Source organism: Rhodococcus triatomae (assembly GCF_014217785.1).
Lineage (GTDB): Bacteria > Actinomycetota > Actinomycetes > Mycobacteriales > Mycobacteriaceae > Rhodococcus_F > Rhodococcus_F triatomae.
In genome coordinates this window covers 1765423-1877748 of the sequence record NZ_CP048814.1, presented here as the reverse complement: position 1 = coordinate 1877748, position 112326 = coordinate 1765423, and the positions used below count along the sequence as shown (strand labels likewise).

113 protein-coding genes, 3 tRNA genes, 1 other RNA gene and 1 pseudogene (2 of these 118 cut by a window edge) are annotated in these 112326 nt (G+C 68.5%); 69 read left to right on the top strand and 49 right to left on the bottom strand.

Annotated features, from left to right (window positions below):
- On the bottom strand, positions 1-46 hold the start of the coding sequence (locus G4H71_RS08850) for a GAP family protein (RefSeq protein ID WP_072737411.1). It extends 632 nt beyond the left edge of the window; the window shows 46 of its 678 coding nt (coding positions 1-46); its start codon is at positions 44-46; the stop codon falls past the left edge of the window.
- 443 nt (positions 47-489) lie between these two features.
- On the opposite strand from G4H71_RS08850, the gene G4H71_RS22575 reads away from it, so the two are divergent.
- A complete protein-coding gene (locus G4H71_RS22575) occupies positions 490-885 on the top strand; it encodes an FCD domain-containing protein (protein ID WP_246442996.1) in 396 nt (131 codons plus the stop codon).
- A gap of 202 nt (positions 886-1087) precedes the next feature.
- Positions 1088-1363: a hypothetical protein gene (locus tag G4H71_RS08840; RefSeq protein ID WP_139183238.1), complete on the top strand. Its 276-nt coding sequence runs from the start codon at positions 1088-1090 to the stop codon at positions 1361-1363.
- A gap of 22 nt (positions 1364-1385) precedes the next feature.
- Here G4H71_RS08840 and G4H71_RS08835 read toward each other — a convergent pair whose 3' ends face one another.
- The 3 genes from G4H71_RS08835 to G4H71_RS08825 all read right to left on the bottom strand — a co-directional run bounded on the left by G4H71_RS08835 (position 1386) and on the right by G4H71_RS08825 (position 4114).
- Positions 1386-2426, bottom strand: coding sequence for an NAD(P)-dependent alcohol dehydrogenase (locus tag G4H71_RS08835; protein ID WP_072737409.1), 1041 nt, complete (start codon positions 2424-2426; stop codon positions 1386-1388).
- Positions 2427-2535: 109 nt separating this feature from the next.
- Positions 2536-2958: a very short patch repair endonuclease gene (locus tag G4H71_RS08830; RefSeq protein ID WP_072737408.1), complete on the bottom strand. Its 423-nt coding sequence runs from the start codon at positions 2956-2958 to the stop codon at positions 2536-2538.
- Positions 2959-2968: 10 nt separating this feature from the next.
- On the bottom strand, positions 2969-4114 hold the full coding sequence (locus G4H71_RS08825; RefSeq protein WP_083343038.1) for a DNA cytosine methyltransferase: 1146 nt from the start codon (positions 4112-4114) through the stop codon (positions 2969-2971).
- Positions 4115-4292: 178 nt separating this feature from the next.
- Here G4H71_RS08825 and G4H71_RS08820 point away from each other — a divergent pair, with 178 nt between their 5' ends.
- The 3 genes from G4H71_RS08820 (at position 4293) to ppk2 (ending at position 7607) form a co-directional block, all read left to right on the top strand.
- Positions 4293-5867, top strand: coding sequence for a cation:proton antiporter (locus G4H71_RS08820; protein WP_072737407.1), 1575 nt, complete (start codon positions 4293-4295; stop codon positions 5865-5867).
- A gap of 88 nt (positions 5868-5955) precedes the next feature.
- Positions 5956-6543 carry a putative glycolipid-binding domain-containing protein gene (locus G4H71_RS08815; RefSeq protein ID WP_072737406.1) on the top strand — a complete coding sequence of 196 codons (588 nt, stop codon included), beginning with the start codon at positions 5956-5958 and terminating at the stop codon, positions 6541-6543.
- A 62-nt stretch (positions 6544-6605) separates the two neighbouring features.
- Complete coding sequence (gene ppk2, locus G4H71_RS08810; RefSeq protein ID WP_072737405.1) at positions 6606-7607, top strand: polyphosphate kinase 2; 1002 nt, start codon at positions 6606-6608, stop codon at positions 7605-7607.
- Positions 7608-7683: 76 nt separating this feature from the next.
- Here ppk2 and G4H71_RS08805 read toward each other — a convergent pair whose 3' ends face one another.
- A complete protein-coding gene (locus G4H71_RS08805; protein ID WP_072737404.1) occupies positions 7684-8652 on the bottom strand; it encodes a prephenate dehydrogenase in 969 nt (322 codons plus the stop codon).
- Positions 8653-8701: 49 nt separating this feature from the next.
- On the opposite strand from G4H71_RS08805, the gene G4H71_RS08800 reads away from it, so the two are divergent.
- From G4H71_RS08800 to G4H71_RS08750, 11 genes are all read left to right on the top strand, one after another.
- Entirely contained in the window at positions 8702-9244 is a 543-nt protein-coding gene (locus G4H71_RS08800; protein ID WP_072737403.1) for a tRNA adenosine deaminase-associated protein, read from the top strand.
- Between the two features lie 8 nt (positions 9245-9252).
- Positions 9253-9711 (top strand): nucleoside deaminase, encoded by a 459-nt coding sequence (locus G4H71_RS08795; RefSeq protein ID WP_072737402.1) that lies wholly within the window; start codon positions 9253-9255, stop codon positions 9709-9711.
- A gap of 120 nt (positions 9712-9831) precedes the next feature.
- Positions 9832-10023 carry a CsbD family protein gene (locus tag G4H71_RS08790; RefSeq protein ID WP_072737401.1) on the top strand — a complete coding sequence of 64 codons (192 nt, stop codon included), beginning with the start codon at positions 9832-9834 and terminating at the stop codon, positions 10021-10023.
- Positions 10024-10172: 149 nt separating this feature from the next.
- Positions 10173-10263 (top strand) — tRNA-Ser (locus G4H71_RS08785).
- 453 nt (positions 10264-10716) lie between these two features.
- Positions 10717-11316, top strand: a complete 600-nt coding sequence (locus tag G4H71_RS08780; RefSeq protein ID WP_139183239.1) for a hypothetical protein — start codon at positions 10717-10719, stop codon at positions 11314-11316.
- Positions 11285-12400 carry an XRE family transcriptional regulator gene (locus G4H71_RS08775; protein WP_185280463.1) on the top strand — a complete coding sequence of 372 codons (1116 nt, stop codon included), beginning with the start codon at positions 11285-11287 and terminating at the stop codon, positions 12398-12400. Before G4H71_RS08780 ends, G4H71_RS08775 begins: the two co-directional genes overlap by 32 nt.
- Before the next feature lie 256 nt (positions 12401-12656).
- Positions 12657-13073: a hypothetical protein gene (locus tag G4H71_RS08770; RefSeq protein WP_072737398.1), complete on the top strand. Its 417-nt coding sequence runs from the start codon at positions 12657-12659 to the stop codon at positions 13071-13073.
- 147 nt (positions 13074-13220) lie between these two features.
- Positions 13221-13517 carry a DUF1540 domain-containing protein gene (locus G4H71_RS08765; protein WP_072737397.1) on the top strand — a complete coding sequence of 99 codons (297 nt, stop codon included), beginning with the start codon at positions 13221-13223 and terminating at the stop codon, positions 13515-13517.
- Positions 13518-13555: 38 nt separating this feature from the next.
- Entirely contained in the window at positions 13556-13957 is a 402-nt protein-coding gene (locus G4H71_RS08760; RefSeq protein ID WP_072737396.1) for a RidA family protein, read from the top strand.
- Positions 13958-14054: 97 nt separating this feature from the next.
- Positions 14055-14471, top strand: a complete 417-nt coding sequence (locus G4H71_RS08755; RefSeq protein ID WP_072737395.1) for a DUF7144 family membrane protein — start codon at positions 14055-14057, stop codon at positions 14469-14471.
- 31 nt (positions 14472-14502) lie between these two features.
- On the top strand, positions 14503-15162 hold the full coding sequence (locus tag G4H71_RS08750; RefSeq protein ID WP_072737394.1) for a GAP family protein: 660 nt from the start codon (positions 14503-14505) through the stop codon (positions 15160-15162).
- A gap of 21 nt (positions 15163-15183) precedes the next feature.
- Here G4H71_RS08750 and G4H71_RS08745 read toward each other — a convergent pair whose 3' ends face one another.
- A complete protein-coding gene (locus G4H71_RS08745) occupies positions 15184-15669 on the bottom strand; it encodes a DUF1269 domain-containing protein (RefSeq protein ID WP_072737393.1) in 486 nt (161 codons plus the stop codon).
- Between the two features lie 42 nt (positions 15670-15711).
- Positions 15712-15993, bottom strand: coding sequence for a hypothetical protein (locus G4H71_RS08740; RefSeq protein WP_072737392.1), 282 nt, complete (start codon positions 15991-15993; stop codon positions 15712-15714).
- 53 nt (positions 15994-16046) lie between these two features.
- Between G4H71_RS08740 and G4H71_RS08735 the strand changes: the two genes are divergently transcribed.
- From G4H71_RS08735 to G4H71_RS08680, 12 genes are all read left to right on the top strand, one after another.
- Positions 16047-16730, top strand: coding sequence for a YceI family protein (locus tag G4H71_RS08735; RefSeq protein WP_072737391.1), 684 nt, complete (start codon positions 16047-16049; stop codon positions 16728-16730).
- A 66-nt stretch (positions 16731-16796) separates the two neighbouring features.
- Positions 16797-17264, top strand: coding sequence for an RrF2 family transcriptional regulator (locus G4H71_RS08730; protein ID WP_072737390.1), 468 nt, complete (start codon positions 16797-16799; stop codon positions 17262-17264).
- A 108-nt stretch (positions 17265-17372) separates the two neighbouring features.
- On the top strand, positions 17373-18041 hold the full coding sequence (locus tag G4H71_RS08725; protein WP_083343039.1) for a TetR/AcrR family transcriptional regulator: 669 nt from the start codon (positions 17373-17375) through the stop codon (positions 18039-18041).
- 39 nt (positions 18042-18080) lie between these two features.
- Positions 18081-20435 carry an MMPL family transporter gene (locus tag G4H71_RS08720; RefSeq protein ID WP_072737388.1) on the top strand — a complete coding sequence of 785 codons (2355 nt, stop codon included), beginning with the start codon at positions 18081-18083 and terminating at the stop codon, positions 20433-20435.
- Between the two features lie 165 nt (positions 20436-20600).
- Positions 20601-22334, top strand: a complete 1734-nt coding sequence (locus G4H71_RS08715; RefSeq protein ID WP_072737387.1) for an ABC transporter ATP-binding protein — start codon at positions 20601-20603, stop codon at positions 22332-22334.
- A 149-nt stretch (positions 22335-22483) separates the two neighbouring features.
- Positions 22484-24373 (top strand): ABC transporter ATP-binding protein, encoded by a 1890-nt coding sequence (locus tag G4H71_RS08710; RefSeq protein ID WP_139183244.1) that lies wholly within the window; start codon positions 22484-22486, stop codon positions 24371-24373.
- A gap of 114 nt (positions 24374-24487) precedes the next feature.
- A complete protein-coding gene (gene stf0, locus G4H71_RS08705; protein WP_072737386.1) occupies positions 24488-25285 on the top strand; it encodes a trehalose 2-sulfotransferase in 798 nt (265 codons plus the stop codon).
- Positions 25282-26226, top strand: a complete 945-nt coding sequence (gene cysD / locus G4H71_RS08700; RefSeq protein WP_072737385.1) for a sulfate adenylyltransferase subunit CysD — start codon at positions 25282-25284, stop codon at positions 26224-26226. Before stf0 ends, cysD begins: the two co-directional genes overlap by 4 nt.
- Entirely contained in the window at positions 26226-28265 is a 2040-nt protein-coding gene (gene cysC, locus G4H71_RS08695; RefSeq protein WP_083343042.1) for an adenylyl-sulfate kinase, read from the top strand. The genes cysD and cysC overlap by 1 nt, the downstream gene beginning before the upstream one ends.
- A 17-nt stretch (positions 28266-28282) precedes the next feature.
- Positions 28283-29191 (top strand): formylglycine-generating enzyme family protein, encoded by a 909-nt coding sequence (locus G4H71_RS08690; protein WP_083343043.1) that lies wholly within the window; start codon positions 28283-28285, stop codon positions 29189-29191.
- Between the two features lie 148 nt (positions 29192-29339).
- Entirely contained in the window at positions 29340-30767 is a 1428-nt protein-coding gene (locus G4H71_RS08685) for a sulfatase family protein (protein WP_072737384.1), read from the top strand.
- A gap of 95 nt (positions 30768-30862) precedes the next feature.
- Positions 30863-32146 (top strand): hemolysin family protein, encoded by a 1284-nt coding sequence (locus tag G4H71_RS08680; RefSeq protein ID WP_072737383.1) that lies wholly within the window; start codon positions 30863-30865, stop codon positions 32144-32146.
- Here the strand turns inward: G4H71_RS08680 and G4H71_RS08675 are convergent.
- Both G4H71_RS08675 and G4H71_RS08670 read right to left on the bottom strand, forming a co-directional pair.
- Positions 32124-34838, bottom strand: a complete 2715-nt coding sequence (locus G4H71_RS08675) for a cation-translocating P-type ATPase (RefSeq protein WP_072737382.1) — start codon at positions 34836-34838, stop codon at positions 32124-32126. The genes G4H71_RS08680 and G4H71_RS08675 overlap by 23 nt on opposite strands.
- Positions 34839-34904: 66 nt before the next feature.
- Entirely contained in the window at positions 34905-35282 is a 378-nt protein-coding gene (locus G4H71_RS08670; RefSeq protein WP_072737381.1) for a nuclear transport factor 2-like protein, read from the bottom strand.
- 77 nt (positions 35283-35359) lie between these two features.
- Between G4H71_RS08670 and tgt the strand changes: the two genes are divergently transcribed.
- Positions 35360-36643: a tRNA guanosine(34) transglycosylase Tgt gene (tgt, locus tag G4H71_RS08665; RefSeq protein WP_072737380.1), complete on the top strand. Its 1284-nt coding sequence runs from the start codon at positions 35360-35362 to the stop codon at positions 36641-36643.
- Here the strand turns inward: tgt and G4H71_RS08660 are convergent.
- The 3 genes from G4H71_RS08660 to G4H71_RS08650 all read right to left on the bottom strand — a co-directional run bounded on the left by G4H71_RS08660 (position 36628) and on the right by G4H71_RS08650 (position 39296).
- Complete coding sequence (locus G4H71_RS08660; protein WP_072737379.1) at positions 36628-37386, bottom strand: queuosine precursor transporter; 759 nt, start codon at positions 37384-37386, stop codon at positions 36628-36630. The two genes, tgt and G4H71_RS08660, sit on opposite strands and share 16 nt — an antisense overlap.
- Positions 37387-37475: 89 nt before the next feature.
- Entirely contained in the window at positions 37476-38132 is a 657-nt protein-coding gene (locus G4H71_RS08655) for an RDD family protein (protein WP_072737378.1), read from the bottom strand.
- Between the two features lie 180 nt (positions 38133-38312).
- Positions 38313-39296 (bottom strand): DUF2189 domain-containing protein, encoded by a 984-nt coding sequence (locus G4H71_RS08650; protein ID WP_072737377.1) that lies wholly within the window; start codon positions 39294-39296, stop codon positions 38313-38315.
- A 132-nt stretch (positions 39297-39428) separates the two neighbouring features.
- Here G4H71_RS08650 and G4H71_RS08645 point away from each other — a divergent pair, with 132 nt between their 5' ends.
- Complete coding sequence (locus G4H71_RS08645; protein WP_169847135.1) at positions 39429-39785, top strand: DUF4190 domain-containing protein; 357 nt, start codon at positions 39429-39431, stop codon at positions 39783-39785.
- Here G4H71_RS08645 and gluQRS read toward each other — a convergent pair.
- The 4 genes from gluQRS to G4H71_RS08625 form a co-directional block, all read right to left on the bottom strand.
- Positions 39782-40684, bottom strand: coding sequence for a tRNA glutamyl-Q(34) synthetase GluQRS (gene gluQRS, locus G4H71_RS08640; protein ID WP_072737555.1), 903 nt, complete (start codon positions 40682-40684; stop codon positions 39782-39784). The two genes, G4H71_RS08645 and gluQRS, sit on opposite strands and share 4 nt — an antisense overlap.
- Positions 40685-40698: 14 nt before the next feature.
- A complete protein-coding gene (locus G4H71_RS08635) occupies positions 40699-41304 on the bottom strand; it encodes a TetR/AcrR family transcriptional regulator (RefSeq protein ID WP_072737375.1) in 606 nt (201 codons plus the stop codon).
- A gap of 67 nt (positions 41305-41371) precedes the next feature.
- Entirely contained in the window at positions 41372-41932 is a 561-nt protein-coding gene (locus G4H71_RS08630; protein WP_072737374.1) for a TIGR03086 family metal-binding protein, read from the bottom strand.
- A 52-nt stretch (positions 41933-41984) separates the two neighbouring features.
- On the bottom strand, positions 41985-42773 hold the full coding sequence (locus tag G4H71_RS08625) for an AraC family transcriptional regulator (protein ID WP_072737373.1): 789 nt from the start codon (positions 42771-42773) through the stop codon (positions 41985-41987).
- Between the two features lie 118 nt (positions 42774-42891).
- Here G4H71_RS08625 and G4H71_RS08620 point away from each other — a divergent pair, with 118 nt between their 5' ends.
- Positions 42892-43407 carry a COG4315 family predicted lipoprotein gene (locus tag G4H71_RS08620; protein ID WP_072737554.1) on the top strand — a complete coding sequence of 172 codons (516 nt, stop codon included), beginning with the start codon at positions 42892-42894 and terminating at the stop codon, positions 43405-43407.
- Here the strand turns inward: G4H71_RS08620 and G4H71_RS08615 are convergent.
- The 4 genes from G4H71_RS08615 to G4H71_RS08600 form a co-directional block, all read right to left on the bottom strand.
- Positions 43385-44041, bottom strand: a complete 657-nt coding sequence (locus tag G4H71_RS08615) for a YoaK family protein (protein ID WP_072737372.1) — start codon at positions 44039-44041, stop codon at positions 43385-43387. The genes G4H71_RS08620 and G4H71_RS08615 overlap by 23 nt on opposite strands.
- A 189-nt stretch (positions 44042-44230) precedes the next feature.
- A complete protein-coding gene (locus G4H71_RS08610; RefSeq protein WP_072737371.1) occupies positions 44231-44590 on the bottom strand; it encodes an MmcQ/YjbR family DNA-binding protein in 360 nt (119 codons plus the stop codon).
- A 116-nt stretch (positions 44591-44706) separates the two neighbouring features.
- Positions 44707-44791, bottom strand: a tRNA-Ser gene (locus tag G4H71_RS08605).
- Between the two features lie 60 nt (positions 44792-44851).
- Entirely contained in the window at positions 44852-45346 is a 495-nt protein-coding gene (locus tag G4H71_RS08600; protein ID WP_072737553.1) for a DUF3558 family protein, read from the bottom strand.
- Positions 45347-45473: 127 nt separating this feature from the next.
- Here G4H71_RS08600 and ffs point away from each other — a divergent pair.
- An RNA gene (ffs, locus tag G4H71_RS08595) (signal recognition particle sRNA small type) lies at positions 45474-45568 on the top strand.
- Between the two features lie 40 nt (positions 45569-45608).
- A complete protein-coding gene (locus G4H71_RS08590; protein ID WP_072737370.1) occupies positions 45609-46898 on the top strand; it encodes an aspartate aminotransferase type Ic in 1290 nt (429 codons plus the stop codon).
- A 60-nt stretch (positions 46899-46958) separates the two neighbouring features.
- Here the strand turns inward: G4H71_RS08590 and fepB are convergent, their stop codons facing one another.
- Positions 46959-47969 carry a Fe2+-enterobactin ABC transporter substrate-binding protein gene (fepB, locus tag G4H71_RS08585; RefSeq protein WP_072737369.1) on the bottom strand — a complete coding sequence of 337 codons (1011 nt, stop codon included), beginning with the start codon at positions 47967-47969 and terminating at the stop codon, positions 46959-46961.
- Positions 47970-48040: 71 nt separating this feature from the next.
- Between fepB and fes the strand changes: the two genes are divergently transcribed.
- The 7 genes from fes to G4H71_RS08550 all read left to right on the top strand — a co-directional run bounded on the left by fes (position 48041) and on the right by G4H71_RS08550 (position 57546).
- Positions 48041-49240, top strand: coding sequence for an enterochelin esterase (gene fes / locus G4H71_RS08580; RefSeq protein ID WP_072737552.1), 1200 nt, complete (start codon positions 48041-48043; stop codon positions 49238-49240).
- Positions 49241-49413: 173 nt separating this feature from the next.
- Positions 49414-49992, top strand: a complete 579-nt coding sequence (locus G4H71_RS08575) for an HhH-GPD-type base excision DNA repair protein (RefSeq protein WP_072737368.1) — start codon at positions 49414-49416, stop codon at positions 49990-49992.
- A gap of 52 nt (positions 49993-50044) precedes the next feature.
- Positions 50045-52396, top strand: coding sequence for a DNA polymerase III subunit gamma and tau (locus G4H71_RS08570; RefSeq protein WP_072737367.1), 2352 nt, complete (start codon positions 50045-50047; stop codon positions 52394-52396).
- 210 nt (positions 52397-52606) lie between these two features.
- Positions 52607-53821, top strand: coding sequence for an acetyl-CoA C-acetyltransferase (locus G4H71_RS08565; protein WP_072737366.1), 1215 nt, complete (start codon positions 52607-52609; stop codon positions 53819-53821).
- 37 nt (positions 53822-53858) lie between these two features.
- Positions 53859-56012, top strand: coding sequence for a 3-hydroxyacyl-CoA dehydrogenase NAD-binding domain-containing protein (locus G4H71_RS08560; protein WP_072737365.1), 2154 nt, complete (start codon positions 53859-53861; stop codon positions 56010-56012).
- Between the two features lie 234 nt (positions 56013-56246).
- Positions 56247-56705: a nuclear transport factor 2 family protein gene (locus G4H71_RS08555; protein ID WP_072737551.1), complete on the top strand. Its 459-nt coding sequence runs from the start codon at positions 56247-56249 to the stop codon at positions 56703-56705.
- A 64-nt stretch (positions 56706-56769) separates the two neighbouring features.
- A complete protein-coding gene (locus tag G4H71_RS08550) occupies positions 56770-57546 on the top strand; it encodes a glucose 1-dehydrogenase (protein WP_072737364.1) in 777 nt (258 codons plus the stop codon).
- A 125-nt stretch (positions 57547-57671) separates the two neighbouring features.
- Here G4H71_RS08550 and G4H71_RS08545 read toward each other — a convergent pair whose 3' ends face one another.
- Both G4H71_RS08545 and G4H71_RS08540 read right to left on the bottom strand, forming a co-directional pair.
- Entirely contained in the window at positions 57672-58970 is a 1299-nt protein-coding gene (locus tag G4H71_RS08545; protein ID WP_072737363.1) for a class I SAM-dependent methyltransferase, read from the bottom strand.
- Complete coding sequence (locus G4H71_RS08540) at positions 58967-60418, bottom strand: FAD-binding oxidoreductase (RefSeq protein ID WP_072737362.1); 1452 nt, start codon at positions 60416-60418, stop codon at positions 58967-58969. The genes G4H71_RS08545 and G4H71_RS08540 overlap by 4 nt, the downstream gene beginning before the upstream one ends.
- 269 nt (positions 60419-60687) lie before the next feature.
- Here G4H71_RS08540 and G4H71_RS08535 point away from each other — a divergent pair, with 269 nt between their 5' ends.
- The 6 genes from G4H71_RS08535 to G4H71_RS08510 all read left to right on the top strand — a co-directional run bounded on the left by G4H71_RS08535 (position 60688) and on the right by G4H71_RS08510 (position 65358).
- Positions 60688-61122, top strand: coding sequence for an SRPBCC family protein (locus G4H71_RS08535; protein ID WP_072737361.1), 435 nt, complete (start codon positions 60688-60690; stop codon positions 61120-61122).
- 134 nt (positions 61123-61256) lie between these two features.
- Positions 61257-61559, top strand: coding sequence for a YbaB/EbfC family nucleoid-associated protein (locus G4H71_RS08530; protein ID WP_072737360.1), 303 nt, complete (start codon positions 61257-61259; stop codon positions 61557-61559).
- Between the two features lie 10 nt (positions 61560-61569).
- Positions 61570-62178 (top strand): recombination mediator RecR, encoded by a 609-nt coding sequence (recR, locus tag G4H71_RS08525; RefSeq protein ID WP_072737359.1) that lies wholly within the window; start codon positions 61570-61572, stop codon positions 62176-62178.
- A 41-nt stretch (positions 62179-62219) separates the two neighbouring features.
- Positions 62220-62777 carry a TetR/AcrR family transcriptional regulator gene (locus G4H71_RS08520; protein ID WP_072737550.1) on the top strand — a complete coding sequence of 186 codons (558 nt, stop codon included), beginning with the start codon at positions 62220-62222 and terminating at the stop codon, positions 62775-62777.
- A gap of 72 nt (positions 62778-62849) precedes the next feature.
- Entirely contained in the window at positions 62850-64268 is a 1419-nt protein-coding gene (locus tag G4H71_RS08515) for an MFS transporter (RefSeq protein WP_072737358.1), read from the top strand.
- Positions 64269-64467: 199 nt separating this feature from the next.
- Positions 64468-65358, top strand: coding sequence for a M48 family metalloprotease (locus G4H71_RS08510; protein ID WP_175460996.1), 891 nt, complete (start codon positions 64468-64470; stop codon positions 65356-65358).
- A gap of 42 nt (positions 65359-65400) precedes the next feature.
- Here G4H71_RS08510 and G4H71_RS08505 read toward each other — a convergent pair whose 3' ends face one another.
- The 4 genes from G4H71_RS08505 to G4H71_RS08490 form a co-directional block, all read right to left on the bottom strand.
- Positions 65401-65736, bottom strand: a complete 336-nt coding sequence (locus G4H71_RS08505) for an ArsR/SmtB family transcription factor (RefSeq protein ID WP_072737356.1) — start codon at positions 65734-65736, stop codon at positions 65401-65403.
- Entirely contained in the window at positions 65733-66212 is a 480-nt protein-coding gene (locus G4H71_RS08500) for an SRPBCC domain-containing protein (protein WP_246442376.1), read from the bottom strand. The genes G4H71_RS08505 and G4H71_RS08500 overlap by 4 nt, the downstream gene beginning before the upstream one ends.
- 94 nt (positions 66213-66306) lie before the next feature.
- A complete protein-coding gene (locus tag G4H71_RS08495; protein ID WP_072737355.1) occupies positions 66307-67095 on the bottom strand; it encodes a crotonase/enoyl-CoA hydratase family protein in 789 nt (262 codons plus the stop codon).
- Positions 67088-67573 carry a nitroreductase family deazaflavin-dependent oxidoreductase gene (locus G4H71_RS08490; protein ID WP_072737354.1) on the bottom strand — a complete coding sequence of 162 codons (486 nt, stop codon included), beginning with the start codon at positions 67571-67573 and terminating at the stop codon, positions 67088-67090. The genes G4H71_RS08495 and G4H71_RS08490 overlap by 8 nt, the downstream gene beginning before the upstream one ends.
- A 119-nt stretch (positions 67574-67692) precedes the next feature.
- Between G4H71_RS08490 and G4H71_RS08485 the strand changes: the two genes are divergently transcribed.
- Complete coding sequence (locus G4H71_RS08485; RefSeq protein WP_072737548.1) at positions 67693-68256, top strand: TetR/AcrR family transcriptional regulator; 564 nt, start codon at positions 67693-67695, stop codon at positions 68254-68256.
- Positions 68257-68269: 13 nt separating this feature from the next.
- Here the strand turns inward: G4H71_RS08485 and G4H71_RS08480 are convergent, their stop codons facing one another.
- Both G4H71_RS08480 and G4H71_RS08475 read right to left on the bottom strand, forming a co-directional pair.
- Positions 68270-68980 (bottom strand): type 1 glutamine amidotransferase, encoded by a 711-nt coding sequence (locus G4H71_RS08480; RefSeq protein ID WP_072737353.1) that lies wholly within the window; start codon positions 68978-68980, stop codon positions 68270-68272.
- Positions 68973-70208, bottom strand: coding sequence for a MurT ligase domain-containing protein (locus G4H71_RS08475; protein ID WP_083343048.1), 1236 nt, complete (start codon positions 70206-70208; stop codon positions 68973-68975). Before G4H71_RS08475 ends, G4H71_RS08480 begins: the two co-directional genes overlap by 8 nt.
- Before the next feature lie 104 nt (positions 70209-70312).
- Between G4H71_RS08475 and G4H71_RS08470 the strand changes: the two genes are divergently transcribed.
- Positions 70313-71281 (top strand): esterase/lipase family protein, encoded by a 969-nt coding sequence (locus G4H71_RS08470; protein ID WP_072737351.1) that lies wholly within the window; start codon positions 70313-70315, stop codon positions 71279-71281.
- Here G4H71_RS08470 and G4H71_RS08465 read toward each other — a convergent pair.
- On the bottom strand, positions 71271-72197 hold the full coding sequence (locus G4H71_RS08465) for an EamA family transporter (RefSeq protein WP_072737547.1): 927 nt from the start codon (positions 72195-72197) through the stop codon (positions 71271-71273). The two genes, G4H71_RS08470 and G4H71_RS08465, sit on opposite strands and share 11 nt — an antisense overlap.
- A gap of 72 nt (positions 72198-72269) precedes the next feature.
- Here G4H71_RS08465 and G4H71_RS08460 point away from each other — a divergent pair, with 72 nt between their 5' ends.
- Complete coding sequence (locus G4H71_RS08460; protein WP_072737350.1) at positions 72270-73187, top strand: LysR family transcriptional regulator; 918 nt, start codon at positions 72270-72272, stop codon at positions 73185-73187.
- A 67-nt stretch (positions 73188-73254) separates the two neighbouring features.
- Here the strand turns inward: G4H71_RS08460 and G4H71_RS08455 are convergent, their stop codons facing one another.
- Positions 73255-73659, bottom strand: coding sequence for an SHOCT domain-containing protein (locus G4H71_RS08455; RefSeq protein WP_174561834.1), 405 nt, complete (start codon positions 73657-73659; stop codon positions 73255-73257).
- A gap of 126 nt (positions 73660-73785) precedes the next feature.
- Positions 73786-75597 (bottom strand): 2-isopropylmalate synthase, encoded by a 1812-nt coding sequence (gene leuA / locus G4H71_RS08450; protein WP_072737348.1) that lies wholly within the window; start codon positions 75595-75597, stop codon positions 73786-73788.
- A gap of 254 nt (positions 75598-75851) precedes the next feature.
- Between leuA and G4H71_RS08445 the strand changes: the two genes are divergently transcribed.
- The gene (locus G4H71_RS08445) at positions 75852-76343 is read left to right on the top strand and encodes a DUF8021 domain-containing protein (protein WP_246442379.1); all 492 of its coding nucleotides are present in this window, start codon (positions 75852-75854) and stop codon (positions 76341-76343) included.
- Here G4H71_RS08445 and G4H71_RS08440 read toward each other — a convergent pair.
- From G4H71_RS08440 to G4H71_RS08430, 3 genes are read right to left on the bottom strand one after another with little or no spacing between them, the layout of a single operon-like run.
- Positions 76321-76791 carry a carboxymuconolactone decarboxylase family protein gene (locus G4H71_RS08440; RefSeq protein WP_072737347.1) on the bottom strand — a complete coding sequence of 157 codons (471 nt, stop codon included), beginning with the start codon at positions 76789-76791 and terminating at the stop codon, positions 76321-76323. The genes G4H71_RS08445 and G4H71_RS08440 overlap by 23 nt on opposite strands.
- On the bottom strand, positions 76788-77114 hold the full coding sequence (locus tag G4H71_RS08435; protein WP_072737346.1) for a GNAT family N-acetyltransferase: 327 nt from the start codon (positions 77112-77114) through the stop codon (positions 76788-76790). The genes G4H71_RS08440 and G4H71_RS08435 overlap by 4 nt, the downstream gene beginning before the upstream one ends.
- Before the next feature lie 32 nt (positions 77115-77146).
- Positions 77147-78058: an alpha/beta hydrolase family protein gene (locus tag G4H71_RS08430; protein WP_246442382.1), complete on the bottom strand. Its 912-nt coding sequence runs from the start codon at positions 78056-78058 to the stop codon at positions 77147-77149.
- A 63-nt stretch (positions 78059-78121) separates the two neighbouring features.
- Here G4H71_RS08430 and G4H71_RS08425 point away from each other — a divergent pair, with 63 nt between their 5' ends.
- Positions 78122-78964 (top strand): LLM class flavin-dependent oxidoreductase, encoded by an 843-nt coding sequence (locus tag G4H71_RS08425; protein ID WP_072737345.1) that lies wholly within the window; start codon positions 78122-78124, stop codon positions 78962-78964.
- A gap of 89 nt (positions 78965-79053) precedes the next feature.
- Here G4H71_RS08425 and G4H71_RS08420 read toward each other — a convergent pair whose 3' ends face one another.
- Entirely contained in the window at positions 79054-79980 is a 927-nt protein-coding gene (locus G4H71_RS08420) for a LysR family transcriptional regulator (protein ID WP_072737344.1), read from the bottom strand.
- 409 nt (positions 79981-80389) lie between these two features.
- Here G4H71_RS08420 and G4H71_RS08415 point away from each other — a divergent pair, with 409 nt between their 5' ends.
- Complete coding sequence (locus tag G4H71_RS08415; protein WP_083343049.1) at positions 80390-81526, top strand: Glu/Leu/Phe/Val dehydrogenase dimerization domain-containing protein; 1137 nt, start codon at positions 80390-80392, stop codon at positions 81524-81526.
- 28 nt (positions 81527-81554) lie between these two features.
- On the opposite strand, the gene G4H71_RS08410 is transcribed toward G4H71_RS08415, so the two are convergent.
- The 5 genes from G4H71_RS08410 to G4H71_RS08390 form a co-directional block, all read right to left on the bottom strand.
- The gene (locus G4H71_RS08410) at positions 81555-83021 is read right to left on the bottom strand and encodes a hypothetical protein (RefSeq protein WP_072737343.1); all 1467 of its coding nucleotides are present in this window, start codon (positions 83019-83021) and stop codon (positions 81555-81557) included.
- Between the two features lie 32 nt (positions 83022-83053).
- Entirely contained in the window at positions 83054-83287 is a 234-nt protein-coding gene (locus tag G4H71_RS08405; RefSeq protein ID WP_072737543.1) for a DUF8691 family protein, read from the bottom strand.
- Between the two features lie 183 nt (positions 83288-83470).
- Entirely contained in the window at positions 83471-86068 is a 2598-nt protein-coding gene (locus G4H71_RS08400) for a winged helix-turn-helix domain-containing protein (RefSeq protein ID WP_169847134.1), read from the bottom strand.
- 202 nt (positions 86069-86270) lie between these two features.
- Positions 86271-88202 (bottom strand): acyl-CoA dehydrogenase family protein, encoded by a 1932-nt coding sequence (locus G4H71_RS08395; RefSeq protein ID WP_072737342.1) that lies wholly within the window; start codon positions 88200-88202, stop codon positions 86271-86273.
- A gap of 45 nt (positions 88203-88247) precedes the next feature.
- Entirely contained in the window at positions 88248-89195 is a 948-nt protein-coding gene (locus G4H71_RS08390) for an oxygenase MpaB family protein (RefSeq protein WP_072737341.1), read from the bottom strand.
- Between the two features lie 166 nt (positions 89196-89361).
- Between G4H71_RS08390 and G4H71_RS08385 the strand changes: the two genes are divergently transcribed.
- The 3 genes from G4H71_RS08385 to G4H71_RS08375 all read left to right on the top strand — a co-directional run bounded on the left by G4H71_RS08385 (position 89362) and on the right by G4H71_RS08375 (position 92281).
- Positions 89362-90024 carry a TetR/AcrR family transcriptional regulator gene (locus G4H71_RS08385; protein ID WP_246442384.1) on the top strand — a complete coding sequence of 221 codons (663 nt, stop codon included), beginning with the start codon at positions 89362-89364 and terminating at the stop codon, positions 90022-90024.
- A 145-nt stretch (positions 90025-90169) separates the two neighbouring features.
- On the top strand, positions 90170-90574 hold the full coding sequence (locus tag G4H71_RS08380) for a DUF7144 family membrane protein (RefSeq protein ID WP_072737540.1): 405 nt from the start codon (positions 90170-90172) through the stop codon (positions 90572-90574).
- A gap of 21 nt (positions 90575-90595) precedes the next feature.
- The gene (locus G4H71_RS08375; protein WP_072737340.1) at positions 90596-92281 is read left to right on the top strand and encodes a SulP family inorganic anion transporter; all 1686 of its coding nucleotides are present in this window, start codon (positions 90596-90598) and stop codon (positions 92279-92281) included.
- A gap of 29 nt (positions 92282-92310) precedes the next feature.
- On the opposite strand, the gene G4H71_RS08370 is transcribed toward G4H71_RS08375, so the two are convergent.
- Positions 92311-94329: a CocE/NonD family hydrolase gene (locus G4H71_RS08370; RefSeq protein ID WP_246442387.1), complete on the bottom strand. Its 2019-nt coding sequence runs from the start codon at positions 94327-94329 to the stop codon at positions 92311-92313.
- A 282-nt stretch (positions 94330-94611) separates the two neighbouring features.
- On the opposite strand from G4H71_RS08370, the gene G4H71_RS08365 reads away from it, so the two are divergent.
- The 4 genes from G4H71_RS08365 to G4H71_RS08350 all read left to right on the top strand — a co-directional run bounded on the left by G4H71_RS08365 (position 94612) and on the right by G4H71_RS08350 (position 98980).
- Positions 94612-95634, top strand: a complete 1023-nt coding sequence (locus tag G4H71_RS08365; RefSeq protein ID WP_083343052.1) for a hypothetical protein — start codon at positions 94612-94614, stop codon at positions 95632-95634.
- A 97-nt stretch (positions 95635-95731) separates the two neighbouring features.
- Complete coding sequence (locus tag G4H71_RS08360; protein ID WP_072737339.1) at positions 95732-96997, top strand: aspartate kinase; 1266 nt, start codon at positions 95732-95734, stop codon at positions 96995-96997.
- A 4-nt stretch (positions 96998-97001) separates the two neighbouring features.
- On the top strand, positions 97002-98036 hold the full coding sequence (locus G4H71_RS08355) for an aspartate-semialdehyde dehydrogenase (RefSeq protein ID WP_072737338.1): 1035 nt from the start codon (positions 97002-97004) through the stop codon (positions 98034-98036).
- 26 nt (positions 98037-98062) lie between these two features.
- The gene (locus G4H71_RS08350) at positions 98063-98980 is read left to right on the top strand and encodes a hypothetical protein (RefSeq protein ID WP_139183241.1); all 918 of its coding nucleotides are present in this window, start codon (positions 98063-98065) and stop codon (positions 98978-98980) included.
- Positions 98981-99072: 92 nt separating this feature from the next.
- Here the strand turns inward: G4H71_RS08350 and G4H71_RS08345 are convergent, their stop codons facing one another.
- Complete coding sequence (locus G4H71_RS08345; RefSeq protein WP_074700632.1) at positions 99073-99495, bottom strand: DUF7144 family membrane protein; 423 nt, start codon at positions 99493-99495, stop codon at positions 99073-99075.
- Positions 99496-99803: 308 nt separating this feature from the next.
- On the opposite strand from G4H71_RS08345, the gene G4H71_RS08340 reads away from it, so the two are divergent.
- The 4 genes from G4H71_RS08340 to G4H71_RS08325 all read left to right on the top strand — a co-directional run bounded on the left by G4H71_RS08340 (position 99804) and on the right by G4H71_RS08325 (position 103921).
- Entirely contained in the window at positions 99804-101267 is a 1464-nt protein-coding gene (locus G4H71_RS08340) for a flavin-containing monooxygenase (protein WP_072737537.1), read from the top strand.
- A gap of 78 nt (positions 101268-101345) precedes the next feature.
- On the top strand, positions 101346-101780 hold the full coding sequence (locus tag G4H71_RS08335; RefSeq protein ID WP_072737536.1) for a Fur family transcriptional regulator: 435 nt from the start codon (positions 101346-101348) through the stop codon (positions 101778-101780).
- A gap of 64 nt (positions 101781-101844) precedes the next feature.
- Positions 101845-103308 (top strand): catalase, encoded by a 1464-nt coding sequence (locus tag G4H71_RS08330; RefSeq protein ID WP_072737335.1) that lies wholly within the window; start codon positions 101845-101847, stop codon positions 103306-103308.
- Between the two features lie 139 nt (positions 103309-103447).
- Positions 103448-103921 (top strand): Dps family protein, encoded by a 474-nt coding sequence (locus tag G4H71_RS08325; RefSeq protein ID WP_072737334.1) that lies wholly within the window; start codon positions 103448-103450, stop codon positions 103919-103921.
- Between the two features lie 129 nt (positions 103922-104050).
- On the opposite strand, the gene G4H71_RS22885 is transcribed toward G4H71_RS08325, so the two are convergent.
- On the bottom strand, positions 104051-104872 hold the full coding sequence (locus tag G4H71_RS22885; RefSeq protein WP_072737333.1) for an ABC transporter permease: 822 nt from the start codon (positions 104870-104872) through the stop codon (positions 104051-104053).
- A gap of 543 nt (positions 104873-105415) precedes the next feature.
- Positions 105416-105880 (bottom strand): annotated as a pseudogene (locus G4H71_RS22880) (ATP-binding cassette domain-containing protein); the annotation flags it as partial.
- A gap of 83 nt (positions 105881-105963) precedes the next feature.
- Here G4H71_RS22880 and G4H71_RS08310 point away from each other — a divergent pair.
- From G4H71_RS08310 to G4H71_RS08300, 3 genes are all read left to right on the top strand, one after another.
- The gene (locus tag G4H71_RS08310; RefSeq protein ID WP_072737331.1) at positions 105964-106779 is read left to right on the top strand and encodes a TetR/AcrR family transcriptional regulator; all 816 of its coding nucleotides are present in this window, start codon (positions 105964-105966) and stop codon (positions 106777-106779) included.
- A gap of 60 nt (positions 106780-106839) precedes the next feature.
- Positions 106840-107511 carry an HAD family hydrolase gene (locus tag G4H71_RS08305; RefSeq protein WP_072737330.1) on the top strand — a complete coding sequence of 224 codons (672 nt, stop codon included), beginning with the start codon at positions 106840-106842 and terminating at the stop codon, positions 107509-107511.
- 106 nt (positions 107512-107617) lie between these two features.
- Positions 107618-108421: a metal-dependent hydrolase gene (locus G4H71_RS08300; protein WP_072737329.1), complete on the top strand. Its 804-nt coding sequence runs from the start codon at positions 107618-107620 to the stop codon at positions 108419-108421.
- Here the strand turns inward: G4H71_RS08300 and G4H71_RS08295 are convergent.
- The gene (locus tag G4H71_RS08295) at positions 108412-109143 is read right to left on the bottom strand and encodes an HD domain-containing protein (RefSeq protein ID WP_072737328.1); all 732 of its coding nucleotides are present in this window, start codon (positions 109141-109143) and stop codon (positions 108412-108414) included. The two genes, G4H71_RS08300 and G4H71_RS08295, sit on opposite strands and share 10 nt — an antisense overlap.
- On the bottom strand, positions 109140-109736 hold the full coding sequence (locus G4H71_RS08290) for a TetR/AcrR family transcriptional regulator (protein WP_072737327.1): 597 nt from the start codon (positions 109734-109736) through the stop codon (positions 109140-109142). Before G4H71_RS08290 ends, G4H71_RS08295 begins: the two co-directional genes overlap by 4 nt.
- 82 nt (positions 109737-109818) lie before the next feature.
- On the opposite strand from G4H71_RS08290, the gene G4H71_RS08285 reads away from it, so the two are divergent.
- Positions 109819-110607 (top strand): SDR family oxidoreductase, encoded by a 789-nt coding sequence (locus G4H71_RS08285; protein WP_217631315.1) that lies wholly within the window; start codon positions 109819-109821, stop codon positions 110605-110607.
- On the top strand, positions 110604-110957 hold the full coding sequence (locus tag G4H71_RS08280; RefSeq protein WP_217631316.1) for a VOC family protein: 354 nt from the start codon (positions 110604-110606) through the stop codon (positions 110955-110957). The genes G4H71_RS08285 and G4H71_RS08280 overlap by 4 nt, the downstream gene beginning before the upstream one ends.
- Before the next feature lie 67 nt (positions 110958-111024).
- On the opposite strand, the gene G4H71_RS08275 is transcribed toward G4H71_RS08280, so the two are convergent.
- Positions 111025-111098: transfer RNA gene (locus G4H71_RS08275), tRNA-Pro, on the bottom strand.
- A gap of 54 nt (positions 111099-111152) precedes the next feature.
- Complete coding sequence (locus G4H71_RS08270; RefSeq protein ID WP_072737324.1) at positions 111153-112124, bottom strand: metallophosphoesterase; 972 nt, start codon at positions 112122-112124, stop codon at positions 111153-111155.
- Between the two features lie 101 nt (positions 112125-112225).
- Here G4H71_RS08270 and G4H71_RS08265 point away from each other — a divergent pair, with 101 nt between their 5' ends.
- Positions 112226-112326, top strand: partial view of a GatB/YqeY domain-containing protein gene (locus G4H71_RS08265; protein WP_072737323.1) — the 5' end (the start) only. The gene runs 367 nt beyond the window's last position; 101 of the gene's 468 nt are visible here — the first part of the coding sequence; its start codon is at positions 112226-112228; the stop codon falls past the right edge of the window.

The following is a 112326-nucleotide window of genomic DNA, read 5'->3' as shown; positions in this document are numbered from 1 at the left end:
AATCCAGGACGGCGAAGCCCACGAGTGCCACCAACAGTGCCGTCATAAGACCGCCACACTATGCGCCCACCGCCTCGGTGAGCGAACGGCGTCCGCTCACACGTGTCCGGTGGCGGAGGTGAACAGCGGTTGACAACTCGAGCAGCGGTGATCAGGGTTGACTGCCGTGACCCACGTGACCGCCGATGAGACGGGCTTCGTCCCCGACCAGGTTTTCGTCCAGCTGTTCGAGCAGATCCTCATCGGCGCGATCGCCCCGGGGGGCACAGCCTTCCTTCGGACCGGGAGATCGCCGACACCCATTCGGTCAACCGGCACGCCGCGCGGGACGCGCTCGAGCGGCTCGCCCGCGCCGGGCTCGTCCAGCTCGGCCACGGTGGCACCGGCCGGGTCCTGGACTGGCGCCGTAACTCCGGGCTGGATCTGCTGGCGGAACTCGCCGGCACCGGCGCCGTGCCGGCGTCCACGCTGCTGCGTGACGTGGCAGAGATGCGTCGCAGCGTCGGGGCCGACGCCGCTCGGTTGTGCGCGGAGCGGGCGAACGAGACTCAGCTCGCCCGTGTGCTCGCGATGGCCCACGGCTATCCGGATCGGCCCGTCGGTGTCGCCGAGCTGACCGCCGCGGACATCAGCTTCTGGGACGCCGTTGTCGACGGGTCCGGGAACATCGCCTACCGGCTCGCACTGAACACCCTGCGTCAGGGATTCCTGGCGATCGGGGTCGAGCATCTGGTGGGCCTGCTCGAGGAGTACTCCGACCGCGACGCGCACATCGCACTGGCGGCCATCATCGCCCGCCGCGACGGCGCGGCCGCGCACGACCGGGCGACGGCCCTGCTCGGGACGTTCACGTCCGCGGTCGCGACGGCGGACGGCGCGCCCTGACGGATTCCGCGCGTACGGTTTCGCCGCCCGTACCAATCCGCACGGGCCTCGGCTGTGAGTGCTGACAGTCCTGCCCAAGACCGGTAGGAATTCAACTACCCGAGCGGTCACCATCTAAGGGTCCCGAAACCGACCCGACTCGGAGTCCCTCCCGGACTCGACTCTGGAGCAGTGTGATGAGTGTTCCCACCCGGTGGTCGCGATGAGTACATCGATCGTGGTCGTTCTCTTCGTCTCCACCCTCCTCATGGCCTTGGCCAACATGGTGGCCAAGCCCAAGGTGTTCTCTCGTCCGGTGGCGCGCGGCACGTTCGCCGCGCCGTCGCTGTGTGACATGTCCATCGGCGAACTCGAGGCGCTCATCGCCGTCCAGTTCGCCCGCGAACGCGAACTGCGTGCCGCCGATCAGGTCGACGCCGCGCGTGAGATCGGTGTCCACCGCTTCCTCTGCATCTCCGAACTGCGCTCTCGGCACTAGCCCGGCCCGCGCGTCGGTCGCCTCACGGCACGATGACGGCCCGCCCGGTGAGCGTGTTCGCGCCGAGCCGCCGGTATGCCTCCGGCGCCTCGTCCAGCGAGAAGGTCTCGACCGCGATGTCGAGCACACCCTCGTGTGCGAGGTCGATGAGCTCGATCAGCTCGGATCGCGACCCCCAGTACGGAGCGCGCGCCGCCACCTCGAACGGCTGCGCGAAGAAGCCGATCTTCGCCGTTGCCTGCCCGTCGCCGAGCCCGACGATCATGACGTCACCGGCGGTCCCCACGATTCCCATCGCGGTGTCGATCGTCGGCTGGTAGCCGACGAAGTCGAACACCGCCTGTACGCCCCGGCTACCGGTGATCTTCCGGACCGCGTCGACGGCATCGGCATCCGAGAGCACCGCCTCGTGCGCACCCACCGAACGGGCGAACTCCAGCTTCTCCTCGGTGACGTCGAGGGCGATCACCCGCGCCGGAGTCAGGTGCCGCAGCAGTTCGATCGCGACGTGCCCGAGGCCGCCGGCGCCGATCACGGCGGCGGTCGATCCGGCCACCAGCTTCGGCAGCGAGAGTGTGATCGCGTGATACGGGGTGAGTCCGGCATCGGTGAGCGGGACGGTCGCCACCGGGTCGAGATCGCCGATGGGAACGAGGTGCCTGGGCGAGTCCACGATCATGTACTCGGCGATCGCCCCCGGCGCGCCGAGCCCCGGCGGGAAGATGCCCAACTCGGCCGCCCGCGGACAGTAGTTCTCCAGCCCCTGCGCGCACTGCAGACACTGACCACAGCCCCACGGACCGTAGACGACGACGTTCGTCCCCACCGCGATCTCGTCCACGCCGTCTCCCACCGCGTCCACGGTGCCCGCCCCTTCGTGGCCGAGCGTGAGCGGCAGCGGGTACGGGAAGCCCTCGGCGGGCATGTTCATCACGAAGTCGTCCGAGTGGCACACACCCGCGGCGGTGATCTTCAGCCGCACCTGACCGGGCCCCGGCTCCGGGGTGTCGATCTCGACCACCTCGGGCTCCGCCCCGACCGTCCTGTACTGCAGTGCCTTCATGCCGCGCTCCCTCGTCGGGTGACTGGTCGCCCACGGAGTACCCGGGACGGGGGATCTCATGCGTGATGCGCGATGTGAGTGCGCAGGCACCGCCGCGTCCGGACGTCCGCTACGGGGTGTGCCCGCCGGTGGCGCGGTTCCGGGCGGCCTCGACCCGGTCCGCGGCGGCGATCGGCTCCTCGTGCTCCCACACCCGCACCACCGTCCACCCGGCCTCGACCAGGCGACGGTCGGTGTCCCGGTCACGGAGTACGTTTCCCGCCAGCTTCTCCGCCCACCACCGTGCGTTGTTCTTCGGGGAAGTGGCGTGCTGGGGGCAGCTGTGCCAGAAACACCCGTCCACGTAGACGGCCAGGCGGGCACGAGGAAACACCAGGTCGGCGCGTCGGCGAATGTCCTTCACCGGCGCGCGGTCCACGAAGTAGCGCAGCCCGCGCCGATGCAGTTCGCGCCGCAGCGCGATCTCCGGCTTCGTGTCCCGGCGACGTTGGGCCCGCATCCGGGCACTGGTGGCGGGGTCGGTCGCGGGCACGGTACGCGTCCTACGCGGCGGCCTCGGGGAAGCCGCCCATCCGGTCGAGGTGGTTCTCCACGTCGTCGATGAAGCCGGGCTGGAAGCGCAGGTTGCCCATGCGGGCCCGCTTGAGGAAGCCGGCGGTGGCCCGCGCGGACAACAGCCGGCTGTCCTCGAGGAATCCGCTGAGGTCCTCGTACGGTTCCCGCACCGGCCAGGTCGACGTGTGCACCCGGTAGGCCTCCCGGTCGCGTCCCCACGCCGCGGACGGCCACGGGTCGCCCGGCTTCAGCGGGGACTGTCGATCGGTGGTGTAGGCGCGGGGTGCGTCGAGCCTGGCCCCCACCCACGAGGCCATCCGGACGCTGACGGCGTTGCCGACCAGCTTCCACCGGTGACCCGCGCGCAGGCCGCCGACGTCGGTGGCCGGTGCGGTCCAGTCGGGATCGAAGCCCTGCAACCGTTCCGCGTCGACGAGACCCGGTGTGACGATCTCCCCGGACGGGAGCCGCACCGCGGGAGGGCTCGCGATTCCCACCGAGGAGCCGCCCTTGAGGGTGGGGACGGCGTTGACGGCCCAGCCGAGCCCGCGCACCCCCTCGGTCCAGTAGAACCCGCAGGGATGCCCGTGCGGGTCGTCCTCGGGGCGCTCGCCGGCGTCCTCGCCGAACAGGACCTCGCGGGGATCGTCGGTCCGCGAGGCGAGCATCAGCACGCGCTGTCTCCGCTGGGGCAGCCCGAACGCCCGGGCGTCGACGACGCGATACGCCCACATGTAGCCGAGATCCTCGAGCGCGTCGGTGATGTGGCGCATCGCGGCACCACGACCCAGCTGGAGCATGAACGGGACGTTCTCGATGAGCAGCCAGCGCGGGCCGCGTTTGCGTCGGACCAGCCGGAACACCTCGTCGACCAGTCCGGACCGCTCCCCGGTGATACCCGCGGTGCGCCCGGCCTGGGACAGATCCTGGCAAGGGAACCCCGCGGCGACGAGTTCGATGTCGGACGGCAGCGACCGCAGCTTCGTCACGTCCCCGTGCAGCGGCACGTCCGGGAAGCGGGTACCCAGCACGGCCTGGGCGCCGGGATCGATCTCGCACAGCAGTTCGGTACGCCAGCCGTGCGCGCTCAGACCGAGCTCGAGTCCGCCGATACCGGCGAACAGCCCCACCATGCTCCCGGTCGACGCCACGACACCCTTCCTCACACTCCGATTCCCGGGAGACGTTACTCGAGTTCGCCGCCGCCCGAGCGCTGCCCCGCCGCCGACGGGCCCGAGTGTGCGGAGGACAATCCCTCTCGTTCCGGTGCAGGTCTGCGCCGGACCGTCGCCGAAGCCCGGAGGTGGTTCCGTGGAGCAACTCGTCGTCGTGATCGGGCTGATGCTCGTCACCGTACTGATCGTGGGTCTCGGCGGGCGACTGCACGTGCCGTGGCCGGTGCTGTTGACCCTGGTGGCCGCGGGTTTCGCGTTCCTCCCGGGCATTCCGGAGATCGAGGTGGATCCGGAGCTGATCCTCCCGCTGTTCCTGCCGCCACTGCTGTGGGCGCTGGCACGGCGCGCGTCCTGGGCGATGTTCCGGGACCGGTGGAGGACCATCGTCGTCCACTCGATCGGTCTGGTGGTGGTCACGACCGCCGCCGTGGCGTGGACGGCGTGGGCTCTGGTTCCCGGTATCGCGCTGGCGGGCGCCATCGCGATCGGTGCGATGACGGCCCCACCCGACCCGGTCGCCGTCGAGGCGGTCGCCGAGCCGGTGGGGATTCCACGTCGGATCGTCGGGGTCCTGCAGACCGAGGGCTTGTTCAACGACGCCGCCGCGCTGGTGGCGTTCCAGGCGGCGCTCGCCGCCACACTCGCGGGCCAGTCGCTCGACTACGAATTCGAGTTGCTGCACTTCTTCTACTCGGCGGCGGTCGCGGTCCTCATCGGGTTGGCGATCGGCTGGATCGGGTCCTGGCTGATCGTGCGGATCGTCGACCCGGCGGGCCGCGCGGGCTTCTCGCTGGTGATCCCGTTCGTCGTGTACCTGCTGGCGGAGGAGGTCCACGTCTCCGGCGTCATCGCCGTGGTCGTCGCCGCGGTGCAGATGAACTCGGCGAACGCCGAGATCGACGCCGAGGACCGCCTCGCCAGCACCTCGTTCTGGCAGGTGGCCGAGCTGTTGGTCACCGGCGTCGCCTTCGGGCTCATCGGCCTCGAGTTCCGGGTGGTCGTCGATGCGGCCGGGCCGGATCTGTGGACGATGGTGGCGCACGGCGTGGTCATCGCCGTGGTGCTCGCGCTGGTGCGTGGCATCTGGATGGTCGGGGCGTGGCAGCTGATCAGCCGCGGTTCCGACAGCGCCGCGTCGGCGCCGCGGACCGCCGCGGAGGCTTTCGTGATGACGTGGTGCGGCATGCGGGGCCTGGTCACGCTGGCGCTCGCGTTGAGCCTGCCGCTCGACTTCGCGGCCCGGTCCGAGGCGATCGTGATCGCCGCGACGGTCCTGGTGATGAGCATGATCATCCCCGGGGCGACGCTGCCGTGGATCGTGCGCAAGCTCGGTGTCGCGGACGCCGCCGACGCCGAGGAGCGCGAGGAGCACGAACTGGTCGAGCGGGCCCGGCGGGCCGCGCTGCACGCGATCGCCGGCCGTGCGGACGAACTGCCGGACGAGGCGGTCGCGCGGGTCCGGGCACTGTACGACCGGCTCGAGGAGGAGTCCGTCCACGATCCGAACCAGTACGCCGAGCACGTCGAGGGCCTCAAGGAGCGGCGACGGCACGTACTCGAACTCCAGCGGACGGCCCTGGACGCCGCGCAGGCCGAGGTACTGGCCGCCCGGACCGAGAAGGGGCAGGACCCCCACGTGGTGGATCGGGTGCTCGAGCGGCTGGATCGGTTGTCCACGGCGAGCCACACGCAGACCTTCCGGCATCACTGACCCGCGGACGCCGCACGATTTGCCGGTTTTCGCGGCAAATCCCGGCCCCGCGGCACGTCAGAGCCCGTCGTCGCATAACGTTAGAGCCGTGAGCATCCCAGCCCCCGGTGCCCGATCGTGGCCGGCGATCCTGACCTGGCAAGCACACAGTGGACCGCGCATGGAGTCGGTTCGTGTGCAGGTCTCGGGTAAGCGCGTCAAGGCTGCCGGGCGGATCATCGGCGCCAGCGCTCCCGAGCACCCGGCGTTCAGCGCGTCGTACGACATGGTGACCGACGAGAACGGAGTCACTCGCCGGCTGTCGCTGCGCCTGGCCGTCGCCTCGGGTGAGCGTCAGATGTCGATCAGCCGTGACGAAGAGGGCACCTGGATGATCGAGAGCGGATCGCTGCACCAGCGGTCCACGTTCGACGGCGCCCTGGACGTCGACGTCGTGCTCAGCCCGTTCTTCAACTCGCTGCCCATCCGCCGCTTCGAGCTGCAGGAACGCTCCGAGGACGTCGAGGTTCCCGTCGTCTACGTCAACCTGCTGGAGCTGAGCGTGGAGGGTGCCTCCATCACCTACAGCAGCGGTCCGGACGGCATCCACGTGCTCTCGCCGCTGTCGAGTTCGACCCTCAAGGTCGACGCGGACGGATTCGTCGTCGACTATCCGTCCCTCGCCCAGCGCATCTGATGACCGGTTTCCGGGATATTTCCGCACTGACGACGGTGGTCGTCGAGCGGTAGGCTCGAAGGGTGGACGAACTCCGGGACAACGGACGCACCGACGACGCCCCTTTCGAGCTGGCGCCGCCCGAACAGATCGACGTCACCCCGGAGATCGACGAAATCGGCGAGTTGCTCCGCAAGACCGGCCGCAAGCACGTCGTGGAGGGCCCGGATGCGCCGTGGCGCCAGGGCTATCCCTACGACAAGAAGATGAGCCGCAGGCAGTACGAGCACCGCAAGCGGGCCCTGCAGATCGAACTGCTCAAGCTCCAGGCGTGGGTCAAGGAGCGCGGCGAGAAGATCGTCATCGTCTTCGAGGGCCGTGACGCCGCAGGCAAGGGTGGGGCGATCAAGCGGTTCACCGAGCACCTCAATCCCCGTGGCGCGCGCGTGGTGGCGCTGGAGAAGCCCACCGAACGTGAGCGCACCCAGTGGTACTTCCAGCGGTACGTCCAGCATCTGCCGGCCGGCGGCGAGATCGTCCTCATGGACCGCTCCTGGTACAACCGGGCAGGTGTCGAGCGGGTGATGGGCTATTGCACTCCCACGGAATACCTCGAATTCACCCGGTCCGCACCGGAATTCGAGCGCATGCTGGTGCAGTCCGGGATCCACGTCGTGAAGTTCTGGTTCTCGGTGGGGCGGGAGGAACAGCACGCCCGATTCGTCGCGCGCAGCACCGACCCGGTCAAACAGTGGAAGCTGTCTCCGACGGACCTCGCGAGCCTCGACAAGTGGGACGCCTACACCGAGGCCAAGGAGGACATGCTCTTCTACACGGACACCCCGCATGCGCCGTGGACCATCGTCAAGTCCAACGACAAGAAGCGGGCCCGGCTCGAGGCGATGCGCTGGGTGCTGTCCCGGTTCGAGTACACGAACAAGGACAAGCGGGTCGTCGGCAAGCCGGACCCACTGCTCATCGGCTCGCCCGCCACGGTGTACGACGAGGGCGAGAATCCGTCGGACCACTTCCCGCATCTGGGGGACTGGCCGTCGGGCAACGGACAGGCCCGCTCCCGGCGCTGAGCTCCGCTCACAGTTGGCGCTGAGCTCCGCTCACAGTTGGCGCTGAGCTCCGCTCACAGTTGGCGCCGAGCTCCGCTCACAGTCGACGCAGCCGCCCGCCCCGCCGTCCGGCGTCGCGCATCCGGTCGAGCCAGCCGTCCTCGCCGGGAACGATTCCGGTGATCTCCCAGACGTCCTGTTCGTCGTAGCGCAGGCGTGCCGCGTGCCCGGCTTCGACGAGGGCTGCGGTGCTGCCGGTCTCGCCGAGCGCGAGCCGGGCGTCGCCGAGCAGCACCAGGGCCTCGTCCAGCGCCACCAGCAGGGCGTCCCGGTTGCCCTCGCACATCGCGCGCACCAGCGCCGGCGCGCTGCCCGCGACCCGGGTGCCGTCGCGGAATGATCCGGCGGCCAATCCCAGGGCGAGGGGGCCGCCGGCGTCGCCGGTGATCGCGAGCGTCTCCGCCAGGAGGTGGGGGAGGTGGGAGATGCGGGCGACCGCGCTGTCGTGCTCGGTGGATTCCGCCGGAACGACGACGGCGCCGCAGTCGAGCGCCAGTCGGGCGACCTGTGTCCAGATCGCGGGGTCCGTCCCGTCGTCGGTGCCGACCACCCAGACGGCCTCGCGGAACAGGTCGACCGTGCCGACACTCCATCCCGACGCGGACGTCCCCGCCATCGGGTGCCCGCCCACGTAGCGGTCGGCGAGCCCCGCTCGGGCCACCGCCTCCGCCACCTTGCCCTTGACGCTCACGACGTCGGTGACCGGGCAGTTCGGGGCGTGCTCGGCGATCGCGGCGAGGGTGGCGTCGACCGCGGGCATCGGCACCGAGATCACGATCAGTGCTGAGCTCTCCGACGCGCGGCGCAGTACCGCGACCAGATCGGACCCGGCGTCGAATCCGTCGTCTCGCGCGGCCCGTACCGATGCCTCGGAACGGTTGTAGCCCCAGGCGGTTCGCCCGGCTCGGACAGCTGCCCGCAACAGGGAACCGCCGATGAGACCGAGGCCGAGAACGCACACGTCAGGTGTGGAGGCAGATGCTGGCACCCCATCAGGTTGGCACATTCGTCTGTCGACTTCATTTAGCGGCGCCGAGCCAGCTACCGTAGCGCACATGGCTGCACAGCGCGCAGGGACAGGGAACGTCTCCTCCGACCGGGACGAGGATCTGGCAGGGTTCGGCGTCGCGGTCGTCCACGAGGACAACAAGTGGAGGGTGAAGGCCCTCGATGTCTCGGTCCTGGGGAGCCTGCGCACCGCCGAGCAGGAGCTCCGCGGGTTGCGTAGCGCGGGCGCGTTCTTCGGGCTGCTGGATGTCGACGACGAGTTCTTCGTCATTCTGCGGCCGGCGCCGTCGGGCACGCGGATGGTGCTCTCCGACGCCACTGCGGCCATCGACTACGACCTCGCGGCGGACGTGCTCGACGCGCTCGGCGTCGAGGTGCCCGACATCGACCCGGACGAGCTGGACGACGTCGAGCCCTGGGAGGAGGGCGATCTGACGCTCCTCGCGGACCTGGGTCTGCCGGAGCCGGTGCTCGCGGTGATCCTGTCCGAGACCGATCTGTACCCGGACGAGCAGCTGACGATGATCGCGCAGCGGCTGGGATTCGAGTCCGAGCTCGCGGCGGCAGTCGACACGTTGCAGCAGCGTTAGGCGCGGAGATGGCGCTCGAGGACGACGAGCGGATGATCCGGGTGGCCATCGAGGCGGCCCGTTCCGCCACCGACGCCGACGTCCCGGTCGGTGCGGCCATCTTCGATCCGGACGGATACGAGATCGCCCGTGCGGTGAACTCGCGGGAGGCGGATTCCGATCCGACCGCGCACGCGGAGATCCTCGCCCTGCGGTCGGCGGCGCGTTCCCACGGGGACGGCTGGCGGCTCGAGGGCACGACCCTCGCCGTCACCCTGGAACCGTGCACGATGTGTGCCGGAGCACTCGTCCTGGCGAGGGTGTCGCGGGTCATCTTCGGTGCGTGGGAGCCCAAGACCGGCGCCGTCGGTTCGCTGTGGGATGTGGTGCGTGACCAGCGGCTCACCCACCGCCCGCAGGTGCGCGGCGGCGTCCTCGAAGACCAGTGTGCGGCCCTGCTCGAGGACTTCTTCCGCGAGCGTCGCTGAGAGCGGCCTGAGAGAACCCTGCGATTCTTCCCGAAGGGGTGGCGAGGGCGCGTCGATCCGTGTTTCGGTGGTTGCAGGTGCCCGCTTCGGGCACCGCATCGAGATTCACGGAGGTATCTCATGGGAATCGAAGACAAGGCGCAGAACAAAGCCGAGGACGTCGGCGGCAAGATCAAAGAGGCTGCCGGCAGCGCGACCGGCGACGAGGACCTGAAGAACGAAGGCAAGGGCGACCAGGTCAAGTCCGGCTTCAAGGAAGCGGGCGAGAAGCTCAAGGACGCCGTGGACGATGTGAAGGACAAGTTCAAGTAGCGCCGTCCCGTTACCTCTCGAGGCCGCACCCGCGTACGACGCGGGTGCGGCCTCGTCGTATCCGTCCACACAGGCCCCGCTGTTTCCCCTCGATATGACGCCTACCTGCGGATTTCGACCTCGGCCCCGTTTCCGGTAAAGTCGCGGGCGGTGGCGTGTCCGAGCGGCCTAAGGAGCACGCCTCGAAAGCGTGTGACGGGTAACCCCCGTCCGAGGGTTCAAATCCCTCCGCCACCGCCATGAGCCCCTCACCTGTTTCGGCAGGTGAGGGGTTTTTCGTGCCCGCATCGAGTGGGCTACTCGGTCGCTGTGACCGCGTCCAGCTCGACGTCGGCCGGGGGTGGCGCGCGCTCTCCCGAACCACGGCGTCTCCGATTGTGGACATTGAAAGGTAGCTCACCGCCGCGGCCCGAGATGCAGAACGAGCAGTGGCTCGCCGAGAGGAACGCGGTACCTACGGCCGGGTACCGGCCGACGAACCATCTGCGACAAATCGGTGGGCTGTCCCCGCAGCGCCGGAGCCGCCGGACCTACGGCGATCTGATACCGTCTGACCACCTGATGTTCCGGTTCTGAACAAAAATGCGAGGCCTTCCCCCTCCCTGTCGAATTGAGGCTGTCGTGGCGCAACCCCGCCAACTCCACGCCCCTGTAGTCATCGGACCAGGCGAGGCTGCCGAGTACCTCCGTCAGATGGACATCCCAGTGGATGCCATTACGGAGGCGATGGCCGCGGGCGAGATTGCTGCCGGCAACATCACCAGCTTTCATCCCGTAACTGCCGCAGGGCTCGCGCGGTGGATCAGCGTTGTGGGCGTGCTTCGGGAGAGACTCGCGGACACCGAGTGGAGCCCGGACAACCCTCTGAACCGCCCGATTTCGAAGCACACTACCCGCGGATACACGCTGTCGACCGTGGGCGGCACCGACGCGACGGGGGTCGAGGACCATCCGCAGGGTCCGCTCGCGGCCAGGAGGAAGGGTAAGTCGACCGCTGAGGCGGTAAACAACACTCTGGCCCTGATCTCGGTGGAGACGCTTCGAGGGAGCCCGAAGCCGACGGTTGGTGAGACTCCACCCGAAGGCAACTGGTTCTTGGTCTACCACCGCACCAGAGATGAGGGGACACGACTCGAGGTGTCGTTACCCTCGGGGTTCGATGAGGAGGCCGGTCAGTTCACGGGATGGCAGGTCCGCGTGATTCTGCCGAGCTGGCAATCTGAGGACACCACCACCCGTCCACTCGATGTGGGAGGTCAGGATGTCGACTTCCATGTACGCGAGGTCAGCTAACTCGTACCTCGACCCCGACCGGATCCGTGTTGCTCGCATGCGGCGCGGTATGACCAAGGTCGACTTGGCGCGCAAGCTCTCGGTCACGCCTCGGACGATCACCAAGTACGAGGATGGGGGAGCACCGACAGCTGGTGCGGATGCGCTGGCCCAGGCGCTCGGCTTTCCGGTGAAGTACTTCTTCCGCGGAAACACTCCCTCGCTGGGTGTGGACGAGGTTCGTTTCCGGGCGGCCCGGAGGGCGACCGCACGTGAGCGTGACGCAGCGGTGGCCGCGGGGGTGTCCGGGGTCGAGATCGACGGATGGATATCGGCCAGATTCGTGCTGCCAGACATCGACGTCGTCCCGTTCGCCGGCGAGGCGCCGCGTGTGGCGGCACACCTTCTGCGCGGGATATGGGGCCTGGGGACGAAGCCGCTGCCCAACCTGGTGCAGCTGTGCGAGTCGCGAGGTATCAGGGTCTATACGCTGCCTGCCTTCGCGGACGCGGTCGATGCCTACTCGATATGGCGGGGAGGGGTGCCCTATGTGTTCCTCGCGCGCCGTAAGACTCCCGAGAGGATCCGGTTCGATCTCGCGCACGAACTGGGGCATCTCATCCTCCACAGCGACGAGGGGGAAGGGACGGCAGCCCAGGAGAGGGAGGCGGATGCGTTCGCGTCCGAGTTTCTGATCCCAGGTGCGAGTGTTGTCGAGTACATGCGTCGGAACCCGTCGGTCGACGAGATCTTGGACGTCCGGTCCGCTTTCAAGATCTCGGCCATGGCGTTGGCATTCGCCGCGCACAAGGCCGGTCGGATGTCCGATTGGGCCTATCGCCAGGCATGTATCGAGCTGTCGCAGCGCGGCTTCAGGAAGAGTGAGCCCGGTGGCATGGCGCAGTACGAGGTCTCGCGAGTGTTTCCCCAGGTACTCAACGAGAGTCGTTTCGGGGGCGCGCGGGCGATCGCGAATGGTCTCGATCTTCCGGTGGAAGACGTACATGCACTCACTTTCGGTGTCGAACTGAGGGCGGCCCAGCCGACAGAAGCAGTGCAGGGCACGGATCGCCGCCCGCAGACACGGCGTTTGCGAGTCGTATGAGATACCTCGGACCCACAGTCGTGTGGTCGGGGCTGTACGCGCACGTTCCTGACGATCCGCGCAGTCTGCAGTGTGTGCGGATGCCTGCAGCCTGCGCGGATGCAGCAGCTCGGGACGAACCTCCACTTTATATTCCTCAAATTACTTGCGCAGTGCGTACATATAGCGGAATATAACGAACTATGAGGATAGTTGAGGATATCGGCGTCGGGCGATCGGCGCTAGCAGGGGCTTCCGCGGCGGATGGGCATCGGGCATGACGGGCCCGGCGTCGCCGACGGATCCGGAGGTGCTGCGATCGGCGATGCGGGCCGACCTCGTCGCCGCGATGAAGGAGCGGCGGCGCGAGGTCGTCGCGGTGCTGCGCACGGCCCTCGCGGCCCTCGACGATGCCGAGGCCGTCGCGGCACCGGCCGCGCAGTCGTCGCCCGTCGCGGCACCGGCCGCGCAGTCGCCGGTGCAGGGCGGGCACGTTGCCGGTGCCCGGGTCGGTGTCGGGTCGACCGAGGTGGAGCGTCGGGTCCTGTCCCTCGCCGACGTCCGGGCCGTCCTGGAGGCGCAGATCGCCGAGCGCACGGTCGAGGCGGAGCGCTACGACACCTACGGGCAGCACGACGCCGCGAATCGGCTTCGGCGGGAAGCCGGCGTGCTCGGGGCGTATCTCGGGAGGTGAGTCCCGGGCCTGCGCCGCCGTTCTGCGCGACCCGTTACTCGACCCGTTACTGAGGGCAGCCTTTCCTGTCTGTTCAGGGCCGTGTTCGCGGGCTTACCGTGGAATCCGCGGGGACCGAAGACTTACCGACGATGCTCGGAGGATCTGATGACCACGATGGAAATGCCCCACGTCAGCGAATGTACGGTCAGCGACTGTTCGTACAACCACGACGGCTGTCACGCCTTCGCGATCAACGTGTCCGGCCACAACGGCAGCGCGGACTGCGGGACCTTCGTGCCGCTGTCGACCAAGGGCGGGCTCGACCGGGTGACGAGCATGGTCGGCGCCTGCCAGCGCGCCGATTGCGTGCACAACCGGGATCTCGAGTGCGCGGCCAGCGAGATCCGCGTCGGCGCGGGCGGGGATCACCACGCGCACTGCCTGACGTACCAGCCTTCGTAACGCACGACGTTGTCGGTGGGCGGCGCTAACGTCGACGCATGACGAGCACCGCGCACAATCCCGAAGGCTCCGAACCACCCGGCGTCGGCTTCGCGCACGCGACCCGTGCCACGGGCACCACCGTCATCCACCTGTCCGGCCAGGTCGGCGTCGACCAGTCGGGCACCGTGGCCGACGGGCTCGCGGCGCAGACCGAACAGGCTCTCGTGAACCTGGGTCGGGCACTCGAATCTGCAGGCGGCAGCATCGAGAACCTGGTCAGCGTCCGCTTCTACGTCGTGGACTGGGACCCGTCGAAGTTCGAGGCGCTGGGGGAGGGTGGCGCACGAGCGCGCAGCACCTACCTGTTCCCCGAAACCGCGGTCACGCTCGTCGGTGTGGCCGCGCTGTTCCTGCCCGAGCACCTCGTCGAGGTGGAGGGCGTCGCCGTCCTGCCCTGACGGGACGGTCTCATCCCTTCCGGGTGAAGAGTTCCGCGTCCACGGGGCCGCACGATGAGAACAGTCATCGTCGTGTGTCCTCGAGGAAGGAACCTTCATGAGCACCAGGTCCAGTTCCACCAGCGGAAGCCCGGTCCGGCAGGGAATCGCGATGGGGACGACCCTCGTCGCGGCCGCACTACTGCTCGTCGCGGGAATCGTCTCCCTGTTCCAGGGGATCGCGGCGGTCGCCTCCGACGAGATCTTCGTCGTCGGAATCGATTACACCTATGCCTTCGACGTCACGACGTGGGGCTGGATCCACATCGTCGTCGGGGTGTTGGTGATCATCGCGGCATTCGGTCTCATCACCGGGGCGACGTGGGCACGCGTGGCCGCCATCGTTCTCGCCTCGCTGTCGATCATCGCCAACTTCCTGTGGTTGCCGTACTACCCGTTGTGGGCGATTCTCGTGATCGCGCTCGACGTCGTGGTCATCTGGGCTGTTGCCACGTGGGATTCCGAAGCACTCTGACCCTCGGTCGATCGAGAGACAGGACGACGTCATGGGCCCCGTGATCGGAGACCTCCTTCCCCTCGCCGTCGGGGTGGCGGTATCTCCCGTCCCGATCATCGCGGCGATCCTGATGCTGCTGTCGCCGCGGGCGAAGTCCACCAGCGTGGGTTTCGCGGCCGGCTGGGTAGTCGGGATCGTCGTGGCGACGGTGATATTCGTGCTCCTCGGTGGTGCCGTCGGCCAGTCCGACGGCTCACCGTCGGCGCTCGCGTCGTGGATCAAGGTCGGGCTGGGTCTGCTGTTGCTGGCCGTCGGAATCCGCCAGTGGCGCGCTCGCAACGACAGTCACGACACACCCAAGTGGATGCAGGCCATCGACGAGATGACTGCGGCCAAGGGGTTCGGTCTGGCCTTCGTGCTCGCCGCGGTCAATCCCAAGAACCTGCTGATGGCTGCCGCTGCCGGTGTCACGATCGGGTCGGCGGCGCTCCCGGCAGGGGAGGCGACGATTGCGGTGGCCGTGTTCGTCGTCATCGCCGCCGTGTCCGTCGTTCTCCCCGTGATCGGCTATCTGGTTGCGGCCGATCGCCTTCGGCGCCCACTGTCCGAGTTGAAGGAATGGCTCCAGGTGCACAACACCGCCGTGATGGGCGTGCTCGTGCTGGTCATCGGTGTGGTGCTGATCGGCAAGGGAATCGCCGGTCTGTGACTGTCCTTTGCGTCGAAGTGCTCACCGGGAGAACAGTTCCCGGAGTCTGCGTTCCTGCGATCGGGTGAGGTTGGTGGACATGAGCTCGCCGTTCTGTCCGGCGAACTCCTCCCGGACCCGATCCAGGACGGCGTCGCTGGACAGCACGAACAGGGCGGAGCTTCCCGGAGTGATCTTCTCTCGGGTGTCGGCGATGAACTGATCGTCGATCCCCAAGTGTTGCAGTGGGTTCGCGTGCGCACCCAGCCCCACACCCAGGGCGTTGCGTACCGGGAAGAGGAACAGGGTGGTCACGAACTGGGCCCAGAACGATCCGCCCAGGAGTCCCACCTCGGACAGCGTCTGGACGCGCCTGGTGGTCGGGGCATCGGATCCCTCCGGCCAGGAGACGACGGCGGCATCGTGCACGTCGATGAGGCGTTGCCGTTCGAGATCCTCGAGGGTGGATGCAGCGGTGTCCGCTCCCGTCGGAGACACGAACTGCCACACCGTGAGTGTCTCTCCCATGGTTCCTCCCCGTTCGTCGATGCCGGTGGTGAGGTCGAAGGCTCAGTCGTGTCGCGGCGTGAAGTCGAAATAGGTGCTCTCCTCACCCGGGACGTCGATGTCCTTGTGGGTGAAGGCCAGGCCCTGGTCGTCGAAGAGGTCGAGCCATTCGTCCCACGGAATGTGCTCGATGTCCTCGCTGGAGGCGCCACCGGTGAAGTCGAGCCGGAGTACACCGCCGCCACCTTGGGCCTCGGCCGCGGGGACTCGGGCGGGTGCTCCGTCGCGTGCCTCGACCCACGCGCGGATCTCGTCGTGATCGGTGGTGGTTCGCGGTGTCGACATCGTGACGCTCCATCCCTGGCAGCACGGGTGCGGTTCCCACTAGCCTTGCATTCATGAGGAAGCTGTGGTGGTTGATCGGGGCACTCGCCGTTCTCGCCCTGCTCGTCGTGGCCGGTCCGTGGGTCTACGGCCAGTTCATCGCGGAGGACGACGACCCCGCGGCGACGGTGTCCACGGAGGGCGCCGAGGCGGCCGGCGGTGAGGCCGAGGGACAGTGGGTCGTCGACGCAGGGGTGGCTCCGAACGAGACCTCGGCCGGATACACGGTGCACGAGATCCTCAACGGCGCCTCGGTCACCGTCGTGGGGTCGACCGCGCAGGTGAACGGCTCGGCCACCGTGGAGGGCACCGCGGTCACCGCGGGCGAGATCACGGTGAACGTCGCCTCGATCACCACCGACGAGTCCCGGCGTGACTCCTACTTCCGGGACAACGTCATGGACGTCGAGCAGCACCCGACGGCCACCTTCACCCTCGACCAGCCGGTCGACGTCTCGTCGGTTCCGGACGACGGCACGATCGGCACCGTCACGATGAACGGCACCCTGACGTTGAAAGGTGAATCCCGGCCCGTCACGGTGGAGACGGACGTGCTGCGGACCGGCGAGCGGATCGTGGTCTCCGGCAGTATCCCCGTCACCTGGTCCGACTACGGGGTGACACCGCCGTCCCTGGGGTTCGTGTCCGTGGACGGGAACGGCTCGGTCGACTTCCTCGTCAGCCTCGACCGTCGCTGAGGTCGCGCTCGCTCGAGTGTGCGGGTTTCCCTTGGCAATTCCCCATCGAAATGATAGGAATTGGGCGTGCACATCACCGCCCGAGTGGACTATGCGGTCCGCGCTCTGATCGAACTGGCCTCCGCGGGTCCGAGGCCGGTCAAGGCCGAGTTCCTCGCGGGCGCGCAATCCATCCCGCACAAGTTCCTCGAGGCGGTCCTCGCGGATCTGCGCCGAGGCGGGCTCGTGGCCAGTAGGCGCGGGCCGGAGGGCGGCTACTGGTTGTCCCGCCCGGCGGCGGAGATCAGCATCGCCGACGTCATCCGTACGGTAGAGGGTCCGTTGGCTTCCGTGCGTGGTGAGCGTCCCGAGGACGTGCGCTACAGCGGTCCGGCCGCCGGTCTCGAGGACGTGTGGATCGCGGTGCGGGTCAATCTGCGTGCGGTGCTCGAGAACGTCACGCTCGCCGACGTGGCGGAGGCGCACCTGCCCGAGTTCGTCGCCGAGCTCACGGCCGACCCGGGTGCCTGGGAGCGTCGCCGAGCCACGGTCTGAACCGTGCGCGTGACTGCAGCCACAACGACGGCCGAGTGTGGGCAAGCCCATAATATTTCCTGACTCTGCAAAATTGCAGAGCTCTGCACCGTCTGTACGCTCGATGTGGTGACTTCCGATATCGGATTGCGGGACCGCAAGAAGGCGGCCACCCGTACCGCGCTGGCCGACGCGGCCGCTCATCTCGTCCTGACCCTGGGCGTGGAGGGTGCCACCGCGGAAGCCATCGCCGACCGGGCAGGCGTCTCCGTGCGCACGTTCCACAACTACTTCTCCGGCAAGGAGGAGGCCGTACTCGCGCACTTCGAAGCGCAGGTGCACGGCTGGGTGGATGCTCTCCGTGCCCGGCCGGTGGGCGAGCCCATCTGGGATTCGCTCGAGCGCCTGGTGCTCGACATCGTGACCGATCCCGAGCGCCCGCTCGAGGACACCCACGCCATGATGGAGATCGTCGACTTCAGCCCCTCCTTGCTGGTCAAGAAGCAGGAGATGCACCAGCGCATCGGGCGGTTGATCGCTCAGGCCATCGCCGAGCGGACCGGCACCGATCCCGACCGGGACCTCTATCCCACCCTGCTCCACCTCGCGGTCGGTGCCGCCTGCAAGGGCGCACTCGAGCTCTGGTTCGACGGCGCCACCGAGGCGGCGAACCCCGGCGAACTCGTCCGGGACGCGTTCGCGCAACTGCGTGCCGGGCTTCCGGAGCCCGGCACAGCCCCGAGCACACCGGCCACAGCCCCGAGCACACCGAACACCGGTGACACCGAACACCGGTAACACCCAAGCCCTGTAACACCACACCCGAGGAGCCTCTGGATGGCGACGTATCTCTACCGGATGGGCAAGTTCGCCTACCGGCGCAAAGGCGTGGTTCTGGCCGCCTGGCTGGCACTGCTCATACTGATGGGGGTCGGCGCTGCCACCCTGTCCGGCCCCACCAAGGACACGTTCTCGATTCCGGGAACTCCCGCGCAGCAGGCGCAGGATCTGATGGCGGAGCGGTTCCCCGAGGCCGCGGGCAGCGACCCGATGAGCGCGCTCGGTGCGCGGTACGTCTTCGCCGCCCCCGACGGGCAGACGCTCGACTCTCCGGAGAACCAGGCCGCCATGGACGAGGTCCTGGCCCAGGTGCGTCAGATCGACCAGGTCCAGGACGTCGCGAAGGCCGAGCCCACCGAGGCCGGCCCTCCCGGTGCCCTGGTGAACCCGGTCGTCGCCGACGCCCAGCTGACCGCCATGGCCGAGGGGCAGGCGCAGGAGCAGGGCAGCCCCGCCGAGGTGGCGGTCGACAACGCTCGCGCCCTGTCGCCGCTCAACGAGGACAAGACCGTCGGGTACGTCCAGGTGCCGTTCGACGGCGACTTCTCGGACGTGACCTCGGAGCTCAAGGACGAGGTCACCGCTGCCGCGGACGTTGCCCGTGACGCCGGCCTGACCGTCCAGATCAGCGGCTCCGTCGCACAGGACGCCGAGATGCCGGGCGGCACCGCCGAGCTGATCGGCCTGGCCGTCGCCGCAGTCGTCCTCATCCTCACCTTCGGGTCGCTGGTCGCGGCCGGGCTCCCGCTGCTCACCGCGATCATCGGAATCTCGATCGGCAGCCTCGGTATCACCGTCGCCACCGGCTTCATGGACCTGGGATCGATGACGCCGACCCTGGCGATCATGATCGGTCTGGCCGTCGCGATCGACTACTCGTTGTTCATCGTCTCGCGGTTCAAACACGAACTGACCGTGACGCAGGACCGGGCCGAGGCCGCCGGCAGGGCGGTCGGTACCGCGGGCTCGGCGGTCGTCTTCGCCGGTCTCACCGTCATCATCGCGCTGTTGGCCCTGCGTGTCGTCGGTATCCCGTTCCTCACCGACATGGGTCTCGCCGCGGCGTTCACCGTGTTCATCGCCGTACTCATCGCGATCACGCTGCTGCCCGGCATCCTCGGGCTGTTCGGGCGTAAGGCGTTCGCCGGCAAGGTGCCGTTCCTTCCCCAGCGTGACCTCGAGGACGACGCCGAGGGCGGGAAGAAGAACATCGCCCTGCGCTACGCCGAGGCCGTGGTGCGCCGCCCGCTGGTGCCGCTGATCGCGGGCGTGCTGCTGCTGGTGCTCGTCGCCCTCCCGGCATCCGCACTGCGGCTGGCGCTGCCGACGGAAGCGACCGGCGACCCCGCCACCAGTTCCCGGCAGGCCTACGACCTCGTCGAGGAGGGCTTCGGGCCCGGCAAGAACGGCCCGCTGCTCGTCGTCGCAGACGCCCGGGATGCGAACCTGCCCGCCGAGGAGGCATTCGGTGAGGTCGTCGGCCTCATCTCGGCGGAGGACGACGTCCTCAACGCGCAGATCGTCGCCGTGAACGAGGCGGGCGACACCGCGCAGATCATGGTCACGCCGCGCAGCGGACCGAGCGAGCAGGGCACGATGGACCTGGTCGACAGCATCCGCGGCGCGGAGGCGGAACTGGCCGAGTCGACCGGGGTGAGCTTCGGTGTGACGGGGCAGACGGCGATGGAACTCGACGTCTCGGAACGCCTTCTCGACGCACTCGTGCCCTATCTCGCCGTCGTCGTGGGCCTGGCGTTCATCCTGCTGCTGCTGGTGTTCCGATCCATTCTGGTCCCGCTCACCGCGGCCCTGGGATTCCTGCTCTCGATCGTCGCCACCTTCGGTGCCACGGTCGCGATCTTCCAGGAGGGCTGGGGCGGCCTCATCGCCAATCCGCAGCCGATCGTCAGCTTCATGCCGATCTTCCTCATCGGCGTCGTCTTCGGTCTCGCGATGGACTACCAGGTGTTCCTGGTCACCCGTATGCGCGAGGAGTACGTCCACGGGGCGTCCGCGAAGAAGGCCGTCGCGATCGGCTTCAACCACGGCGCCCGGGTGGTGAGCGCGGCGGCGGTCATCATGATCTCGGTGTTCGCGGCGTTCATCTTCGAGTCGAACGCCCTGATCAAGTCGATGGGCTTCGCGCTCGCCGCGGCCGTGTTCTTCGACGCCTTCATCGTCCGCATGGTCATCATCCCCTCGGTGATGGCGTTCCTCGGCGACAAGGCGTGGTGGCTGCCCAAGTGGCTGGACAAGATCCTCCCGAACGTCGACATCGAGGGCGAGAAGCTGCGTCAGCTCCTCCCCGAGGAAGAGCGTAAGGAGGAGGTCGCGGTCGGCTCCCCGGGCTGACCCGTCCACCGCCGAAGAGCCCCGTCCGAATCCGGATGGGGCTCTTCGCGTTCTCCGGTGCGACCGGATCGGGAAATGCGGGCGACGGCGTCGGTTGCCGTTGGTAACTTCGAGAACCATGAGCAACGATCGCGCGGCGAGGGGCAACTGTCGGGCCGTGTGCCCATGTTGATCCGGTTGATGGCCGAGTTCCTGCGCCCGTATCGCCGGGAGCTCGCCGTCGTGGTCGTATTGCAGTTCGTGGCCACCGCCGCTGCCCTGTACCTTCCCGCGCTCAATGCGCAGCTCATCGACGACGGCGTCACCCGCGGGGACATCGGCTACATCGTCTCGACCGGAGGCGTGATGCTCGCGGTCAGCGTGTTGCAGATCGTCTGCTCGGTCGGCTCGGTGTACTTCGGGGCGCGCGCCGCGATGGGATTCGGCCGCGACGTGCGACAGGCCGTCATGCATCGGGTGGGGACGTTCTCCGCTCGCGAGGTGGGCCGGTTCGGTGCCCCGTCGCTGATCACCCGCAACACCAACGACGTGCAGCAGGTGCAGATGCTGGTGGTCATGAGCGCCACCATCCTGGTGATGGCCCCCATCATGTGCATCGGCGGCATCGTGATGGCGGTGCGCGAGGACGGGGGACTGGCGCTCGTCCTCACCGCCACGGTGCCGGTGCTGGCGCTGACGATGACGCTGATCATCGCCCGGATGGTGCCGGCGTTCCGGCAGATGCAGGAGCGTATCGACGGCGTCAACCGGGTCCTGCGCGAGCAGATCACCGGCATCCGGGTGGTGCGCGCGTTCGTGCGCGAACGCAGCGAGATGCAGCGCTTCGCGGTGGCCAACGACGAGCTCACCGACACCGCGCTGCGAGTCGGACGATTGACGGCACTGATGTTCCCGGCCGTGATGGTGATCGCGAACGTCACCAGCGTCGCCGTGATCTGGTTCGGCGGGCACCGGATCGAGGACGGGCACATGCAGGTCGGCTCGCTCACCGCGATGCTGAGCTACATCATGCAGATCCTCATGTCGGTGATGATGGCGTCGTTCATCGCGATGATGGCGCCCCGTGCGGCCGTCTGCGCCGAACGGATCTGCGAGGTCCTCGGCACCGAGTCGTCGGTCGTGCCACCGGCCGATCCCGTCACCGTGATGGAGCAGCCCGGCCTGGTGGAACTGCGCGGTGCCCAGTTCCGCTTCCCCGGGGCGGAAGAACCGGTGTTGCGGGACATCACCTTCCGTGCCGAACCCGGGAAGACCACCGCGATCATCGGCGGCACCGGATCCGGGAAGACGACGCTGCTCAACCTGATCCCCCGCCTCGTCGACGCCACCGAGGGGCAGGTTCTGGTCTCCGGCACCGACGTACGCGCACTGGACGCGGACCTGCTCCGCTCGCACATCGGGCTCGTCCCGCAGCGGCCCTACCTGTTCTCCGGGACGGTGGCGACCAATCTGCGGTACGGCAACCCCGACGCCACCGACGAGGAACTGTGGAGCGCCCTGGAGATCGCTCAGGCCGCCGATTTCGTGCGGGTGATGCCGGAAGGCCTGGACACTCCCGTCTCGCAGGGCGGCACCACGGTGTCCGGCGGTCAGCGGCAGCGTCTCGCGATCGCGCGGGCGCTCGTGCGCCGGCCGTCGATCTACCTGTTCGACGACGCGTTCTCGGCGCTCGACCTCACCACCGACGCGCGGCTGCGGGCCGCGCTCGCCCCGGTGACGGGGGACTCGTGCGTCATCGTCGTGGCCCAGCGGGTGTCCACCATCATCGACGCCGATCAGATCGTCGTTCTCGAGGACGGCGAGATCGTCGGAGTCGGCACACACGAGGAACTACTCGTGACCTGCCCGTGTTATGCCGAGATCGTCGAGTCCCAGCGATCGGTGGAGGAGGCTCGATGACCGACACCGGCGAGACCGGACCCGGCGGGGACGCCGGACACAGCGGGGACGCCGCCACCGGACACAGCGGGGACACCGCCACCGGACACAGCGGGGACACCGGGGACCGCCCGGCTGCTCCGCCGATCCCCGCGGGACCGCGCGGGCCCATGGGGGCACAACCCGGCGCGAAGGCGGAAGCACTGTGGCCGTCGACGAAGCGGTTGCTGGGCCGGTTGGCGCCGCACAAGGCGATGGTGTGGGCGGTCCTCACCGTCTCCGCGGCGTCCGTCGTCCTCATGGCGATCGCGCCGCGGATGCTCGGGCAGGCCACCAACTACATCTTCGACGGGGTGATCGGCAGTCAGCTGCCTGCGGGCCAGACCAAGGATCAGGCGATCGACGGGCTCCGTGCGCAGGGCCAGGACACTTTCGCGGACATGGTGTCCGGCATGGCCGTCGTCCCCGGCGTGGGTATCGATTTCGGGGCGGTGGCCCGAGTCCTCGGCATCGTGCTCGCGCTGTACGTGGGCTCGTCCGTGCTCGCCTGGCTGGCGGGATACCTGCTCAACATCGTGGTGCAGGCGACGATGCGGTCGTTGCGCGCCGACGTGGAGCGGAAGATCCACCGGCTTCCGTTGCGCTACTTCGACACCCATGCCCGCGGGGATCTGCTCAGTCGGGTCACCAACGACATCGACAACGTCTCGCAGGCGATGCAGCAGACGATGAGTCAGCTGATCCAGTCCGTGCTGTCGGTGCTGGCGATCCTCACCATGATGGTCGTCATCTCGCCGCTGCTCGCACTGATCGCGGTGCTCACCGTTCCGCTGTCCGTCCTGGTGACCACGTTGATCGCTCGCAGGTCCAAGCGGCACTTCGTCGGTCAGTGGCGGTCCACCGGCCTGGTCAACGCCCAGGTCGAGGAGGCGTTCACCGGCCATCAACTGGTGACCGTGTTCGGTCGGAGCCGGGAGGTGGAGGCCCGGTTCCAGGAGCAGAACGAGAAGCTCTACCAGTCCAGCTATCGGGCGCAGTTCATCTCCGGCATGGTGATGCCCGCGATCATGTTCCTGGGCAACCTCAATTTCGTCGCCGTCGCGGTGATCGGCGGAATGCGGGTGGCCTCCGGAACGATGAGTCTCGGTGACGTGCAGGCTTTCATCCAGTACTCGCGGCAGTTCACCCAGCCGCTCACCCAGATCGGGGCGATGGTGAACGTGCTGCAGTCCGGGGTCGCCTCCGCCGAGCGGGTCTTCGCCGTGCTCGACGAGGAGGAGGAGTCGCCGGACGCGGCGGACGCCCCCAGGCCCGGCGCGGCGCGGGGGCGCGTCGAGTTCGACGACGTGTCCTTCCGGTACAAGCCGGCCGTTCCGCTCATCGAGCATCTCTCGCTGGTCGCCGAGCCCGGGCAGACGGTCGCGATCGTGGGCCCCACGGGGGCGGGCAAGACCACGCTGGTGAACCTGATCCTGCGTTTCTACGAGCTCGATTCCGGCCGGATTCTTCTCGACGGGGTGGACATCGCGCGGATGACGCGCGACGATCTGCGGTCCCGGGTCGGGATGGTGCTGCAGGATGCCTGGCTGTTCGGGGGCACCATCCGCGACAACATCGCCTACGGCAAGCCGGGCGCGACGGAGGAGGAGATCCTCGCGGCGGCGCGGATCAGTTACGTGGACCGATTCGTGCATTCGCTGCCCGACGGGTACGACACGGTCATCGACGAGGAGGGCGGCAACATCAGCGCCGGGGAGAAGCAGCTGATCACCATTGCCCGTGCCTTCATCGCGCAGCCGTCCCTGCTGATCCTCGACGAGGCCACCAGCTCGGTGGACACGCGCACCGAACTATTGGTCCAGCAGGCCACCGCGGTGCTCCGCAGCGACCGCACGAGCTTCGTGATCGCACACCGGCTGTCGACGATCCGCGACGCGGATCTCATCGTGGTGATGGAGGAGGGGCGCATCGTCGAGCAGGGCTCGCACGACCAGTTGCTGGCCGCGGAAGGCGCGTACTTCCGGCTCTACAACAGCCAGTTCGTCGGAGCGGACATCTGACGATGCCGCGGTGATGGTAACCGCAGTGTTGCTGCCAGGTCAATAGTTTGAATCATGTTGATCGACAACGTATTTGAATGTTGCGTGTCGCCGGAGCGTCGCTAGGGTCTGCTCATGGCAACACCCGGCTCCTATCTCGTCCTGGCCTCGCAGCGCAGTGGCAGCACCCTGCTCGTCGAATCGCTGCGCGCCACGGGCGTCGCGGGCAACCCCGAGGAGTTCTTCCAGTACCTGCCCGAGACGGGCCTGGCTCCGCAGCCGCGTGGGTGGTTCGCCCCGGTGACGAACCCGGACGTGCTCGAGCTGCTCGATCCGCTCGACCCCGGGACGCCGACCACCGAGTCCGCGGTCGACTGGCGCGCGCGGATCCTTCGCGCGGGGAAGAGCGCCAACGGGGTGTGGGGCGGCAAGCTGATGTGGAACCAGACGCCACTGCTCGTCGACCGCGCGGCCGGACTGCCGAACCGGTCGGGAAGCGACCTGCGGTCCGCGATCGACGACGTCCTCGGGGACGTGCTGTGGGTCAAGGTCACGCGGGACGACGTCGTCGAGCAGGCGGTGTCGTTCTGGCGCGCGGTGCAGACGAGAGTGTGGTGCGGGCGGGCGGACCCGGAGGTCGACGCCCGTGCCCGGTACCACCCGGACGGGATCGCCCATCTGGTGACGGAGCTGCGGAATCAGGAATTCGGCTGGCGAAAATGGTTCGAGGACAACGACATTCGCCCCCTCGAGGTCGGGTACGAGGAGCTGACCAGCGATACCACGAAGGTCGTCGCCGGCATCCTCGAGGCGCTGGGCCTCGATCCGGCAGCTGCTCCACCGCCTGCCCTGGAGAAGCAGGGAGATCTCCGCTCGAACGAATGGGCCGAACGCTACCGCGCGGATGCCGCGTCGAGAGGACTGCCGCTGTGAGTACCACCGAGACGAGTGCCGAGACCGTCGCCCCCGACATCCGCCACGTGGAGGAACTGCGTGCCCTCGAGGCCGAGTCGGTGCACATCATCCGCGAGGTGGTCGCCGAACTCGAACGCCCGGTCCTGCTGTTCTCCGCAGGTAAGGACTCGATCGTCCTGCTCCGGCTGGCCGAGAAGGCATTCCGTCCCAACCCGGTGCCCTTTCCCGTGCTGCACGTGGACACCGGACACAACTTCCCCGAGGTGCTGGCATTCCGGGACAGGCGACTCGCCGACGGTGGGCACCGGCTCGTCGTCGCCTCCGTGCAGGAGGCGATCGACAGCGGCCGGGTCACCGAGACCGCCGGGGCCGGCGGCTCGCGGAACCGGCTGCAGACCCGGACCCTGCTCGACGCGCTCGAGGCCGGTGGCTTCGATGCGGCCTTCGGCGGCGCCCGCCGCGACGAGGAACGCGCACGGGCCAAGGAACGGGTGCTCAGTTTCCGGGACGAGTTCGGCCAGTGGGACCCGCGTGCCCAGCGACCGGAACCCTGGTCGTTGTACAACGGGCGGGTCCGGCGCGGGGAACAGGTGCGGGTGTTTCCGCTGAGCAACTGGACCGAACTCGACGTGTGGCGGTACATCGCACTCGAGAACCTGGCGCTGCCGTCGATCTACTTCGCCCACGAGCGTGACGTGTTCGAGCGGGACGGGATCCTGCTGGCGACGTCGGAGTACACCTGGCCCGCCGGGAACGAGGTGCCCGCGCGTGAGTGGGTGCGCTACCGCACCGTCGGCGACCTGACCATCACCGGCGCCGTCCGCTCCACCGCGACGGACATCGAGGCGGTGATTTCCGAGATCTCGGCGGCGCGGGTGTCCGAGCGGGGCGAGACCCGAGCCGACGACCGAACGTCCGAGGCGGCCATGGAAGACCGTAAACGTGAGGGGTACTTCTGATGACCGACATCGCCACACCACAGTCCGCCACCGGGACCACCGGGACCACCGGGACCACCGGGACCACCGGGACGGCGGGGGCATCGGGGGTGTCCGGGGCCCCGACCGCAGCCGGTACGCCCACCCCGCGCCAGCTCCTTCGGCTGGCCACGGCGGGTTCGGTCGACGACGGGAAGAGCACCCTGATCGGGCGCCTGCTCCTCGACACCGACAGCCTGCCGCTCGATCACCTGGATTCGGTCACCGATGCCGACGGGGCCGTGGATCTGGCGGCTCTGTCGGACGGGTTGCGCGCCGAACGTGAGCAGGGCATCACGATCGACGTCGCGTACCGCTTCTTCTCCACTCCCACCCGCAACTACATTCTGGCGGATACCCCCGGGCACGAGCGCTACACCCGCAACATGTTCACCGGGGCGTCGAACGCACACGTCGGGGTCCTCCTCGTCGATGCGCGCGCCGGTGTGCTGCGGCAGACCCGTCGGCATGCCCGGATCGCGTCGTTGCTCGGCGTGCCGCACCTGGTGGCGGCGGTGAACAAGATCGACCTGGTCGACTACGACGAGTCCCGGTTCCGGGAGCTCGAGTCCGAGCTGCGCACGCTCGCCGATCGGCTCGGGGTCGCGGATCTGACCGTGGTCCCGGTGGCGGCACTCGACGGGGACAACGTGGTGCAGCGGTCCGACCGGACGCCGTGGTACGACGGTCCCACCCTCCTCGGACACCTGGAGGAGATCGACCTGGAAGCGCCGGCCGCGCAGGCGAGCGAGCTGCGGCTGCCGATCCAGTGGGTCTCTCGCCCCACCGGCAGCGAGCGGCGGCGGTACACCGGACGCCTGTCGGCCGGCACGCTGGCGGTGGGCGATCCGGTCACCGTGTTCCCGGCCGGAACCGCCAGCACGGTGACGGCGCTCGACACCCTCGACGAATCGAGGGCCGTGGCGGTGGCGCCGCTGTCGGTATCGGTGGAACTGGCCGACGACATCGACGTCGGACGCGGCGACGTCCTCGTCTCCACCGACGGGACGGAGCCGCCCGTCTCCTCCGAAGGGACGGAGCCGCCCGTCCTCGCCCGCGAACTCGACGTCACCCTGTGCTGGTTCGCGGACGGACCGCTGCGCGCGGGTGATCGCGTCGCACTCAAGCACACCACCCGCACGGTGCGCGCCACGGTGCAGGAACTGCACAGCCGACTGGATCCGGAGACCCTCGAGGTGGACGACAGTCCGATCGAGTTGGCACTCAACGACATCGGTACCGTCACTCTGCGCACGAGCTCGGTCGTCGTGGCGGATCGGTACGCCCGCAACCGCGATTCCGGAGCCTTCATCCTCATCGACGAGAACTCCAACGACACCGTCGGTGCCGGAACGATTCTCGAGCCCCGTGAGGTCAAGCCCGGCGAACGCACCCGCAACGACGTCAAGTGGCACCCGTCGGCGCTCGAACGTGCCCATCGGTGGAACGCGGTCGGACAGCGGGGCGCGACGGTGTGGCTCACCGGGCTGCCCGCGTCCGGCAAGTCCACCCTCGCCGTCGGACTCGAGCGTGCGCTCGTCGAATCGGGCCGGGTCGCCTACCTCTTGGACGGGGACAACGTCCGGCACGGGCTCTCCGACGATCTGGGCTTCTCGCCGGGCGACCGCGCCGAGAACATCCGCCGGGTCGGGCACCTCACCCGGCTGTTCGCCGATGCCGGGGTGGTGGCGATCGCCTCCCTGGTGTCACCGCTCGAGGCGGATCGGGAGATCGCCCGCACCCTCAACCATGCCGCCGGCCTGCCGTTCCTCGAGATCCATGTCAGCACCCCGCTCGCCGAATGCGAACGCCGCGACCCCAAGGGCCTGTACCGCCGGGCCCGGGCAGGGGAGTTGAAGGGGCTGACCGGGATCGATGCTCCGTACGAGGCACCGGTGGCGCCGGACCTCGCGGTCGACACGACGGATGCCGACCTCGACCTCCTGGTCCGGCAGATCCTGGAACTACTCGCCGCCCGGCAGCCCGAGGCCGGTGCATCGAGCGGTGCCCTGCACGTGTAGCCGGGTTACGGTGAAGTGTGAGCCATGACTGCTGCACGCCGGCGGCGCAGCGCCCCGACCGGCGGGAACCCACCGGCACACCCGACTCTGCCGCGCCGGGGCGGACACCCCCGCTGATCGCGCTCGACGGCGGCGAGTTCCGGATGGGTTCGGACGATCCCTGGGCGTATCCGCAGGATCGGGAGGGCCCGCCCCGGCAGGTTCAGGTGGCGCCCTTCGAGATCGGAGCCACCACGGTCACGGTGGCCGAGTTCGCGCGCTTCGTGAACGCGACGGGGTACGAGACCGACGCCGAACGGTTCGGTGACTCACTGGTGTTCGCCGGAGTCCTGGGTGCGGACGCCGAGCGCTGGCCCCGCGTCGCGGCGACCCCGTGGTGGTGTGTCGTCGCGGGTGCGGACTGGCGCCACCCGGGCGGTCGGGGAACCGCACTCTCGTCGGTCGCCGATCTCACCGATCATCCGGTCACCCATGTCTCCCGGCGGGACGCGCAGGTCTACTGCCGGTGGTCCGGGACGGACCTGCCCTCCGAGGCGCAGTGGGAGTACGCGGCGCGCGGTGGCCTGACCGGGCAGCCCTTTCCCTGGGGTGCGGAACTCACACCGGGCGGCGAGCACCGCATGAACGTCTGGCAGGGCACGTTTCCCGAGGAGAACACCGCGGAGGACGGGTGGCTGTGGACGGCCCCCGCCAGGAGCTACCCGCCCAACGGATACGGGCTGTTCAACACCACCGGCAACGTCTGGGAGTGGACGGCATCGGGGTTCGATCCCGACAGCGGCGACGATCGCGCGGTGATGCGCGGGGGCTCCTACCTCTGCCACGAGAGCTACTGCCGCCGCTACCGGGTGTCGGCACGTTCGGCGGCCACCGAGGACACCTCCAGCGGACACATCGGATTCCGGGTGATCCGGGGCGGGGCGTGATCCGGAGCGGGGAGTTCGAATCTGCTCGAGCAGAACCCGCCCCTGGCCGGACGGCCCCACTAACCTCGAACGAGGGCATCGGCCGCCCGGCCCGGCACGAGGACGTGGACACCGCGGGGGCCGATCGAAGGCCGAAGGGTGATGGTGAATGACAGGCATCGATGCCGCAGCGGTGACCGGGGCCGATACGACGCGGGAGAACGTACTCCTCGTCCACTGGCACGATCTCGGCCGCCATCTCGAGCTCTACGGCGCCTCGGGCGCGAAGAGCCCGGCCCTGGACGCGCTCGCCGCCGAGGGAGTCCTGCTCACCCGCGCTCACGCCACCGCCCCGCTCTGCTCTCCGTCACGTGGCTCGCTGCTGACCGGCCGCTACCCGCACAGCAACGGCGTGGTGGGCCTGGCCCACCACGGTTGGGAGTACCGCGAGGGGGTGCGCACCCTGCCGCAGCTGCTCGGTGAGCAGGGCTGGAGCAGCGCCCTGTTCGGGATGCAGCACGAATCCGCGACCCCGGGGCGGCTCGGGTACGACGAGTTCGACGTCACCGACTCGGACTGCGACTACGTGGTGGACCGGGCGCAGGAGTGGCTCCACGAGGCGGCGGAGCGACGCCGCGCGGGCGATGACAGCCCGTTCCTGCTCAACACCGGTTTCTTCGAGGTGCACCGGCCCTACTCGCCCCAGCGGTACCCGGTCGGCGATCCTCACTCGTTCGACGTGCCGTCGTATCTCCCGGACACCGCGGACGTGCGGGCGGACCTCGCGGCCTTCCACGGCAGCATCGAGGTCGCCGACGCGGCCACCGGCCGGCTGCTCGATGCCCTCGAGGAGTCCGGGTTCGCCGAGGACACGTGGGTGGTCTTCTTCACCGATCACGGCGAGGCCTTCCCCGGCGCCAAGTCCACGCTCTACGACCGGGGCACCGGGATCTCCTTCATCGTCCGGCCGCCGCGGTCGAGGTCGGTGTCGCCGGTTCGCTACGACGGGTTGTTCAGCGGCGTCGATCTGGTGCCGACGCTGCTCGAACTGCTCGGTGTGGACGTGCCGGAGGACGTCGACGGCGTCTCGCACGCCGCCGTGTTCGCCGGGTCGGACCGCGACACCGAGGTCCGGGACGCGGTGTTCACCCAGAAGAACTACCACGACAGCTACGACCCGATCCGCGCGATCCGTACGGCCGAGTTCAGTTACATCGAGAACTTCGCCTCGCGCAGTGCGCTCGAGCTGCCGCTCGACATCGCCGACAGTCCCTCGGGCCGGGCGATCGGCCGCTCGCACCGTAGGCCACGGTCGGCCCGGGAACTCTACGATCTGCGGGTGGATCCGGGTGAGCAGCACAACCTCGCCGGTGACGCGGCGTACGCGGACATCGAGCAGGTCCTCGCGGACCGGCTGTTCTCCTGGCGGGTGACCACCGGTGACGCGGTGACCGGGGACGCCGAGGGCAGTGCCATCGCGGCCGAGTTCATGCGCCGCTACCGGGCCGCGCTGGCAGGCAAAGAGGCGGTGCCCCGATCGCCGAAGGGGCGGGACCGGCAGTTTCGCGACGCCCGTCCCCGCGCCGCCACCGCCTGAGCAGGATTCCGGTGCGGTCCGGCAGCTGCGGCGTCGCTGAGGTGTGACAGCCGGCAATACCGCGCGACACCCGACGCCTGCACTAGATTCTCGCTATGGACACGGAGACACTCGGAAACGTCGGCCTCGTCCTGTTGTTCGTCCTGATCGGCGGCGTGTTCGCGGGAACCGAACTCGCCCTCGTCTCCTTGCGGGAAGGGCAGATCCGGCAGTTCGAGCAGGAGGGGGCGCGGGGTGAGCGGATCGCGAGCCTGGCCCGCAACCCCAACCGGTTCCTGTCCGCGGTCCAGATCGGCGTCACCCTGTCCGGCTTCTTCTCCGCGGCCTACGGGGCATCCACCCTCGCGCCGGACGTCGCGCCGATCCTCGAGGGCGCCGGGCTCTCGCCGACGGCCGCGGCAACCGTCGCGTTCATCGGAATGACCCTGCTCATCGCGTACCTGTCCCTGGTGCTCGGCGAGTTGGTGCCCAAACGTCTGGCCATGCAACGAGCCATGGGGTTCACCCGCATCCTCGCGCCCCCACTGAATCTGTTCGCGGGCCTCATGCGTCCGGTGATCTGGCTGCTGTCGATGTCGACGAACCTGGTGGTGCGGCTGCTCGGCGGCGACCCGGACGCCAAGTCGGAGGAGATGAGCACTGAGGAGCTGCAGTACATGGTCACCGACACGCACGGATTGACGGCGGGCAGCCGTGCCATCCTCTCCGATGTGCTGGGTGCGAGCGACCGCTCGCTCCGTGAGGTGATGCGGCCACGTACCGAGGTGGAGTTCCTGCCCGCGGACCTGCCACTCGGCCCGGCGCGGGATCGGGTCGGCCGGCTCCCGTACTCGAGGTTCCCGGTCACCCGCGAATCCGTCGACGACATCGTGGGTTTCGTGCACATCCGGGACCTTCTCGGGGGAAGCGACGAGGCGCGGGTGGTGGACTTGGCCCGGGTGATCCTCGCGCTGCCCAGCACCAACCGCGTCCTGCAGGCGCTGTCGATCATGCGCAGCGGGAATCATCACATCGCGCTCGTGATCGACGAGTACGGCGGCACCGCCGGGATCATCACGCTCGAGGATCTGGTGGAGGAGGTCGTCGGCGAGATCTACGACGAGTTCGATTCGCGGATCGAGCCGGAGGACGCCGTCCTGCGGGCAGGGGACACGGTCCGGGTGGACGGGGGGCTGATCCTGCAGGAGTTCGGCCGGCTCACCGGAATCGAGCTGCCCGAAGGCGATTACGAGACGGTCGCGGGGTTCCTCATCGACCGGCTGGGCCGCATACCGGATGCGGGTGACACCGTCGACATCCCCGGCTACGAGTTGAAGGTGCTCAGCGTCAACCGTCGACGGATCGACCGAATTCTCATCACACCGGCGCCCGATCGGTAGAACGACGGTCGGCGGCACGGAGAAAGGCCTTGACCAGCTCGTCGCCCCACAGCGCCGTGGAGCCCACCGCGACGGCGAACAGCCACTGAGTCGACGTCAGTGCGGTCGTATCGAAGAACCGCTGCAGCGCTTCGAGATTGACGGCCGCGATCTGCAGGAGGATCACGCCGATCAGGGCGATCCAGATGGTGTGGTTGGTGAACGTCTGCATCGAGAACACCGAGCGCTTCTCCGAGCGCACGTTGAGCAGGTTGAACACCTGGTAGAACACGAACGTCGTGAAGGCGAGGGTGGTGGCGAACAGTGGGTCGTCGGCGCTCTCCGGGAACAGGTCGGGCCCCCAGTGCAGCACGGACAGCGTGCCGACGGCCATGAGTACACCCATCGTGAGAATGCGTTGCAGCCGACCACGGTTCAACAGTTGCTCGTCCGGCGGCCGCGGCTTCTGCTTCATCGTGTCCCGCTCGGTCGGGTCCACGCCCAGCGCCAGTGCGGGCGGGCCGTCCATGATGATGTTGACCCACAGGATCTGCAGCGCGGTGAACGGCGCCCCGCCCGCCAGCCCGAGCACGCCGGCGGTGAGGAAGATCAGCACGAAACCCCAGGCCGTGGTGAGCTGGAACTTCACGAACTTGATGATGTTGGCGTAGATGCCGCGGCCTTCCTCGACCGCGGCGACGATGGTGGCGAAATTGTCGTCGGTGAGGATCATCTTCGCCGCGCCCTTGGAGACGTCGGTGCCCGTGATGCCCATGGCGATGCCGATGTCCGCCTGTTTGAGCGCGGGAGCGTCGTTGACGCCGTCGCCGGTCATCGCGACCACCTGACCGCCCGACTGCAACGCCTTCACGTAGCGGATCTTGTGCTCGGGTGCGACTCGGGCCAGCACGCCGTATCCGCCGGCGACGGAACGTAGTTCGTCGTCTCCGATGGCGTCCAGATCCGTACCGGACACCGCCTCGCCACCGATCCCCAGATCGTGGGCGATCGCCGACGCCGTGGTGAGGTGGTCGCCGGTGATCATGTGTACGGCGATGCCCGCACCGTGCGCCGTCTCGATCGCCTCCGCGGCCTCCGTCCGGGGCGGGTCGAGGATGCCGACGACCGCATAGACGGTGAGGTCCCCGACGATGTCCTCGAGCCGTTCGGTCTCGCGGGAGACCGCGCCCTCGAACGTGCGCCCCGCGATCATCAGGGTGCGCAGTCCCTCTCCGGCGAGGGACTCGACGTCCGCGAGGATGCGGGCACGGTCGTCGTCGGTGATCTCGCGGTCACCGGCCTCGGTGCGCAGGCGGGTGGCCCGCCTCAGCAGCACGCCCGGTGCGCCCTTCGCGTAGCACCGCACCCCCTCGTCGGGATCGGTGTGCCGGTGGAAGGTCGCCATGAACTTGTATTCGGAGTCGAACGGCACCTCCGCGATCCGGGGATAGGTCTGCCGGGCACCGGCGACGTCGATGCCGCCCTTCTCGGCGAGCACCACCAGCGCGCCCTCGGTGGGGTCGCCGACGAGCTTGCCGTCCGAGACCGACGCGTCGTTGCACAGTCCCATCGCGAGAAAGGCCCGGCGCAGGTCGGGCAGTGGCTGCTCGTCGACGGAGAGGATCTTGCCGTCGGTGGAGTAGCCCTGACCGGACACCCGGAACCGTCGGCCGGCGATGTCCAGGCGGCGCACCGTCATCTCGTTGAGAGTCAGTGTTCCGGTCTTGTCGGTTGCGATGTGCGTGGTGCTGCCCAGGGTTTCGACCGCGCCGAGCTGTTTGATGATGGCACCGCGCTTGGCGAGCCGGGAGGCACCCATGGCCAGGGTGAACGCCACGACCGCGGTCAATCCTTCCGGGATGGTCGCGACCGCCAGGGACACGGCCGTGATCAGCAGATCCGACCAGGACTGCCCGCGCAGCAGCCCGAGAACGAACACCACGGTCACGACGACGAGAGCGACCGTCGTGAGGACCATTGCGAGCCGGTCGATCCGGCGTTGCAGCGGAGTCTTCGCGATCCCCGCACCGCCCAGGAGGGTGGCGATGGAACCGATCTCGGTGTCCATCCCGGTGCCGGTGACCACCATCGCGGCCCGGCCGCGGGTGACCTCGGTGTTCATGAACAGCATGTCGGTGTGGTCGCCGATCGGCAGGTCCGGGTCGTCGAGCGCGTCGGTGGACTTGTCGACCGGCTGGGATTCGCCGGTCAGCGCGGATTCGGCCACCTGCAAGCGGGCGGCATCGACGACGCGACCGTCCGCGGGGACGGCGTCACCGGCCTCGAGCAGTACGACATCGCCCGGCACCAGTTCGGCCCGCGGGATCCGCTGCTCGACGCCGTCGCGACGAACCCGCGACTGCGCGATCGACATGTCCCGCAAGGCCTGCAGGCTGGATTCGGCACGTGCCTCCTGCACGTAGTTGAGCACCGTGTTGAGGGTGATCACGGCGAGGATGACGACGGGGGTCTCCCATTCGCGGGACACCGTGGCGCTGACCACGGCCGCGACGATCAGGACGATCGTCATCTTGTCCGCGAGAAGACGCAGCACCTTCCGCCACGCCGGGTCCGAGGGTGCCTCGGCGAGCAGGTTCGGCCCGTACTGCGCGCTGCGCCGCTCCACGGCGGCGGCGTCGAGGCCGCGGGCCGGATCGACGTCGAGTTCCCGGGTGACGTCCCCGACCGTGCGGGTGTGCCAGCTGCGTGTCACTCGTGCCTGCCCTTCTGCGATTCGCGCAACGGCCACGGAGTCGTGCCCGCCCCCGCCCGTTCGGGATCAGCCCTCGAAGAGGTCCTTCTCGGTCAATCCCGTGGCGGCGAACGCGGCCGGGAGATCGGGGTGCCGGAAGATCGAGGTCACCTGGTCGTCGACGACACGGAACGCAGCGGCCCCCGGCGTCGGACCGTCCTGGTCCGTTCCCCAGGTCTCCGTGACCTCGGCGACGACGATGCCTTCGTGTTCGAACATCCGGCCCACCGAGAGCGTGAGCCCGGCGCCGGTGGCCCACTCGCGCAGTACGTCGAGGCCCTGGCTCGCGCCGTCGGCGCCGCCGACCTCGATGTCGGTGCTCGACAGGTTCAGCAGGGTGTCCACGTCGTTGTCGGCGAGGGCGTCCTTCCAGGCGAGGACGGTGGCGATCTCGGAGATGCTCATGCCCCAACGCTAGCCGCAGAACCGAGCGCGGTCAGGCGAAGCGGGGCGTCGGATGCGCCACGTGAAAAGATGCACAGGTGAGCCCTGCCGCAGTACCCGATTCGTCCGCCACACCGACGTCCCCGCCCCCGACGCCTTCCGACCCGTTCTTCACGATCGGCACCCGGCTGGACGGACAGTTGGGCCGCACCGGCGTGATCCACACGCCCCACGGCGACATCCGGACACCGTCGTTCGTGGCGGTGGGGACGAAGGCCACGGTCAAAGCGGTGCTGCCGGAGTCGATGAAGGAACTCGGCGCGCAGTCCCTCCTCGCGAACGCCTACCACCTGTACCTGCAACCGGGGCCGGACATCGTCGACGAGGCCGGCGGACTGGGCGCGTTCATGAACTGGGACGGGCCGACGTTCACCGACAGCGGTGGATTCCAGGTGATGTCGCTGGGAGTCGGGTTCAAGAAGGTGCTCGCGATGGAGCACGTCGGGGTGCGTTCCGACGAGGTGATCGCGGCGGGCAAGGAGCGGCTCGCGACCGTAGACGACGACGGCGTCACCTTCAAGTCGCACCTCGACGGCTCCCGGCACCGGTTCACGCCGGAAGTGTCCATGCAGATCCAGCATCAGCTCGGCGCGGACATCATCTTCGCGTTCGACGAACTCACCACCCTGTTCAACACCCGGGAGTACCAGGAACAGTCGGTCGAGCGCACCCAGGCCTGGGCGGTGCGCTGCATCGCCGAGCACGAGAAACTCACCGCCGCCCGCACCCATCGCCCCTACCAGGCGCTGTTCGGCGTCGTCCAGGGCGCGCAGTACGAGGACCTGCGCCGCCGTGCCTGCCGGGGCCTCGAGTCGCTCACCGGTGAGACCGGCCGCGGCTTCGACGGGTACGGCATCGGCGGGGCTCTCGAGAAGGACAACCTCGGGACGATCGTGCGCTGGTGCAGTGAGGAACTCCCCGAACACAAGCCGCGCCACATGCTCGGCATCAGCGAGCCGGACGACTTCTTCGTCGCCGTCGAGAACGGCGCCGACACGTTCGACTGCGTCAACCCGTCCCGGGTGGCGCGCAACGCCGCGATCTACCACCCCGACGGCCGGTTCAACATCAACACCAGCCGGTTTCGTCGGGACTTCACCCCGATCGACGAGAACTGCGACTGCTACACCTGCGCGCACTACACCCGGGCGTACCTCCACCACCTGTTCAAGGCGAAGGAGATGCTCGCCTCGACGCTGTGCACGATCCACAACGAGCGGTTCACCGTCCGGCTCGTGGACGACATCCGCGACAGCATCGACGCCGGGCGCTTCGACGAGTTCAAGGCGGAGACGCTCGGCCGCTTCTACGCGGGCCGGTAGGTCGGTTCGTTCTTCTTGACGTACCCGATCACCAGGTAGGTGACGGGCATGACGACGACCTCGATGAGCGTCTTCCACAGGAAGCCGACGATCAGGTAGTTGAAGAACGTGCTCCAGGAGTCGATTCCGATGGCGCCTGCGGCGATGGAGCAGAAGATGAGTGTGTCCGCGAACTCGCCGACGACGGTGGACCCGATGAGCCGGGCCCACAGGTGCTTTTCCTTCGTGCGCTCCTTGATGAGCACCAGGGTCGCGGAGTTGAGCAGCTGGCCCACCAGGTACCCGGCGAGCCCGGCGAGCAGCAGGCGCGGATACACCCCGACGACGGACTCCAGCGCCGACTGGTTCTCGTAGAAGTCGGCCGGGGGCAGCGCCAGGAGCAGCCAGAAGCAGAGCGCACCGAGGATCAGGGCGCCGAAGCCGAGGAAGATGGCCCGGCGAGCGGCCTTGAAACCGTAGACCTCGCTCAGGACGTCGCCGATGATGTACGCCAGCGGGAACAGGAAGAACCCACCGTCGGTGATGATCGGCAGGATCTGGATCGGCCCCAGCGCGAACTCGGCGCCCTCGAAGAACGCGACCCCCTTGGTCGCGCAGATATTCGAGATCAGCAGCGTCGCGGTGAAGAGCGCGACGAACGTCGGGTAGTAGCTGCGACTGACGTCGGCGAAGGTCGCGTGCGTCGGCGTCTTCTCTGCCTGCTCCGAGCTTTCTGCCTGATCCGAGGGATTCACGCCCGACATCCAAGCACTAAAACGACTGCGGGCGCGAGTTCACCGAATCGGTGCACTCGCGCCCGCAGTCGTGGGGTGGCGCGGTGGGCGCGGTCAGGTCAGGCCTGGACGACCCGGGTGCCGCCCGCGAGCTCGTCGTGCTTGCCCTGCTTGGTGGGGCTGGAGTTGATCGTGACGGCGATCACGATCCACACCGCGATCCCGACCAGGCCGAACAGGAACCCGATGATCGGCAGCGAGCCGAGGACGCTGATCGCGTAGAACGCGTTGCGGATCAGCGACTGCTGCTGGGTGGGGAGGCCGCCGTCCGGGCCGAGGACGTGCAGCTTGAAGACCATCTTGCCGACGGACTGGCCGCGAGTGGTCTCCATGAGGACGAAGTAGCCGATCGTCCCGGCCGCGGTGACCACGGCACCGAGGAAGCTGCCGACGAAACCGCCGATGGTGAACACGAGGATCCCGTTCACGAACAGGAGCGGGATCAGCAGGATCAGGCCGTCGATGAACCGTGCGCCGAATCGGGCACCGAGTTCACCCGGGCGAGCCGGACCGGCGCCGGGGTACGGGCCACCGGCCGGAGCCTGGCCGTACGGGGGCTGGCCGCCGAACTGCGGGCCGGGCTGACCGTAGCCGGGCTGCTGCCCGAACTGGTCCTGACCGGGCGCCGCCTGCCCGTAGGTCTGCTGGCCGAACTGCTGGTGCGGCTGCTGGTTGAAGTTCTGACCCTGATTCGGATCGAATCCACCGGTCGTCATATGTGTTGGTTCCCCTCCGTGTGTCTCGAATGACCGGCGTTACTCTACGCACACACTGTGACTGGTGAGGTGTCGTGTACCCCCGCCGAAACGGATGAATGGCACTTTCATCGCCTCAGAGGCGATGAAAGTGCCATTCATCCGGGGAGGGTGCAGGCTCGGGGCCGCACCCTCGGAAGATCACGCGGGAGCGGAGATGAACCGTCCCGTGACCAGCCGGTACGCGTAGGTCGACGCGATCAGAGTCACCGGGGTGGTGACCAGGAGGCCGATGCCGCAGAGCAGCGCGCCGACGATGTTGATGCCGACGAGCGCGAGAGCGAGCAGGAACAGGGTTCCCGCATTCTGCGAGATCGTCCGGAAGCTGGACTTGATCGCGGTGATCGCGTCCTGCTCCTGGTCGATGACGAATTGCATTGTCCACCAGGTGAAGAAGAGCACCACCAGGCCGGGGATGATCAACAGGATGAAGCCGATCGTCGTCAGGATGCCGACCAGGATCGCGGCGATGAATATCGCGGCGACATTGGTGAACTGGAAGAACGAGCCGATGACCGGCTTGTTTCCGTCCAATTCGTGCAGGGCGCCGCGAACCATCGCGGCCTGGATCAGGATGCCGATCACCGCACCGATGAGGCTGACGAGTATGCCCCATATCGAGAACGCGGCCATCGTCGAGCCGCTCGCGGAGTCCGTGTCGAAGCTGAAGTTGGGATTCAGCAGGCCGACAAGTGCCTGGATCAGCCAGAAAATGAGGCCGATACCGACCCACACCAACCAGTTCTTGGTGAACTTGCTCCAGCCGTAGCTGATCGCGTCACCCACCGACAGGCTGCTCGGTGTCGGTGCGCCGTACCCGGAGACCGGGGGTGGGGGTGGGTATCCGCCGGGTGGCGGTGGAGGCGGTGGTGGATAGCCACCACCCTGCTGCGGTGGAGGCGGGTAGCCCCCCGGCGGTGGGTAACCGCCACCCTGCGGGGGTGGAGGCGGGTAGCCCCCCGGCGGTGGGTAACCGCCACCCTGCGGGGGTGGAGGGTATCCGCCGGGTGGTGGGTATCCGCCCGGCGGTGGAGGCGGCGGCGGTGGCGGTGTGCCACCGGAAGGTGGTGTGCCTTCCGGATCGGGGGCGCCGTACTTGTCGTCGTCGGAATTTCCGGTCGTCATGACGTCTCCTCGACTCGGGGGGCGAGCGTAGTACTGGAGTGACAGTTCAGTAACTCTACGTGCGAAGCGGGGCGAACGGCGGGGTTTCATTCGCGGTGTGCGCGTCGCAACGCGATGGCATACCCTGCTGCGGTGACGACGCCCTCGGGACCGAACGAACACGGTCCGGTTCCGGATCCCCGGCTGCAGCAGCCCGGATACGGGCCGCCGCCATATCTCCCGTACCCGTATCCCTATCCCTACCCCTATCCGTACGCACCGCGCGGAACGAACGGGCTGGCGATCGGGGCGTTCGTCGCGTCCACGGCGGGATCGTTCATCGCCTGCGGAATCGGGGCGCTGGTGGGGATCATCCTGGGCATCGTCGCGTTGCGACAGATCGCCGTGACCCCGCAGGACGGTAGGGGTTTCGCGATCGCTGCCATCGTGATCGGAGTGGTGGTCCTCTCCCTGTTCGTGATCCTGATCGGCGCCGCGATCTTCCTCTAGCGTCCGGGTCGGGCGAACACCCACGGTGTCCGGGGCAGCGTCGCGGGATCGAATCGGTCGAGAAGCAAGGGAAGGTCGACGGTTTCGCCGGCGCGGGCCAGGCCCAGAGACCGGGCCAGACGTGAGAGCACCTGCGCGGGTGAGTGACCGAGGGCGACCTGATCGGCCAGTGTCACCGCACCGTCGCGTTTGGCCAGCCGTTTTCGTTCCGCATTGAGGGCGAGCGGGACATGCGCGTACGTGGGGACGGCGAGATCCAGCAGCGAGGCCAGATATGCCTGGCGTGGAGCGGAACCGAGCAGGTCGTCGCCGCGGACCACCTGGTCGACACCCTGTGCCGCGTCGTCCACCACGACCGCGAGGTTGTAGGCGGGCACACCGTCCCCGCGTCGCAACACCACGTCGTCGACGATGCCGGTGTAGTCACCGCGCAGGACGTCGTGCACGGTGAACGTGTCGACCAGTGCGGACAACCGTGTCGCGGGGCGACGGCCGGTCGCGCGGCGCTGTTCCCGCTGCTCGTCGGTCAGGGTGCGGCAGGTGCCGGGGTAGGCCCCGGCCGGTGCGTGTGGGGCCGACGCCGCTTCGAGGATCTCTCTGCGCGTGCAGTAGCACTCGTACGTCCTCCCCTGCGCGGCCAATCGCGCGATGGCGTTCTCGTACAGCGCGATCCGTTGCGACTGGTGGACGACCGGGCCGTCCCAGTCGAGTCCGAGGGCGGCGAGGTCGTCGAGCTGGCGTGTTTCGGCCCCCGGACGCACGCGGTCCAGATCTTCGACGCGGAGGAGGAAGCGCCGGTCGGTGGAGCGTGCGAACAGCCAGGCGAGGACGGCCGTCCGCAGGTTGCCCAGGTGCAGGTCGCCGGAGGGGCTCGGGGCGAATCGCCCCGCGCCCGACATGGTGACGTGGTCCGTCAACTGGCCAGTTCGACCGGGGGCAGGTCCGCGTCCGCGTCCCACAGCGTCATGCGCACCTGCAGTTCCAGTGCGCGGGTGAGATACACGGCGGGATGGTCCTCCGGCGCGCCGACGGCGGCGAGTGCGAGCCCCTCGGCGCAGGAGAGCAGCAGTGCCGCACGTGCTTCGGCATCGGGCACACCGGATTCGATCAACACCGACGAGAGCAGGGTTCGCACGGCGAACCGCGCCTGACGGCGGATCGTCGCCAGGCTCGGCGTGGTGGCGGCGCGCACCGAGAACGCGGCCAGCACGTGTGCCTCGCGGGCGCGATCCTCGTCCAGGGGGAGTAGCTGCCCCAGCATCGCGACGAGGGCCTGCTCGGCGTCGGCCTCGTGGACGGTCGCGATACGCCGATGGATCCGGTCGACGACCGCACGCAGCGCGTACGCGAACATGGACTCCTTCGTCGCGAAGTGGTGCTGGACGGCACCGATCGAGACGCCCGCCTTCTTGGCCACCTCGCGTACGGACGTATTGTCCAGCCCGGCCGCCGCGGCGACGTCGAAGAGGGCCGCAGCCAGGAGCTCTGGGCTCGTGGAGGAGTACCGGCGTTCGCGCATGGACAAGACCTTACTGGTGTACGGAAATCCCGCACCCGCCGGTCGGGTCAGCGGCCGAGGGGCACGGTCACACCGTCCGGCCGAGGTACGCCAGCAGCTTCGTCTGGCGGTCGGCCGAGTCCGGAACCTCGACGGCGGGTCCGCAGATCCCTTCCATGCGAATGTTGTCGCCCAGCCCCTGCACCACGTTCTCGACCCAGACGACGTCGGCGTCGGGGATCGTCTCGTCGGTCCCGGTGGCGCGAGCCAGGTCCCAGCCGTGGACGACCAGGTCGAAGCAGTAGAAGGTGTCGATGGTGGACGCGAAATCCGTTCTGCCGAAATACCCGTCGAACTCGTGGCCGGCCACGTCGGGATCGTCCAGGGCGGCCTGCATGCCGTCGCGCAGTGTTCGCCACGCCGTCACCGGGTCGTTCTCGACCGACGGCCCTTCCGGGAGGGTGACGCCGATCCGCTCAGCCATTTCTCGCTGGGTGTCGATCACGTGGGCGACGACCTCACGGGCCGACCAGCCCGCACAGGGGGACGGTGCGTCCCAGCGCCCGTCGGGTACGGCCTCGACGCGGGCGGTGAACGTCGCGGCCAGATCGCGGTAGTGGTCCTGGGGGCTCACGGAAGTGGAAGTCATGGGCTCAGTGTTCCCGAGCGCACCGGGCCGGTATTGAAGAAATCCGACACCGTCAGGCAACCCGTTCCGAAGTCGAGGAGGGTGCCACCACCGATCCCTCTCCGTGCCAGTGCGGGGCCGCACTCGCGAGCAGGCTCACCGGCGTCAGCGACGTGATGCGGCGGCAATCGCGCGTCAGGTGCGCCTGGTCGCTGTAGCCGGCGAGGAAAGCCACCTCGGCGAGTCCGGATCCCCGCGCCTGCCGTGCAAGGGCCATGAAGCGTTGCAGTCGCAGGATGCTCCGCAGCGTCGCCGGGCTGTACCCGAACACGTCGTTGCAGCGTCTCTGTAGCCGACGCTCGGTCATCGACGTGTGTTCGGCGAGGTCGCGGACCGGCCAGTTCCACTCTGCGAGCGCCCCGCACACGTGCCGAGCGAACGGGTCCGGCTCCGGTCGATGCCTTCTCCACTCCCGCACGGCGTCCTCGAAGATCGCTGTTCGTGCCCGCGGGCCCGGGGCGTTGTCGAGTCGATCGGTGAGCCGCCGATCCCACGGCGACCCGAGGAGTTCGTCCAGGCCCACGCGTACGTCGCGGTACTCGGAGGTGGGTGTCCGGAACAGGTGCGCCGCCTCGCCGGGGCGGAGGCGCACTCCCGTGGATTCGACGCCGTCGGGAAGAACGAAGGCCCAGGCCGCGGTTTCCGGTCCGCAGACCCGTAGACCGACACCGCGAATCCACAGGACGTCGACGCAGGCATCGGGCACGAGCAGATGCTCCCCGCCCTCGGACCGCGCGGTCCAGCCACACACCACCGTGTCGGACAGATCCGGCGCCGGCGTCGACGGCACGTACCAGCTCATGGATCGAGCGTAGAACGGCCCGCCGACATCGGCGAAGTGTCTGCGCGGCAGCCGTCCGATGCGGTGAACTGGAAGTAGCCGCAGGTTCCCTGCCCGCATCGGACACAGGGGAATGGCCATGTACCGAACGTGGACGGCGGCGGTGGCCGCCTCGATCCTGCTCCTGGTCGCGGGCTGCTCGCCCGGGTCCGAGGACGCCGGGTACGACGCCTTCGACGACGACACGCCTCCGCCGACGACGACATCGGAACCCACCCCGCCGGGCGAACCGGTTCTCACGCTCGGACCCACGACGCTGGGCGAAGTCGTCGTCGACGCCGGTGGCCTGACGGTGTACGTCTACGACGCCGACGAGGTCGGCTCGGCGACGAGCACCTGCACCGGCCCCTGCCTGGAGTCGTGGGAACCGGTCACCTCGAGCACGACGGAACCCCTCGTCGAGGGACTGGAGGACACGGTCGTGGTCGAGACCATCCCGTCCGGCGACGCTCACCAGATCGTGGTGAACGGGCGCCCCGTCTACCGCAGCACGGGGGATCGGGAACCCGGCGACGCGTTCGGCCAGGCCGTCGGCGACACGTGGTGGGCGCTGGACCGGTCCGGCCTCGCCGTCACGGGTGAGCCGGACGAGTGAGGAACTGCCACGTGTAGACCGTCGTGCCCGCCGCCAGCAGGGCGGCGATCCAGAGCGAACCGAGTCCCGCCGCCCGGTACGTGAGTGCCCCGGCGACCGCCCCGATCGCGAGCCCCGCCCACAGGGCGAAATATCGGAGCCAGGTCCATCGCGGCCCGCCGACCAGTGCTCCCGCGATGCGTTGGCCCATCTTCACCAGTGCGCCGGTCATGTACGTCAGGCCGATGGTGACCTCGCCGTCACGCTGGAACACCGCGTTCTCGATCCCCATCGCGAGGATCATCGCGCCCACCGCGATCACCGTCAGATCCACGCTGCCGGCGACGGCACCGAGAACGAGGAAGCCGGTCACCGTCGCGAGTACCGCAGTCTTGCGGGTCCGGCGGTCCGGGCCGGCGAAGTGCCCGACGAGCGCACCCAGGACGACACCGACGACGAAGGTGCCGATGATGGCCCCCGCGGTAGCGACACTCGACCACACGCCCTCGGCGACGCTGACGCTGAATCGGGTCAGGTTGCCGCTCATGAACGAGACGAAGAATCCGCCCACGGTGATGAAACCGATCGCGTCGACGAAGCCCGCGAGTGTGGACAACACCACCGCGAGCACGACAGTCCGTCGGGACCGGTCCATCACGTGTCGACTCCTCCGCTCGGTGCTCGTCTCCGGAATCGACCCACTCTGGCACACGCCGCCCCTGCGTGCGGGTGCCCTCCGGTCACGAGGTCGAGGCGTCGGCTCGGCTCCCGTGCGTGCTCAGGTGGGGACTTAGTTGAACAGTCACGTATTCACGGTGCGAAAAGCCTGTGACCGGCGAAATCCTCAGTGCGGCGAGTCCTCGGCCCAATCGGGCACTTCGGCGACCAGGTCTTCGGGAGCGGACAGCCGCCAGGCCTCGAAGATCAGCTCGGACAGTTCGTCCTCCTCGATGCCGTTCAGGTGAACGACCACCCAGCCGAAGCCGCCCGCCGTGAACTGTTCCTCGAAGACGTCCGGGCGTTCGGACACCAGGGCCTGTTGCTCCGACAGCGTCTGCTTGAGCCCCACGGTCTCCGTGCGCGGCCAGTGGTAGCCGAACTTCCTGCCTCGCACGCTGAACGCGGTATATCTCTCGTTCTTCGTGCGCACCACGTCGACGAGCGCGTCGACGATGCGAAAGAACCCACCCTCCGACACCGGCACCGGACCCTCCCTCGATCGAGTGTCACGAGCATAGGGATCCGCTCCGACAGCGGGCGGATGCCGGGACGAACGACAGCAGGCCAGGACATCGAACTCGTCCTGACCTGCTGTCTCGGCGGAGGATAGGGGATTTGAACCCCTGAGGGCGTTAACCCAACCCGCGTTCCAGGCGAGCGCCATAGGCCACTAGGCGAATCCTCCGTGGGGGAGCATACCGAAAGACTCGCCGGTACTGGTAAACGGGCAGGTGATCGGGGGTGCTCAGGCCGTCCAGCCGAGCTCTCCGAGCGCGTGCTCGGCGAGGGGGACGGCCCGGTCACACGAGGTGTCCGGGTTGCCGGTGGCGTCGAGCCCGAACTTCGTCTCGACCGAGAGCACCCCGGAGTCGGTCTCGAACTCGACGATGCACTGGTACTTGCTCTCGGCGAGAACGCGCCCGGTCAGGCCGGCGACGTCCACCGTCCGGAGTTCGCGGGCGGTCTGCGGTGCCGACGTGAGAGTGATCGCGACGGTGTTGAGCTGTTCGGCCGAACCCCACGAACAGGTGACGCGTCCACTCGAGTCGGCTTCCGTGCCCTCGTCGACCCCGACGGTGAGCAACGGGGCCAAGGTGGCGTCGTCGGCCAGGTCACAGGCCCGGGCCGTGTCCCACTTCACCGGATCGGTGGTGGCACCGGTGTCGCTGCCGGAGCAGCCCGCGAGCGCTGCCGCCGTGGCCAGCAACGCAGCCGCGGATACGGTCCTGCTCGATCTCATCCCCATCCCCTCGTCCGGGCGCCGGTTGTCGAGGGGGGACGTTAACACCGTCACATCTCCCGGGCACCCGAGCCCGGCGGGCACCGGGGCGGATCACCGGTAGTGGCGGGGTGCGTCTACACTCTGTGGTGGATCCCGCGCGGCGCGCATCCTGTGAACTCCCCCAGGGCCGGAAGGCAGCAAGGGTCAACGGGCTCTGCCGGGTGCGCGGGGTCCCCTTCACTTTCGCTACCCGACCATTGTCGGTGAAAGGCCGCTCCGGATGCCTAGCCAAACCCAGATCGGGTTGATGAGCCACGAGGAACTCCAGACCGAGCATCAGCGTCAAGCTGCCAACTACGAGCAGCTGAAAACCGAGAAGCTCACCCTCGACCTCACGCGCGGCAAGCCCTCCCCGGAGCAGCTGGACCTCTCCAACGCTCTGCTCACGCTTCCCGGGGCCGACGACTGGTCGGACGGCTCCGGCACGGACTGCCGCAACTACGGCGGCCTCACCGGTCTGCCCGAGCTGCGCGCGATCTTCGGCGACCTGCTCGGCATCCCGGCGTCGAACCTGCTGGCCGCGGGCAATGCGAGCCTCGAGATCATGCACGACCTGGTCGTCTACTCCCTGCTGCACGGCACCGTCGACTCGCCACGCCCATGGGCGCAGGAGCCGCTCGTGCGCTTCCTCTGCCCGGTGCCCGGGTACGACCGGCACTTCGCGATCACCGAGTCGTTCGGCATCGAGATGATCCCGGTCGCGATGCATCCCGACGGTCCCGACATGGCCGAGGTGACCCGGCTCGTCGCGCAGGATCCGCAGATCAAGGGGCTGTGGGCGGTACCGAACTACTCGAACCCGACCGGCGCGGTGTACTCCGAGGACGTGGTGCGGCAGCTGGCGTCCATGCCGACGGCTGCGCCGGACTTCCGGCTGTTCTGGGACAACGCCTATGCGGTGCATCCGCTGGTCGGTGAGACGGCGCCGTCCTACGACGTCCTCGGTATGGCCGCCGAGGCCGGCCACCCCCACCGTCCGTTCGTGTTCGCCTCGACGTCGAAGATCACGTTCGCCGGTGCGGGAGTGTCGTTCTTCGGTAGCTCGACCGCGAATCTTCAGTGGTACCAGGGTCATTTCGGTAAGAAGAGCATCGGTCCGGACAAGCTCAACCAGTTGCGGCACCTGCGGTTCTTCGGCGACGCGGACGGGGTCCGCGCGCACATGGAGAAGCATCGTGAGCTGCTGGCGCCGAAGTTCGCGTTGGTGCTGCGCATCCTCGAGGAGCGACTCGGCTCGTCGAAGGTGGCCTCGTGGACCGAGCCCAAGGGCGGCTACTTCATCAGCCTCGACGTCCTCGAGGGGACGGCGCGGCGCGTCATCGCGTTGGCGAAGGACGCCGGAATCGCGCTCACCGCAGCGGGTTCTGCCTTCCCCCATCGTATCGATCCGGAGGACAGGAACATCCGGATCGCACCGAGCTACCCGTCGTCGGACGAGCTGGAGAAGGCCATGAACGGCCTCGCCACCTGCGTCCTGCTGGCGGCCACGGAGCACCAGCTCGCGAAGTAGCGGCCGCCGGCGCGCCGCCGTTCCCGGGCCCGGACCAACCGGTCCGAACCCGGGCGGACGTCAGGTGAGCGCGTCGACGACGCGATCGATGACGAGGTTGGCGCTGTAGTAGTCCAACCGGAAGCTGTCGTATCCGAGCGGGTAGACCTGTCCCTGCTCGACCGACGGCGTGGCGGCCAGCGTCGGGTCGGCGAGAAGCCGATCCGCGTCCGGCTGCTGGGCGTTGATGATGAAGGTGCTGTTCCCGGGCAGGGCCTGGGTGAGCAGTTCCTGGGACACACCGACGACGTCGTCACGCGTCGCGGTGTCACCGGCATCGATGTCGGTGATCGACGCCGGCAGCTCGGCGATCTCGAGTCCCAGGCTTTCCAGGAGCGCGCCCTGCGATGACTCGCTGGTGAAGATCCGCGAATCCTCCGGCGAGTTGTACGTCAGAACGTTCACCGGGTTCGACTGAGCGAGAACATCATCGGTGAGCGACTCCCGTGCCTCGTCGACCCGGCCGTCGAACTCGGCGATCAGTTCCCGAGCCTTGTCCTCGGCGCCGACGGCTTCGGCGATCTTCTCGGTGAGGTCCTGCCAGGACAGGTTGTCGTACCGCAGCACCACGACGGGTGCGATCTTCGCCAGGGTGTCGTACTGGGCTGCGGCCGCGTCGGCTCCGGTCGCGGAAACGAAGATCAGGTCCGGGTTCGCGGCGGTGATCCGTTCGATGTTCGGCTCACCCTGGTAGAGGACCTCGACGTCGCGTTCCTTCGCGACATCGGCCCACTGGAGGAACAGGCCGTCGTCGTCGGTGATGGTCGACGGCGGCTGCGTGCCGGTGCCGATCACCGGCGCATCGAGCGACAGCAGCGAGCCGGTGAGCGTGACGCTGGTCGAGACGATGCGCTCGGGCTGGGCGTCGATGGTGACGGTCCCGCGGTCGTCGGTGATGGTGCGGGGCCAGCTGCCCTCGGAGGATGCGGTGGGGTTGGAGGACTCGTCCGCGTCGGTGTCGGAGGAGCATGATGCGACACCGACGGCGACGACGAGACCGAGCACGGCGGCTGCGGTTCGACGGAACAACACTGTGGGATCCTTCTTTCTCGAAGTGAAACAACGTCGTTAGGTTAGCGTCAGCTAAACAGGAGGTGGTGGCGGTGCTCCGCAGAGTTCCGGGACCCGTCCGGCGAGTTCTCGGCTCGCCGACGATCGAGAGTCTGTCGCCGGAGTCGGTGCCGGAGTTCTGGAACCGGCTGGCCGCGGTCGGATCACCGCTGGTGGAGCGGCTTCCCGGCCAGTCGGACGAGGCGGTCACCGCGACGTTCTGCTGGCGCGACCCGGACGGCGACGAGTCCACGTCGCCGACGACCCGCGTGTATCTGGATGCGAACGGAATCACCGACAGGGCACAGCTCGATCGGGCATTGCTGACCCGATTGCCGGGGACCGACCTGTGGCATCTGTCCCTCGAGGTGCCGTCGCGGTGGCGCGGGGGATACCGCTTCCTGCCGCGCCGGGAGGAACTGCGGGAGCCGGAGTCCGGTAGCGCAGGGTGGCAATGGTGGCGATCGGTCGTCGAGGGCGCCCGACTGGACGAGTTCAATGCGCTTCCGCCGTTCGCCGCCACCCCGGCGCCGTGTTCGGTGGCGGTCATGCCGGACGCGCCGGAACATCAGTGGTGGGTCGAATCGCCGGGCCGCGGCTCGTGGTCCGAGTCGGTTCGCTCGCTCGCCGGCCGGGAGCGGACGATCGCGATCTACGAACCGCCCGGACCGGCGGCGCGGGACCGTCCGCTCGCGGTGCTGCTCGACGGACGGAACTGGACCGAGCAGGCGCCCCTCGCGGGCGCGCTGGACCGCCTCGACCCGACTCCGCTGGTCGTCACGGTCGACGGCCTCGACCCGCAGACCCGGACCACCGAACTCGGGTGCAGCCCGGACTTCCTCGCCGCACTCACCGAGGAGCTCGTGCCGTGGCTGCGACGCGAGCACGCCGTCACCGCCGATCCTCGGCGCACCGCGATCGGCGGGTGCAGTCTGGGAGGCCTGACCGCCACCTATGCCGCACTGGAAGCGCCGGAAACGTTCGGATGTGCGGTGAGCCTGTCGGGATCGTTCTGGTGGCCCGGTGACGGCGAGGGTGTGCCGCTGCAAAAGAGGGTGAATCCGGGAACGTCGCGGATGTGGCTCGAGGTGGGCGAGTTGGAGTGGATGCTGGTCGAGCGGAACCGCGAGATGGCGTCGCTGCTGCGCGAGGCCGGACATACCGTCGCGTACGGCGAGTACTGCGGCAGCCACGAACTGCTGCACTGGCGGGACCGGATGGTCGCCGGCCTCGACTGGGCGTTCCGGAGCTGACCGCCGCGGGCACTGCCCGATTCCCTGCTGGTTGCCGCCCCGCGCTCCCGGCACCATGTCGCATCGGATCGTTCAGATCGAACCGATGTCACATGGTGCCGGGGAGGGCGGCTGCATAAGGGAAGGGGCCGAGGAGGGGTGCCGGACGGCGGCGGCCGTGCCATGCTGAGTGCATGGCACCCGCGCTGCACCTCACCGGAGACCCCGAGGCGGACGACCTGCTCTCCACGGACCCGCTGGCACTGCTCACGGGGATGTTGCTGGATCAGCAGGTGCCGATGGAGTCCGCATTCGCGGGCCCGCTCAAGATCGCGCAGCGCATGGGCGGCTTCGATGCCGAGCGGATCGCGGACGCCGACCCGGAGGAGTTCGCGGCGTTGTGCGCCCAGCCGCCTGCGGTGCACCGTTTTCCCGGCTCGATGGCCGGCCGCATCCAGGCGATGTGCCGCGCCGTCGTCGACGACTACGACGGCGACGCCGCGAACCTGTGGACGGAGGGCGACCCGGACGGCAAGGAAGTGCTGAAGCGGCTGAAGGCGTTACCCGGATACGGAGACCAGAAGGCCCGCATCTTCCTGGCGCTCCTCGGCAAGCAGCGCGGGGTCGAGCCGAAGGGCTGGCGCGAGGCCGCCGGTGACTACGGCCAGGAGGGGTCGCGGAGGTCCATCGCCGACGTGGTGGACGAGAAGAGTCTGCTGGAGGTCCGCGAGTTCAAGAAGGCCGCGAAAGCCAAGGCCAAAGCCGCGAAGTGAGTGCATCCACCGTCCGTCCCGTCGTGTCGGGCGACGCCGGTAGTCTCTGACCGTGGCCCTGTACCGGAAGTACCGTCCCGCTACCTTCGCCGAGGTGGTGGGACAGGAACATGTCACCGAGCCGCTGAGTACCGCACTCGATGCCGGCCGGATCAACCACGCGTATCTGTTCTCCGGTCCGCGCGGATGCGGCAAGACCTCCTCGGCCCGCATCCTGGCCCGCTCCCTCAACTGCGAGCAGGGCCCCACGTCCACGCCGTGCGGGGTGTGTCGCTCGTGCATCGCGCTGGGCCCGGGCGGGCCGGGAAATCTCGACGTCACCGAGCTCGACGCCGCCAGCCACGGCGGTGTGGACGACACCCGGGAACTCCGTGACCGCGCCTTCTACGCACCCGCCGAATCCCGGTACCGGGTGTTCATCGTGGACGAGGCCCACATGGTCACCACGGCCGGGTTCAACGCGCTGCTCAAGATCGTCGAGGAGCCGCCGGAACATCTCATCTTCATCTTCGCCACCACCGAGCCGGAGAAGGTGTTGCCCACCATCCGGTCGCGGACGCACCACTACCCGTTCCGCCTGCTGCCTCCGCCCACGATGCGCGGGCTCCTCGGGCGGATCTGCTCGGACGAGGGCGTCGCCGTCGAGGAGTCGGTGTATCCACTGGTCATTCGCGCGGGCGGCGGCTCGCCGCGTGACTCGCTGAGCGTGCTCGATCAGTTGCTCGCCGGCGCCGGTCCGGAGGGCGTCACCTACGGGCGCGCGTTGTCGCTGCTCGGTGTCACCGACGTCGCGCTCATCGACGACGCCGTGGCGGCACTCGCCACCGGGGACGGCGCCGCGCTGTTCGGCACGGTGGCCCGGGTGGTCGATGCCGGGCACGATCCCCGTCGGTTCTCCGTGGATCTGCTCGAGCGACTGCGTGATCTCATCCTGTTGCAGGCGGTCCCGGATGCGGCGGACCGGGGCATGGTCGACGCGCCCGAGGACGTGCTCGAACGAATGCGCGGCCAGGTCCAGCGGATCGGGCCGGCCACCCTGGCCCGATACGCGGAGGTGCTGCACGAGGGCCTCGGCGAGATGCGCGGCACCACGGCGCCTCGGCTGCTGCTCGAGGTGATGTGTGCCCGCATGCTGCTGCCGTCCGTCTCCGACGCCGAGACGGCAGTTCTGCAACGGCTCGAGCGGGTCGAGCGGGGAGTGCCCGCAGCGTCCGGTGGCGCGGCGACCGGCGCGGCACCGGCCGAGCCGGAGACGCCGACCCGGTTCCAGCGCCCGTCCCAGCGACGGACCGAGCCGGAAGCGCAGCCGGATGTTCCACCGGCACCCGAGCCCACGCCGACACCCGCACCGGAGCCTGTACCAGCTTCCGGGGTGACGCCGATACCCGAGCCGGCCCCTACCCCCGAGGCGAGCCCTGCCCCCGAGCCGAGCCCCACGCCGGTTTTCGAGCCGGTGCCACAGGCGGCGGCGCCCGAGTCACCGTCGGTCACCGCGCCTCCGGTGAGCACCGCGCCTCCGGTGAGCACCGAACCCCCGCTGCCTCCCGAACCCTCGCTGCCTCCCGAGCCCCCGGCGACTCCGCCGGCCGCCGAGGTACGGGAAGCCCCGTCGGTGCCGGTATCCGCACCTCCGGAACCCGCTCCTGCGGCAGTGGGCGAATCCCCGCAACCGGATCCCGAGCCGGACGCCCAGCAGAGCGAGCCGGAGACTCCGCAGAGCGAACCGGACGCCCCGCGAGCGGCACCCGCGGGCCCGTCCGCGGAGCAGTTGCGCGAGAACTGGAACCGCCTGCGCGAGAAGGTCGGCGAGCGCAACAAGGTGCTCCCGGCGATGCTCTCCGCGGCCACGGTGCACGACGTCCAGGGGACGCGGCTGATCCTCGCGCATCCGGTGCCGAACCTGGGCGCCCGGATCACCCAACCGCACAACGCCCGCGTGCTCGCCGAGGTGTTGGCCGAGATGTTCGGTGAAAGCTGGGAGATCGACTACCTCCCGGGTGCACCCGCCGCGGCACCGTCGTCGCCGCAGTCCGCTCGGCAGGCTCCGCCGCCGAAGGGGGCACCTCGCTTCTCCCGCCCGAGTCAGGAGAAGGGTGCCCGCCCGGCTACCGCTCCTGCGGCGCCCCCGCCTCCGATCACCGAGGACGTCCGGCGTCCGGCTCCGGACCGGCGTCAGGAACCGGTCGACGACATTCCTCCGCCCGAAGCTCCGGATCTCCCGGACGACCCGGGTCCGCCGCCGCCCGACTACGATGCCGTGCCGTCGCCGTCGACACCCGAGGACGAGGAGGAGATGCTCGCGGCCGCGGCCGAGCCGGTGGACCCGGCCTCGCGACGTGACCCGGAGGACGTGGCCCTCGAACTCCTCCAGGACGTGCTCGGCGCCAAACGCCTCGACGGCTGATGCCGTCGGGGCGCAGCCCGCGTTCTGCTGACCTGCGACGATCGCCTCGGTCACAAGACCGGATCGCTTCGGTCCTTCCCTCGATTTTGTAACGCGTTCTAAAGTGGTCGAGCTGGGGTCTACCCCCGGCCACACACGCCGCGTCACCGCGTCGACAACCGAGCCCGCGACGAAGCAGGTTCGCGAGGAACCAGGAAGGAACACTTCACAGTGACCACAGAGGCATTCATTTATGAAGCCATCCGCACCCCGCGTGGCCGCGGGAAGAAGACCGGCTCGCTGCACTCGGTCAAGCCGATCTCGCTGGTCACCGGTCTGATCGACGAGCTGCGTACCCGCTTTCCGGATCTGGACGAGGATCGCATCTCCGATGTCGTCCTCGGCGTCGTCACCCCCGTCGGCGACCAGGGCATGGACATCGCCCGCACCGCCGTCACCGTCGCGGGCCTGCCGGACACCGTCGGTGGTGTGCAGCTCAACCGCTTCTGCGCCTCCGGCCTCGAGGCCGTGAACACCGCCGCACAGAAGGTGCGTTCGGGCTGGGACGAGCTCGTCATCGCCGGTGGCGTCGAGTCGATGTCCCGCGCGCCGATGGGCAGTGACGGCGGCGCCTGGGCGCTGGACCCGGCCACCAACTACGACAGCTACTTCGTGCCGCAGGGCGTGAGCGCCGACCTCATCGCCACGATCGAGGGCTTCAGCCGTGACGACGTCGACTCGTACGCGGTCCGCTCGCAGGACCTCGCCGCCAAGGCGTGGGCCGGGGGCTACTTCACCAAGTCCGTCGTCCCGGTCAAGGACATCAACGGCATCACCGTCCTCGACAACGACGAGCACATGCGCCCGGGCACCACCACCGGCGCGCTGGCAGGCCTGCAGCCGTCGTTCGCCGTCATCGGCGAGATGGGCGGCTTCGACGCCGTCGCGCTGCAGAAGTACCACGCGGTCGAGAAGATCGACCACGTCCACCACGGTGGCAACAGCTCCGGCATCGTCGACGGCGCGGCTCTGGTCCTCGTCGGCTCCGAGCAGGCCGGCAAGGACATGGGCCTCACCCCGCGTGCCCGCATCGTCGCGACCGCCACCTCCGGTGCCGATTCGACGATCATGCTGACCGGCCCCACCCCGGCAGCCCACAAGGCGCTTGCCGCCGCCGGCCTCACCGTCGACGACATCGACCTGTTCGAGATCAACGAGGCGTTCGCCTCCGTCGTCCTCAAGTTCCAGAAGGATCTGAAGATCCCGGACGAGAAGCTCAACGTCAACGGCGGCGCCATCGCCATGGGCCACCCGCTCGGCGCCACCGGCGCCATGATCACCGGCACCATGGTCGACGAGCTCGAGCGTCGCGGAGCCCGCTACGCCCTCGTCACCCTGTGCATCGGCGGCGGAATGGGTGTCGCCACCATCATCGAGCGCGTCTGACGCTCATCCGATCAGGACTATCAGGAGACTTGAACAAGTGAGCGATCAGAACATCATCAACTGGGAACAGGACGCCGACGGCATCGTCGTTCTCACCATGGACGACCCGAATCAGGGCGCCAACACCATGAACGAGGCGTACACGTCGTCGATGAAGGCGACCGTGGATCGGCTCGAGGCGGAGAAGGACTCCATCACCGGTGTCGTTCTCACCTCCGCGAAGAAGACGTTCTTCGCCGGTGGCGACCTCAAACTCATGATCAAGGCAGGCCCGGAGGACGCGGAGCGGCTCTACACCCACACCCTCGACATCAAGGCGGACCTGCGCCGCCTCGAGACCCTCGGCAAGCCGGTCGTCGCCGCGATCAACGGCGCCGCGCTCGGCGGTGGCCTCGAGATCGCCCTCGCCACCCACCACCGCATCGCCGCGGACGTGTCCGGTAGCAAGATCGGTCTGCCCGAGGTCACCCTCGGCCTGCTGCCCGGTGGCGGCGGCGTCGTGCGCACCGTGCGGATGCTCGGACTGCAGAACGCCCTGATGCAGGTACTGCTGCAGGGTCAGCAGCGACGCCCGGCACAGGCCAAGGAGGTCGGCCTCGTCGACGAGCTGGTCGGCACGGTCGAGGAACTGGTGCCCGCCGCCAAGGCATGGATCAAGGCCAACCCCGAGGGCGGCGTGCAGCCGTGGGACGTCAAGGGCTACAAGATCCCCGGTGGCACCCCGTCCACCCCGGCCTTCGCCGCCAACCTCCCGGCGTTCCCGGCGAACCTGCGTAAGCAGCTCAAGGGTGCACCGATGCCCGCGCCGCGCGCGATCATGTCGGCTGCCGTCGAGGGCTCTCAGGTCGACTTCGACAACGCCCAGGTCATCGAGTCGCGGTACTTCACGTCGCTCGTGACCGGTCAGGTCGCGAAGAACATGATCCAGGCGTTCTTCTTCGACCTGCAGTCGATCAACTCCGGCGCCTCGCGTCCCGAGGGCATCGCGAAGACCCCGATCACCAAGGTCGGCGTCCTCGGCGCGGGCATGATGGGCGCCGGCATCGCCTACGTGTCCGCCAAGGCCGGGCTGGAGGTCGTCCTCAAGGACGTCACGATCGAGGCGGCGGAGAAGGGCAAGGCGTACTCGGAGGGCATCGAGAAGAAGGCTCTCTCCCGGGGCAAGACCACCGAGGAGAAGTCGAAGGCGCTGCTCGACCGGATCACGCCCACGGCCGATCCCGCCGACTTCGCCGGTGTCGACTTCGTCGTCGAGGCCGTCTTCGAGTCGCAGGAACTCAAGCACAAGGTGTTCCAGGAGATCGAGGACATCGTCGAGCCGAACGCACTGCTCGGTTCCAACACCTCGACCCTCCCGATCACGGGTCTGGCGACCGGTGTGAAGCGCCCCGAGGACTTCATCGGTATCCACTTCTTCTCGCCCGTCGACAAGATGCCGCTGGTCGAGATCATCCGTGGTGAGAAGACGTCCGACGAGGCCCTGGCCCGGGTGTTCGACTACGTGCAGGCCATCAAGAAGACGCCGATCGTCGTCAACGACTCGCGTGGATTCTTCACCTCGCGCGTCATCGGCACGTTCATCAACGAGGCCATCGGCATGCTCGCCGAGGGCATCGAGCCGGCGACCATCGAGCAGGCCGGTCTGCAGGCCGGTTACCCGGCGGCACCGTTGCAGCTGTCGGACGAGCTGAACCTGACCCTCATGCAGAAGATCCGCAAGGAATCCACGGACGCGCTGCTCGCCGAGGGCAAGGAACTGCCTGCCGACCCGGCAGGCGACGTCATCAACACCCTCGTGGAGAAGTTCGACCGCAAGGGCAAGCTCGGCGGTGCCGGCTTCTACGACTACGCCGACGGCAAGCGCACCGGCCTGTGGTCGGGCCTGCGTGAGGAGTTCGGCTCGAAGGAGCTCGAGGTTCCGTTCGAGGATCTCGTGGAGCGCATGCTGTTCATCGAGGCGATCGAGACGCAGAAGTGCTTCGACGAGGATGTGCTGCTGACGACCGCGGACGCCAACATCGGCTCCATCTTCGGTATCGGCTTCCCGGCCTGGACCGGTGGCGTGCACCAGTACATCGTCGGCTACGAGGGCCCGGCCGGTAAGGGCAAGGCCGGCTTCGTCACGCGTGCGGAGGAGTTGGCGGCCAAGTACGGCGAGCGCTTCACTCCGCCCGCGTCGCTGAAGGACTAGTCGCTCTCGGCCGGTTCCCCGGCCGTGGGCGTGCGGCACGATGTCACACCGGTTCGTTCAGATCGAACCGCTGTGACATCGTGCCGTTCCTCGTTCGGCCCTTTCGTGTCCCGCCGTGCGGGACGAGCAGTGCTCCCGGCTGCACGTCGGCGCTAGCGTCTGGTGCGTCACACCCGTCCGCTCCGGGAGGCCCTCGTGTCCGATTCCGTGCTGTCCGACTCGGTGGAGCACTCGATGCTCGACCGACTCCTCGCCGTAGAGGCGATCAAAGCGCTCAAGTACCGCTATTTCCGTGCCTGTGACGCCAAGGATCCCGCGGTGTTCCGTGAGTGTTTCATCGACTCCGGTGCCTCGATCGACTACGGCGCGCTCGGTGCGTTCGACGACGCGGATGCGATCGCCGAAGTCTTCGAGCGCATCGCGCTCCACAAGGTGGACGGCCGTCACGCCATCCTCGACATGCATCACGGTATCCATCCGGTGATCGACGTCCTGTCGCCGACCGCCGCCACCGGATCGTGGACCCTCGCATTCCGCCAGGTGAATCTCGTCGAGCAGACCGAGAAGGTCCTCTCCGGCGAGTACGAGGACGAGTACGTCGTCGAGAACGGCGTGTGGAAGATGTCCCAGTGTCATTTCACGCGGACGTGGGAGATCACCCGTCCGCTCGGTGACGCGGTCGTGGAGCAATGAGAAACACGGACGGGGTCGCTCATGCGATGCAACAAGGCCGAGTCGGGGAACGAGGAATGCGGTCATGAGTGAGAATCCGGGCAGTCTTCAGGGCCGCGTCGTCGTCGTCACCGGCGGTGCGCGTGGCCTCGGTGCCGAGATTTCGCGCCGCATCGTGGCGAGCGGCGGACGGGTCGTCGTGGCGGACGTCCTGGACGAGGAGGGGAATGCCACGGCAGCGGATCTCGGCAGTTCCGCTCTGTTCGCTCACCTCGACGTCACCGATGCGGACGCCTGGCATCGCGTCGTGGATCTCGCCGTCGCCGAGTTCGGCAAGGTGGACGGGCTGGTCAACAACGCCGGTATCTCGACGGGGCAGTTCATCGAGAAGGAGTCGGTGGAGCACTTCCGCACCGTTCTCGACATCAACCTCACCGGAGTCTTCATCGGAATGCAGACGGTGATCGCGCCGATGCGTGCCGCGGGCGGCGGGTCCATCGTCAACATCTCCTCGGCAGCCGGCCTCATGGGCCTCGCGCTCACAGCCGGGTACGGCGCCTCGAAGTGGGGTGTCCGCGGTCTGACGAAGATCGGGGCGGTCGAGCTCGGCACCGACCGGATCCGGGTCAACTCGGTGCATCCGGGGATGACCTATACGCCGATGACGGCGGAGACGGGCATCCAGGTCGGCGAGGGCAACTATCCGAACACGCCGATGGGTCGGGTCGGTGAACCGGAGGAGATCGCCGGCGCAGTCGTGTACCTGCTCTCGGACGACGCTTCCTACGTGACCGGTGCGGAGATCGCCGTGGACGGTGGATGGACCACCGGGCCGACGGTGCGATACGTCATGGGCCAGTAGCAGCGGGCCCGTCATCTCCGTGGGTGAAGGTGGCCTTCGACCGATCAGACCGGTCGAAGGCCACCTTCACCCATGTGCGGGAGGGGGGGAGGGGGAGGAGCGAGGGGAGGGGAGGGGAGGGGCGTTCAGCCGTTCCACCACGGGCGCAGGGGCACGTGGGCCTCGCCCTTGGGGCCGAGCTTGACGGCGAGTACCTGGTGGAGCTGAACGACGTTGCGCTCGAAGCCCAGGCGGGACCCGGCCATGTAGAGGCCCCAGACGCGTGCCGTGCCCTCACCGACCTCGGCGACCGCATCGTCCCAGTTCCGGACGAGGTTCTCGCACCACCCCTTCAGGGTCAGCGCGTAGTGCTCGCGCAGGTTCTCCTCGTGCCGCACCTCGAGCCCGACGTTCTGGATCTCGGTGATGATGCGGCCGGATCCGGTGAGCTCCCCGTCGGGGAAGACGTAGCGATCGATGAATCCGCCCGCCCGCGCATTGGACCGGTTGTCCGGACGGGTGATGCAGTGATTGAGCAGACGTCCACCCTCGCGCAGCTTGTCCTTCAGCAGGCCGAAGTAGGCGGGGTAGTTGTGCACGCCGATGTGCTCGGTGAGGCCGATCGAGGAGATCGCGTCGAATCCGGTCTCCGGCACGTCGCGGTAGTCGGAGAACCGCACCTCGGCGAGGTCGCCGAGGCCTTCCTCGACGATCGCCTTCTGCGCCCACTCCGCCTGCTCGCGCGAGAGCGTCGCGCCGATGACCTTGACACCGCGTCGGGCCGCGTAGCGCACCATGCCGCCCCAGCCGCAGCCGATGTCGAGCAGCCGATCACCGGGCTGCAGCCCCAGCTTCTCGAACACCAGGCGGTACTTGTTCTCCTGTGCCTCTTCGAGAGTGGCGTCGACGTCCGGGTAGCACGCGCAGGTGTAGGTCATCGACGGTCCGAGGACGTACTCGTAGAACGTGTTGGACACGTCGTAGTGATGGTGGATGACCTCGGCGTCCCGCGAGCGCGAGTGCCGCAGTCCCTCCGCCACGCGGCGCCACCGGGGCAGGTGTTCCTGGGGCGGAGGAGCGATGGGCCGCAGCAGATCCCAGCCGAGGGAGCGCGTGATCGCGGCCAGTACCTTGGCCGAAGGGCGGCGCAGGTGGATGTCGTCGCCCATGATCTTGAGCAGCGCGTACGGGTCGCCCGGATGGACGCCACGGGCCTCCAGATCGCCGGAGACATAGGCGCGCGCCATGCCCAGGTCCCCGGGCGCGGTCGCGAGATAGGTCGTGCCCCGGGTGGAGTTGAGATGCAGCCCGTACGGGGCGTCCTCCGGTCCGGTGGCGCTGCCGTCGTAGGCGGTGAACCGGATCGGAAGCGTACCGTCCGAGAGGATCTCGAGAATCTGCGCGAGATTCAGCTTGTCGGTTCGTGCGTCCTTCATGGTGGTCATCGACGTTGCACCGCCTTCGAGAAGAGGTCCAGTAATCGGGATTTCGGGTCGTACTTCTGTCGTAGCTCGGTATAGCGGTCGCCGCCGTAGTACAGGCGCTCGAAGTCCTCGCGGGAGTAGTACGAGTCCGAGTACAGCGACTTGTGCCCGTCGAAGTCGTTCACCTTGTCCTCGATGAGCCGGTTGGCGGCACCTTCCGGGGTTTCGGGCGGGCTCGGCACCGAGGACCAGAACCCCACGTTCACGTAGGTGCGTTTCGGTTCCAGCGGATACAGGGGCCACGGCCGCTGGCTCGAGGCGCCGGCCGGCGCAGGCTCACGAAGTCGCAACGGGCACAGCCACAGCGGCTCGATCGGAATCTCGGTGAGGAACCAGTGCAGGAAGTCCGCCGTCCGCTCGATCGGGACCTCGACGTCCTGGACGACGCGCTCGCGTGGGGGGTTGCCCTTGCGGGCCTCGATCCGGTCGGCCACGTCGTACTTGTGATCGAGGGCGATGAGCTTCCAGTAGAAGCTGCTGCGCAGCAGCGGCTTCGGCCACAGCCTGCGCACCTTCGGGTTCTGTGCGCCGAACGCCCGGGAGCACCAGAACCAGTCGGTGTCCCACCGCCACAGGTAGTCCCGGGTGGTGAGCAGATCGGTCTTGGGGTGATTGACCGATTCGTGCTGGATGGAGCGGTAGTAGATCTGCGAACCGGTGTAGTCGCTCACCGGGCCGGACTCGTCGGTCTGCCGCCCCAGCGTCAGGTAGCTCTCGGTGGCGGTGAACACGACGCCGTCGAGGTAGTCGACCTGCTCGCCGCGGTACTCGCGGGCGGTGACGATCCGGTCCATTTCCGCTTGCAGGTCCTCGAGCGAGTCGAAGCGCAGATGTCGCAGGGCCACGTGCCTGCGCACCGGCTCGAGTTGGATGCGCAGGCGGGTGGAGTAGCCGAGGGTTCCGTACGAGTTCGGGAAGCCCCAGAAGAGATCCGCGTGCTCGCCCTCCGGTGTGGCGGTGAGGATCTCGCCGCTGCCGGTGAGCACGTCGATCTCGAGCACGGCCTCGTGGGGCAGCCCGTTGCGGAAGGAGGTGGATTCGATACCCAGTCCCGTCACTGCCCCACCCAGGGTGATGGTCTTCAGCTGAGGGACCACTGTGGGAGCGAGACCGAACGCGAGGGTGGCATCCACCAGGTCCTCGTAGCTGCACATGCCCTGCACGTCTGCGGTGCGGGCCCGGGTGTCGACCGAGATGACGCCGGTGAGCCCCGAGACGTCCAGTCCGGGAGCGTCGTTACCGGCGCGGGCGCGAAAGAGGTTGGACGTCTTCTTGGCCAGACGCACGGTGGCGTCGGCCGGGATCGCACGGTAGGAGGCGAGCAGACGCTCCACACCGCGGCGGTGGGCATCGGTGCCGACGAGTTTCGGTTCGACCTGGGTGCGGAACGGGCGACGGCCCTCCCGCATCGTCTTCAACAGTCCTGAGACAGCCACGACTCTGACGCTATCCCTCCCCGGAGAATCCGGCCACGGATATCCCCCGAACCGTAGGTGTGTTTCTCCCGTCGGCCCGAAGTCCGGCAGGAGCGCGGGCCACTCGCGTGGCCTACTTCACACAGAATAATCGTGGATCGCCCCGACGGCAGGGCAGGATGGCAGGCGGGCCGCGAACTCGCGATCGCCCATTTCCGCCAGGGCCGCGGACGCGGCCCTCGACCCCGAGCAGGAGCATCATCGTGGGCCAGGTCAGTGCCAGCAGTTCGATCACCGTCGCCGCTTCCCCACAGGACGCCGTCGCGGCGATCGCGGACTACGCGACGGTCCGTCCGAAGATCCTGTCGGACCACTACTCGGGCTACCGGGTGATCGAGGGCGGGCAGGGCACCGGCACGGTCGTGGAGTGGGCACTGAAGGCCACCGAGAAGCGCACCCGCAACGTGCGCGCCACAATCACCGCGACCGACGACACCGTCACCGAGACCGACGGCAATTCCTCGATGGTGACGACGTGGACCGTGGCGCCGGCCGACGGTGGATCGACCGTGACCACGACGACGTCCTGGACCGGGGCCGGCGGTATCGGAGGATTCTTCGAGAAGACGTTCGCGCCGATCGGTCTGCGCAAGATCCAGGAGCAGGTTCTCGCGAACCTCGCGCGCGAACTGGGCTGACAGTCCGGTGCACCCCGGCGCTGGTGCGGCCGAATCCCGACTACGCTGACAGGACATACTCCGGAAAGGACCCAGCAGTGCAGCCAGGTGAATTCGGGCAGCCAGGTCAATTCGGGACTCCGGGCGGGCCCGACATGTCCCAGCTCTTGGCGCAGGCCCAGCAGATGCAGCAGCAGTTGATGGCGGCTCAGCAGCAGATCGCGGAGGCCCAGGTCACCGGTCAGGCGGGTGGGGGACTCGTGTCCGCCACGGTCAAGGGCACCGGCGAACTCGTCGCGCTCGAGATCGATCCCAAGGTGGTCGACCCCGACGACGTCGAGACCCTGCAGGATCTCGTCATCGGAGCGGTGGCCGACGCGTCGAACAAGGCGCAGGAACTCGCCGCGGACAAGCTCGGTCCGCTGGCGGGCGGACTTCCGGGCCTGCCCGGCTTCTAGAGGCGGGCGCGTGTACGAAGGTCCGGTCCAGGATCTGATCGACGAGCTCGGCAAGCTCCCGGGAGTGGGCCCGAAGAGTGCCCAGCGGATCGCTTTCCATCTGCTGGGCGTCGAGCCTCCGGACATCGACCGGTTGATGTCTGCGCTGCAGAAGGTGCGGGACGGCGTCCAGTTCTGTGTCGTGTGCGGGACCGTGTCGGCGGAGAAGGAGTGTCGGATCTGCGCCGACCCGCGCCGCGACCGCACGATCGTCTGTGTCGTCGAGGAACCCAAGGACGTGCAGGCCGTCGAGCGGACGCGTGAGTTCCGCGGCCTGTACCACGTGCTCGGCGGGTCGCTGGATCCGTTGTCGGGGATCGGCCCGGACCAGTTGCGCATCCGGGAGCTGCTCGCACGCATCGGCAATCAGCAGGACGGCGTGGACGTCGCCGAGGTGATCATCGCGACCGATCCGAACACGGAGGGCGAGGCCACCGCGACCTACCTGTACCGGATGCTCCGTGACTTCCCGGGGCTGACCGTGACCCGGCTCGCGTCCGGGCTGCCGATGGGTGGGGACATCGAGTTCGCCGACGAGTTGACGCTGGGGCGAGCGCTGTCGGGCCGGCGGGCACTGTGAGCGGCGGCGAGCGCAACAAAGCTGTGAGCGGCGGAGGTGCTGTGAGCGGCGGCGAGGCGAAACGTACGTCGCAGCAGACTCGGGCGCTGATCGTCGAGGCTGCCGGCCGTGCGTTCGCGACGCGCCCGTACCGGGAGATCACCCTCAAGGACATCGCCGAGGACGCCGGGGTCAGTGCGCCGTTGATCATCAAGTACTTCGGCTCGAAGGAGCAGTTGTACGACACCCTGGTGGATTTCCGTGCGGCCGCGACGATGCTGTTCGACGGTCCGATCGAGGGGCTCGGGGAACGCATGGTGGCGCTGTTCGCGCGACCGCTCGAGCCGTACAAGCCGCTGTCGATGAACATCCTCATGATGAGCGGTGCCGGTGAGGAGAGTGCGCGCAAGCTGCGGGAGAACTACTCGACGCAGATGATCGACGCCCTCGCGCAGCGCCTGTCCGGACCCGACGCACGGTTGCGGGCAGAGTTGGTGATGTCCATGGTCACGGGCCTGGCCATGATGCGTCGCCGGATGATGCAGGACCACGCGACCGGTACCGCCGACGAGGTGGTGGCGCGGTACGCGCCGTTGGTGCAGGAGTTGCTGGACGACTGACCCCGAGTTGCCGGGTAAACGGGCATTCACCTACAGTGGTGAACGTCGGTTTACTTGCGCGTGAGGAGGGGCATGACTCTGGCTCCGCCCCGCGTGGCCGTTCCCTCCCGATCGACGGGTTCGCGCTTCGTGTTCCCGATTCTCGCCGTCGGTGGTGTCTTCCAGGCGATTCTGCAGACCGTCATGGTCCCCCTGTTGCCGAGCATGCCGGCGCTCACCGGCGCGAGCATCACGGCCGCGTCCTGGCTGATCACCACGACCCTGCTGGTCGGTGCCGTCGTCACCCCGATCTTCGGCCGCCTCGCCGACATGTACGGCAAGAAGAGGATGCTGATCGCGTCCTTCGCGCTGATGACTGTCGGTTCCCTCGTCTGCGCCACGACGTCCGACATCACCCTTCTGATCGGCGCGCGTGCGTTGCAGGGCGCCGGAGCCGCGGTCATTCCGATCGGTATCTCGATCCTGCGTGACGAACTCCCGCCGCACCGCGTCAACCGGGCGGTGGCGACCATGAGTTCCACGCTCGGGCTCGGAACCGCGCTCGGGCTGCCGTTCGCGGCGTCGATCGCGGAGTACGCCAACTGGCACACCGTCTTCTGGGTGACCTCCGGTCTGGGGCTCGCGCTCATCGCCGCGACGGCCCTGTTCATCCGGGAGTCGCCGGTGCGCACCGGCGGCAGGTTCGACGGGGTCGGCGCCGTCGGCCTGACGGCAGCGCTGGTGAGCCTGCTGGTGCCCGTCACACAGGGCAGTACCTGGGGGTGGACCAGCCCCGCCGTGCTGTCGATGGTGGCGGTGTCGGTGCTGCTGTTCGGGATCTGGGGATTCCAGCAGTTGCACACACGGAACTCGCTGGTCGATCTGCGTACGTCCGCCCGCCGGGCGGTGCTCATCCCGCACGCCGTCGCCATGTTCGTCGGGTTCGCCTTCTACGGGAACGCGTTGATCACCACCCAGCTGCTGCAGGCCCCCGCGGACGGGTCCGCCGGGTACGGGCTGACGATCTTCCAGGCGGCGCTCTGCCAGCTGCCGCTGAGCCTGTCGATGATCGTGTTCTCCCAGGTGGGCGCGTCGATCTCCGAACGTCGCAGCCCCAAGCTCACCGTTCTCGTGGGGGCGCTCGCGCTCGTCGCCGGGTACGGGATCCATGCGGTTCCGGACAAGCCGCTCTGGCTCGTGGTGACCGCGCTCGGGGTCGCCGCGACGGGTACGGCACTCGTCTACAGCACACTGCCGTTGCTGCTGCTCCCGGCCGTCCCGCAGACGCAGATGGCAGCCGCGAACGGGGTCAACGTGTTGCTGCGGTCGGTGGGAACCACCATGTGCAGCGCCGTCGTCGCCACGATCCTCGCGGCAACCGCAGCGACGACGGCGGGCTTCACGCTCGCCTACCTGGTCTGCGCGGTCCTCGCCGTCACGGTCTTCGTCGTGTCGCTCGCACTGCCCGGTGGTGGCGTGCGACGCGAGACCGCGGTCGTCTCGGTCGAGTGATCCGCATGACGGGCAGGCATGCGTCTGTCGGTGTCCGTGTCTAATCTCCTACTGGGAGGAATTCGAGAGCGCCGGGGGGACGATGAGCAACGAACGCGATGGAGTAGAGGGCCGGGCTGCCGGATCTTTCCGAGCGCCTGTTTCCGAACAGGTGTCGGGAGACCGTCGATTGAAACGTGGTTTCCACACCTCCGCGGCGGTGACGGTATTGCTCGGCCTGCCGTGGCTGTCGGCCAGCATCATGGTGGTGTGGCTGGTGACCGAAGTGGTGATGCCGGACAGTGTCTTCCGCTGGGTCGTTCTCGGGGTGTTCCTGGCGTCCGGGCTCCTGGTGTTCTGGCCTGTCGCGGAGGCAATCATCGCGCGGGCGATGTTCCGCGTGCGCGCTCCCACTGATCGAGAGAAGCGCTACCTCGATTCCGTGTGGAGTCCGGTCGCCACCGCCGCCGGAGTCCGGCCGGACAGGTATCGGTTGTGGATCGAGGAATCGGACGCGGTCAATGCATTCGCCGCAGCGGGACACACGGTTGCGGTCACGCGGTGGGCGCTGTCGTCGCTACCACCGCATCAGCTCTCCGCGGTGTTGGCACACGAACTCGGGCACCACATCGGCGGGCACGCCTGGGCGAGCTTGATCATGTACTGGTACTCGGTGCCCGGCCGTGTGGTGGCGCGCGCCCTCTATCGAGTCTACTACTGGACTCTGGTGGTTGTCGGGACCATTGCATCCGCATTCGACCGGACGGGCTTGGTCGGGTGCACCGCCACGATTCTGCTCCGTTCGTTTCGCTTTCTGACACTGGTGGTGCTGGTCGGTCTGGCCCTGTCGGTGCACCCAGTGTTGTTGGCGCTGTTCGCTGTTCCGCTGGTGCTCGCCTGGTTTTCCCGGAGGGGAGAGAAGTACGCCGACAGGATCGCTGCCGAACTGGGGTACGGCCCGGCACTGATCGAGGTATTCCAGAGTTGGATCCACCAGGGTCGCGACACGAGAGTGCGAGAGCAGGGGATGCGCGCTCAGTTGTTCGCGTCGCATCCCACCTGTGCGGATCGGATCCGTGCGCTGGAGAAACGTCTGGACAGGACGCGCTGACACCTCGGTGACGTATGGGGCAGAAACGAGTTTGCCGCCGGATCACTCCTGCGCCGATTCCGCGATCTCCTTGATCGCGGCCAGCCGACGATCCCAGGCCGCGCCGATCTCGTCGAGCGCGCGGGCGGTGGCCGCGAGCTGAGCGCCCAGTGCGCGGAAGCGCAGCTCGCGGCCCACCTTCAGCGGCTCGACCAGCCCGGCGGACTCCAACGACGACAGGTGCTTGGCGATCGCCTGGCGCGACACCGGGAGTCGGCTCGCGAGAGCCGACGCGGACAGATCGGCCCGTCCGAGTTCGGTGAGGATCGACCACCGTGTCTCGTCGGAGAGGGCCGCGAACACCGTGGCGAGGCGGGCGTGTTCGGTCCGGGTGCTCACACCCGCGTCCCGGTGAGGTACTCGGCCAGATCTCCGAGTTCGATCCGCCAGCCCTCGACGTTGCCCTCCCGCAGCCGGCGCTGGTCGATCTCGTCGCGATCGAGTGTCTCGAATCCGGTTTCGGTCACGGTCAATTCCGTGCCCTCGGGGTGGTCGACGAGGGTGAACCGTACGAGTGTCGACTGGCCCGCGGTGGGTGGCGTGTGTACGTCGGCCGCCCAGCGGAAGCCGAAACTGGCAGGCGGCTGCACCTCCGTGACCTCGATCTGGGACGGGCCATACTCGTCCCAGGTGAATACCCCGCTGCCGCCTACCCTCAGGTCGAGTTCGGCGGACTGGCCCAGCCATCGTCCGATCTGCTCGGCCTCGGTCAACGCCGCCCAAACCCGCGCGCGAGGCGCGGCGATCACGACGGTGCGGGTGATGCTCAGTTCGTCTGCTGTCTGCTCGGTGTTCGCTGTCCGGTCGGCGTTCACTGCGTTCTCCTCGGTCCTCGGCGACATCAACTGCAACTCGATAGTTGCACATCGGTGTCGTGCCGGGCAAGGGGCGTGATGCGGTGAATCCGGTTCATTTCCCGGTGAATCGGGCGGCGCGGCGTTCGAGGAAGGATTGGACGCCCTCCGCCCCGTCGGCCGTCCCGAAGAGTGCGGTGACATCCGGAACCAGGTGCTTCGCCGCCTCCTCGTCGCCGTCGGCGCGGCTGCGGTGTGCCGATCGAAGAATGGACCGGACGCCCAGCGGCGCCGAACTCTCGGCGATGGAGCCGGCGATCTCGTCGGCGCGCGCGACGGCGGACCCGGCGTCCGGAGTGACCTCCTGGACGAGTCCGATGCGGAGCGCCTCGGCGGCATCGAACTCGTCTCCGGTGAGGATCCACCGCATCGCGTTCCCCCATCCGGCCTCGCGCCAGAAGCGAAGCGTCGCACCCCCGAACGGGTAGATGCCGCGCTTCACCTCGAGCTGGCTGAACCGGGTGGTCGACGCGGCGACGCGAATGTCCGCGGCCAGGAGCAGTTCGATCCCGAGCGTCATGCACCAGCCCTGGGTGGCGGCGACCACCGGTTTCGTCCACCGGTGGTCGAGGCGCCACGGATCGAGCGCGTCGTCCGGGTACGGGATCTTTCCGGAGGTGAGTGCCGGCGCCACGTCGGCGAGGTCCAGCCCGGCGGTGAAGTGCTCGCCGTGGGCGTACAGCACGCCGACGCGGAGGTCGTCGTCCCGTTCGAGCAGTGCGTAGGCGCGCCCGAGGTCGGTGATCATGTCGGTGGTGAACGCGTTGCGCTTGTGGGGCCGGTTCAGGCCGATGCGCAGCACGTGGCCGGACCGCTCGACGGTGACCGTGGGGTCGTCAGTCATCGATCTCTCCTCCTCGGGTGTCGGTGCTCGCCGGCCGGTCGAACTCGACCCGGACGGAGACCGGATCGGTCTGCAGGCTCTGGAACGTGGCTGCCACGATTCGGGACCGGAGGCGCCCGGGAACGAAGGTGAGGGCGCGGGCTCGCACGTCGTCGTCGGGGACGAGGCGGGCCTGCCCCGGAATCCATTGCCCCCGCCGGAGAAGGCGAGTGCGCGGGTCGTCGACGAGATTGAGTACCCACCCGGACCCGGATCCGTGCTGCGCGATGAGCCAGGCTCCGTGATCGTCGAATGCGGCAGCGACCGGAACGCGCCGAGCCTTACCGGATTTGCGGCCCGTCGTCTCGATCTCGGACACGAGCTCCGGGACGAGGCGCAGGCGGGTGAGCGCTCGGGTCGCGGGGTTCGCGACGTACCGGCCGACGAGGATCTCGGTGCGGCGCTTGCGTGCGAGCTGCGGGTCGAGTCTCGATGTCACGGGGGCTCCTCGGGTGGCTGCACTCGGCGGGTGGGTGCCTACTGTTACTCGGAGTGCTGATATCGCCGACGCTAGTAGAATGATCGGTCTACTGCAAGGCTCTGTTCGGGAGGATGCCGATGACCGCGAGTGCACGAGACCGGTTGATCGCCGGAGCGATCGAGCTGCTGCGTACGAAAGGCGTGGCCGGAACGAGCGTCGCGGACCTCGTCGCCGCCAGTGGCACCGCCCGTCGATCGATCTATCTCAACTTCCCGGACGGCCGGGAGGAACTTCTCGAGGCGTCGTCGAGGGCGGCCGGAGCGGTGATGTCGGCGCAACTGCGCAGTGCGCTGGATGTGGACGATTCCGCCGAGGCCCTCACGGAGTTCGTCCGGGTGTGGGCGGACGCGCTGGAAGGGAGCGACTACCGCGCGGGCTGCCCGATCGTCGCCGTCGCTCTCGGCGGAGACCAGGTTCCCGCCGGCCCGTCGATCGCCGCCGAGGTCTTCGCGGACTGGACGGGTGCGATCGCCGACCGACTCGTTCGCGGGGGCGTCGACGAGGACACCGCCGCGTCACTGGCCACGATGATCGTCGCCTCGATCGAAGGAGCGACCGTCATGAGCATTGCGCAGCGGTCCACCGAGCCGCTCGATCGAGTGACGTGGCACCTGCGAGAGCTCGTCGCACTCCACGGTTGAGCTCGCACGGGCGTCAGGCGCGCAGGCGCTCGCGGCGAAGCTGATCGACCTCGGGAAGGTCGAGCGGTGCCAGCTTCGTGACGCCGAGGGCGCGTGCGAGCAGCAGGTCCGCGAGTTCCGGGTTGCGGGCGAGCACCGGGCCGTGCATGTAGGTGCCGAGCACCGATCCCTGTACGACCCCCTCGAGGCCGTCACCGACGCCGTTGCCGACGCCGCTCTTCACCCGCGCCAGCGCGCGCGCATCGGCGCCGAGAGTCGTTCCGCCGCGGTGATTCTCGAATCCCGTGAGCGGGGCGCTCAGTCCGTCGAGAAGCGGCGTCGTGACAACCTCGCCGATGGATCGGTTCTCCTGTGGCGCCGTCGTGACGTCGAACATCGAGATGCCGTCGACCCTCTCGCCCGCGGACGTCTCGTACCAGTGGCCGAGCACCTGGATCGCCGCGCAGATCGCCAGCACCGGAGCCCCGCGCTCGGCGGCCTCCTGCAGGCCGGGGTAGCGGGTGAGGTGGCGGGTCGCCAGCCGCTGCGCGTAGTCCTCGGCGCCGCCGAGGGTGTACAGGTCGAGCGAGTTCGGCACCGGGTCGTTCAGGGTGATCTCGACGATCTCCGCGTCGTGTCCGCGCAGACGCAACCGCTGACGGAGCACCAGGGCGTTGCCGCCGTCGCCGTACGTGCCCATCACGTCGGGCAGGACGAGACCGATCCGGACGGTGGACTCAGACACTGCGCGTCTCCTTCGCGAGGGCGGTGTTCAGATCGCGGAACGCGGTGTAGTTCGCGAGCACCTCGACGCGGCCCGGCGGGCAGGACGCGATGGCGCGCAGGGGATCCGGTTCGAGAGTGTGATCCACCCCGGCGTAGGTGAGGCGCACGGCGAGGTCGGTGCCGCGTTCGCCGGCGGCGACCACCTTGACGCCCTCGAAGTGCTCGAAGCGTACGTCCCACAGCCAGGACAGGTCCTCGCCGTCGGGGACCTGTCCGTTGACGGCGATGACCAGCCCGTCCACGGAGGGGTCGATCATCGACAGCGCTTCCTGCCAGCCGGCGGGGTTCTTCGCGAGCAGCATGTGCACCGAGTGCGGCCCGACCTCCACCGTGCTGTAGCGGCCGGCGACCTCCTGGACGGTGGACGCGGCCGCGACGGCGTCGTCGGCGCGCGCGCCCATCGCGACGGCCGCTGCCACGGCCTGGGCGGCGTTGCCGCGGTTCGCCCGGCCCGGTAGCGACAGCGTCATCGGGATCTTCACGCCGTCGGGGCCGTACAGGTTGTCGTCGTCGAGCCACCAGTCCGGTTCGGGGCGTGCGAAATCCGAGCCCGTGCTCCGCCAGTGGGCGCCTTCCCAGAGGATCGGTTCCCCGGTGCGCGGGCAACTCGCGGCGTCGCCGGCCCACCCGCCGCCCGCGGCGACCCAGACCACCTTCGCCGCGTCGTAGGCGGCGGACGTGACGAGCACGTCGTCACAGTTGGCGATGATCGTGGCGTCCGGATGGGCGGCGACGGCGGCGCGTAACTTCCGTTCGATCATGTTGATCTCGCCGACCCGGTCGAGCTGATCGCGGCTCAGATTGAGCAGCACGATCGCCTCGGGGCCGACGGCGTCGGCGACGTGGGGTACGTGGAGTTCGTCCACTTCGAGCGCGGCGAGCGGCGCGTGGATGCGGGCCGAGAGTGCCGCCACGATCCCGGCGTCCATGTTCGCGCCGTCCGCCTGGGTGGCCACCTCGCCGAGGGTGGACAGCGCCGCCGCGGTCATGCGAGTGGTGGTGGACTTGCCGTTGGTGCCGGTGATCAGGACTGCGCGCCGACCCGCGCCGATGCGGGCGAGGAGGTTCGGCTCGATCTTCAGCGCGATCAGTCCGCCGATCATCGAGCCCTTGCCGCGTCCGGCCTTCTGCGACGCCCAGGAAGCTGCGGCGGCGGCCTGTAGTGCCAGGCGTGCGCGCACGCCCATTCTGCTGGTTCCCACCGGCCGAGTGTGGCACAGCCGGTTCGGCGATGCGTATCGCGGCGGAGCGATTCCGAGGCATTCTACCAAGCACTTGCTAGGGTGCTGAGATGCCGATCACATTCCGAGGTGGTTTCCGCAGGTTCCGTGCCGTCGCGGCCCTCGCCGCAGCAGGCCTTCTCCTCGCCGCCGGCACCGCCACCGCGCATGCCGAGCCGATCCCCGAGAACTACAACTTCTTCGCGGGTATCCCGAACGAACTGGCCGATCCAGGCGGTTCGCTCCCGGGCTCGAACGACTTCGAGTGCGAGCCCACCGCCGAACGTCCCCGCCCCGTGGTCCTCGCGCACGGGACCGGCGGCTCGCAGCAGACCAACTGGGGCGCCTACGTGCCGATGCTGGCCAACGCCGGCTTCTGCGTGTTCGCGCTCACCTACGGGGCCGTGCCCGGCGCGCCGTGGCCGTTGTCCGCGATCGGCGGGATGGCGCCCATGGAGGACAGTGCCCGCGAGTTCGGTGACTTCGTCGACCGGGTGTTGGACGCCACCGGGGCGGAGTCGGTGGACGTCATCGGGCACTCCCAGGGCACGGTGGTCCCCACGTACTACCTGAAGCATCTCGGTGGTGAGGGAAAGATCTCCCGCTACGTCTCGATCGCGCCGGCCTGGTCCGGCACCACCCTGCTCGGGGCGGACGCCCTGGGGTCGTTCGCTCGGGAGCTGGGAATCGACGGCGCCTCGCTGGTCCCGATCTGCCAGGCGTGCGGCCAGGTGACGGCAGGCTCGGACCTGTTGGCCGAGATCGCTTCCGGTGGCACCCCGTACGTCCCCGGTGTCGAGTACACCAACATCGCCACCCGCTACGACCAGCTCGTCGTCCCCTACACCCAGGGGCTGGTCCCCGGTCCACCCGGCTACTCGGTGCGCAACATCGTCGTGCAGGACACCTGCGACACGGACTACTCCGACCACCTGGCGATCGCCGGCTCGCAGCGTGCCGCGTACCTCGCCCTCAACGCCCTCGATCCGGACCACCCGCGCCCGGTTCCGTGCACGTTCGTCCCACCCTTCACCGGCTGACGACGGGGGCCGGCGACGCGACCTGCCCGCCGGGTGCCGGCGCTGCCGGCCGGTGCGTGCCGGTGACCGCGGCACCCGCCCCGACGATCACGATCGCCGCGCCGAGCAGGGCGAGCACACTCGGCTGCTCGTGCAGGACGATCCACGCGGCCGCGATGCCGACGATCGGGACGAGAAGCGAGAAGGGGGCCACCGACCCGGCGGGATTGCGGCTCATGAGGGCGGTCCAGATCCCGGAGCCGACCAGGGTGCCCAGCAGCACGATGTAGGTGAGCCCGGCCAGTGCGGGCAGCCCCGCGGGAGTCCAGGACGTGGCCACCGCGTCCCAGCCCGCGCCGGGGCCTTCCACCGCGAGGGACAGTGCGAGCAGCGGCAGGGGCGGGACGACGCACATCCACAGCATCACCCGCATCGGTTCGGCGGACGCGGCCCGGCGGTTGGCGAGGTTGCCGAACGCCCACGACAGTCCGGCGAGGAGTGTGAGTACCACGGGGAGCAGTGCTGCATGGTGCGCCCTGTCCCAGCCGATCAGCGTCATTCCGGCGACGGCGAAGACGATCCCGGCGACCTGCACCGCGCTCAGACGCTCGCGGAGCAGTAGTGCACCGAGCACGACGGTGAACGGTGCGGACGACTGCAGGACCAGCGAGGCGAGCCCGGTCGGCATGCCCGCGTCCATCGCCCAGAACAGGAAGGCGAACTGCCCGACGCCGAACCCGAGGCCGTAGCCGATCAGCCACCTCGCCGGGACGTTCGGACGCGGAACGAACAGGACGACGGGTACGGCGATCACCAGGAATCGCAGTGCCGCGAAGAAGAACGGCGGGAAGTGGTCGAGCGCCGTGCGGATCGCCAGGAAGTTCAGTCCCCACAGCACGACGACGGTCAGTCCGAGGAGGCGATCGCGGGTGGTCACGAGATTCATCGTGAGTGCTTCGAAAGATCAGGACAAGCGAATAGAAGTACACCAACGATGTAGCTTTACTTCATGAATGCGGAGCGTCTGAGGATCCTGCGCGAGCTCGCGGATCGCGGCACGGTGGCCGCCACCGCGACGGCACTGTCGATGACTCCCTCCGCCGTGTCGCAGCAGCTCAAGATTCTGGCGCGTGAGGCGGGAGTCGATCTGCTCGAGCCGGACGGGCGGCGCCTGCGCCTCACCGATGCCGGGCGGGCACTGGTGGTGCGCGCCGACGACGTCGTCGCCGCCCTCGACCGGGCCGACGCGGAGATGCAGGCCTACCGCGGATCGCCACGCGGAACGGTCCGTGTCGCACTGTTCCCGTCCGGTGCCGCGCTCCTGCTGCCGCGGTTGTTCACGGCCCTGGCCGGTAGCGGAGTGGACGTCGAAGCCCGCGACGAGGACCTCCCGGCCTCCTCGGTGCCGGCACTGCTCGCCGACTACGACGTCGTGCTCACCCACCGCGACGAGCGTGCACCGGAGAGCTCGTCGCCGCGAGTCACGGCGGAACCGCTGATGCGTGAACCCATCGACATCATCCTGCCCCCCGAGCACGTGCTGGGCGGGCAGGACGCGGTACGTCTCGAACAGCTCGCGGATGCAGCGTGGATCAGTGTGCGCGGCGGTTTCCCGGTGGACGACGTGCTGCTGTCCGTCGCCGCCGCGACCGGCGTCCAACCGCGAGTGGTGCACCGCATCAACGATTTCCGGGTCATCGAGGAGATGGTGTTCGCGGGTCACGGCGTCGCACTGCTGCCTCGGCACGCGGTGGCCCGTCCGGGAGTGGTGCGCCTGCCGCTGGCCGGGGTGCGCGCGGCCCGGATCTACGAGTTGGCGCGGCGCTCCGCGGCCGACCGCAGCCCCGCCGTCGCCCGGGTGCTGGAGGGGTTCCGGGAAGTGAGCCTGCAGGTGCAGCGCCGCACCGACGGCACCGGCCCGATGTGACATCGGTTCGATCGAGCGAAACCGGTGTGACATCGGGCCGGCGGTGGAGGTGAGTGCCGGTTGCCCGTCAGGACGCCGGGGCGGTCCCCGAGGTCTTGCTCAGCGCGTGTGCCTTGAGCGAGTCGAACTCGGCCTGGGTGATCGTGCCCGAATCGAGTAGTGCCTTCGCATTGGCGATCTCCGCGGTCGGGGTCGTGCCTGCCACCTCGCGGATGTACGAATCCTGCTCGCTCTTGGCCTGTTTCGCGGCCGATTCGTACCGCTTCGCCATCCCGTCGCCCTTGACGATCAGGTACACCAGTGCCGTGATGAGCGGAAGGATGAACAGGAAGATCACCCACGCCGCCTTGGCCCAGCCGGACGACTTCGAGTCACGGAACAGGTCCGAGATGATCGCGAACAGCAGGATCAGGTAGGCCACGAACGCAAACGTGACGATGATGATCCACAGGACGTCCCAGAACGAATCGATGTAATCCATAGAGCGGCTCCATTCAGACGAGATCCGAGGTACTACCCGAACGCTCTCACGGACCGGCTCCGCCCACGTCACCCTTGGCGGGTGAGATGCCGCAGGTGACGATGGTTCTCGTTCCGGTCAGTCCAGACCGCGATTGACCGCCGAGACCACGGCGCGCAGCGACGCCGTCGTGATCGACGGGGCGATACCGACACCCCAGACCACCTTCTGCTCGCCGGACGGGCCGCTCACCGCGCACTCGACGTAGGCTGCTGCCTGGGCGTCGTCACCGGCGGACATGGCGTGCTCGGAGTAGTCGAGAACCCGCACGTCGAACCCGACGGTGCCCAGGGCATCCACGAACGCCGCGAGCGGGCCGTTGCCGCTGCCGGAGATCTCCTGCTCCTTGCCGTTCACCTTCACCGTCGCGGTGATCGAGTCGATGCCGCCGTCGACCTCCGAGGCGGTGACCTTCTGCTTCATCCGCTCGAGCGGCGTGACCGGGGCCAGGTACTCCTCGGAGAAGATGTCCCACATCTCCTTCGGCGAGATCTCGCCGCCTTCCCCGTCGGTCACCTTCTGCACCGCTTGCGAGAACTCGATCTGGAGGCGACGGGGCAGGGCCAGGCCGTGGTCGGTCTTCATGATGTAGGCGACGCCGCCCTTGCCGGACTGCGAGTTCACCCGGATCACGGCCTCGTAGGTGCGTCCGACGTCCTTCGGATCGATCGGCAGGTACGGAACCTCCCAGACGATGTCGTCGACGTCGGAATCCTGGTCGTCGGCGGCGATCTTCATCGCGTCCAGGCCCTTGTTGATGGCGTCCTGGTGGCTTCCGGAGAACGCCGTGTAGACCAGGTCACCGCCGTAGGGGTGGCGCTCGGCGACGGGCAGCTGGTTGCAGTACTCCACGGTGCGCCGGATCTCGTCGATGTTCGAGAAGTCGATCTGTGGGTCGACGCCGCGGGTGAACAGGTTCAGCCCCAGTGTGACCAGGCAGACGTTGCCGGTGCGCTCGCCGTTGCCGAACAGGCAGCCCTCGATGCGGTCCGCGCCGGCCTGGTAGCCGAGCTCGGCCGCTGCCACGCCGGTGCCGCGGTCGTTGTGCGGGTGCAGCGACAGGATGACCGAGTCACGCCGGGCCAGGTTCCGGTGCATCCATTCGATCGAGTCGGCGTACACGTTCGGGGTGGCCATCTCGACGGTGGCCGGCAGGTTGAGGATCACGGGATGCTCGGGCGTGGGCTGCAGAACCTCGGTGACGGCGTCGCACACTTCCTTCGCGTAGGACAGTTCCGTGCCGGTGTAGGACTCGGGGGAGTATTCCCAGCGCCAGTTCGTGTCCGGGTACTTCTTCGCTTCTTCGAGGACCAGCTTCGCGGCGGTGGTGGCGATCGTCTTGATCGCCTCCTTGTCGGCACGGAACACGACCCGGCGCTGGAGCACCGACGTCGAGTTGTAGAAGTGCACGATCACGTTGCTCGCGCCTTCACACGCCTCGAAGGTGCGCTTGATCAGCTCCTCGCGGCACTGGGTGAGGACCTGGATGGTGACGTCCTCGGGGATCGCCCCGTCCTCGATGATCTCGCGGACGAAGTCGAAGTCGGTCTGGCTGGCGGAGGGAAAGCCGACCTCGATCTCCTTGTAGCCCATCCGGACCAGCAGATCGAACATGCGACGCTTGCGGGCCGGGCTCATCGGGTCGATCAGGGCCTGATTCCCGTCACGGAGATCGACGGCGCACCACTGGGGGGCGCGGTCGACGACCTTGTCCGGCCAGGTGCGGTCCGGGACGGAGATCTGCTCGACTTCCTCCGCGAAGGGGCGGTAGCGGAACGTCGGCATCGACGAGTTCTTCTGGGTGTTCCACACCGGCTGGTCGGCGGGTGCAGGTTTGGTCGGCGGCGTCGTGGTGCGCGAACCGGAGGTGAATGCGTCGGCGGGGGACATGGGATGAACTCCTACAGGTGCGGACTTCGTGAGTCCTGAGACTGAGTCGACCGGCGCACGAGAAACCCCGCGACGAGGAGCCAGTCTGGATCAGGCCCCGTCGCGGCAACCAAGAAGGAGTGCGCGCTGCATCACTCCACTGTACGACAGGTGCCGGGTGCGGCGGCACCCGGCAGGGGGCCCGTTCCCGTTTTTCGGGCCCGAGCAGGCCCGGCAACCGGGATCAACACGACAATCGAGACATCGTGCAGCCCGTGATCCGACAGCCGCGGCCCCCTCGCACCGGCCGGATTCGCCACGGCGCCGTCCTCGTCGTGCGGTACGAATGGGGTGTGGAACGACAGAGCGCTCGAGAAGGTGTCGCCGACGAACAGGTCGCGGTCGCCCGCGCCTACCTGGACGCGTTGATCTCGCACGACGGATACGGCGTGCCCATCGCGCCCGGCGCGGTCAGGTACGAGGTGGGACTGAAGACGGCCCGTAACGGCAGACACCTGCGGAACAGTCTCACGAGCGGGCCACAGTTCCGGCTCGTGCGGGCGATCCGCGATGCCACGTACTCGGTCGACGGAGACGACGTCATCGTCGACTATCTGCTCGACGCCGGGATGTTCGGCCGTACCTGGATGACCGTGCAGGTGCACGAGATCTTCCGCATCCCTGTCGACGACTGCAGGATCCACCGCATCGACGCCCGGATCCGACCGTACCGAGGCACCCGGCCTACGGCCGTGAGCGCTCCTTGATCCGGTGCCCGCTGAGGATCGAGACCCGGTTGAACGCGTTGATCGTCACCGCGCCCCACACGAGGAGCGAGATCTCGTCTTCGGAGAGGAACCGGCGTAGCGGGGCATACTGCTCGTCGTCGAGGTGCTCGCTGTTCACCTGGGTGACGCCCTCGGCGATCTCGAGTGCCGCGCGTTCCCGGACCGAGTACAGGTCGACTTCCCGCCAGGCGGGGAGTACGGCGATGCGCTGCGGGGTCTCGCCGGCGACGAGTGCCCGGTGGGTGTGCAGATCCAGACAGAACGCACACCGATTGATCTGCGAGACACGGATGTTGACCAGTTCGAGAATCGACCGGTCCAGGCCGATCTCGGCGGCCCGGTTGCCGATCTCGACCGCCACCGCACCGAGCGCGCGATAGACCGTGGGGGACTGCTTGTCGACGGGGACCCGGAAGGGACCGGTCACTTCGTGGACTCTCGGACCACGTCGAGCGCCTCCCGGGTGACCGGATCGACGTGGTCGGCATAGGCGTCGTGCTTCTCGAGGTACTTCTTGACGTACGGGCAGACCGGGACGATCCGCTTGCCCGCGGTGATGGTGTTCGCGAGTGCTTCCTGGACCAGGATTCCCGCCAGTCCCTGGCCGGAGAACTCTTCACCGACCTCGGTGTGGAAGAAGATGCGCTGATCACCGGAATCGACGTACTGCGTGAATCCGGCGAGATGGTCGTCGCTGTGGATCTCGTAGCGGTGCAGGGCCTCGGCGTGTACGACTTTGGCGTCCGTCATATCTCCACTATGCCGTAACCGCCGTCCCGGGGTCAGTCGTCCGCGCGCGTCACCCGTTCGACCAGCACTGCACGTGTGGCCTGCCACGCCGACGAGTCCACGCGGCCGAAATCGCCGTGCCCCACCCCGGGCAGCATGATCACCTCGACGTGTTCGCCGTGTGATCGTGCGGCATCGGCGAAGTGGCGAGGCTGCTCGGGGGAGACGGTCCTGTCCTCGGTGCCGTGGAGCGCGGTGACCGGGACACCGAACGGTAGGTGTGTGATCGGCGACGCCCAGTGATAGCGGTCGGGTAGTCCATCGGGAATGCCGCCCAGCAGATTCCGGACGAACTGGTCACCCGCGTCGGCTGCGCGGCGCATGTCCAGGACACCGGCCATCGTCGTCACGCTGCGGACCGGGACATGCGGACGCTCGCCGGGGGCTGCGGGATCGGACGTCGTCGCGCGCGCTGCGATCCAGGCGGCGAGCTGGCCTCCTGCGGAGTGGCCCGTGACGTGTACGCGGTCGAGATCCAGCCGGCCCTCGGCATGATGCTGGACCTCGCTCACGAGGGCATCGGTCGCGGCCACGACATCGGTGAGCGTGACGGGCCAGCCTCCCGCCCCGCCGACCCTGCGGTACTCGATGTTCCACACGGCGATGCCCTCGCGGGTGAGATCGGTCGCGAGCGGCCCGGTGTAGGTGAGATCGTGCGTCTGGCCCCAGCCGCCACCGTGAATCATGACCACGACCGGCAGGTTGTCGCCGCCGCCCGGGAGGTAGAGATCGCCGAAATTGTCCGGAGCCTCGCCGTAGGGAATCCGGATGGGGCCGCTGGCAGTGGAGTACCTGGCGGCCTGAGCGGGCGCGGCGATGTCGGCGGCGCCACACCCGGCGACGAGTGCGGTGACCGCGGCGAGCGCCGTCAGGGCCGGCCACGATCGGCGTATCGCACTCCACACAATCGGCGAGGTTACGGGATGCGCCGCGGTTAGCATCGGGATACGCCCAGCGAAGGAGCCCACATGCCCCACCATCCGTTGCAGTTCGGCTGGTTCCTGACACCCGACGCCGGTGCCCCGGAAGCATTGCTGGACACTGCATCTCTTCTCGACCACACGGGTTTCGACCTGATCGGGATTCAGGACCATCCCTACCAGTCCCGGTTCCTCGACACCTGGACGCTGTTGTCGGCCGTCGCGGCCAGGACCGAGCGTGTCACCGTGTTCCCGGACGTCGCCTGTCTGCCGCTGCGCCCGCCCGCGGTGCTCGCGAAGTCGGCGGCCAGCCTGGACCTGCTGTCCGGCGGCCGGGTGGAACTCGGTCTCGGAGCCGGTGGGTTCTGGGACGCCATCGCAGCGATGGGCGGGCCGCGTCGTACGCCCGGAGAATCGATCGCCGCGTTACGTGAGGCCGTCGAAATCTGTCGGCTGATGTGGAGCGGGGAGCGGTCGGTGTCCTTCCCCGGCGAACACTATTCCGTCAAGGGTGTGCATCCGGGCCCCGTTCCCGCCCACGACATCGGGATCTGGGTCGGCGGGTACAAGCCGAAGATGCTCCGGCTCGTCGGCGAGATCGGTGACGGCTGGGTGCCGTCCCTCGGCTACATCGACGAAGCCGGCCTCATCGCCGCGGCGGCTGTGATCGACGACGCGGCCACCCGAGCGGGACGCGACCCGGCATCGATCCGCAGGATCCTCAACGTCGGCGAGATCGAACCGGGCGCCGACGCCGTGGACACCCTGGTGTCGCTGGCCCGCACCCAAGGGTTCGACACGTTCATCCTGGCGGGCACCCCTACCGAGACCACGGCGAGGTACTTCACCGGCGAGGTGTTCCCCCGGGTGCGCGACGCGGTGGGTGAGTGACAGCCGCTCGGCCGTCACAGGCGCTCCCCTTTTCCCGTTGTTGCTCCCGAAGGTTCGAGAGCAACAACGGGAAAAGGGGAGCGGTTCGGTCAGGCGCCCGTTGCGAGGTCGTCGCCGAGGCCGAGAGATTCTGCGGCCTCTCGCAGCGCGTCGATCACGAGTTGGACCGAGGCTCGGGGCGTGCTCGACGCGCGGTGTGCCACGGACACCGTCCGGAAGAACGGATCCTCGAGCGGAACGATGTCGATCCGCTCGGGCACGAGTGACAGACCCAGATCCGAGACGAGGGTGACGCCCAGACCGGACGCCACCATCGCCAGAGCTGTCGCCTGCTCGCCCACCTCGTGTCGGATCACCGGGTCGAAACCGGCCTGCTGACACGCCTGCCGCACCGCCTTGCCGAAGTGCGATCGGGGACCGGCGAGTATCCAGGGTTGCCGGGACAGTTCGGAGAGCTGGATCGAATCGGACTCGGCCGTTCCCGGGGCGAGTGCCGCGTACATCCGCTCCCGGGCGATCACTGCCCGGGAGAGCGACGGATCCCATGCCATCGGGTAGTTCGAGTAGTCGATGACGAACGAGAAGTCGAGCGCCCCGTCCCGCACCGCGCCGGCCGTCTCCTCGGGAGCAAGCTCCTTGGTACGCACCTCGATACCCGAGTGATCCCGCTCGAGGATGCCCAGCGCGGCAGGCAACAGGCCCGCAGCCACCGACGCCCACACTCCCGCGGTGAGCCGCGCGGACACGCCGCTGCGGGCCGTCTCCATCGCGATCGTGGCCCGGTCCACGGTCGCCAGGATCTCCTCGGCGTGTTCGGCCAACACGAGACCGGCCTCGGTGAGCACCATCCGCCGCCCCCGCTTCTCGAACAGCCGGGTCCCGGCATCGCGTTCGAGGAGAGCGAGCTGCTGCGACACCGCGGACACCGTGTAGTTCAACGACTGGGCGGCAGCGGTCACCGTGCCACGCCGACTCAATTCGCGGAGCAGCTTCAAGCGGTGCAGCGACAACTCCATAGACGAACGATATGGCGCGGCGGCGGTCCGCGCCGCAAACAGTCCATTCTTCGTGAACGAACAGGTCCAGGAAGAGTAACTGGACGCGGAGCCGAAACCGCCCGCATGCTGTGTACACGGCCGCATTTCGAGCACCGCGGCCGATTTTCGAACACCGTCACCCCTATCGCACAGCCCTGTTCCGGAACACCCGTCAGGGCGACCCAGTCGTCTTCCCGACACGACGGCAACTCCAGAACACGACCGAATCCCAACCGCAGGAGGAATCGAAGTGACTATTGCGGACCACCCCCTCCACCGGTTGAGCACGGACCGGCCCAGCGTGCCGGCCCTCCTGTCTGCCCCGGCCCGTGAGGCCCACACCACCCCGGCACCCACACCTGCCGTGCCCTCGCGGCACGAGCCCGTCATGCGGATCGAGTGGACGGACTACGACACCGAGGCGCGCGGCTACCTCGTCGTCGACACCCTCGTCTCGGGGATGGCGACCGGCGGAACCCGCATGCGCAAGGGCTGCACGATGAGCGAGGTCGAAGACCTCGCCCGAGGTATGTCCGCGAAGACGGCCACGTTCGGTCTCCCCATCGGGGGCGCCAAGGGCGGCATCGACTTCGACCCCAAGGATCCGCGTGCCGTCGACGTCCTCACCCGGTTCTGCGATGCGATGCGTCCCTTCCTGGACCGGCACTGGGTCACCGCCGAGGACCTGGGGGTTCCGCAACATCTCATCGACGAGGTGTTCGCCCGGCTCGGGATGCGCCAGTCGTACCACGCGGCGATCGAACGCTCGACCGACCCGGCGGCCACCACCGAGCGGGTGATGGCCGGCCTCAACGCGCACGCGCGGGGCGGACCGCTCGGAGACGTCATCGGCGGGTACGGAGTTGCGCAGGCCTGCCTCGCTGCCGCGGCGACCTGGGGGTGGCGTACCGCCGACACCACCGTCGCGGTCCAGGGAATCGGCACCATGGGCGGCGGTGCCGCCTGGTACCTGCACGACGCAGGCATGACGATCGTCGCGGTCGCCGATGCCGAGGGCACGCTGTACGACCCCAACGGTCTCGACATTCCCGCCCTACTCGGCACCCGCAATGCGTACGGCGAGATCGACCGGACTCGCGTCCCGGCGCACGTACAGCAGCTCCCGCGCGACGCCGTCCTCTCCACGGCGGTGGACATCCTCGTCCCGGCTGCCGTCTCCTACGCCCTGCGTGGTGACAACTGCGCGCACGTCGATGCGCGGGTGGTCGTGGAGGCAGCCAACGCCGCCACCACGCCGGACGCCGAACTGGACCTGACGGCCCGCGGGATCGCGGTGATCCCCGACTTCGTCGCCAACGCGGGCGCGGTTGCCTGGGCCTGGTGGTTGCTCCTCGGCTACGTCGGTGACGATCCGGACGACTCGTTCGACCGGCTGCGCAGCGAGATGACCGACAAGGTCGGCGGACTGCTCGCCACGTGGGAGCCGGCGCAGGGGCCACTGCGGTGGGCCGCCGACGCGTCGACCGGCCGCGGACGCGTAGCCACGCCGATCCACATCCCCTGAAGCCGTCTCCGGGACCTCCCTCCCGTCACTAACCGTGACGAGGGCTCACCGCGACCACCCCGGTGATCGTGCCCTGGACGTACTCCCCTCGCGGGGTGATCAGGGCAGACATCTGCAGTGGATCGTTGACGATCGTGCCGGGCATCGGCGTCGTGTGCAGCACGGCGCCGGACACCGGGTCGACGGCGGTGAAGGCGAAGCCGTCGACGGGCGTGGTCGTCGTGGAGGAGCCGAGCATCTCGCCTCGGGCGACCGTGTAGACGAGCCCGTCCGCGGTGGACAGGTGGGGGACGGCGGAACTGCGGACGCCGTTCTCCCACACCGTGTGGCATCCCGAGGAGTCGAGATCGACACGGGTCATTCCGCCGGTGAACGGCGCGGACTCGGGGACTGCGGGGCCGGCGCCGTCCGGGACGGTGGGGTACGGGTATCCGTAGGTGCCCGCGACGATCACCGTGTTCCCGATACCGATGGGCGAGTTCTCGCTACCGGGTCCGCCTTCCGCGAGCACCGGTTGCGAGCACACGAGTTCGCCCGTTCCACTGCGGTACACCAGCAGCGAGACCTGCTCGTCCGCGTTGTCCACGATGGCCACGTACTCGGTGCCTGCCTGCGGCCCGAAATAGGTGGGGGTGGATCCGGTGCCCCAACTGAGCTGCCCCGGTTTCCGTGCGCCGCCCCGGTCGTACGGGGCGCGCCAGACGACGTGCGGGGAGCCGTCCGCGCCCGTCGTCAGCTCGTACAACGCGTGGGTGGTGGCCACCGCGGTTCCGTGGGGGGAGGTCGAGATGCTGTTCTGGACCTGCTCTCCCTCCGGCAGTGCCACCGTGCGCACCGCCCCGGCTTGGTCCACCGTGCCGACGATGCCCTTCCCCGTCGCGAACCACACCGTGCCGTCCCAGTCGGGTGCGAGTCCCGTGACGGCGTCGTCCTCGGCGATGGAGCCGCGCAGATCCGTCGACTCGTCGATACGGAGCGACCACCCGCCCGCGGTGCGGGAGTGGGCGACCCGCACGAGTTGCCGGTGTCCGTCGACCGCGACCAGCCGGTCGGCGTCGTCGAGGTAGGCGTACACGCCCCCGAGCAGGCTGCCCTTCTCGAGAGGGAGTTGGGCGACGGACGCCCCACCGAACGCGACGCCGTCTCGCGGCAGTGCCGACGGGTCGATCAGGTGCACCGTCGGCACCTGGCCCAGCACGCTCGTGCACAGTGCGACGATCATGCCGTCCGAGCCCTCCAGCAGCGTTGGGCAGGCGGCCGCCAGTGGCGCGGAACCCACCGACACCGGGCCCGCGCCGGGGCCGGCGAAGGGCGTCGCGTCCGACGATCCGGCGTCGCCGTGCATCGTCGAAGTACCCGTCGGTCCGAGGAAGGGGTTCGGCGGTGCCAGCGGCCCCCACGGTTGGGCGTGTGCCACTCCACTTCCGGCGAGGGCAGCGGCCAGAACTGCGGTGGTCGTGGCGAGTACGACGCGCACACTGCGGCGCTGAGTCACGAGAGAACCTCCCTGTCGGACGTTTGTCCGGGTCAGTGTGGCAGACGCGACATCTCGATGACGGTCAGACCGAGGGAATCGAAACGTGCCAACAGTCCGCGCAGCGCCGTCGGGCTCGACACCGGTCCCTGGAGCGTCGTGAAGGCACGTGGCGCCTCCACCGTCGACAACTCGGGAAACGCGGCGAGGACCCGCTCGGACAGCTCCCCGCTGATCGTGAACGAGTACCGGACGTACGGGGGCCACGTCGATTCCGAACAGGCCATCACGGGCTCCTCACTGTCGTGCGGGGTGATCTCAGCATCGACGGTGAGCGGGGCCGACGCCTCACCCGTAATTGATGAATCGAGCTCGCGCGAGAGTAGGAACGGCGCAGTGAATCCGACCCGCGCGTCGGGCGTGCCGGTGGTTCGGAGTGTCGGTCGAAGGGCCGGGGAGTCACAGAGATGTCAGAGCAATCCCTGCTGTCGGGCGGCGGCGATCGCGCCGCGTCGCGAATTGACGCCGAGTTTGCGGTAGATCCCACGCAGATGTGTCTTCACGGTGTTGACGGACACACACAGGTCCGCCGCGATCTGTTCGGACGTCCGCCAGGTCGGGAGCTCGAGCAGAAGCTCGAGTTCTCGACGGGTCAGCGTGCCGTTGCTCGTCGTACCGACGGAGGGGAAGGTGGCCCGGATGTGTTCGGCGAACGAGTTCGCGCCGCCGAACCGGCCGCTCGATTCCGCGAGGAGGTCCCGGACCGGGGAACCGGCCTCGTGGAACGGACGGACGAGGCTGCCCGGCTCGGCCAGTTCGAGGGCACTGGTGAGGGCCTCGTGCGCTCGGACGGTGCGCGCGTCCGCGACCGCCGCCTGTGCCTCCACCAGCCATGCCGCCACCGTGCCCGAACGGGCTCGGCACGACACCTCGCCGGAGACGATCGGTGCGACGGTGCGCCGTGCGGCATCCCAGTGGTGGTCGTGGATGCTGACGAGTGCGCGCAGCAGCGCCACCTCCGCGACGGAGTCCGGGTCGGACGCCACGTCGCGGACCAGGTCGTTGGCCCGGCGGGCCTCACCTGCGGCGAGAGAGGCGGTGAGCACCGCGGGGAGCAACGCGGCGAGGAGGGGGCGGGGCACCGCGCGCGTGGGTAGCGGGTGCAGGCTCGCGTGTACGCGAGCGAGAACGGCGTGCAGGCCCGGCGACGCTGCCCGGGATGACTCGTCTCGCTCCGCGTCGGCGAGGTCGTAGAACTCTGCGGCGGCGGTCGCGAAGCGGGCCAGATCCGAGTCGTGTTCGCGGAGAAGCCGGTAGGCCAGCGCCGCCGATCGCCCGGTGCGGTTCTCGCCGCGTTGATAGCTGATGGTGGAGGCTGCCAGGATTCCGATCGCACCGCTGACGGTGTCCTCGGCCGTGGCGGTCGGTGCCGATCGGGGGACCGCCGCGTGGCAGTCGGGGGTGCCGGTACCGCGTGCCACGGCGAGGACGGCGTGAGCCGCGGCGGTGTGGGCGGCGATCCGTGGACTGACCGCATATCGGGCGTGCGAGCGCGCCTCGGTGAGGACCCGGTCCGCAGCGTCCAGATCGCCGGTCGCCGTCAGCGCTCGCCCGTGCTGGAGGGCGGCGTAGGCATCGAGGTCCGCGTATCCGGTCGCTTCCGGATGCGTGCCGTGGCCGGGAAGGCCGCCGTCGTCGACGGCGATGTGGGTGCGCAGCGCCTCGGTGAGGACGGCGGCGCGATGGTCGAGTGCCGGCGCACTGTCGGCGAGGGCGGCTGCGGCCACCTCGGACCGGCCGGAGTGCACCGACACGGCGGCGTGGATCGAGCGGACCACGGAGTTCTCGAGGACGCGCCGCGGCGCCCGCGCCAGGTGGACCTCGACGGCGTCACCGTGCCCGTCGAGAACCAGGGGGAGCCCCGATCGCTCGAGAACCCGCACGATCAGTTCGGTGTCGGCGGCGTTGACGGCGTGCTCGAGGGCGACCAGTGGTTCACCGAAGTCCTCGTGCCACTGGGAGACCGTCGTCTCCAGTTCGCCGATCGCCCGGCGCCCGAGTCGGGTGATCTCGGCACGGAGATAGCTGCGCAGGAGCGGGTGGTACCGGAAACGAACGGGCGCCCCCTCGATCCGGGTGATGAGGAAGTTGTGCCGCTCGAGCCACTCGATCTGCGCCCCGGCATCCGCGCGTCTGCTGAGGTCCTCGGCCAGCTCGACGGTGAAGGACTCGGGAACCGAGGTGTGGAGGAGGACGTCGCGCACCGGGTCGGGAGTGCCCGCGAGCACCTCCTCGATCAGGTAGTCGGCGACCGGTCGGCGATCCCCCCGGAAATCGTCGATGAACGAGGCGTGGTCGGCGTGGCCTGCCAGCGACATCCCTGCGAGCCGTATCCCGGCAGCCCATCCTTCGGTGCGTTCCATCAGGGCAGCGAGTTCACGGCTGTCGAGCCGGACGCCGTGCTGGCCGAGGATCGCGGAGGCCTCGTCGGGAGAGAGTGCGAGGTCGTCCGCGGTCACCTCGAACAGTCTGCCGTCCAGCCGGAGCCGCTGTAGTGCCAGTGGTGGTTCGAACCTGCCGCTGATGACGGTGCGCACGTGTGCGGGTTGGTGACGGAGGTAGGTTTCCAGCCCGGAGAGGACATCGAGCCCGGCCAGCAGGTGAGCATCGTCGATGACCAGGTGCACTCGGGTCGCCGCGGTGGCGAGAGCCTCCGCGAGCTGTGCACCGAAGTCCGAGGGGCCCTGCTCGAGGCCGGAGCATGCCTCGACCAGTGCCTGATCGCCGGTCGCGCGGACGGCACGGAGGCAGGCGTTCGCGAAGTCGGTCGCGCTGGAGTCGTCCTGCGCGGTGATCCAGACGACGACCGGGGGGTCGGGTTCGCCCGCGAGGCGGTCGGCCGCGTCGGAGAGCAGGCGGGTCTTTCCGGACCCGGCCGGTGCGCAGATCAGTGCGACGTCAGCGGCCTGTTCTCCGACGAGGACGGGTCTCAGGGCATCCAGCAGCCGCTCCCGCGGCACCGTCCGGTGATCCGCACGCGGCGGATCCGTACTCCTCGATATCGGCACCTCGACCTCGTTCCCACTGTTCTCGGGTCCCGCGGGAACCCGAAATCCCGACTGTGACCCGAAATCTCGACTGTGCACAGTAGGCCGTGAACACGGTCCTGAACGCGAGCCTAGAACCGAACGCATGGTCTGGGGGCGGGAATCGGAGGTGACCGTCGCCGCGGGTACGGGGCACGTGCGACGACCGCGTGGTGGCGGCTGATCAGGGCCGCATCGCGTACGAGCCTGCGAGTGCCCGCGCCGACCGGACGATCCGATCCGCCCGTTCCGGGTCCGGCACGGGTCGGCGCACCAGGTCGAGTGCCCGGGTCTTCTGTGAGTCCGTGGCCGCCGCGCTGCAGTGGAGCCGGGTCGCGTGCGTCGAGAAGTCGGTGACGAGCACCTCGAAGAGGTGGTCCAGGACGTCGGTACGGGCTCCTTCGATCTCGGCCTGTTCGAGGATCAACTGGGCATAGGGGACGAGGCTGAACAACTCGCCGAGACCGAACAGGAAGTCGACGTCCGACTGCTGCTCGGTGGTCGGCTCGGCGGCCACGAGCAGGGTCTGGAAGGCACGAACCTGCCCCGCGAACACCGCGACGTTCGGGATGTCGGCGAACTTGTCGAAGATCGGTCGCCAGGGCGCGAACCGGATCTTCCCGAGCCCCCTGCTCGGACCCTGCGCGAACAGGAAGGTGTCGTCGACCGCGTCGCGCCTGGTGGTAACGGCCGGCAATGCCCGGGTCGCCTCGCGCAATGCGGGGATGCGGGACGCGACCGGACTGTCGGCCACCGCGCCCCCGAGACCGCGGAGGCCGGCGGACAGGACGCGGACTGCGGTGCGAGGTGCGCGTCCGATCGGCAACGCTCGGAGAGCGGCGAGACCCACGTCGCTCGCACCGAACATGTAGTTCTGCATGAACTTCAGTGACAGCGCCATGTTGACGTGAACGGTGCCCTCGAGCCGGGGGAGTCCGGTGACACCCATGAGGGCCATGGGGAAGTACATGTCGGATTCGAAGGCCCGCGCGGCAATCGTGTCGGCGAGCAGGGTCACGACCTTCTCGCCCTCGCGGGTGACGTTCATCTTCTCGATCGCGTTGAACAGCAGGTACCTTCGATCATCCGGACCGGCCGAACGCATGTAGTCGACGGCCCGTTCGCTGTAGAGCTTCATCCCCACCAGTCGTACGTATGCCTCGGCGCTCATGCGACGGATCTGGGGAAACTCGGTCACCCGTTGTCCGAACAGGATCCGGTTGTCGGCATGGGTGAGGGCCTCGAACATCGCGTGTTCGCACGCCCCGATCGCGCCGAAGCCGAGGTTGAACTTGCCGATGTTGACAGTGTTGATCGCGGCGTGGAAGGCGTCCTTGCCTTCGTGCAGAATGTCCTCGTCGGACACCGGGTAGTCGTCGAGTTCGAAAGCGGCCACGTACATCTGGCCGTCGACCACGTTCTTTCGGAGCCGATACGCCGGATGCCTGCTGTCGGCGGCGAAGAAGAGATATCCCTCGAAGTCCTCCTCCGGCCGGTATCGCTCGATGTCGGCACTGTCGATGATCGGCTTGTCCGAGCGGCGACCGAAGACGGACACCATCGCGGCCAGATTGCCGTTGCCGATGTAGTACTTCTCGCCGGTGGCGACGAATGTTCCGTCCGCACGAGGATCGAGCACCATGTCGGTGGAGTAGACGTCTGCCCCGTGCGCCTGCTCCGACAGGCCGAAGGCGAAGATCTCGCCCGATTCGAGAAGTTCCGCGGCACGCGTGCGGGCAGCGGCGTTGCGGGACTGCCAGATCGGCCCCAGGCCCAGGATGGTGACCTGCCAGACATACCAGTACTGCATCCCGTAGAAGCCGAGGAGCTGGCTGTACATCGCGTTCCGCGACGTGTCCCAACGCTTGTCCGGATCGCCGTTCGCTTCGGATGCCGGGGTCAGGAATGTGGCGAAGATCCGCTCACGCGAGACGAACTCGAGAAACTCCGCATACCAGACCCGGTCGCGGTTCTGCTGGTTGAGCCAGGCCTTTCCGCGGCTTTCGAAGAACTCGACGGTCAGTAGGAACTTGTCCCTGGTGCAGGGATCGAATCGGGAGAAGTCCGCCGTCTTCGGGTTGAAGAGCTCGTCCGAGCGAGGAAATGTGGTGGTCACGGTCTGGCGCCGCCTTCCGGTGCGGGGAGTGTCGGGGCAGGGGAGCTACGAGGCAGCAGTGGTGGTGGCCGTGCGGGCGCGACGTGAGCCGTGACGACGCATCGCTCCCGCCGGTGTCACGGTGTGTGGAGAGGCCGGTTCCCCGGCCCTGTTGTGCCGGTCGAAGATGCGCACCGTCATCGGTGCTACCCGGCCGCCGCCGGCGACGAGCAGGCGTCCGTTCCGAGCCGCGAGGGTGCGGTGGATCGCGCGGGTGACCGGGACGATGGCCCGGTCGGTCAGTGCACTCTGGTCGAAGCCGCCGAGTTGCCGCATCCACCCCGGCAGGGTGGCAATGGTGGCGGGCGCCGTGACCCGGCTGAGCGCCATGTACGTCGGGCCGGCTCCCCGGGGCGTGCGCAACAGATAGTGCATGGCCTCGAGTGCACGTTCGGTGGTGCACAACCGGGGGCGTACGGCGGCGAAGTAGTCGCGCACCTCCGCTCGCGACGTCGGCACGTCGGAGGGTCTGCAGGTCTGCAGTTCCGCGGCGGCGACGCACTCGCGCCAGAATCGGGCCTCCGCGTCGGCGGACAGTGGCCCGGGCCCGTACATCTCGTAGCACTTGAGTACCGAGTGCCATCCGGTGACGTGGATCCAGAGCTGGGACTCGGGATTGTTCGCGCTGTAGCGCTTGCCGGTGACCGGCTCGATCCCGGTGGACTGTGCGTGGACGCTCATCAGGTGCTCGGACAGACCCACCGCGGTGCGCCCGTCGCCGACGGCGACCGCGAGGAAGTACGCCAACGTACGGTCCAGCCGTCCCGCCGGATCGGCGTAGATGCCGCGCATGTCGGCCACGGACGCCGCGAGGGCAGGGTCGAAGTGCTCCAGGACGACGGCGCGCTGAAATCCGATGAGTGCCGTCGGCGACGCCCAGACCTTCCAACTCGGCGAGCCCGGGCCGAAGAACCCGTAGTCGTCGCGGCGCAGTGTGTCGATATCGAGCTTCATCGCGTGGCTCCTTCCCCGGCCGCCGCCGGTCCGGCGGCGAATAGAACGCAACCGTAGCAATTGCTCCAGTTCAATACAACGGATGCGTAGGAATTGCGGACACGGGGCCCCTCCGAGCCTCCGCGAGCGGGTACGCTGGGCCGACAGAGCTGGAGGTGATTCCACGGTGCCCCGCGAAGCCACGCGCATCGACCGACCGAAACGCAAGTACGCGCCGCGTCTGCCCCCCGCGGAACGCCGTGCGCAACTCCTCGATGCGGCATTCGAGTTGCTCCGGGACTCCGAGCTGCACGAGTTGAGCATGGAAGCCGTCGCGCAGCGCGCCGGAGTGGGCAAACCCGTTCTGTACACCGTCTTCGGTAGCCGGGCGGAACTGGTCGCCGCGCTGCTCGATCGCGAGCGTGAGCGCGGTATCGAGCAGGTCCGCGCCACCATGCCCACGGACCTGAGCGCGATCGGACCGGCTGCGAGTTACACGGCCACCGTCTCCGCGTTCGTCAAGGTGGTCCTCGACAACCCCACCCGGTGGCGCCTGATCCTCATGGTCCCGGACAGTGCGCCCGGCGAGTATCGGGAAGGGCTGCGAACGTCGCGGGGTGCGATTCTCGCGCAGGCCGAGGCACTCGCGCGGATGGGGGCGTTGCTCGAGCCGAGGCTCGCCGGGCTCGATCCCGTCCTCGTCGCCCACACGATGCTCACGTTCGCCGAGATGCTGGGCCGGCTGGCCGTCGGAGACCCGGAATCGTTCACCGACGAACGGCTGTCCGGGTACGCGAACGCGGCGATGGCGCTGGTCGCGGGTATTCCCGCCGACGCCCCCACGCCCTGACCTTCCGCCCGGTCCGGCGTACTCACCTGTACGTGGAGCGCACGGGCCGTATCTCACCCGCGATCTCACCCGCGACGGATGACGACACGGCGCCCGGACGGCCGGAGGATCTGGGGACCAGTCGTCTCCGGAAAGGGTGCGCAACATGTCGAACGCTTCTCAGGGCGGCACCGTCAAACAGGGGTTCGCCGCAGGCGCCTCCATCGGTGCCGCCATCCTACTGCTCGTCGTCGGCGTCCTCTCGTTCTTCCAGGGCATCGCCGCCGTGGCGAAGGACGACGTCTTCGTCGTCGGGATCGAGTACGTCTACAAGCTGAACGTGACCACCTGGGGCTGGATTCACATCGTGCTCGGTGTCGTCCTCGTGGTCAGCGCGATCGGCCTCGCGATCGGGGCGACGTGGGCCCGTGTGGTGGCGATCGTTCTCGCCTCGCTGTCGATCATCGCGAACTTCCTGTGGCTGCCCTACTACCCGCTGTGGGCGATCCTGATCATCGCGCTCGACATCGTCGTGATCTGGGCGGTCACGACGTGGGACACCGATAGGTAACACCACTTCGGGAGCGGGGAAATGACGAGAGTGCCGGTCTTCACGTCGCTGCACGGGTATCGGCCCGGATGGATCAGGCCGGACATCGTCGCGGGCCTGACGGTGTGGGCTGTGCTGGTGCCGGAGGCGCTGGCGTACGCGACCATCGCCGGCGTACCGCCGGTGGTGGGACTGTACGCGGCGGTGCCCGCGTTGATTCTGTATGCGGCGGCGGGCAGTTCGCGGCACCTGGTCGTCGGCCCCATGTCCGCGACCGCGGCGCTGTCCGCTGCCATCATCGCGCCGCTCGCCGGTGCGGACGGCGGTCGATACGTGGCGTTGTCCGCGGTGCTGGCGATCGCCACCGGCATCGCCGGGCTCCTCGCGGGTCTTCTCCGGCTCGGGTTCATCGCCTCGTTCATCTCGGAGCCGGTACTCAAGGGATTCATCGTCGGACTGGCTCTGACGATCATCATCGGCCAGGTGCCCAAGCTCTTCGGGATCGACAAGTCCGAGGGCAACTTCTTCGAGCAGTCGTGGGGTGTGCTCACCGGGTTGGGCGGCACGGACTGGCGCACACTGGCCGTGGGTGCCTCCGGCCTCGCCCTCGTACTGGGAGTGAAACGATGGTTGCCCCTGGTACCCGGTTCGCTGCTGGCCGTTCTCCTCGGTATCGGCGCGGTCACCGCCTTCGGCCTGGACGACGAGGGCGTCGAGATCGTGGGCCACATCGAGTCGGGGCTGCCGTCGGTCGGCCTGCCGAGCGGTATCACCTTCGGCGACTACGTCGACCTCCTCGGCCCGGCGGTCGGGGTACTCCTCATCGGGTTCGCCGAGGGATTGGGCGCGGCGAAGACCTACGCGGCCAAGGAGGGGTACGAGATCTCGCCGAACCGGGAACTCACCGGCCTCGGTGCCGCCAATCTCGGTTCCGGGCTGTGCTCGGGGATGGTCGTCAACGGAAGCCTGTCGAAGACGGCCGTCAACGGTGGGGCGGGGGCGAAGACGCAGCTCAGCGGGTTGGTCGTTGCCGCTCTCACGGTACTGACCCTCCTGTTCCTCACCGGCCTGTTCGAGAAGCTCCCCGAGGCCACGTTGGCGGCGGTGGTCATCGCGGCGGTGATCGAACTCGTGGACTTCGCGTCGCTGCGCCGGCTGTACGCCGTGTGGACGTCACGCCTCGGCAGCATCTACGGGCACGCGGCGAGAGCGGACTTCGCCGGCGCGATCGCCGCCATGATCGGGGTCCTGCTGTTCGACACGTTGCCGGGTCTGGTGATCGGGATCGGAGTGTCGATGCTGTTGCTCCTCTACCGCGCCTCCCGCCCGAACGTGACGGCGCTGGTCCGCAGCGGCGAGCGGTGGGTCGACGCACAGCACAGCCCGGAGACCGCGGCGGATCCTCGGGTGCTCGTCGTCCGGGTCGAGGCCGGCCTGTTCTTCGCGAATGCCGACCATGTGAAGTCGCGGATCGAGGACATGGTCGATACCCACACGCAGGTGGTCGTCCTCGACGCCGAGACCTCCCCGTTCGTCGACGTCACCGCCGCGGCGATGCTCGAGCAGTTACGGAAATCGCTGAAGAGCGGCGGGACTGAGTTCCGTATCGCCCGGGACGTGGGGCAGTTCCGCGACATACTTCTTCGTTCCACGACCAGTGATACGCCTGCGATCTTCCCGACCGTGCGTGAGGCGCTCGCAGATATCGACGGCGACGCGTCGCCGTGACCTGCGGCGCGCTCGCGTCGTGGCGGCGGTCACCACCCGTCCGGGTTCCCCACCACCGGAATGTTGACGAAGCTCGGAGCGTTGGGGGCGAGTTCGAGATGTTGTGGCCGCAGCTCCGATTCGTTGAGCAGTGGGCGCAACATCAGGCCCTTCGGCAGGTTCGAGGCGAAGATGTCGACCCGCAGTCGGTGGCCGGGCTGCAGTACCGCGGCCGTCGGGGTGAGCGCGAGGTCGAGGGTCGTCGGTTGCCCCGGCACCACGGGCTGTCGGGACGACAGGGTGAGGGTGTGGAAGGGCGCGGACAGATCGCCGTTCGGCGAACGCTCACTGCGGGATTCGTCGAGCGTCCGCAACGACGACGTCAGCTGTCCCGAGGTGATCACCCGGGAGGTTCCGTCCGGCGCGACGTCGTTGACGGTGGCCGTCCAGTAGCCGTCGGTGGTGTCGTGGACCGTGTTCAGCCGCACGGCGACCGGGCCGGAGATGTGGGTCGGCTCCGCGACCGGTGCGCTGGTGAAGGTCAGTCCGCCGAGCTCGGCGATACGCGAGTCCTTGCCGCACGCATCCAGGATCGCCGTGACACCGATCGTCTGCTGCCCGGAATCACGCGAGCACAGGGTGCTCAGGCCCGGGGCCACGGTCAGGCGCGCCGTCTCACCCGGGGCGGTCGAGGTGAGGGAGCCGTCGTGCACGGACTGTGCCGTGCCGCTGATCGCGGGCGAGAAGTACATGCGACGGTACGTCGCATCGGCCCGGGGGAACTCGCTCTCGGTCACCCAGCCCCCGCCGTGCTCGAACAGGGTGACCGGCCCGAACTCGTCGATGCCGTTGTCGATTCCCTTGAGCCACTTGTCGAACCACGCGTGCTGCAGGGTGTCGAGGCGCGGTGGGGCTCCTGGTTGTCCGAGACCGGAACCGATCGTGGCGTGGTACCACTCGCCCATCAGTAGCTGCTTCTGGCCCGGGGGTAGCGGAATCGCGTCGTAGATGCGCGGCTCGGAGTTGGCGAACAGGTCGTGCCACCCTCCGATCACGAATGTCGGCGTGGTGATGTTCTCCGGCGCCGCGTCGAGATCGCGGCGCAGCGAGCTGTCTTCCTCGAGCATCGCGGCCAACTCCGGCGGCACCGCGTCCACCGTCGGCGTGGTGAGCGCGGCCCACAGCAGATCGAAGAACACGAGCGGGTTCTCGACGCGGCTCGCGAGCCAGTCCCAGTCGAACGTCCCGTTCGCGACGGACTGGAGGTCGGGAATCAGCTTGAGGCCGTTGACGCCGGCCAGCCACAGCGGCAGGAACCCGATTCCCACGGCGCCGCCCGGCGCGACGACGTCACGCAGGATGTCCCCGCCCGGCACGATCGGGAAGATCGCCTTCAACGCCTCCGGTTGCTTCGAGGCGGCCTGGACCTGGTTGATTCCCGAATAGGACATGCCGTTCATGCCGAGCGTGCCGTCGGACCACGGCTGGCTCGCCGCCCAGTCGAGGACCTCGAGGGTGTCCTGCTGTTCGCGCTCCTGGAACACCTGCCAGGTGCCCTGCGAGAATCCGGTGCCGCGTACGTCGACGACGAGCTGGGTGTATCCGCTGCGAATCAGGTTGCGGTCCACGGCGAATCCGCGCAGTGCGCCACCGTCGAGGGTGTTGATCAGATCGCTGAATCCGGAGATCCCGGTGCCGGTGAGATCGAAGCGGCCGGCGAGATCGGCGATCGCGTCGGCGAGTACCGGTACCGACTGTGCCGAGTCCACCGTCATCGACACCAGCTTCGTGTACGGGGTGAGATTGACCAGGGTCGGCAGCGGCTCCGTCACGACGTTGCCGTGCTCGTCGATCGGCCGGTACACGTTCGCTTTCAGCACCGTGCCGTCGCTCATCGTGATCGGCACATCCCAGTCGATGTGCACGTCGGGATAGACCGGTGGCGACACCGCGGGCGGTGCCCATCCGGTCGCGGGTGCGGCTGCGGAGAACTGCACTCCCGTCGTCGCCGCGACGAGCACGAGCACGGACACCACCAGTCCCGACCAGATGCGACGCGACACTGCCACCAGACCCCCACGGTTCGGTGATGGGCAGGGCTGCCCATCGGTTGGACCACGATGCGAGTCGTGGTTCACTTCAGCAGCGGACTGTAACCGGCTGCACAGCGATGGGCAATAGTGCTGTGAAGCACCACAATCTGCGGTGAAACGTCACAACGGGCGCACCCGAGGCAGCCGCCTGCCGCGGACGGTCCTGCCGGGGCACTGCTCGGACCAGGGGTAGCGGTTGATACCGTGCGCACGCCGAGGGCACAGGTCCGGGACCGGGGGAGTCGAGTGGGGGCGGGGATGGACGAGCGGACGCCGACGTGGGGTCGGAAGTGGGGACGGAAACTGGTCACGTTCGCGGTGGCGGGGCTGGCGGTGTCCGGCTGTGGGGCCGTCGTCCCGGGCACGCCTGCCGAGGCAGGCGGGGCGCCGGTCGAGACAGGGCGTGCCGAGGTGGAACGGATCCTGCGCACCACCGATCCCTGCGGCCTGCTCCCGGAGACGGCGCTCGCCGAGGCCGGGGCGATCGCCCAGTACGGATCCGCGGTCCAGCTGTCGGTGTGCGCTGCACTCGTCTCCCGGCCGGACGGCGAGCTGACCCGCGTCGAACTGGCTCTCCAGCCCACCCTGCTCGGGGTGTCCTCCTACGCCGGACGCACCGAGGTGGACGGTGTGGAGGTGTTCCGAGGTGACGGCCCCGATCTTTCCGGCGGCAGATGTCAGCGCGTGTTCCGGCTCGACCTCGGCGAGGCGGATCGCCCGGGTACGGACCCGCAGTACGCGACCGTCCGTGTCGCCGGCCTGGCCGGGGAGGACGTCTGCGACCTCGCGGACGAGATCCTCGCGGGTGCGCTGCGGGAAATGAGGCCCGGGCTGCCGAAGCGGGATATCTACGAGGATCCCGGCGCGCAGCACCCCTGCGCCGTCGTGGACGTGGTGGACGGACTCCGCGTCCTCGACGTAGGGGACGGCCTTCCGACGCCCTTCGAATGCCGGATCGCCGTCGACGGAACCGTCGGCGACCGCGCCGCGTCCGGCGTCGCCGAGGAAGTGACCGTCGCGCTGGGGCTGCGCGCTGCCCCGGCGAACGGCCCGAAATCCGGGAACCCCGAGCCGGGGGCCGAGCCGGAGCCGATCCGGGTGGGAGATCGGTGCCAGTGGTCCCGGCCCACCGGCCCAGAGATCGACATCACTGTCGACCCGGACGCGGTCGACACCTTCACCCGCGATCTCGGCCGCGCGAACGTGGTCGTGACTGTTCACGGCGGAGATTGCGATGCCGTGCGGGCCGTCGCCGCGGTCGCGAACTTCGTCTACGTCTGACGGCCCGGGCACCCGTCGCATAGGGCGAACTGGACGTCGTCGGTAAGCTCGACAGCTGGACATGCACCAACACCTGTCGAGCTGGAGGTAGAAACGCGTGGCTCTCGTCGTCCAGAAGTACGGCGGATCCTCGGTCGCGACGGCCGAGAGAATCCGACGAGTCGCTGAAAGGATTGTCGAGACCAAAAAGGCCGGCAACGACGTCGTCGTCGTGGTGTCCGCAATGGGCGACACCACCGACGAACTGCTCGACCTCGCGCAGCAGGTGGCCCCGGCGCCGCCGGCCCGCGAGATGGACATGCTGCTCACCTCCGGTGAGCGGATCTCGAACTCGCTCGTCGCGATGGCGATTCACTCCCTCGGTGCCGAGGCGCGTTCGTTCACCGGTTCGCAGGCAGGTGTCATCACCACCAGCAGCCACGGCAACGCCAAGATCATCGACGTCACCCCCGGCCGCGTGCAGCAGGCGCTCGACGAGGGATCGATCGTGCTGGTCGCCGGCTTCCAGGGCGTCAGCCAGGACAGCAAGGACGTCACCACCCTCGGTCGCGGCGGGTCGGACACCACCGCTGTCGCGCTCGCCGCGGCACTGAACGCCGACGTCTGCGAGATCTACACCGACGTCGACGGCGTGTTCACCGCCGACCCGCGCATCGTCAAGGACGCCCAGCGCCTCGAGAAGGTCTCCTTCGAGGAGATGCTCGAGCTCGCGGCGTGCGGTGCCAAGGTGCTCATGCTGCGTTGCGTCGAATACGCCCGCCGCTACAACGTGCCCGTGCACGTTCGCTCGTCGTACACCACCAAGCCCGGAACAATCGTGTCCGGATCGATGGAGGACATCCCCGTGGAAGAGGCATTGATCACCGGAGTCGCGCACGATCGCGGCGAAGCCAAGATCACCGTCGTCGGCCTGCCCGACACCCCCGGCTACGCCGCGAAGATCTTCCGCGCCGTCGCCGACGCGGAGATCAACATCGACATGGTGCTGCAGAACATCTCCAAGGTCGAGACCGGCAAGACCGACATCACCTTCACGCTGCCGACGTCCGACGGTCCGCGCGCGGTGGAGATGCTCACCAAGCTGCAGGGTGAGATCGGCTTCAGCCAGGTCCTCTACGACGACCTCATCGGCAAGCTCTCGCTCGTCGGCGCGGGCATGCGTAGCCACCCGGGCGTCACCGCCCTCTTCTGTGAGGCACTCGCGGACGCCGGCATCAACATCGACCTGATCTCCACGTCGGAGATCCGCATCTCGGTGCTCGTCAACGACACCGAACTCGACGACGCGGTGCGTGCGATCCACGCCGCGTTCGGACTCGGTGGCGACGAGGAAGCCGTAGTCCACGCCGGAACAGGACGGTAGAGCGATGACCACCATTGCAGTCGTAGGTGCCACCGGTCAGGTCGGCATCGTCATGCGCACCCTGCTCGAGGAGCGGAACTTTCCCGCGGACCGGGTGCGGTTCTTCGCCTCCGCCCGCTCGGCGGGTAAGAAGCTGCCGTTCCGTGGCGAGGAGATCGTCGTGGAGGACGCTGCGGCGGTGTCCGACGAGGAGCTGAAGGGCATCGACATCGCCCTGTTCTCCGCCGGGGCCACGCTCTCGCGGGAGCAGGCACCGCGGTTCGCCGCCGCGGGGGCGATCGTCGTCGACAACTCGTCGGCGTTCCGCAAGGACCCCGAGGTGCCCCTCGTGGTCAGCGAGGTCAACCCCGAGCAGACGAAGAACCCGCCGAAGGGCATCATCGCCAACCCGAACTGCACCACGATGGCCGCGATGCCGGTGCTCAAGGCCCTGCACGACGAGGCCGGGCTGCAGCGCCTGATCGTGTCGAGCTACCAGGCCGTGTCCGGGTCCGGCATCGCCGGCGTCGAGGAACTGCTCGGGCAGGCCCGCGCCGTCATCGACGACGCGGAGAAGCTGGTGCACGACGGCGGGGCCGTCGACTTCCCGGAGCCGGACAAGTACGTCGCGCCCATCGCGTTCAACGTGCTGCCCCTGGCGGGCTCGCTCGTCGACGACGGCAGCGAGGAGACGGACGAGGATCAGAAGCTGCGCAACGAGTCGCGCAAGATCCTCGGTCTGCCGGACCTGCTGGTGTCCGGTACGTGCGTTCGGGTTCCGGTCGTCACCGGGCATTCGTTGTCGATCAACGCGGAGTTCGCGAACCCGATCTCGGTGGAGCGGGCGAAGGAACTCCTGCGCGACGCTCCCGGCGTGCAACTCGTCGACGTGCCCACGCCGCTGCAGGCCGCGGGCAGCGATCCGTCGCTGGTCGGCCGCATCCGTCAGGATCCGGGAGTGCCCGAGGGGCGCGGTCTGGCGCTGTTCGTGTCCGGTGACAACCTGCGCAAGGGCGCTGCGCTCAACACCATCCAGATTGCCGAGTTGCTCGTCGGCTGACAGCCCGCGTCGGTAGGCTCCCCGGTGTGGGCACAACATTGCGCCGGGCGGTCTCTGGGGTGCTCACGGTGCTCGTGGCCGTCCTCGTTCCGGCCGCGATCGTCGCCGAGTACGTGCGCGGGGTGGTGCTGGACACCGACCGGTACGTACGGACCGTGTCCGAGCTCGCCGAGGATCCGGCGATCCAGGACGCGGTCACCGATCGGGTGACGGCGCGGATCGTCGCGGCGGATCAGGCCAGGGTGCCCGAGCCCGTCGTTCGCGAGGTGGTCGGAACGCTCGTGGGCAGCGATCGTTTCGGGGACCTGTGGTGGCGTGCCAATCGCGTCGCGCACGAGTCGTTGTTCGCCCTGCTGACCGGCGACACCACCGTGGTACGGATCGACCCGGAGGGTGCGGTCACCGTGCCGCTCGACGACGTCGTCGACGAGGCTCGGGAGGCGCTCGCCGAACGGGGATTCGTCGCCGTGCCGCTCCCGGACGGGGACGCCACGGTCGTGCTCTTCCGCGCTCTCGAACTGGCACAGGCACAGGATGCGGTCCGGCTGCTCGACGCGGCTGCGCCGTTCCTCGCCGGGGTCGCGGCGGTCGTGGTCCTCGGGGCGGTTCTGTTCGCGCCGCGCGGCTCGCGGCGCAGGGCCGTCGGCCTGGTCGGATTCGCGGTGGCAGCGGGGACGGCGACGGTGATCGCGGTCGGTGCGCTCGCCCGTGCGGTGTACCTTCACGACCTGTCGGAGGACGTCGTGCGCCCCGAGGTCGCGACCGCCGCCGTGGACGTTCTCACCGGCCCGCTCGTCTTCGACATGTGGCTCGCATTCTCGGTGGGCGTGCTCGTGGTGCTCGGGTCCTGGCTGATCGGCCTGATCCGTCGCCCACGCGGCGACACCCCCGCCCCGCCGGATCCCTCCCCGCCGAGTGATCCGCCCGCTACCGCTACGCAGTGAGCCCCCGCCCCAGGGTGAAGGGACCCTTTGCCCGATCTGACGAGGCGAAGGCCACCTTCACCCACCGGGGGGGAGGGAGGGGGAGGGAGGGGTCAGGGGGTATGCGGGGCGGGTGGGGTAGGCGCTGCGTGCCTGCGGTGTTCGGGCCAGCCGGCGGTGAGGCCCCAGATGACCCCGATGTTCAGGGCGATCAGCAGCAGCGACAGCCACGGCTGGGTGCCGATCCAGGTGAGCTGGCCGACCGCGTTCACGAACGCCACCACGACGCCGAACACCCGCGCCCACGTCGCTCCGGCGAGAAGGGCGCCGCCGGCAACGGCGAGGAGGACCCCCCAGATCAGCAGGACCCAGCCCCACCGGTCGTAGTCGAGTACCACGAGCGTGTGCTCGCCGGCGAACAGCCGTTCCGGGGCGGCGAGGGCGACGATTCCCTGGATCGCCGTGAACGTGCCGTTCATGAGCAGCAGCAGCGCGGCGAACACGCCCCAGCCCCCGGGAGTCTTGTCTTCCACCACGGATCAGCCTTTCGGTGCGGGCCTTCGGAACGGGAGTTCCCGGCCGTGCGGATTACAGGAACAGGGCGATGACGACCGGTGCGGTGGTCAGGATCAGCGCCACCAGGGCGACGATCGCGACGACCTTGACGGCGCCGTTCTCGGTTTCGGAGTTCACGTCGCCGACGCTAGGGGTGGGCGGCCGGAACTGCGTCACCCGTGGCGGGTGAATCGGTCCGCGACGTACGGTGCATGCACCCGTGAACATCGGGTGCTCGGATACGTGAGTGGTGGATGGGGCAGCGGTGAATGGGACTGGGAGGATGACGGTGGAGCTTCCGGGGCACGTACACACCCTGGTCGTCGGGGCGGGGTTCGCGGGCATCGGCTTGGCCGCGCGGATGCTGCACACCTGGCCGGACGCCGACGTCCTCGTGATCGAGCGGGCGCCGTCGGTCGGCGGCACCTGGCGGGACAACACCTACCCGGGATGCGCCTGCGACGTTCCGACCTCGCTGTACTCTTTCTCGTTCGCCCCCGGTGCGGGCTGGAGCCACACCTTTGCCCGTCAGCCCGAGATCCTCGCGTACCTGGAGGGCGTCGCCGCCGACACCGGGGTGCTCGAGCGGGTGATCGTCGACTGCGCACTCGAGGACGCGCAGTGGGACGGTCGTGTGTGGCAGGTGCGGACCGGTCGCGGCGCACTGACCGCCGACGTCGTCGTGGCGGCGACGGGCGCACTGTCCGCGCCCAGCGTTCCCGACCTCCCGGGACTGGAGTCCTTCTCCGGGACCACCTTCCATTCCGCGTCCTGGAACCACGGGCACGACCTGACCGGTGAGCGGGTGGCCGTCGTGGGCACCGGTGCCTCGGCCGTGCAGTTCGTTCCGGAGATCGCCGACCGTGCCGCATATCTGACGGTGTTCCAGCGGACCCCGGCTTGGGTGATCCCGCGTCTCGATCGCGAGTTCTCTTCCGCGGAGAAGCGGCTGTACCGGCGGTTCCCCTTCGTGCAAAAGGCGTTTCGCGGCTCGGTGTACGGCTTCCGGGAGCTGCTCGGTGGCGTACTCGCGCACGCGACGTGGTTGCTGCCGGTCTTCACGGCGATTGCGAAACTTCATCTGCGCCGGCAGGTGCGGGACCGTGGGCTGCGGCGCCGGCTCACGCCCGACTACACGATCGGGTGCAAGCGGATCCTGCTGTCCAACGACTGGTTGCGCACGCTCGATCGTGGGGACGTCGAGGTGGTGGCCTCCCGGGCCGCCGCGGTGACGCCGGACGGAATCGTCGACGGCGAGGGCATCGAGCACCCGGTCGACACGATCGTGTTCGCCACGGGCTTCACCCCGACCGAGCCGCCGGTGGCGCATCTTCTCCGTGCGGCGGACGGAACGTCGCTGGCTCGCTCGTGGGCCGGGAGCCCCACCGCGTACAAGGGTACGACGGTGTCGGGGTTTCCGAATCTCTTTCTCCTGTACGGACCGAACACGAACCTCGGCCACAGTTCGATCGTCTACATGCTCGAATCGCAGATCGCCTACGTGCTCGACGCGCTGCACGGGATGCGACGGGAAGGGTGGACGGCGTTCGAGGTCGATGCGGACGTGCAGCAGACGTACAACGCGGCAGTGCAGGACGACCTCCGCTCCACCGTGTGGAATGCGGGTGGCTGCCGTAGCTGGTATCTCGATGCCCGCGGGCGCAATTCCGTCCAGTGGCCGACGTTCACGTTCGAGTTCCGTCGCCGACTGCGCAGGTTCGATTCCGAGAACTACACCGTCTCGTCCCGCTGACCAGGTGCTTCCCTCGATTCGAACAATCGATTTCTTCGTTTTCTTGACTGGATCCAAATAACTGGCATACTGATGGTCATGCGATACGAGGACACCGACCCCAGGGCGCAACTGCGTGCTGCGGGCCTGCGTGTCACAGCCCCTCGTATCGCTGTATTGGAAACTGTTGCAGACCATCCCCATTCGGATGCCCATCAGGTCGCGTCGCGAGTACGTGACCGGATCGGATCGGTGTCCACCCAGGCGGTCTACGACGTGCTCGAGGCGTGCACCGGCGCAGGACTGCTCCGGCGGATCGAACCCGCGGGTTCACCGGCGCGTTTCGAGACCCGTACCGGCGACAATCACCATCACCTGGTGTGTCGTACGTGCGGGCTCGTCGTGGACGTCGACTGCACCGTGGGGGAGGCGCCGTGCCTGGCGCCGTCCGACTCCCACGGGTTCACCGTCGACGAGGCCGAAGTCGTGTTCTGGGGACTCTGCGCGCAATGTCGGGACAACACCCCGGGCTGACGCGCACACCGCGCACACCGGAACCACAGACCACCGGAAGCATCAGGGCCGAGGAGGCTGACAGATGTCCGAAACACGTCCTTTCACCACCAACAACTTCGGGATCCCGGTCGCGAGCGACGACGAATCGCTCACGGCGGGAACGCAGGGACCCATTCTCCTGCACGATCACTATCTGATCGAGAAGCTGGCGCAGTTCAACCGCGAACGGGTACCCGAGCGCGTCGTCCACGCGAAGGGCGGCGGTGCGTTCGGTGAGCTCGTCGTCACCGGTGACGTCAGCGCGTACACCACGGCCAAGCTGTTCCAGCCCGGTGCGCGTACCGAGTCGCTGGTGCGCTTCTCCACCGTGGCCGGTGAGCAGGGCAGCCCCGACACCTGGCGTGACCCACGGGGATTCGCGGTGAAGTTCTACACCGAGGACGGCAACTACGACCTCGTCGGCAACAACACCCCGGTGTTCTTCATCAAGGACCCGATCAAGTTCCCGGACTTCATCCGTTCGCAGAAGCGGCTGCCCGGGTCGGGCCTGCGGGATCACGACATGCAGTGGGATTTCTGGACACTCCGTCCGGAGTCCGCGCATCAGGTGACATGGCTGATGGGTGATCGCGGCATCCCGAAGTCCTGGCGGCACATGGACGGTTTCGGTTCGCACACCTACCAGTGGGTGAACGCCGCGGGCGAGCGGTTCTGGGTCAAGTACCACTTCAAGACGAACCAGGGCATCGAGTTCCTCACCCAGGACGAGGCCGATCGCCTGGCCGGAAGCGACCCGGACTACCACCGGGCAGATCTCTACGGGGCCATCGAGCAGGGCGAGTTCCCGAGCTGGACGCTGAAGGTCCAGGTCATGCCCGTCGCCGAGGCGGAGGGATACCGGTTCAACCCGTTCGACCTCACCAAGGTCTGGTCGCAGAAGGACTACCCGCTGATCGAGGTCGGCACCTGGACGCTGAATCGCAACCCGGACAACTTCTTCGCGCAGATCGAGCAGGCCTCGTTCGAGCCGTCCAACGTCGTGCCCGGCATCGGTTTCTCTCCGGACAAGATGCTGCTCGGCCGCGTGTTCTCCTACGCGGACGCGCACCGGTACCGGATCGGCACCAACTACGCCGATCTGCCCGTCAACGCGCCGAAGAACATCGTGAACTCCTATTCCAAGGAGGGCGCGATGCGCTACAGCTTCAACTCGCCCGACACTCCGGTCTACGCGCCGAACTCCTTCGGCGGGGCGCACGCCGACCCGGCGGTGGCCGGTGACGAGGGCCTGTGGAACTTCGACGGTGAGGCGGTTCGCGCCGGGTACATCGAGCATGCCGAGGACGGTGACTTCACCCAGGCCGGGACCCTCGTGCGCGAGGTTCTCGACGACGCCGCCCGCGAGCGGCTGGTGAACAACGTCGTCGGTCATCTGCTCGGCGGGGTCAGCGAGCCGATCCTGCTCCGCGCCTTCGACTACTGGAAGAACGTCGACGCCGATCTGGGCAAGAAGATCGAGGACGGCGTCCGCACAGCTCAGGGCTGATTCTCCGAACCCGGTTCGCCGGGCGCCCGGCCTCCCGGCGCGATGACGAACGCCACGTTCGTATCCACCCGGAGACGGCACGTGGGCGCATAAGCTCGGAAGTGATCGACCCCTCCGCAAGAGGAAAGAGGAAACAGACATGACCAACCCGATCACCAGCACGCTCGACGCCGGCCAGCAGAAGATCGCAGGCGACGCGCTGCAGGGGACCGTCGTCGATCTCATCGACCTGAGCCTGATCGCCAAGCAGGCGCACTGGAACGTGCTCGGCCGCAACTTCCGGTCCGTTCACCTCGCGCTCGACGAACTCGTCACCGCGGCACGCGAATTCACCGATTCCGCGGCGGAGCGCGCGACCGCCATCGGCGTCAGCCCGGACGGGCGTGCCTCGACCGTCGCGAAGGACTCCGGCACCAAGGGCTTCGGTGAGGGGTGGACCAAGGATTCCGAGGTCATCGCCTCCATCGTCGGTAACCTCGCCGCCGTCATCGAGCGTCTGCGCGAGCGGATCGGTACCACCGAGGACGCCGATCCGGTCACCCAGGATCTGCTCATCGCGATCACCGCGCGGCTCGAGCAGCTGCACTGGATGTGGCAGGCGCAGATTTCCTGACCACGCGTTTTCCCGCCGCACGACAGCCGAGGGCCCCGCTTCCAGCTGGAAGCGGGGCCCTCGGCCTGTGCGGTGCGTCAAATCGTGCGCCCGACGCGGTGCGTCAAATCGTGCGCCCGACGCGGTGCGTCAAATCGTGCGCTTGACGGTACGGATGCCCACCCACAGGCCCACGGCGCAGGTCACGAGTGCGGCGACGACGCCCCAGGCGACCGTCGAGTCCCACATCGTCCCCGCGAACAGCGTGCGTTCGGCGTTCACGATGTAGGTGAGGGGGTTGACCTTGGACAGCACCCGCATCCACTCGGGGCCGGCCTCGAGCGGCAGCATCATTCCGCCGAGCAGCAGCAACGGGAAGATGACCGATTGCTGCACGCCCCAGAACACCCACTCCCGGTTCTTCGCCGCAAGTCCGAGCGCGTAGGACAGCGAACCGAGGCCGATGCCGAAGATGCCGAGGATCAGCAGCCCGAACAGGACGTGCGCGGGGTAGAAAGCGAGGCCGAAGGGAATCGCGACGAGGGTGATGAGCAGTGCCTGGGCCACGAGCGGAGCGAACTCCTTCAGCGCCCGCCCGACGAGGATCGACGAGCGGTACAGCGGAGTCGCGAGAATCCGCTCGTACGCGCCGGTCATCAGTTCGTACAACAGGTTTCCGCCGACCATGCCGGTGCCGAAGATCGCGATCATCACGAGCACGCCGGGCAGGAACCACTGCAGCGCCGATTCGCCCTCGATGGTCGAGTCCCCGAGCATGCCGTCGAGCAGTGGTCCGAACAGCCCGAGGAACACGAGCGGTTGCAGCAGCGAGAAGATGAGCGTGAACGGGTCCCGCAGCACCACGAGGATCTCGCGGGTGAACACCGCGCCCGTGTCGTGGGTCCACTTGGCCAGGGGTGAGCGTTCGTCGACGGCCGGGGCCGCGGTGGGGGTTTCGGTGGTGGTGGTCATGCTGCCTCCTCGCGCAGGCTCCGGCCGGTGAGATTGAGGAACACGTCGTCGAGGGACGCCGCTCGGACGTCGGCGGAGCGCACGCCCACACCCGCGTCGCCGAGCGAGCGCAGTACCGGGGGGAACGAGTTCGGGGCCGTGCGTGGTGGCCAGGACGAGCCGCGCGGAGCCGTCGGGTTCGACGAGTTCGTCCACTCTGCTGATGTGGCCGGGAAGTACCGACCGGGCTCGGGACAGGAGCTCTCCGGTCCCCTCGGACGCCGGTTCGAGAGCGAGGGTGACGACGTCGTCGGCGTACTCGCGTTTGAGTGCCTCCGGGGTGGCATCGGCGATCACCGAGCCGTGGTCGATGAGGACGATGCGTTCTGCCATGGAATCGGCCTCGTCGAGATAGTGGGTGGTGAGCAGCATCGTCATGTCGTTCTCCCGGCGCAGCCGCATCACGTGCTCCCACAGGTTCGCGCGGGCGTGCGGGTCGAGGCCGGTGGTGGGCTCGTCGAGGAAGAGCAGACGGGGATGGTTCATCAGCCCCATCGCCACGTCGAGTCGTCTCCGTTGCCCGCCGGACAGGGACTGGACGGTGCGTTTCTCGAGCCCGGAGAGCTCGAGGGCGTCCAGCAGTTCTCCCGCACGCCGCCGGGCGACGGTGGTGGGCACCGAGTAGAAGCGGCCCTGGTTGAGCAGCTCGTCACCCACCCGGTACGAGTACCCGCCCGCGTTGCCCTGCCCGATGTACCCGATGCGGGCCCGGACGTCGGCAGGATGCCGGACCACGTCGAACCCCGCGACCTCGGCCGTGCCCGCGGTGGGCGCGAGCAGAGAGGTGAGCATGCGCAGAGTGGTGGATTTGCCCGCGCCGTTCGGGCCGAGGAACGCGACCAGTTCCCCTTCGGCGACGTCGAGGTCGATGCCCTTCACCGCTTCGACCGTTTCCTTCTTCCTGGTGAACGTCTTCGTGAGTCCCCGCGCCCGGACGGCACTTCTCGTACGGTGTACCGAATCAATCATGAATGAAACGGTACGCTGTACGATAAAAGCTGGCAAGTGGGCGCCGCGACGAGCGCGGCACGAACACGGAAGGGGCCGAGACGATGGTCGACGCCGAGGGTGCGGCGGAATCGCCACGCAACATCGGAGCGCGGTTCGCCCCGCTGTGGGATCCGCCCGCCGCGTCGACCCGGGGGCGCCCGCCGCGGGTGTCCCGGTCCGAGGTGATCGACGCGGCGGTGGTGATCGCCGACGCCGCCGGGCTCGAAGCCGTGTCCATGCGGTCCGTCGCGAAGTCGCTCGGTGTCGGGACGATGACGCTCTACTCGCACGTCCCCGGCCGGGACGAGCTCGTCGACGCGATGATCGACCGCGCCTATGCCGACTTCGACCTGCCGGAGCCCGGTCGCCCCTGGCGCCCGGCGCTCGAGCACTATGCCCACGGGTACTGGCAACTGCTCCGTACACACCCGTGGCTGCTCGACGTGAACGTCTGGCGGCTGCCTCTCGCGCCCCACGTGCTGGAGGCGGACGAGGCCGGCTACCGGTGCCTCGTCGACACCGGGCTCGCCGCCACCCAGGTCGTCGAGACCATCGCGATCGTGAACAACACGGTCACCGGTCTCGCCCGTTCCGCCGCCGCGGAGGCGGCGGACGAGACCCGCCAGGGCGTGGACTACACGACCTACTGGGAGGCCACGGGCGACTTCTGGGAGAACACCTTCGACCCGGCTCGGTTCCCCACCATGACGAGACTGTGGACCGTCGGAGCCTTCGACGCGGGGGCGACTCCGTTCGAGCTGCGGCTGGGCAGTCTCCTCGACACGATCGACCTGCTCGTCGTGCACCGACGAGAACGAGGGCCCGCCTCGATTCCGTCGTTCGAGGAGTGGGTGGAGAAGCTCGGCGGCGAGAGCTGACGAGGCAGGCGGCCCGGCCACCCGGCGTGACCGGCGCCCGCACGGGGTAGTCCAGCGGGCATGAACCCCCGCGTGGTCCTCTTCGACGTCGACGGCACCCTGGCCGACTCCAACTACCTCCACGTCGATGCCTGGACGCGCGCATTCGAGCGGGTCGGGCACCCGGTCGATGCCTGGCGGGTGCACCGCGCGATCGGGATGGACGGCGACCGGCTGGTCGCCACGTTGCTGCCCGATGCCGACGTGGACGTCCGTGCCCGCGCGACGGAACTGCACACCGAGTTGTACCGGTGGGCGTCGTATCGGCTGCGTCCACTCGACGGGGGCCGTGAGCTGGTCGAGCGGGTGAAGAACGAGGGTGCGCTGGTCGTACTCGCGAGCTCGGCCTCGTCCGAGGAGTTGACGCTGCTGCGGCGAGCCCTCGAGGTCGACGACCTGCTCGACGGTGCCACCACGTCCGCGTCGGTCGACACCGCGAAACCGGAACCCGACATCGTCACGGCCGCGCTCGACCTCGTGGGCGCGCGTGCCGAGGATGCGGTGATGATCGGCGACTCGACCTGGGACATGCGCGCCGCGACCCGCGCCGGCGTGACCGCGCTCGCGGTGCTGTCCGGCGGCACGGGCCGCGACGAGTTGATCGCGGCGGGGGCACATTCGGTGTACGACGACCCGCGAGACCTGTTGGAACATCTGGACGAAACGCCGATCCGCGCACTGCTCGGCCGGTGACGCCCCGCACGGCCGGTTGTCGGAGGCCGTTGCTAGGTTGAGCGTCGTCGGGCATCGGCACGGATGACCGTGTCCTGGGCCGCTGTCGTGAAAGGTGTTCTCCTCCATGGTGATGGGTCCAACCCATGCAATGTCCGGGGCCGCTGTCGGATTGGCGGTGGCCGATCTGCTTCCCCCGGACTGGGGCGGTCCCACGTCGACGCCGGAGACCTTTACTTTCGCTGCGGTGTGCGCGGGTGCCGCACTGTTTCCCGACCTCGACACCCCGCAATCCACCGTGTCCCGTTCGTTCGGCCCGATCAGCCGCCTGTTCGCGCGCGTGGTCGACTCGGTGTCGCTCGGCTATTACAGCCTGACGCGGGGGAAGAAGGACGGAAAGCGCCGCGGTGGTCACCGAACCCTCACGCACACCGCGCTGTTCGCCGCCGCCGTGGGAGCCGGAGTGTCCGCGTTGGTGATCCACTTCGGCAAGCCGGCCATCATCGGCATCCTGTTCTTCTTCCTCGGGCTGGCCCTGCGCGGGCTGGCGGGCAACCTTGCCAAGGAGAAGGGCTGGATCGTCGTCTCGGCCGTCGCCGTGATCCTCTCCGCGCTCACCTGGCAGTGGTATCCGAGCCAGGCCGGTTCGACCGGGCTGGGTGTGGCGGTGGCGCTGGGGTGCGCCACCCACTGCCTCGGTGACGCGATCACGAAGGAAGGAGTCCCGTTCCTCGCACCGTTCGTGCCGTGGCGTCAGGAACGATGGTGGGAGTTGAAGCTGCCGTCCTTCCTGTCGATCAGGGCCGGCGGTGCATTCGAGAAGGCCGTTCTCGGCCCGGCGCTCACGATCGGGGTGGTGATGCTCGCCGTCTGGGCCGTCGACGGTGCGCCGCAGGCGATCTACGACGCCTTCGTGCCGGCCTATCCCTGAGCGCCGGGTGGGGTCCCGGCTCGCCGGTCGAGCGGATTGAGCGCCATCGGCAATCGCATACCCACCCGCCACAGCGTCGCCGCCCGGGAGAGTGGGCGGAGCCGTGCTTCGGTACGCATCACTGCGGCGAACTCTACCGAGAATCCGGTGCGGGGGTGACGGTGCAGTACACCGGCGACGACGGAGGCGGGCACGTCGTGGACGCGGCTGCCGGCGACGTCCAGGTGGGTCGCGTCGTGGACGAGCCTCGCCTCCGGGCCGGCGTCGATCGGAGAGCGCGCGTCCATGTGACGGGCACAGGCGGTACGGACCGTATCCGCGCGGGATACGGCGGTCTCGTCGTGGGCCAGTACGAACGACCGGGCATCGTCGGCTCCGGTGCAGGCGAAGCAGGCGCCTGCCTCGTCTGCGCCCGCCGAGGTGTCGTGCAGTAGACAGGCCACGTACAGGGCTTCGGGATCGGGAGTGAGCCCGTCGACCTCGGCCAATGCCACCGCGAACTCCCAACTGCGCAGGCTGTGCCGGAACACCGCGGAGGACAGCACGGAGATCGCCTCGTCGTACGCGTCCCGGCACAATCGGCTGTCCGGCGCGGTCGGGGCGGCCGCTGCCGCCGCCGACCGGACACCGCGCAGCAGGCCGGGGAAGGCGGCACCGTTGACCTGTAAGGCGCGGAGCGCGAGACGTGCCTGCCCGGTGCGAGTGAGTGCGCCGTCGTTCATGCCGCACCTCCGGCGAGATGCCGGGAGACGTCCGCTCGGCACAAGTCGAGAATGCCATCCAGTTCGGCGGCGTCGACCGTGCCGCGCCGGAACAGAGCGTAGGCTCCGTTGATCGCCGACCAGGCGTAGAGAACGAGCCCGCGGGCATCGACGTCGGAACCCGCCGCCCGCGCGCTGCGCACCATCTCGGTGGCGATACCTGCGAGGACGTCGTCGATGTATGCGCGGACGTCGTTGTAGGAGGAAGAGTCGCCGGGCGAGACGTCGGACAGGGCCAGCAGGCGGAGCGCGAGCGGGTGCTCGCGGTGGAAATCGATGTAGGCGTCCAGGGCCGCCGCTGGGCCGTTGTGGGAAGTGCCGCGCATGGCCTCCGCATGCTCGTCCGCGGTGCGCCTGGCCAATGCGAGATACACGTCCGCCTTGCCGTCGGGGAAGTTCGTGTAGATCGTACTCACTGCGACATCTGCTGCAGTGGAGAGCGATTCGATCGACGCGGCGCGATAGCCACTGGTGGAGAAGACGGTGCGCGCGGCGTCGAGGACCGCACTCCAGGTCCGGCGGCGGCGCCGATCGGTCGGTTCGTCGAGAGGCATGGGTAAACGGAATCATATTCCGAAATCAGAATCAAGTTCCGTTTACTGTCCAGGTGCCGCGATGGTGGCTAGGCTGGCGCCCATGACACGCACCGCCCTCGTCACCGGCGCCTCGTCCGGAATCGGCGCCGCCGTCGCGACACTGCTCGCCGAACGCGGCTATCGGGTGTTCGGGACCAGCCGCAACCCCGATACCGCCCCGAAGATTCCCGGAGTGGAATTCCTTCGACTCGACCTCGGTGACGAGCAGAGCATCGAGGCCTGCGTGAAGGCGGCGGGAGACGTCGACGTCCTGGTCAACAATGCCGGGGAGAGCCAGAGTGGGCCGATCGAAGAACTCCCGATGGAGGCGATCGAGGGGCTGTTCCGGGCCAACGTGTTCGGCGCGGTGCGGCTGACGCAGCTGGTGCTCCCCGGGATGCGGGCCCGTGGCTACGGTCGCATCGTGATGGTCGGGTCGATGCTCGCGAGTTTCCCGCTCGCATACCGCTCGTCGTATGTCGCGACGAAGGCCGCGCTCAAGGGCTTCGCCAACGCCGCGCGCCGTGAGGTCGCTCCCTACGGCATCGGTGTCGCGACCGTCGAGCCCGGCTCGATCGCCACGGGCATCGGAACTCGCCGCACCCACTACATCGACGACGCCTCTCCGTACAAGGCCGAGTACGACACGATGATCGAGAACCTCGACGCCAACGAGCGCGCCGGGATCACCGCCGAGAAGGTGGCCGCGACGGTGCTCGGAGCGATCGAGGCGGGCAAGCCCCGGCAGCTCTACGCCGTCGGCTCGAACGCTCCGCTGGTCTTCGCGCTTCGGCGGGTGGTGCCGCGTGAATGGGTGGAGAAGATCGTCGCACGGAGGCATGGACTGTGACCGTCCTGCGGGTCGTCCCGATCCTCACCGTGGAGGATCTGGATGCGGAGATCGACCGGTACGAGCGGGTTCTCGGACTCTCGGTGGTGATGAACCACGGCTGGATCGCGACTCTCGCCGGCCCGGATCGCCGACACCAGATCAGCCTTCTCACCCGGGACGCCACGGCACCGGTCAACCCCTCGCTGTCGGTGGAGGTCGACGACGTGGACGCGGCCCACGACGCCGCCCGCGAGGCAGGTTTCGAAATCGTCCACCCGGTGCAGGACGAGGACTGGGGAGTGCGGCGATTCTTCTACCGGGACGGCTCGGGCAACGTCGTCAACGTGCTCGCGCACTCCGGGGCGTAGACGATCGGCACGGGAAACGACGAAGGCCCCGACCGGAGCACCGGCGGGGCCTTCGTGTTCTTCACTGTCGGGGTGGCGGGATTTGAACCCACGACCTCTTCGTCCCGAACGAAGCGCGCTACCAAGCTGCGCCACACCCCGTGTCGAACCTCGGCTAGCTTACAGCACCGAGGTTGATCGGATTAAATCGGCTGGTCATCCTCGCAGAATGGTGTGCTCGGACGAACTGGTGTGCCCCTGCTCGACGTCGCTTCCCGCGTCCCGTCGAGGGGCGGCCACGAGTGTCAGCAGGGTCGCCTCCGGGCGGCAGCAGAAGCGCGCCGGTGCCCACGGGGACGTGCCGACACCGGCCGACACGTGCAGTTGGGTGTGCTCGCCCCACTGTGACGGACCCTTGACGCGGGAGCGGTCGAGGTCGCAGTTCGTGACCAGCGCCCCGTAGAACGGCAGGCACAGCTGACCGCCGTGCGTGTGTCCGGCGAGCACCAGGTCGTAGCCGTCGTCGGCGAACCGGTCGAGCACGCGGGGCTCGGGCGAATGGGTGATACCCAACCGCAGATCCGCGAGCGGGTTCGGCGACCCGGCGATGGTGTCGTACCGGTCGCGCTTCAGGTGTGGATCGTCCACACCGGCAGCGGCGATGCGGACACCGGCGACCTCGAGTTCCCGTCGGGTGTGCGTCGCGTCCAGCCAGCCTCGTTCGCTGAACGCCGCGCGCAGGTCCGCCCACGGCAGCGGGTCGCCGAGAACGCGCTTGTGGTTCTTGCGGAAGTACTTCAGCGGGTTCTTCGGCTTGGGAGCGAAGTAGTCGTTGCTGCCGAAGACGAACAGCCCCGGGCGCGACAGCAGGTTGCCCATCGACTGCACCACAGCGGGCACGGCCCGTGCGTGGGACAGATTGTCCCCGGTGTTGACCACCAGGTCCGGTTCCAGCCGGTCGAGCTCGCGCAGCCAGTTCTGCTTCATCCGCTGGCCGGGCATCATGTGGAGATCGCTGATGTGCAGCACGCGCAGCGCCGACGTACCCGGTTCCAGGACCGGCATCGTCACCTCACGCAGCGTGAACGCATTGCGTTCGATGAGCGATGCGTACCCGATACCGAGTGCGGCGGCACCGGCGATTCCGGCGGCGGTACGGGTCAGGGGGGAGCGGAACACGTCAGACACTTCATCAGGATACCGGCTGGCACGATCCGGATGCCGGGTACGCGAGCGAATGGGCGGAGCGGTTCGCACACGGTCCCCCGCGAGCGCGTAGCGTTTCGCGCATGTCGGATTCACTGAAGGAACGCCTGCGGGCGGACATGGTCGCCTCGATGAAGGCGAAGGACACCCTGCGCACCGCCACCCTGCGGATGCTGATCGCCGC

What these genes read in the sequence shown, in the direction of transcription:
- G4H71_RS08670 (WP_072737381.1), bottom strand. Translation starts at nt 35,282, where the DNA reads ATGAGCATCTCCGAGATCGCCACCGTCCTCGCCTGGAAGGACGCCCTC.
- G4H71_RS08760 (WP_072737396.1), top strand. Translation starts at nt 13,556, where the DNA reads ATGACGAGCACCGCGCACAATCCCGAAGGCTCCGAACCACCCGGCGTC.
- G4H71_RS08740 (WP_072737392.1), bottom strand. Translation starts at nt 15,993, where the DNA reads ATGTCGACACCGCGAACCACCACCGATCACGACGAGATCCGCGCGTGG.
- G4H71_RS08295 (WP_072737328.1), bottom strand. Translation starts at nt 109,143, where the DNA reads ATGAACGACGGCGCACTCACTCGCACCGGGCAGGCACGTCTCGCGCTC.
- G4H71_RS08600 (WP_072737553.1), bottom strand. Translation starts at nt 45,346, where the DNA reads ATGAGATCGAGCAGGACCGTATCCGCGGCTGCGTTGCTGGCCACGGCG.
- G4H71_RS08325 (WP_072737334.1), top strand. Translation starts at nt 103,448, where the DNA reads ATGACCAACCCGATCACCAGCACGCTCGACGCCGGCCAGCAGAAGATC.
- G4H71_RS08485 (WP_072737548.1), top strand. Translation starts at nt 67,693, where the DNA reads ATGACCGCGAGTGCACGAGACCGGTTGATCGCCGGAGCGATCGAGCTG.
- G4H71_RS08470 (WP_072737351.1), top strand. Translation starts at nt 70,313, where the DNA reads ATGCCGATCACATTCCGAGGTGGTTTCCGCAGGTTCCGTGCCGTCGCG.
- G4H71_RS08615 (WP_072737372.1), bottom strand. Translation starts at nt 44,041, where the DNA reads ATGGACCGGTCCCGACGGACTGTCGTGCTCGCGGTGGTGTTGTCCACA.
- G4H71_RS08495 (WP_072737355.1), bottom strand. Translation starts at nt 67,095, where the DNA reads ATGACTGACGACCCCACGGTCACCGTCGAGCGGTCCGGCCACGTGCTG.
- G4H71_RS08630 (WP_072737374.1), bottom strand. Translation starts at nt 41,932, where the DNA reads ATGACTTCCACTTCCGTGAGCCCCCAGGACCACTACCGCGATCTGGCC.
- G4H71_RS08515 (WP_072737358.1), top strand. Translation starts at nt 62,850, where the DNA reads ATGACTCTGGCTCCGCCCCGCGTGGCCGTTCCCTCCCGATCGACGGGT.
- G4H71_RS22885 (WP_072737333.1), bottom strand. Translation starts at nt 104,872, where the DNA reads ATGACCACCACCACCGAAACCCCCACCGCGGCCCCGGCCGTCGACGAA.
- G4H71_RS08420 (WP_072737344.1), bottom strand. Translation starts at nt 79,980, where the DNA reads ATGGAGTTGTCGCTGCACCGCTTGAAGCTGCTCCGCGAATTGAGTCGG.
- G4H71_RS08335 (WP_072737536.1), top strand. Translation starts at nt 101,346, where the DNA reads ATGCGATACGAGGACACCGACCCCAGGGCGCAACTGCGTGCTGCGGGC.
- G4H71_RS08655 (WP_072737378.1), bottom strand. Translation starts at nt 38,132, where the DNA reads ATGACGACCGGTGGATTCGATCCGAATCAGGGTCAGAACTTCAACCAG.
- gluQRS (WP_072737555.1), bottom strand. Translation starts at nt 40,684, where the DNA reads ATGTCGGGCGCGGGGCGATTCGCCCCGAGCCCCTCCGGCGACCTGCAC.
- G4H71_RS08715 (WP_072737387.1), top strand. Translation starts at nt 20,601, where the DNA reads ATGTTGATCCGGTTGATGGCCGAGTTCCTGCGCCCGTATCGCCGGGAG.
- G4H71_RS08745 (WP_072737393.1), bottom strand. Translation starts at nt 15,669, where the DNA reads ATGGGAGAGACACTCACGGTGTGGCAGTTCGTGTCTCCGACGGGAGCG.
- G4H71_RS08355 (WP_072737338.1), top strand. Translation starts at nt 97,002, where the DNA reads ATGACCACCATTGCAGTCGTAGGTGCCACCGGTCAGGTCGGCATCGTC.
- G4H71_RS08540 (WP_072737362.1), bottom strand. Translation starts at nt 60,418, where the DNA reads ATGCGGGAGGGCCGTCGCCCGTTCCGCACCCAGGTCGAACCGAAACTC.
- G4H71_RS08720 (WP_072737388.1), top strand. Translation starts at nt 18,081, where the DNA reads ATGGCGACGTATCTCTACCGGATGGGCAAGTTCGCCTACCGGCGCAAA.
- G4H71_RS08555 (WP_072737551.1), top strand. Translation starts at nt 56,247, where the DNA reads ATGCTCGACCGACTCCTCGCCGTAGAGGCGATCAAAGCGCTCAAGTAC.
- G4H71_RS08765 (WP_072737397.1), top strand. Translation starts at nt 13,221, where the DNA reads ATGACCACGATGGAAATGCCCCACGTCAGCGAATGTACGGTCAGCGAC.
- G4H71_RS08365 (WP_083343052.1), top strand. Translation starts at nt 94,612, where the DNA reads ATGGACGAGCGGACGCCGACGTGGGGTCGGAAGTGGGGACGGAAACTG.
- G4H71_RS08285 (WP_217631315.1), top strand. Translation starts at nt 109,819, where the DNA reads ATGACACGCACCGCCCTCGTCACCGGCGCCTCGTCCGGAATCGGCGCC.
- G4H71_RS08735 (WP_072737391.1), top strand. Translation starts at nt 16,047, where the DNA reads ATGAGGAAGCTGTGGTGGTTGATCGGGGCACTCGCCGTTCTCGCCCTG.
- G4H71_RS08300 (WP_072737329.1), top strand. Translation starts at nt 107,618, where the DNA reads ATGGTGATGGGTCCAACCCATGCAATGTCCGGGGCCGCTGTCGGATTG.
- G4H71_RS08405 (WP_072737543.1), bottom strand. Translation starts at nt 83,287, where the DNA reads ATGGCCTGTTCGGAATCGACGTGGCCCCCGTACGTCCGGTACTCGTTC.
- G4H71_RS08660 (WP_072737379.1), bottom strand. Translation starts at nt 37,386, where the DNA reads ATGTCGGGCGTGAATCCCTCGGATCAGGCAGAAAGCTCGGAGCAGGCA.
- G4H71_RS08425 (WP_072737345.1), top strand. Translation starts at nt 78,122, where the DNA reads ATGCCCCACCATCCGTTGCAGTTCGGCTGGTTCCTGACACCCGACGCC.
- G4H71_RS08790 (WP_072737401.1), top strand. Translation starts at nt 9,832, where the DNA reads ATGGGAATCGAAGACAAGGCGCAGAACAAAGCCGAGGACGTCGGCGGC.
- G4H71_RS08435 (WP_072737346.1), bottom strand. Translation starts at nt 77,114, where the DNA reads ATGACGGACGCCAAAGTCGTACACGCCGAGGCCCTGCACCGCTACGAG.
- G4H71_RS08305 (WP_072737330.1), top strand. Translation starts at nt 106,840, where the DNA reads ATGAACCCCCGCGTGGTCCTCTTCGACGTCGACGGCACCCTGGCCGAC.
- G4H71_RS08650 (WP_072737377.1), bottom strand. Translation starts at nt 39,296, where the DNA reads ATGACGACCGGAAATTCCGACGACGACAAGTACGGCGCCCCCGATCCG.
- G4H71_RS08775 (WP_185280463.1), top strand. Translation starts at nt 11,285, where the DNA reads ATGTCGACTTCCATGTACGCGAGGTCAGCTAACTCGTACCTCGACCCC.
- G4H71_RS08590 (WP_072737370.1), top strand. Translation starts at nt 45,609, where the DNA reads ATGCCTAGCCAAACCCAGATCGGGTTGATGAGCCACGAGGAACTCCAG.
- G4H71_RS08680 (WP_072737383.1), top strand. Translation starts at nt 30,863, where the DNA reads ATGGACACGGAGACACTCGGAAACGTCGGCCTCGTCCTGTTGTTCGTC.
- G4H71_RS08795 (WP_072737402.1), top strand. Translation starts at nt 9,253, where the DNA reads ATGGCGCTCGAGGACGACGAGCGGATGATCCGGGTGGCCATCGAGGCG.
- G4H71_RS08550 (WP_072737364.1), top strand. Translation starts at nt 56,770, where the DNA reads ATGAGTGAGAATCCGGGCAGTCTTCAGGGCCGCGTCGTCGTCGTCACC.
- G4H71_RS08620 (WP_072737554.1), top strand. Translation starts at nt 42,892, where the DNA reads ATGTACCGAACGTGGACGGCGGCGGTGGCCGCCTCGATCCTGCTCCTG.
- G4H71_RS08710 (WP_139183244.1), top strand. Translation starts at nt 22,484, where the DNA reads ATGGGGGCACAACCCGGCGCGAAGGCGGAAGCACTGTGGCCGTCGACG.
- G4H71_RS08460 (WP_072737350.1), top strand. Translation starts at nt 72,270, where the DNA reads ATGAATGCGGAGCGTCTGAGGATCCTGCGCGAGCTCGCGGATCGCGGC.
- G4H71_RS22575 (WP_246442996.1), top strand. Translation starts at nt 490, where the DNA reads ATGCGTCGCAGCGTCGGGGCCGACGCCGCTCGGTTGTGCGCGGAGCGG.
- G4H71_RS08770 (WP_072737398.1), top strand. Translation starts at nt 12,657, where the DNA reads ATGACGGGCCCGGCGTCGCCGACGGATCCGGAGGTGCTGCGATCGGCG.
- G4H71_RS08310 (WP_072737331.1), top strand. Translation starts at nt 105,964, where the DNA reads ATGGTCGACGCCGAGGGTGCGGCGGAATCGCCACGCAACATCGGAGCG.
- G4H71_RS08750 (WP_072737394.1), top strand. Translation starts at nt 14,503, where the DNA reads ATGGGCCCCGTGATCGGAGACCTCCTTCCCCTCGCCGTCGGGGTGGCG.
- G4H71_RS08330 (WP_072737335.1), top strand. Translation starts at nt 101,845, where the DNA reads ATGTCCGAAACACGTCCTTTCACCACCAACAACTTCGGGATCCCGGTC.
- G4H71_RS08390 (WP_072737341.1), bottom strand. Translation starts at nt 89,195, where the DNA reads ATGAAGCTCGATATCGACACACTGCGCCGCGACGACTACGGGTTCTTC.
- G4H71_RS08780 (WP_139183239.1), top strand. Translation starts at nt 10,717, where the DNA reads ATGGACATCCCAGTGGATGCCATTACGGAGGCGATGGCCGCGGGCGAG.
- G4H71_RS08625 (WP_072737373.1), bottom strand. Translation starts at nt 42,773, where the DNA reads ATGAGCTGGTACGTGCCGTCGACGCCGGCGCCGGATCTGTCCGACACG.
- G4H71_RS08290 (WP_072737327.1), bottom strand. Translation starts at nt 109,736, where the DNA reads ATGCCTCTCGACGAACCGACCGATCGGCGCCGCCGCCGGACCTGGAGT.
- G4H71_RS08545 (WP_072737363.1), bottom strand. Translation starts at nt 58,970, where the DNA reads ATGACCACCATGAAGGACGCACGAACCGACAAGCTGAATCTCGCGCAG.
- G4H71_RS08575 (WP_072737368.1), top strand. Translation starts at nt 49,414, where the DNA reads ATGGCACCCGCGCTGCACCTCACCGGAGACCCCGAGGCGGACGACCTG.
- G4H71_RS08380 (WP_072737540.1), top strand. Translation starts at nt 90,170, where the DNA reads ATGTCGAACGCTTCTCAGGGCGGCACCGTCAAACAGGGGTTCGCCGCA.
- G4H71_RS08375 (WP_072737340.1), top strand. Translation starts at nt 90,596, where the DNA reads ATGACGAGAGTGCCGGTCTTCACGTCGCTGCACGGGTATCGGCCCGGA.
- G4H71_RS08685 (WP_072737384.1), top strand. Translation starts at nt 29,340, where the DNA reads ATGACAGGCATCGATGCCGCAGCGGTGACCGGGGCCGATACGACGCGG.
- stf0 (WP_072737386.1), top strand. Translation starts at nt 24,488, where the DNA reads ATGGCAACACCCGGCTCCTATCTCGTCCTGGCCTCGCAGCGCAGTGGC.
- leuA (WP_072737348.1), bottom strand. Translation starts at nt 75,597, where the DNA reads ATGTCCCCCGCCGACGCATTCACCTCCGGTTCGCGCACCACGACGCCG.
- G4H71_RS08800 (WP_072737403.1), top strand. Translation starts at nt 8,702, where the DNA reads ATGGCTGCACAGCGCGCAGGGACAGGGAACGTCTCCTCCGACCGGGAC.
- G4H71_RS08415 (WP_083343049.1), top strand. Translation starts at nt 80,390, where the DNA reads ATGCGGATCGAGTGGACGGACTACGACACCGAGGCGCGCGGCTACCTC.
- G4H71_RS08635 (WP_072737375.1), bottom strand. Translation starts at nt 41,304, where the DNA reads ATGCGCGAACGCCGGTACTCCTCCACGAGCCCAGAGCTCCTGGCTGCG.
- G4H71_RS08825 (WP_083343038.1), bottom strand. Translation starts at nt 4,114, where the DNA reads ATGGTGGGGCTGTTCGCCGGTATCGGCGGACTCGAGCTCGGTCTGAGC.
- G4H71_RS08805 (WP_072737404.1), bottom strand. Translation starts at nt 8,652, where the DNA reads ATGTGCCAACCTGATGGGGTGCCAGCATCTGCCTCCACACCTGACGTG.
- G4H71_RS08840 (WP_139183238.1), top strand. Translation starts at nt 1,088, where the DNA reads ATGAGTACATCGATCGTGGTCGTTCTCTTCGTCTCCACCCTCCTCATG.
- G4H71_RS08755 (WP_072737395.1), top strand. Translation starts at nt 14,055, where the DNA reads ATGAGCACCAGGTCCAGTTCCACCAGCGGAAGCCCGGTCCGGCAGGGA.
- G4H71_RS08530 (WP_072737360.1), top strand. Translation starts at nt 61,257, where the DNA reads ATGTCCCAGCTCTTGGCGCAGGCCCAGCAGATGCAGCAGCAGTTGATG.
- G4H71_RS08475 (WP_083343048.1), bottom strand. Translation starts at nt 70,208, where the DNA reads ATGGGCGTGCGCGCACGCCTGGCACTACAGGCCGCCGCCGCAGCTTCC.
- G4H71_RS08835 (WP_072737409.1), bottom strand. Translation starts at nt 2,426, where the DNA reads ATGAAGGCACTGCAGTACAGGACGGTCGGGGCGGAGCCCGAGGTGGTC.
- cysC (WP_083343042.1), top strand. Translation starts at nt 26,226, where the DNA reads ATGACCGACATCGCCACACCACAGTCCGCCACCGGGACCACCGGGACC.